The organism is Micromonospora sp. WMMD710 (genome assembly GCF_029626045.1).
Lineage (GTDB): Bacteria > Actinomycetota > Actinomycetes > Mycobacteriales > Micromonosporaceae > Micromonospora.
The window spans coordinates 5,944,713-6,060,055 of sequence record NZ_JARUBD010000001.1; the positions used below are offsets into that span (position 1 = coordinate 5,944,713).

Consider the following 115,343-nt stretch of genomic DNA (forward strand, 5'->3'; position numbering starts at 1 on the left):
CGCCGTGTTCCGGGCCGCCGACAAGCGTTCGGTGGTGTCCCGCGAGCTGGGCGCCGACCGAACGGCGTGGACCCGCCCGGCCAGCGGCAAGGCCGGCGCGGCGCTCACCCCGTACGCGGCGGTGATCGCCGACGAGAAGCCGTCCCGGTTGACTGCGCTGGACCCGCGCACCGGTCGGGAGCTGTCCGTCGTGCGGACCTCCGCGAACGCCCTCGCGGTCGGGCCACAGGGCATGATCATCGGCGAGGGGCGGGAGATCGGCTACATCCGCTTCGGCGCGACCGCCGGCACCCCCGGCCGACCGCCCGGCAACGGCGGCGTCCCCGGCCCGGGCGGCACCGGCCCCGCCGGACCGGACGGCGACACCTGCGGGCCCAAACGGGAACTCTGCCCCGAGACGGGCGGCGGCAAGGACGGCTGATGAGAGCGGCGTCCCAGACCCAGCCCGGCGGGTGGGAATGATCGACCGGTCTGCCCTAGGCTTGCCGCTCATGAGCAGTGCCGCCGCATTCTCGTACGCCCCCCTCCTGCCGACCGGCCCCGACCAGACCGACTATCGCCTGGTCACCGACGAGGGCGTGGACGTCGTACACGGCCCGGGAGGCCGCCGGTTCCTCACCGTGGAGCCGGCCGCGCTCACCGCGCTGACCGCCGAGGCGATGCACGACATCGCGCACTTCCTGCGCCCGGCGCACCTGGCCCAGCTCCGGTCGATCATCGACGACCCGGCCGCCTCGCCGAACGACCGGTTCGTCGCACTGGACCTGCTGCGCAACGCCAACATCGCCGCCGGCGGGGTGCTCCCGATGTGCCAGGACACCGGCACGGCGATCGTCATGGGCAAGCGCGGCCGGCACGTGCTGACCGACGGGGCCGACGCCGAGGCCATCTCGCGGGGCGTCTACCAGGCGTACACCCGGCTGAACCTGCGCTACTCGCAGCTCGCGCCGCTGACCATGTGGGACGAGCGGAACACCGGCAGCAACCTGCCCGCCCAGGTCGACCTGTACGCCGAGGACCCGGACGGGCACCCCGACGCGTACAAGTTCCTGTTCATGGCCAAGGGTGGTGGCTCGGCCAACAAGTCGTACCTCTACCAGGAGACCAAGGCTCTGCTCAACCCGACGCGGATGATGCAGTTCCTGGAGGAGAAGCTGCGGCTGATCGGCACCGCCGCCTGCCCGCCGTACCACCTGGCCATCGTCATCGGCGGCACCTCCGCCGAGTACGCGCTGAAGACCGCGAAGTACGCCAGCGCCAAGTATCTCGACGCCCTGCCCACCGCCGGCTCGATGAGCGCGCACGGCTTCCGTGACCTGGAGCTGGAGGCGGAGGTGCTGGAGTTGACCCGCAACTTCGGCATCGGCGCGCAGTTCGGTGGCCGGTACTTCTGCCACGACGTGCGGGTCGTCCGGCTGCCCCGGCACGGCGCATCCTGCCCGGTGGCGATCGCCGTCTCCTGCTCCGCCGACCGTCAGGCCGTCGCCAAGATCACCCCCTCGGGCGTGTGGCTGGAGCGCCTGGAAACCGACCCGGCGCGGTTCCTGCCCGACGTCACCGACGACTCCCTCGACGCCGAGCTGGTCGTCCGGGTCGACCTCAACCGGCCGATGGACGAGATCCGCGCCGAACTGTCCAAGTACCCGGTGAAGACCCGGCTGTCCCTGTCCGGCCCACTGGTCGTCGCCCGGGACATCGCGCACGCCAAGATCGCCGAACGGCTCGACGCCGGCGAGCCCATGCCGCAGTACCTGCGCGATCACGCCGTCTACTACGCCGGCCCGGCGAAGACCCCCGAGGGGTACGCTTCCGGCTCCTTCGGCCCGACCACCGCCGGCCGGATGGACGCCTACGTGGAGAAGTTCCAGGCCGCCGGCGGCTCACAGGTGATGCTGGCCAAGGGCAACCGGTCCGGTCAGGTGACCCGCTCCTGCCAGCAGCACGGCGGTTTCTACCTCGGCTCGATCGGCGGCCCCGCCGCCCGCCTCGCCCAGGACTGCATCAAGCACGTCGAGGTGCTCGAATACCCGGAGCTGGGCATGGAGGCGGTCTGGAAGATCGAGGTGGAGGACTTCCCCGCCTTCATCGTGGTCGACGACAAGGGCAACGACTTCTTCGCCGAGGTCACCAAGCCGGTGCTCACCGTCGGCCGCCGCTGACTCAGGACGTACGCGAAGGGGCGTCGGGCGAATCCGCCCGACGCCCCTTCTGTCGCCTGTGCTCCACCGACATCGGTGCGCCCGCCCCGCTGGGGTGGAGCGGGCGCACCGCCCCCGTCGGATGCCGTCACCGACAACCCGGAGCGAGTGTGCTGCGCACCGCTGTCGATCCGCTCTCAGATCACTATCGCCTGACTGCGTCGATCTGTGATCGCCGGACTACTCTGCTGGAAGTTGCACCACTGAAGCGGGGGAGTAGATGCGGTTCGGGATCCTGGGGCCTCTGCGGGTCGGCGGTGGCGAGTCCACTGTCACCGCGGGTCGCGACCGGACCGTGCTCGCCATGCTGCTGCTGCGGGCCGGTCGGCTGGTGCCGGTCGAGGAGCTGGTCGACGCGGTGTGGGAGGAACACCCGCCGGCCACCGCGCGGGCGCAGTTGCAGACCTGCGTGTCGCGGTTGCGCCGACGGTTCACCGAACTGGGACTGGCACCGGAAACCATCATCACCGACCCGGTCGGGTACGGCGTCCGTACCGCCCCGAGCGACCTGGACGCCGAGGTCTTCGCCCGCACGCTGGAGGCGGCCCGTACCGCCGTCGCGGCCGGCGGGCTGGCCGAAGCGGGTGAACGGTTCCGCGCGGCCCTGGCGCTGTGGCGCGGGCCGGCGCTCGGCGGCATCCCCAGCCGCAGTGTCCGCCGTCGCGCCCAGATGCTCGACGAGCAGCGCCTCACCGCCTTGGAGGAGTGCGTCGACGTCGAGCTGCGCCTCGGGCGGGCCGCCGAACTGATCGAGGAACTCACCGACGGCGTCGACCAGCACCCGCTGCGGGAGCGGCTGCGCGGCCAGCTGATGCTCGCCCTCTCCTCGGTCGGCCGGCAGGCCGACGCGCTCTCCGTCTACCGGGAGGGGCGGCGGTTCTACGCCGATGAGCTGGGCATCGAACCGGGCGTCGAGTTGCAGGAACTGCATCAGCGCGTACTCGCCGGCGACCTGGCCCTGGCCGGCCGGGAGTCCCAGGCGGTCGCGCCGGTCCGATCGTTGCCCCGGGCGATCGGCGACTTCACCGGTCGACAGGAGACGATGGCCCGTCTGGTCAAGGAGGTACGGAACGGCGCGCGGATCCAGCTCATCGACGGCATGGCCGGCAGCGGCAAGACCACCCTCGCGGTGCACGTCGCCACCGCCCTCGCCAACCATTACCCCGACGCCCAGCTCTACATCGACCTGCACGGGCACAGTGAGCGCACCCCGTTGACGCCGGCGGCGGCGGTGGCCACGCTGCTGCGGCAACTCGGCGTGCCCGACGAGCGGGTGCCGGCGAACCCGGACGACCGGCTGGCGCTCTGGCGGACCGAGCTGGCCGGCCGGCGGGCCCTGGTGGTGCTGGACAACGCGGCCACCGCCGACCAGGTGACACCGCTGCTGCCCAACGGCTCCCAATGCCTGATCCTGGTCACCAGCCGCCGTCGGCTGGTCGGGGTGGACGAGGGGCGCCCGTCGTCGCTGCCCGTGCTCGACACCGACGAGGCGGTCGAGCTGCTCGGGCGGGTGGCCGGCGTGGATCGGGTGGCGGCCGAGCCGGAGGCGGCCGCCGAGGTGGTCCGCCGCTGCGGGCACCTGCCTCTCGCCATCCGGCTGGCCGGTGCCCGGCTGGCGCACCGGCCACGTTGGCGCATCGCCGACCTGGCCGAGCGGCTGATCTCCCGCCGCGATCCGTTGGCCGAGTTCGAAGCGGGTGAGCGGTCCGTCGGCCGCGCCTTCGCCCTGTCGTACGCGCAGGTGTCGCCGGCCGCGCAGCGCGCGTTCCGGCTGCTGGGCCTACACCCGGGGGTGCGGTTCGACAACGCGGTCGCCGCCGCCCTCACAGAGCTGACGGGTTCCGGGGCGCAGGACCTGCTGGACGAGTTGGTCGACGCGCACCTGGTCGAGGAGGCGGAGCCGGGCCGCTACCGGCTGCACGATCTGGTCCGGGAGTATGCGCGGACGCTCGTCGCCGAGCCGGAGCGGGCAGCCGAGCGCCGGGATGCCATCGAGCGTCTGCTCGACCATCACCTGCACGTCGCCACGGCGATCGCCCGCCGGAGGGAGTTGTCCTCGCTCCACTCGTTGATCGTGGTGGCCGAGCCGCTCCGCCCTGACCTGGTCGCGCTCGTCGCCGAGCAGGGACGAGCCTGGCTCGACGAGAACCTGGCCGCGTGGACCGCGCTGGTCCGGTTGGCGGAGACCGAGGGTTTCCTCCACTACTGCTGGCAGTTGGCGAGAGCCTGCTGGTACGCCCAGTTCGAGAGCGGTCGCCTGGACGAGTTGATCGAGACACACACCGTCGGCCTGCGCGCGGCCGAGGAGTTGGGCGACGACCGGGCGGTGGCGACGATGCTCAACTATCTCGCCTCGGCTCATTACCGGCTGGGCGACTTTCCCGAGTCGATCCGGGTGATGGAGAGGTCGCTCGAGATCTTCCGTCGGCTCGGTCTGCGCCGCGAGTTCCGCAACACGCTCGGCAACCTGGGCACCTCGTACGCCGCCAACTTCCAGTTTCACCAGGCCCGGGAGTGCTACGACGCCGCCCGTGCGTTGGCGACGCGGATGCGCGACAAGGAGGCGCTGGCGAACGAACTCAACAACCTGTCAATGACCCTGCTGCTGTGGGGACGGCACGACGAGGCGCTGCGTACCGCCCGACGACACCTGGGGATCGCTCGCGAACTCGGTGAACCGCGCCGGATCGGCAATGCCCTAGGGCACCTCGGGATGATCCGACATCGGATGGGTGACCTCGTGCCGGCCGGCCGGTTGCTGCGGGTGGCGCTGCGCGTCAAGCGACAGGTGGGCGCCCGTTTCGGTGAGGGTGAGATCCTGAACGAGATCGGAACGATGGAACGGGAGGCCGGGCACCAGGAGCGGGCCGCCGACCTGCACCGTGCGGCGCTCGTCGCGATGACCGAGGTCGGCGACCGCATCGCCCAGTGCACCTCGCGCAATCTGCTGGCCCGGGCGATCCTTGACCAGGGGGACGTGACCAGCGCGTTGGACCTTCATCGTCGGGTATTGGCCGACGCCGTCAATCTGGGTGCCCGCCAGGAGCAGGGCCGCGCGCTGGTGGGCGTCGCCCGCTGCCTGCGCCCGACCGACCCGGCGGCGGCGCGGGCCCATCTGAGCCGTGCGCTGTTCCTGTTCCGGCAGATCGAGGCGCCGGACCAGCACGAGGCGGAACGCCTGCTGGCCGAGTTGGGCTGACGGATCATCTGCGAGTCGGCCACGGGCGCGGCAGGATGGTACGCGTGACGACTCCAGAGGCGACCGGTTACCGCATCGAACGCGACTCGATGGGTGAGGTGGAGGTGCCCGCCGAGGCGCTGTGGCGGGCACAGACCCAGCGTGCGGTGCAGAACTTCCCGATTTCCGGCCGGGGCATCGAACCGGCCCAGATCAAGGCGCTCGCGCAGATCAAGGGCGCGGCGGCCGAGGTCAACGGCGAGTTGGGCGTGATCGGCGCGAACGTGGCCGCCGCCATCGCCGCCGCCGCCGCGCACGTGGCCGACGGCGGGTACGACGACCAGTTCCCGGTGGACGTGTTCCAGACCGGCTCCGGCACCTCGTCGAACATGAACACCAACGAGGTGATCGCCACCCTGGCGAGCCGTGAGCTGGGCGCGCCGGTGCACCCGAACGACCACGTCAACGCGTCGCAGTCGAGCAACGACGTGTTTCCGTCGTCGATCCACCTGGCCGCCACCCAGTTCATCGTGGAAGACCTGCTGCCGTCGCTGAACCACCTGGCCGCGGCGTTGGAGGCCAAGGCGGCGGAGTTCGAGACGGTGGTGAAGGCCGGGCGTACCCACCTCATGGACGCCACCCCGGTCACGCTGGGTCAGGAGTTCGGCGGGTACGCGGCCCAGGTCCGCTACGGCGTGGAGCGGCTGGAGGGCTCGCTGCCCCGGCTGGCGGAACTGCCGCTGGGCGGCACGGCCGTGGGCACCGGGATCAACACACCGCTCGGGTTCGCCGCCGCCGTCATCGGCAAGCTGCGCGAGTCGACCGGGCTGCCGCTGTCCGAGGCGCGCAACCACTTCGAGGCGCAGGGCGCCCGGGACGCGCTGGTGGAGACGTCCGGGCAGCTCCGGACCATCGCCGTGGGCCTCTACAAGGTCGCGAACGACATCCGCTGGATGGGCTCCGGCCCCCGCGCGGGTCTGCGTGAGCTGCGCATCCCCGACCTCCAGCCCGGATCGTCGATCATGCCGGGCAAGGTCAACCCGGTGGTCGCCGAGGCGATGCGGCAGGTCTGCGCACAGGTGATCGGCAACGACGCGACGGTCGGGTTCGCCGGCTCGCAGGGCGACTTCGAGCTGAACGTGATGCTCCCGGTGATGGGCCGCAACCTGCTGGAGTCGATCCGGCTGCTGTCCGCGGTGAGCCGGCTGTTCGCCGACCGCCTGGTGGTCGGCCTGGTCGCGGACGCCGAGGTCTGCCTGGCGTACGCCGAAGGGTCGCCGTCGATCGTCACCCCGCTCAACCGCTACCTCGGGTACGACGAGGCCGCCTCGATCGCCAAGGAGGCGCTGGCCAAGCAAGCCTCCATCCGCGAGGTGGTGATCTCCCGAGGTCACGTCGACTCCGGCAAGCTCACCGAGACCCAGCTCGACGAGACCCTGGACCTACTCCGGATGACCCACCCCTGAGGCGGGGTCGCCGCGCGGCGCCGCCCAGCCGAGGAAGCGGGCGTACAGGGCGGCGGGGTCCGGGCCGTCGTGCGGGTTGAGCCGGTACAGGTCGGCGGCCGCGTCGTGCAGCACCGTGCACAGGTAGATGCTCAACGCGATCCGGTCGTGGGCGTTTGGAGTTGATGCGGTTGGCGTTATCACTCCCCCCTGCTCGCCCCAGCGTCCGCGCCCCGCCCCGCCCCGCCCCGCCCCGCCCCGCCAAGATCGTGCTCGATCCTGGATGTAGTGGCCCCCGCGCCTGCGATGACCCCCGCCGAGCCCTGACCCACGTCGATCATGGAGTTGTGGTGGGCGCCTTGGCCACGGAAGAGCGGAATGTCTCCCACCACAACTCCATGATCGACCCGGGCGGGGGCGGGGGCGGGGGGCGGGGGCGGGGGGCGGGGGCGGGGTGTTTCGGGTGAGCTGTCTGGGGGTTGGACCGCCCGGCACGGGGGATCGGGCGGTCCCTGCGACGCATGCGGACCCGGGGGACGGGGAGCGGTGCCGCACTTCACAGTCTGGTGATCAGGCGACTACGGTCGGAAGGGTTTGGCCGCGTCGTCGTAGCCGCTCTGTTTCGGGTGGTGGCGGCTCTGGCGGCCGGCTGGAGTTGATCGTCGGCGGGGTGGAGGGTGGCGCGGCATGGCCGATGGGCAGATGACGGCGGCGGCGTTCCTGGTCGCGGAGCTGCGGCGGGCGCGGGCTCGGCGGGGCTGGAGTCAGGACGAGCTGGCCCGGGCGGTCAACTACTCGGCGTCGATGGTCAGCGCCGTCGAGCTGGGCCAACAACCGCCCACCGCCAAATACCTGGAACTCGTCGACCGCGCCCTCGACACCGGCGGCCTCTTCGGCCGCATGTCAACAGAGCTGGTCAGCCTTGACCGGGCGCAACCCTGGCTACGCGGCTGGCAGGCGATCTTCGAGCATGCGCGCACGCTCCGGTGGTATGAGCCGCGCTACGTGCCGGGGCTCTTCCAGACGGAGGCCTACGCGCGTGCGGTCTTCGAGGCTGGCGGCCTGCTCGCTCCGGATGAGGTCGACCGGCGACTGACCGCCCGGATGGATCGCCAGGAAGTGCTGCACAGCGACCGTGCGCCGCAGATCGTGGCGGTGTTGGATGAGGCCGTTCTGCGGCGACGGGTGGGCGAGCGGAAGGTGATGCGCGACCAGACGCTGCACCTGGCCGGCATCGCCACCGGCCACCCCCGGGTCCGGCTGCACGTGGTGCCGAGATCCGCGGAGGAGTATCCGGGGCTCGGTGGGCAGTTCGCGCTTGCCGTCCTGCCCGACGGCACGGAGGTGGCCTACCTGGACTGTCAGGTCCGTGGCCAAAAGCTGGACCAGCCCGCGGATCTGGCGCGGTTGCAGCGAGTCTGGGAGGTTACCCTGGGCGAAGCCCTGCCCCCGCAGGCGTCCATCGAGTTGATGCACGAGGTGGCCGAATCGTGGAGTTGACCGACGCTCGATGGCGAAAGAGCAGCCGCAGCAACCAGGACGCCAACTGCGTCGAGGTGGCTACGAACCTTGGGGGCGTGGTCGGGGTGCGAGACAGCAAGGACTCGGACGGGCCTGTGCTCGTGGTCGACGCGTACTCCTGGCGGCTCTTCGTGGCGGCGCTCCCGCGCTGACGCGACCGCACCGCGCGCGACGGCGCGCGGATCCTGAGGGATGATCCTCTCATGGGTGTGGATGGCCTCGACCTGCCTTCGACCGAGCGGTTGCGGTTGCGGCGGTTGACGGTGGCCGACGTGGACGCGCTGGTCGAGTTGGACAGCGATCCCGAGGTGATGCGTTTCCTCACCGGCGGTGTCGCGACGCCGCCAGCCATGGTCCGGGACGAGCAGTTGCCGAGACTGCTCGCCCAGTACGAGCGGCATCCCGGGCTGGGCCGTTGGGCGGCGCTCGACCGGGGGACCGGCGACTTCCTGGGCTGGTTCGCGCTCGACCCGTCGGCGGACGGCACGGAGGCCGAACTGGGCTACCGGCTGCGCCGTTCGGCGTGGGGGCGTGGCCTGGCCACCGAGGGGTCGCGGGCGCTGGTCCGGTACGCCTTCGAGACGGTCGGGGTGCGGCGGGTGTGGGCCGAGACGATGGCGGTCAACGAGCGGTCCCGGCGGGTGATGGTGAAGGCGGGGCTGCGCTACGTGCGCACCTTCCACCTCCAGTTCGACGACCCGATTCCGGGCACCGAGCACGGCGAGGTGGAGTACGAGTTGCGGGCCGACGCCTATCAGGAACGGCCGGCGGCCCGGCGCGCCCGGTAGGCGGTCACGGCGGCGCGGTTGCCGCAACCGGCCTCGCAGAAGCGCCGCGAGCGGTTGCGGGACAGGTCGATGACCACGTTGTCGCAGTCCGGGTACTCGCAGATCCGCAGCCGGCTCAGCTCTCCGGCCCGGACCAGGTCGGCCATGGCCATCGCCGCCTCCACCGCGATACGGGTCGCCAGGGGGGCGTCGCGGGGGACGGCGTGCAGGTGGTACGGCAGGTCGTCGTGCTCGATGAGCTGCGGCAACGCCTGGTGCTCCAGCAGTAGGCCGTTGACCACGGCGACGATCTCGGGCGGGTCGGCGTACCAGATGCGGCGCAGCCGGGGCCGCAGCTCACGGACGGCGCGCAACTCGGCGTCGGTGTGCTCGTGCCGACCGCTGTAGGCGTGCCGCAGGTAGAACGCGTCCAGTGCGGCGATGTCGGGCAGCAGTTCGCCGTGGCGGCCCGCCGTGTTGACGAGCGCGGCGGCGGCGATCAGCGAACACTCGGTGTCATGAGTGAAAAGCATCTTGACTCCTGTCACAGACTCCGCCTAGCGTCATGAGCACAAGGATAGTTTGCTCATGACACCCATGCCGTTCCGAGGAGCGCGAGATGCACACACGACCCGCCGCAGGCGTTGCGCTGGCGCTGCTGTCCGCGGTCACCTTCGCCACGTCGGGCACCTTCGCGCGGTCGCTCATCGAGGCCGGCTGGTCGGCCGAGTCCGCCGTCATCGCCCGGGTCGGCATCGCCGCCCTGGTGCTGGCGCTCCCCGCCCTGCTGTCGCTGCGCGGCAGGTGGCACGTGCTGCGCAGCAATGGCACGGCCATCGGGCTCTTCGGGTTGCTCGGGGTCGCGCTGGCACAGGTCTGCTTCTTCAACGCCGTGCGCTACCTGCCGGTCGGCGTCGCGCTGCTCCTGGAATACCTCGGCATCATCCTGGTCGTCGGGTGGATGTGGCTGCGACACGGGCAGCGTCCCCGCCGGCTCACCGTGTTCGGCGCGGTTGCCGCCCTGGCCGGGCTGGTGTTCGTGCTCGACCTCGCCGGCACCGCCGACTTCGACCCGGTCGGTGTGCTCTGGGGGCTCGGTGCCGCGTTCGGCCTGGCCGGCTACTTCGTGCTCGCCGGTCGCGTCGACCCCCGGCTGCCCTCGGTCGCCCTGGCCAGCGGCGGGATGGCCGTCGGCGCCGCCGTGCTGCTCCTGATCGGGCTGACCGGTCTGCTGCCGCTGCACGCCACCTTCGGTGCGGTCACCTTCGCCGGGCAGCGCACCAGCTGGCTGCTGCCGATCGCCGGGCTCTCCCTGGTGGCGGCCGTCGTCGCGTACCTCTCCGGGGTCGCCGGCACCCGGATCCTCGGCCCCCGGCTGTCGTCGTTCCTGGGGCTGACCGAGGTGCTGTTCGCGGTGCTGATCGCCTGGCTGTTCCTGAACGAACTGCCCACCGGCTGGCAACTGTTCGGTGGCGCGCTGATCGTCGCCGGGGTCGCGCTGGTGCGCCTCGACGAACTGCGCGGCGCACCGGTGCCGGCCACGCCCGAGCCCGCGCTCGCGGCCCGGTGAGACAGTGATGCCGTGCTGACCCACGTGGTGTTCGACGCCGACGAGACTCTGCTGGATCTACGCCCGGCGGTGACCGGCGGGCTGGTAGCCGTTCTCGACGAGATGCGGCGGCGCACACCCGCCGCGGCCGGGGTGTCGCTCGCCGAACTGGAGTCGGACTGGGGCGCGGTCTTCGGCGAGCTGAGCGCCGCCCCGGTGATGGAAATCCGCCGTGCCGCCCTCGCCCGGTCGCTGGCCCGAGCCGGCCTCGACGACCACCTGGACGAGATCGCCGCCCTCTTCTTCGCCCGGCGCTTCGCCCTCACCCGGCCCTTCCCGGACGCCGTACCGGCGCTGGCCACCCTGCGCACCCGGTACGCGCTGGGCTTCGCCACCAACGGCAACAGCCGCGCCGAACGCTGCGGGCTCGCCGGAGAGTTCGCCTTCGAGGTGTACGCACACGAGAACGGCCTGCCCAAGAAGCCCGCCCCGGAGTTCTACGCCGCGGTGGTCGCGGCGGCCGGCGTCCCCGCCGGGCAGATCGTGTACGTCGGTGACTCGTGGGAGCACGACGTGGTGGCACCCCGGCGGGCCGGCTTGCGGTCGGTGTGGTTGAACCGAAACGGCCAGTCGCGCCCGGCCGGGCTCACGCCCGACGCCGAGGTGTCCACCCTGGCCGACCTGCCAGCGGTCCTGTCGGACATGCCGGTGGTCCTGTCGGACGTGCCGGTGGTCCTGCCGAACGTGCCGGTAGTCCTGCCGAACGTGCCGGGCGGGTCGTCCGACCTGGTGGAAGCCGGCATCGAGCTGGGTGGATCGAGGAGAGATTCACCGCCATAACGGACGTTCACCTGGCGTAAACCCGCCGGGTGTTGTCTGATGGCTGCCACGTCCCTCAACGAGAGGATTCGATGTGGTGAGCAAGCGTTTCACCGCCGGTGCCGTCGCAACCGTGGCAGTGCTGGCACTTACGGCAGCGGGCCTGGGTGTACCTGCCAGCGCCGCGCCGAGCATCTCCCGCACCTTCACCGTCGTCGCCGAGGACGGCGTCGCCGCCGACACGGCGGTCGCCGCGATCCGGGCAGCCGGTGGCACGGTGGTGTCCCGGTCCGACGAGGTCGGCATGTTCCAGGTGACCGCCGACCGGGCCGACTTCGCAGCCAGGGTTTCCGCCGCCCCCACCCTGATCGCCGCTGCCGAGCAGAAGGCGATCGGCCGCAAGCCCAAGCTGGACCGCGTCGAGCAGGAGCACCTGACGGCGGCATCGGTCGCCGCGGGTACGGCCGCCCGGCGCGGTGCCACGATGGACCCACTCGACGAGAAGCTGTGGGGTCTGGACATGATCCGGGCCGACAAGGCCCGCAAGATCGAGCCGGGTGACCGTCGGGTGACCGTCGGCGTCCTGGACACCGGCGTCGACGCCAGTAACCCGGACATCGCGCCGAACTTCAACTGGGCGCTGTCGCGCAACTTCGCGCCGGACCGGACCGACATCGACGGCGAGACGTGCGAGGTGCCGAGCTGCCTCGACCCGGTCGGCACCGACGACGGAGGGCACGGCACGCACGTGGCCGGCACCATCGGCGCAGCCGCCAACGGCTTCGGCCTCTCCGGTGTCGCCCCGAACGTCTCGCTCGTCGAGCTGAAGGGTGGCCAGGACTCGGGCTACTTCTTCCTCGACCCGGTGGTCAACGCCCTGATCCACGCCGGCCGGTCCGGGATCGACGTGGTCAACATGTCGTTCTACGTCGACCCGTGGCTCTACAACTGCACCGCCAACCCGGCCGACTCCCCCGAGGCCCAGGCCGAGCAGCGGGCCATCATCAAGGCGATGAAGCGGGCGCTGGAATTCGCCCACAACAAGGGCGTCACGCTGGTCGGCGCGCTCGGCAACAACAACGAGGACCTGGGCGCACCCCGCACCGACGTGACGAGCCCGGACTACGGCGCCAACCCGTACCCCCGCCCGATCGACAACGAGAGCTGCTGGGACCTGCCCACCGAGGGCCCGCACGTGATCGGCGTGTCGTCGGTCGGCCCGTCCGGCAAGAAGTCGGACTTCTCCAACTACGGCACCGAGCAGATTTCGGTCGCCGCACCGGGCGGATGGTTCCGCGACGGCTTTGGCACCGACACGTTCCGGACCGACGCCAACATGATCCTGTCGTCCTACCCGAAGCACGTGCTCCAGGAGGAAGGCTCGGTCGACGAGGACGGCAACATCGTGGCCGGCTTCGAAGAGTCGGTCTTCAAACAGTGCAAGGCCAACGGTGAGTGCGGCTACTACACCTACCTCCAGGGCACGTCGATGGCGTCCCCGCACGCCGCCGGCGTCGCCGCGCTGATCGTCAGCCGGTACGGCAAGACGCAGGGCCGGGCTGGCTTCGGGATGTCCCCGGACCTGGTCGAGCAGCACCTGTACCGCACGGCCGCCGAGCACGCCTGCCCGGAGCCGCGCCTGCAGCAGTACCGCAACGAGGGTCGTGACGAGACCTACGACGCGTACTGCGCCGGTGGGGTCAACTTCAACGGCTTCTACGGCTACGGGATCGTCGACGCGTACGCGGCGGTGAAGACCCCGCTCAAGTCGAACGCCCGCCCGTAACAAGGCACCGCCTCGGGGCCCGGTCGACCACGGTCGGCTGGGCCCCGACCGCGTCCCGCCCCTTGATCGACTCGGATTCCTTGACGATGGGGTGTCAGGTTCCGTCGGACAGCGCGGTTTCCAGGAACCCGAGCTGGTCAGGCTCGGCCGGACTCGGGGGATCACCGCCGCCATCCGCGAGCGACCAGTGCGGCGCGTACCTCGCCGAGCAGCGCCGGGAACTCGGAGTGCAGACGGCGGCTGGTCACGTGCAGCACCAGCCAGCCCGCGCCGAGGAGCAGGTTGAGTCGGCGACGGTCCCGGTGCACCTGATCCGCGTCCGCATGCCACTGGCCGTCGTACTCGACCGCCACCCGGTACTCCCGCCACGCCAGATCGGGGTGTAGGACGACGCCGTTGGGCAGGCGCACCGGATGTCGGACGATCGGCCGCGGCAGCCCGCCGAGCACCAGCCGTACGCGCAGATGCGATTCCGGCGGAGACTGCGCCCCGGGGTCGGCCAGGTCGAAGACCCACCGCGCCCGTCGCCCACCGTGCTGATGTGCGTTCCGGCCCGCGATCCCGGCCAGCGCGACGCGGTCGGTCAACCCCCGCCCGAGCAGCGAGTCGACGATCCCGACCGCGCGGACCGGATCGAGCCAGACGGCCGTCTCCCAGGCGGCTCGATCGGGGTCCGAGCGCGGGATCGGCCCGCCCGAGGCCCGGTTGGGCCGCACTGCGCCCGCCGGACCCGCTGTGCGCAGTGGGCGCGTCGCGCCTGCAGGGCGGCCCGTGCTTGGTGACCGAGCCGTGCCCGGCGGGCGAGCGATGCTCCGGGGGCGAGTCGTGTCCGGGTGACGGGTCGCCTCTCGTGGACGCGCCGCACCGGATGGGTGGGGCGTGCCGGTCGGGTGGCCCGTACCGGTCGGGTGGGCCGCGCCGGTCGGGTGGCCCGCGCCGGTCGGGTGGCCCGCACCGGTCGGGTGGGGCGCGCCGGTCGGAGCGCCCGCGACCGAGAGGATCTCGGCCGGGTGACTCGGCTCCGGGTCCGAGAGCGGGGTGAAAGCGTTGACGTGTACGCGGAGGCCACGCTGTGCGCCCACTCGCAACTGCCGGGGCACCAGGACGTGCACGTCGTCGGTGAAGGACGCGGCGTGTTCGATGCCGTGCAGGTAGGCGGCCGACGGGCCGCCGACCAGCACGCCTGGCGGTAGTCGGAGGAGGGTGGCACGACAGGCCAGGGCGTGGTCCCGTTCCAGCCGTGCGTCGGCGTAGATGTCGTGGCGCAGCCGCACCCAGGCGGCGCTACGCAACTGGTGCTCGGTGAGAAGGCCGTCCCGGACGGCGTCGGAGCCGCGGAAGACCTGCCAGGTCAGGGCATCGGGTCGGTGCGGACGAGGTGGCATGTCGAGCAGCGTGCCGGCTGCCGGTCGACCGCCGAAACCCCTGTGGACAACCCGGCCCGAGCCGTCCGCCGGCCCCTGTGGACAACCGCGGGCCGGCCCGCCGATCGTGGTAGGGCACCGACGGTGATCCACTCGCGTTCATGGAAATCGTGCTGTCGTGAGCCGGGATGCCGCGTCTTCCATGAACCCGAGTCGATCAAGCGCGGGAGGCGGGCTGGCCGCGCGGCGGGCTGGGCGGGCGGCAGGCTGGGCGCGCGGCGGGCGCGCGGCCGGCGGGCGGGGCGGTCAGCGCAGGGCGGTGGCGACGGTGTCGGCGGCGGCCAGCACCTGCGGGCCGATCAGGTCGACGTCCAGTGGGGCGAGCGCGACCACGCCGACGCTCGCCTCCAGCCCGGGTACGCCGAGCACCGGCGCGGCCACCCCGTACGCCCCGGACTGCAACTCGCCGGTGCTGCTCACCGCCTCCGCCACCCCGGTCCGGCCGGCGAGGATGGCCCGTCCCGCGGCTCCCCGATCCAACGGATGCCGCGCCCCGGTCCGGTACGCGACGTGGAACGACGTCCAGCTCGGCTCGACCACGGCCAGGGCGACGCCCTCGCCGCCCTCGACCACGGTCAGGTGCGCGGTCGCGCCGGCCTGCTCGGCGAGCCGACGCAGGGCCGGCAGGGCACCCTCGGCGAGCAGCGGTTGGGCGCGCCGGGCCAGGTGCAGCACTCCGGCGCCGAGGCGGAGCCGCCCGTCGGCGTCGCGGCGCAGCATCCCGTGCCCGGTCAGCGGGCCGACCAGCCGGTACACGGCAGCCCGGCCGATCTTCAGCCGGGTCGCGGCCTCGGTGACGGTCAGCCCGCCCGGCGCGTCGGCGACCAGGTGCAGCAGCCGCAACCCCCGGTCCAGGGTCTGCGCCGTCTCCCCACCCCGCCCGGCGCCTGCGTCGACCGGGCCGGCGCCCGCGTCGACCCGGCCCGCAACGGCGTCGACCGGGGCAGCGGCCGTGTCGACCGGGCTGGCGACAGCGTCGTCCGGGCCGGCGCCCGCGTCGACCCGGCCCGCGACGGCATCGGCGGACGCGCTGGTGCGGGCGGGTGGCTCACCGGAGCGTGCGGTCGCATCCACGCCTGGCAGCGTACGACCCGGCACCGGCGGACCCGGACAGGCGTGGACGGCTACCCTTGTACGGTGACGCTACGCATGTATGACACCGCCACCCGATCGGTGCGGGACTTCGTCCCGCGGGAAGCCGGCAAGGTGGGGGTCTACCTGTGTGGTCTCACCCTCCAGGCTCCGCCGCACATCGGTCACCTTCGCTCCGGCGTCAACTATGACGTGCTGCGCCGCTGGCTGCTGGCGGCCGGCTACGAGGTCACGTTCATCCGCAACCTGACCGACATCGACGACAAGATCCTGGTCAAGGCGGGCGAGCAGGGCCGGCCGTTCTGGTCGATCGCGTACGCCAACGAGTTGATCCTCGCCGAGTCGTACCGGGCGTTGAACGTGCTGCCGCCGACGTACGAGCCGCGCGCCACCGGGCACATCCCGGAAATGCACGAGCTGATCGCCAAGTTGATCACCGATGGGCACGCGTACCCGGCCACCGACGGCTCCGGTGACGTCTATTTCGACGTGGCGTCCTGGCCGGCGTACGGATCGTTGTCGGGTCAGTCCCCGGACGCCATGCAGTCGGCCGGCGACGCCCCCGACCGGGGTAAGCGGGATCCGCGCGACTTCGCGCTGTGGAAGGGCGCCAAGCCGGACGAGCCGGCGGACGCCTACTGGCCGTCGCCGTGGGGGCTGGGCCGGCCGGGCTGGCACATCGAGTGCTCGGCGATGTGCTGGCGGTACCTGGGCCCGGAGTTCGACATCCACGGCGGTGGCCTGGACCTGACGTTCCCGCACCACGAGAACGAGATCGCCCAGTCCCAGGCGGCCGGGTTGCCGTTCGCCCGCTACTGGGTGCATCACGGGCTGCTCAGCATCGGCGGGGCCAAGATGGGCAAGTCGGCGGGCAACGCGTTGGGCCTGGCGTACGTGGACTCGCTGGGGGTGCGGCCGGTGGAGCTGCGCTACTACTACGCCGCCGCCCACTACCGTTCGGTGATCGACTACTCGGAGGATTCGCTCCGCGAGGCGGCCACCGCGTACCGCCGGATCGAGGGTTTCGTGCAGCGGGCCGTCGAGCGGGTCGGTGCCGGGCAGCTCGGTGAGCTTCCGGCCGGCTTCGTCGCCGCCATGGACGACGACCTCAACACGTCCGCCGCCCTGGCCGTGCTGCAACAGCACCTCCGGGACGGCAACACCGCGCTGAGCGCCGGTGACGATGTGACCGTCCGCACCACCCTGGCCGTGGTGCGGGCAATGCTGGATATCCTCGGGATCGACCCCCTCGACCCGGCCTGGACCGGTGGCGGCCGCCCGGATGATCTGCGTGCCGTGGTGGACTCCCTGATCGCGCTGGCCCTGGAGCAGCGCGCGCAGGCCCGGGGCCGCAAGGACTGGGCCGCCGCCGACGCGGTACGCGACCAGCTCAAGCTGGCCGGCGTGGTGGTCGAGGACACCCCCCAGGGCCCCCGTTGGACTATTGGAGAGCAGGACTGATGGCCGGCAACTCGCAGCGCCGTGGCCGGCGACTGACGCCGAAGGCGGGTGCCCCCAAGGGCTCCGGCGGCAAGAACAAGGACTCCCTCGCCGGGCGGGGACGCACCCTGCCCGCCGACGAACGACCGTGGCACAAGGGCTACTCGGGCACCGAGAAGCTGCCTCAGCGGACGGCCTGGAAGCAGGACAAGGAGCGCCGGGCGGCGGCCGAGGAGGGGCGTGCCCCGAAGATCGGTCAGCCGGGCAGCAAGGACACCACCTGGGGCAAGGGTGGCGGTCGGGGCGTACCGGCCAGTCGGGGTGGTTCTGCCGGCCGGGGCGGCCGGCCCGCCGGCCGGACCGGTGGCCCGCGGGTCACGCCGGGGCGCAAGTCGAACCCCTCCAAGGACACCCCGGAGCTGCTGGTCGGGCGTAACCCGGTGCTGGAGGCGCTGCGCGCCCAGGTGCCGGCGACGGCGCTCTACACCGCTCAGGGCATCGACATGGACGACCGGATCAACGAGATCATCCGGACGGCCGCCGACCGGGGCATCGCCAACCTGGAGATCAGCCGCGCCGAGCTGGACCGGATGACCGGTGGAGTGCTGCACCAGGGTGTCGGGTTGCAGGTGCCGCCCTTCGCGTACCAGCCGTTCGAGGACATGGTCGCCGCCGCCCTGGAGCAGCAGGCACCGCTGCTGGTCGCACTGGACGGGGTCACCGACCCACGCAACCTGGGTGCGGTGATCCGTTCGGCCGCCGCGTTCGGCGCGCAGGGTGTCTTCGTACCCGAGCGGCGGGCCGCCGGGATCACCGCGACCGCCTGGCGGACCAGCGCCGGCGCGGCCGCGCGGGTGCCGGTGGCGCAGGTGACCAACCTGACCCGGTCGTTGAAGGCGTGCCGCGACGCCGGCTTCATGGTGGTCGGCCTGGACGCCGACGGCGACACCGACCTGTACGACCTGGAGGCCGCCGTCGGTCCGCTGGTGGTGGTGGTCGGCTCCGAGGGGCGCGGGCTGTCCCGGCTGGTCGGGGAGACCTGCGACCTGACCGTCAGCATCCCGATGATCTCCGAGGTGGAGTCGCTCAACGCCAGCGTGGCCGCCGCGGTCACCCTGGCCGAGGTGGCCCGTCGGCGCGCCGTCGACCTGTAACGACATCGACGAGGGCCCCTTCCCGCCGTTCGCGGGAGGGGGCCCTCGTCGTCAAATCTGGTGGGTCCACGCGACGAAGAGCAGCGCCCCGGCCGACGCGATCAGCAGCGCCGTCGGGATCAGCCAGGGTGCCCGCCGCTCGCCGTCGAGGCCCCGGGTCAGCCGCTGGTGCACGGCGGCGATGCCGATCAACGCGGCCAGCCCGGCGGCGGCCATCGGCAGGCCGACGAGGAAATGCGCCAGCCACGCGCCGGCCCGGGTCGGACCACCCCAGGAAGTGTCGTACGGGCCGGGATCGACAAGCCCGTACAGGACGCCGCGCAGCACCATCAGCAGCTGGACACCGAGCGGCAGCAGCGCCACCAGACCGAGGAGCAGGCTGAGCAGGGCGTGGCCGAGCACCGCGGCCGGGCCGGGTCGCCGGCCGGGCGCGGGTGTCGGCGGCATCGCGAGCAGTCCGGTACGCAGGGCACGCCAGCGCGCGGCGGCGCTACCGGCTCCGCCCAGCGGGGCGGTCACCAGCGCCAGCAGGGCGACCGGCACCAGCGTCGCGCAGTAGGCGAGGCTGCGCCCGGCCAGGCGGGCGATCCGGTACGGCCCGGAACGGCTGATCGGGTGAGCGGTGGCGGTCACGGCGTCTCCTCGGGTTCGGCGTGCCGTGACGGTACGAGCGCGCACGGCCCAGCCGGGTCACCCCGCAGAGCCATCTCCGTGCTGGCGCCACAGGGTGAGAACCCACCGCCGGTATGACGAAAAGGGGCGGCCCGCCGAAGCGGACCACCCCTTTCCGGTACGGCGTTACGTCAGATCCGGCTGCCCGTGGCGGCGTGGAAGACGTGGCTGCGGCCGGTGCGCGGCTTGACGAACACGGTGTCACCCATGTTCGGCATGCTGCGCCGGTCGGTGCGGACGACGAAGCGCTCCGAGTTGCCACCCAGCGCGGCGTGGCCGTAGACGTTGGCGTCCGAGCCGAGGTCCTCGACCAGCTCGACGACGACCGGCATGCCGCCCTCGGTCGGGCTGACCAGGTCGCAGTCCTCCGGGCGGAAGCCCACCGTCACCTTGCCGTCGCCACCCTCGGCGCGAGCCGCCGCGACCTGCTCACGGGTGAGCGGGATCTGCAGCTCGGCGAACTCGGCGCCCTGCTCGTTCAGCGAAACGGTCTTGATGTTCATGGCGGGAGAGCCCATGAAGCCGGCGACGAACACGTTGGCCGGGGTGTCGTAGAGCGCCCGCGGGGTGTCCACCTGCTGGAGGACACCGTCGAGCAGCACCGCGACCCGGTGACCCATGGTCATGGCCTCGACCTGGTCGTGCGTGACGTAGACCGTGGTGACGCCCAGCTTGGCCTGCAGCGACGCGATCTGCGTACGGGTCTGCACGCGCAGCTTGGCGTCGAGGTTCGACAGCGGCTCGTCCATGAGGAAGACCTGCGGCTCGCGGACGATCGCGCGGCCCATCGCCACACGCTGACGCTGACCACCGGAGAGCGCCTTCGGCTTGCGGCTGAGGTACTCCTCCAGCTGGAGCAGCCCGGCGGCCTCCTTGACCCGACGGTCGATCTCCGACTTCGAGGTCTTGCGCAGCTTGAGGGCGAACGCCATGTTCTCGTACACCGTCATGTGCGGGTAGAGGGCGTAGTTCTGGAAGACCATCGCGATGTCGCGGGCCTTCGGGGGGAGGTGGGTCACGTCGCGCTGGTCGATGTAGATCGAGCCCGCGTCGACGTCCTCCAGGCCGGCGAGCATCCGCAGGCTGGTGGACTTGCCGCAACCGGAGGGGCCGACCAGGACGAGGAACTCGCCGTCGCCGATCTCGAGGTCCAGCTCGTTGACGGCGGGACGCTCGGTGCCCGGGTAGATCCGGGACGCCTTGGAATAGGTGACCGTAGCCATGGTGAACCGCTTCCTTTCACCGGCAGGAACGTGCCGGACGATCCGAGTGAAGGAGCGACCGGCACGTGTCCGCGCCGGTCAGCGGACGGCGGCCCGGTCGCGGGGGCGGCCCGGGTTGTCGTCCGTGTGACTGAACCGTAAACGGGTTTCCCCGCGCTGCCAAGGCGGGGGATCATCGAACGCGCCAGACCGTCTACGCATTCCGGTCACTCGGGCACGGTCGGACATCAATCGACGCCCCGGGAAACCCCCGGGCGTCGGGTTGTTGACGTTTCCCGTGCTCGGGAGCCCTCGCGAGCGGGATACCCGGACGTCACTCGCTATGCTGACCACGACACACGCGCCCCTGTAGCTCAGCTGGCCAGAGCACTCGCCTTGTAAGCGAGATGTCGCCGGTTCGATCCCGGCCGGGGGCTCCAATTCCACCAGGCATTCCCAAGCGGCGCTGCCCGCGTCGACCGGTTGACAGCAACGGGACTCACGGGAGTTCCCACCGAGCGCCTGAACGAGCGTGGCGAACGGAGTAGGGCGGGGGGCCGATGAGTCGCGCGGTGGAGGAGTCGAACCGGGCGATGCTGCGTGCCCGCGACGCGATGGATCGGGCGTACGCCGAGCCGTTGGACATTCCGGCGCTGGCGCGGATCGCCCTCGTCTCGGAGTCCCATTTCATCCGTACCTTCCGGGCCACCTTCGGTGAGACCCCGCACCGTTACCTGCAACGTCGGCGGGTGGAGCGGGCGATGGCGTTGCTGGTGGAGACCGACCGGGACGTGACCGACATCTGCTACGCCGTCGGCTTCAGCAGTCTGGGCACGTTCAGCCGGACGTTCCGGCAGATCGTGGGTGAGTCGCCCTCCGATTTCCGCCGTTCCCGCGCCGCCCCGGCGAACGTGCCGTCGTGCTTCGCGAAGGCCTGGACGCGACCAAGTAGTTTTGGATAAGCAGCAGGTCAGGGGAGACCTCTAGCGTCATGGGCATGACGATGAACGCGATCAGCCGCTCCCAGATCTACGTCCTCGACCAGGACGAGGCGCTCGACTTCTACGTGAACAAGCTCGGCATGGAGGTGAACACCGACCAGGACCTCGGTTTCATGCGCTGGTTGACGGTCAACCTGCCCGGCGACCCGGAGCGCGAGATCCTGTTGGAGAAGCCCGGTCCGCCGGCGCTGGACCCGGCCACCGCCGAGCAGGTCCGGGAGCTGCTCACCAAGGGCGCCCTGGGTGGGTACCTCTTCATGACCACCGATGACGCGCGCAAGACGCACGAGGATCTCGTCGCGAAGGGCGTCGAGATCACCGACGAGCCGACCGAGCGTCCCTACGGGATCGACTTCGGCATCCGGGATCCGTTCGGCAACCGGATCCGCATCGGCCAGATGTTCCCGCGGGCGTAGCCGGCCGATTATTGCGGTGTCGGGAGGTGCGGGGTCAACCCCGCACCTCCCGTTGTGTTGGGGTGGGGGGGCATGATCACCCGCCTGTTGTATCTGGCCCGACACGGTGAGCAGGACCTGACCGAGATGGGGGAGCCGGCCGTCGCGGAGCCGGACACCGGCCTGACGGAACGGGGCCGGCGGCAGGCCACCTTGCTCGGCGAGCGGCTGCGGGGCCACGCGTTCACCGCCGTACACCACGGGCCGTTGCGCCGGGCCGCGGAGACCGCCCGCCTGGTCGCGGCGTCGCTGCCGGGGGTTCCGGTGTACGAGACGGAGCTGGCCGGTGACCACCTCCCGCACGACACCGATCCAGCTGGCCTTCCCCCGGCGTACGCCAGTTTCCTGGCCCAGTTCACGGCGGCCGAGCGGGCCGACGGGCCGCGCGTGACGGCGGCGGCGGTGCGGCGGTTCACCGGCCCGGTCGCTGCGGAAGCCGACGGCGGCGAGCCGGTTCGCGAGCTGCTCGTGACGCACACCTTCCTGATCGGCTGGCTGGTCCGGCAGGCCCTCGACGCGCCGGAGCGGCGTTGGCTGGGCGTGAATTCGCACAACGCGGGGCTGACCGTGATCCGGTACGGGCCGGCGGGCCCGCCGACCCTGGTCGCCTTCAACGACGTGGCGCACCTGCCGTCGGAGCTGCGGGGCACCGGCCTGCCGGCGGACTACCTGGTCTGATCCCGGGCGGTCAGTCGGTGGCCCGCAGGATCAGATCGACCAGGGCGCGGGTGGCCGGTGGTGGGGTCACCTCACTGGGGCAGTCGATGTACCCGGTCTCGATGGTGCCGACGGTCAACCGGTAGCTGAACGCGTCCGCGCACCCGCTCGGGGTGGCGGTCTGGCGTGCCTCGGCGGCCAGACGGGGGTCGGCGACGAGCCCGCCCAGCCGGCCGAGGTCGGCGGTGCCGAGCTGGCCGGTACGCCGGCTGCCGGCCCGGTCCACGGCCGTCCACCGCCCGTCGGGCTCGATGGTGACGGCGTCACCGCGCCCGGCGAAGCCGCCGGAGCGCCGCAGCATGACCTGGGGTGCCACCGCGCGGGTGGTCGGAGCGATCGTGGGGGCGATGGTCGGCGGGGTGCCGGTGGTCGTGCCGGTCGGGGTCGGGCCGAGGGTGCCGGGTGACTGGCTCGAGGGGCTGCCGCCCCGGTCGGTGCCGGTGCAGCCGGACAGGAGGGCCACCAGGAGCGCGATGGTAACGCCGGTTGTCGAGGCGGGTCTCATGTCCGTCGGACGCACGACACCGGACGTGGGTTCCCTCGTCACGGCACTCATCCGTTCGGCCAGTGTCGATGTCTGGGAGCGTTCCAAGCCTTCTCTTTTGCTCAACGCATAGTTATATCTACATGCGTGACTACCCCCGTCACACTCTTCTCCTTCCAGGAGGGCATGTGAAACGACCCATCGCCGCCGTCAGCGCAGCGCTGCTCACCAGCGGCCTGCTGACCTGTGTCGCCACCGCGGCGCACGCGGCTCCGCCCACCGCCCCCGCGCCGGCTCAGGCGGCAACCGTCCTACGGACGAACCCCGGTGCCGTCCAGGGTTCAAGCGCCGAGTCCTACCAGGTGCACAGCACCAAGGTGGACGTCACCGGCGCCGCCCACACCCGCTACACCCGGACCTACCAGGGGCTGCGGGTGTACGGCGGTGACTTCGTCATCCACACCGCGCCGAACGGCACGTACGCCGGCAGTTCGGTCGGCCTGGTCGCGCCGTTGACCCTCGCCACCACGGCCAAGGTCACCGCGGGCGCGGCGAAGAAGGCCGCCCGCGCCGGGTTCACCGGCAAGGTCGAGGCCGTGGGCGCCCCGGAACTGTTCGTCGACGCCAGCTCCGGCACGGGCCGACTGGCCTGGGAGACCGTGGTCAGCGGCTGGCAGCCCGACGGGCAGACCCCGTCCCGGCTGCACGTGATCACCGACGCCACCACCGGCGCGGCCGTCGGGTCGTACGACGAGATCGAGTCGGTGGTCGGCAGCGGCCAGGGCATCTACACCGGCACGGTCAGCATCGACACGACGCTCTCCGGCAGCACCTACCAAATGATCGACCCGTCGCACGGCAACGGCCGTACCTGCGACATGAACAACGGCACGTCCACCTGCACGACCTTTACCGACGCCGACAACGCGTGGGGCAACGGCGCCAACTCCAACCGGCAGTCCGCCGCCGTCGACGCCCACTTCGGCGCCGCGAAGACGTTCGACTACTACAAGAACGTGCACGGCCGCAACGGCATCTTCGGCAACGGCAATGGCGTGCCGAGCCGGGTGCACTACGGCAACAACTACGTCAACGCGTTCTGGGACGGGTCCCAGATGACCTACGGCGACGGCTCGGGCAACTCCCGCCCGCTCGTCTCGCTGGACGTGGCCGGGCACGAGATGAGCCATGGTGTCACCGAGGCGCTGTCCGGCCTGGTCTACTCCGGTGAGTCCGGCGGCCTCAACGAGGCCACCAGCGACATCTTCGGCAACATGGTGGAGTTCTACGCCGCCGCGCCGAGCGACCCGGGTGACTACCAGGTCGGCGAGAAGATCAACATCAACGGCAACGGCACGCCGCTGCGATACATGTACAACCCGTCGCTGGACGGGTCGTCCGACAGCTGCTGGTCCACCAGCACCAAGAACAAGGACGTGCACTACTCCTCCGGCGTCGGCAACCACTTCTACTTCAACCTCGCCGAGGGCACCGGCGCCACCGCGTACGGCACCTCACCGGTCTGCGGTTCCGCCCCCGCGGTGACCGGCATCGGCCGGGCCAAGGCCGAGAAGATCTGGTTCCGGGCGCTGGACGTCTACTTCACCTCCAACACGGCGTACGTCAACACCAGCAACCCGGCGAACACCGCGCGGGCCTACAGCCTGCGCGCGGCCACCGACCTGTACGGCAGCTGCTCCACCGAGTACAAGACCGTGCAGGCCGCCTGGACCGCGGTGAACGTGGCCGGCAACGACGCGCCCTGCTCGACCGGCAACGACTTCTCCGTGTCGCTGTCGCCGACCGCCGGCTCGGTGAACCCGGGCAGCTCGGCCTCCACCACCGTCTCGACCGCCACCACCAGCGGCTCGGCGCAGACGGTGACGTTCTCCGCGTCCGGACTGCCCAGCGGGGCGAGCGCCGCGTTCAGCCCCGCCTCGGTGACCTCGGGCGGCTCGTCCACCCTCACCATCAGCACGTCGGCGAGCACGCCTCCCGGCACCTACTCGGTGACCGTCAACGGCGCCGGCTCGGTCACCCGGACCGCGACCTACACGTTGACCGTGAACGGAACCGGGGGCGGCTGCACCGCGCCGGGGCAGAAGCTGGCCAACCCGGGCTTCGAGTCCGGCGCGACCGGTTGGACGGCCACCTCCGGAGTCATCACCAGCTCCAGCAGCCAGGCGGCCCGCACCGGGTCGTGGAAAGCGTGGCTGAACGGGTACGGGACCAGCCACACCGACACGCTCGCCCAGTCGGTGGCCCTGCCGGCGGGCTGTGCGTCCTACACGGTCAGCTTCTGGCTGCACATCGACTCGGCCGAGACCACCACCAGCGTCGCGTACGACACGCTGCGCGTTCAGGTGCTGAACCCGTCCGGGACGGTGCTGGCCACGCTGGCGACCTACTCGAACCTGAACAAGGCCACCGGCTACAGCCAGAAGTCCTTCTCCCTGGCCGCGTACGCCGGCCAGACCGTCAGCCTGAAGTTCACCGGCACCGAGGACGCCTCGCTGCAGACGTCCTTCGTGGTCGACGACACCGCCCTCACCGTCTCCTGACCTGACTGTCGCACCGGCCCGGCGGCCTCCCCTCGGAGGCCGCCGGGCTCGCGCCGGGCCACGCTGCGTCAGCAGCACGGCCGTGCCGGGTGTGACCTGACCGATCGCCGCCCGGCTCGCGCCGTTATGGTCGCGGCACCGGCGCACGACGCCGGGGGCCAGATCGGCGGCGTCGGACGTGCGGCGCGGGAAGGGGTGGACGTGTCGGACGCGACGTTGACCGTCGAGGTGGCCGGACCGGTCGCGACCGTGGTGATGCACAACCCGGCTCGTCGTAACGCGATGACCGCGGCCATGTGGCGGCAGCTTCCCGACCTGCTCGACCGGCTGGAACCCGACCCAGGCGTACGGGCGGTGGTGCTCACCGGAGCGGGCGACACCTTCTGCGCCGGTGCCGATCTCGGCGACCTGGCCGAGCTGCTGGACGCCGGCGACACCAGCATCGCGGTGGCCGCCGAGGAACGGCTCGCTCGCTTCGCCAAACCCACCGTGGCCGCCATCCGGGGCGCCTGTGTCGGAGGTGGCGCCCAACTCGCGGTCGCCTGCGACCTACGTATCGCCGCCGACGACGCCCGGTTCGGCGTACCCCCGGCCCGGCTCGGGCTGGTCTACCCGGCGCCGACCACCCGGCGGCTGTCCCGGCTGGTCGGCCCGTCCGCGGCGAAGCACCTGCTGTTCACCGCCGAGCTGATCGACGCCGAACGTGCCCTGCGGATCGGCCTGGTCGACGAGGTGCTGCCGGGCGACCGGCTCGCCGAGCGGCTGGACGACCTCACCGCCACGATCGCCCAGCGCTCGCCGCTGAGCATCGCCGCGGCCAAGGAGATCATCGACGACCGGGCCGGACCGGCGCGGATCGCCTGGTGGCACCGCAAGGTCGCGGACAGCGGTGAGGCCCGGGAGGGCGTGGCGGCCGTCGCCGAGCGCCGCGCACCCCGCTTCGCCTGGCAGGCGCCCACCGACGGCTGAACGCGCAGGCACCGCGGCCGGAGTTTCAGCCATTGCGAAACCTCGATCCCGGGTGGTGTCGGGCCGGGGTGGTACGGCAGGCTGTCGGTCGTGCAGCGTGATCGGTTGCTTGCGGGCCGCTACCGGCTCCTGGAGCGCCTCGGCAGCGGCGGCATGTCCGAGGTGCACCGGGCGTACGACGAGGTGCTCGAACGGGACGTGGCGGTGAAGGTGCTCGTCGCCTCGGACGTCGCCGCCCGACAGCGGATCCGGGCTGAGGCCAAGGCGGCCGGCCGGTTGTCGCATCCGCATGTCACCAGCGTCTACGACTTCGGGGAGTCGCTTTTCGACGGAGTGCAGGTTCCGTTCGTGGTGCTGGAGCTGCTCAGCGGCACCACCCTCGAACAACGGCTGGCCACCGGCCCACTGCCACCCCTCGCCGGGCTGCGGGTCTGCGCCGAGGTGGCGTCGGCGTTGGAGGCCGCGCATGCCCAGGGGCTGGTGCACCGCGACATCAAGCCGGGCAACGTGATGCTCACCCCCACCGGCGCCAAGGTGCTCGACTTCGGCATCGCGGCCGCCGTCGGCGAACCGGAGGTCGACTTCGAGGGGCGGCTGCTGGGTACGCCGGCCTACCTCGCGCCGGAGCGGCTGGCGGCCGGCGAGGTGTTGCCGGCCTGCGACGTGTACGCCCTCGGCCTGCTCCTGCACCGGACGCTCACCGGTCGGCTGCCCTCGGCCACCGAGGCGCAGGCCGGGATGCTGCCCGCCCACGTCCACGTCGAGCCGGCCCCGCTGCCCGAGATCGACGGCGTGCCGGCGGAGATCCACCGGCTCTACCGCTGGTGCCTGGCCGGCGACCCCGCCGACCGGCCACCGGCCGCCGAGGCGGCCCGCATCCTGGGCGTCGCCGCCAGCGGGCCGGCGGCGAGTGGACCAGTCGCCCCGGGCGGGGCGAGCGTGGTCGCGGCCCGGTCCACGGACAACGAAGGGCAGCCGGGGCGTACCTCCTCCTGGCGACGGCGGCGGGCCGTGCTGGCGGTCGCGGGGGCGGTGGTCGCGGCCCTGGCGGCAGCCGGATCGCTCGGTGACTCCCGTACGCATCGGCACGACGCGGGTACCCCCCGAACCGGCATCGGATCGGATGGCACCACCACCGTCGGGCTGCCACGGACCGTTGAGCAGCCCGACCAGGCCGACACCCGAGGACCCGCCAGTCCGTCGGCCGGGAACGCCCCGGTCGCCCCCCGGACCGGCCCCCCGCCCGGTTCGGTCGGCACGTCGACCCCGAGCCCGACCGTCAGCCCTCCGGGACCGACCCGACCCGAGGTCACGCCCACACCCACCGAGCCGGTGGGCGTGCCGGTGGACGCCCGCGGCGGGACGGTCACCGTCCGCTGCCAGGAGGGGTCGGCCGAGGTGCTCGCGGTGAGGTTGGCACCCGGCTACGAGGCCGAGGCGTACGACCCGGGCCCGGCGAAGCAGGTCCAGGTCCAGTTGACCTCCGCCGAGAACCGCAGCGAGATCCGGGTGCACTGCGCCAGCGGCAGCCCGAAGCCGAAGGTGAAGGAACGGTCCGCCTGACCGGGGGCCGGCGGGTGCCGCGCCGGGGCGTACCCCCGGACACGGCCCCCCGTTCCCGCCGGCCGGTCGGTCACCGCCCGGCCAGCGCAGCCCAGCCCGGGTTGACCGGCTCCCGGCGGAGCGGCATGCCCGCCTCGGCCGGCGTACGGTCGCCCTTGCGCTGGTTGCAGGCGTAGCAGGCGGCGGTGGTGTTCCGCCAGGTGTTCCGGCCGCCGCGTGAGCGAGGCAGGATGTGGTCGATGGTCGACGCCGGGCCGCCGCAGTACGCGCAGCACCGATCGTCGCGGCGCAGCACCCCGGCCCGGGACCAGGCGGGCCCGGCGCTGAACCGCCACCGGGTGACCACGTAGCGGACCAGCCGCACCACCCGGGGCATTGGGAAGACCCCGATCACCTGGTCCGGCTCCGCCTCGTGGATCTCCGCCACCCGGCGGCAGAGCATCCGGATGGCGTGCTGGACGGAGACCCGGTGCAGCGGGCCGAGGTCGGCGTTGATGACGAGAACGGCGTCCACCGGGACTCCTTTCGACAGATGGTGACGGACAGCGAAGAGCCGCCCGGTCCGGCTGACGGACGGGCGGCTCGGCGCGTACGGGTACGCGTCAGTCGGGCCGGCCCGCCCGAGGTCCTTCCGCCCGGCAACCATCGCCGGGCAGCGTCGACGGCACGTTGGTGACGTGCGACTTCGTCATGAGCTGCTCCCGCGGCGGGTGGTTGACCTTGCGTGATCACGGTAGGTCGGGGCGGGACAGGGGGGCAACGTATTTCGATCGGCTCCCCGGCTCCTCCGGGCGGCGCTGCCGCCGCGCGGTGACCCCCGCCGCGCGGCGGACGGTGGTCAGGGGCCGATCGAGCCGCAGGGCCATCCGTGCGGTGAGTTCGCTGTCCAGCAGCGGTCGGTTGACCTCTCCGGCGACCGCCAGCGCCGGGCCGGAGACGGATCGCCAGATGGCGGCGATCCCGGCGCCGAGGCCGAGCAGGGCCACGGTGGCCCGGGCGGTCGGTGAGCCGGCCGCGGCGGCGGCGCTCACCCCGACGACGGCGAAGAGCACCACCAGCAGAGGCACCAGCACCGGCCAGAAGATGCCCCGTGCCGCCTGCGCCACCAGCCGCCGGTCCCGGATGATCAGGTTCCGGGCGACCACCGCGTAATCCTCCTCGTCGAGCAGGTCGCGCGGATGCAGACCGCCGGTGAGCACGCCGCGCCACAGGTCACCCTGGTTGCGCAGTTCGCGGCTCAACTCGGCGGGCGAGGGCTCGGTCGGGTCGCCCCGGCCGGAGCGTTCCACCGCGACCGCCCAGGCGGCCAGCGAGCGGCGGACGACCGCCGCCGAGTACGGCGGCAGCACGGTGGCCAGCTCGTCCAGCCACCGGCTGATCTGGACCTGCCGGCCGTTGAAGCGCCGCAGCAGTTCGGTGGCGTCGCCGGGCCGGACCGTGTCGGCCAGGGACCGGCCGAGCCGGTAGGCCAGACCGACCCGCAGGTTGGTGGCCATCGTCCACCGCAGCACGTCCACGTTGAGGTCGTCGAGGGCGAGCAGCAGCGGTTCCGTGTCGGTGGTGCCGGACGTTCGCAGGTCGGGCAGCCGGTCCAGGTCGGGCAGCCGGTCCAGGTCGGGTAGCCGGTCCAGGTCGGGCAGCCGGGCGCGGGCGGCGGCCGTGTCGGGCAGGGGTCCGTTGTGCCGGGTGAGCGCGGCGATCTGGGCCAGCGCGACGTCGACCCCGTCGAGGTACATCCGCATCCGGCGGGGTGTGGACATCTCGGTCAGGTTGGAGAGTTTGGCCGGTGGGCGGGGCGGGGCGGTCGGGGCGGGCTGGGCGTTGCGCCCGTGGTGGTACGCGTCCGCCATCCACCAACCCAGGCGCAGGGCGGTGACGACGCAGGCGCGCTCGTCGCGGATGAGGGGGTACGCGTCGTCCCGGCCGGTCTCCTCGGCGGGCCCTCCGCTCTGGGCGCCGGCACGGTGCAGTGGTGACATCTCCGCTGCCCTCCCGCCCGACCGATCGACAGATGATCAATCGAGCGTACGGCAGCGTACCGTCGCTTATAGAGGCTTTTGTCGGTTTCGCTTGTCCCGCCCGGCCAGCAGTCCCCGCGGCCGGATCGAGCTCACCGGCTCGGCCGCGCCGCCCTCCGCGCGCAGGATGTGGTTCGCGGCGATGATGCCGGTCGCCGCGGACCGCTCCATCAACGCGCTCGGGAAGTCCGTGCCAATGCCGTCGCCGGCCAGGTAGAGGCCGGCGGCGTCGGTGCGTACCCCCGGTCGCCAGGCGTGGCTGCCCGGAGTGAAAGCCGGCGCCTGCGCCTGGACCCGGGCCCGTAGCTCGCGGACCCGCAGGTCGGCGACCTCCGGCCAGAGCGTGACCAGCTCGCGGCGCATCCGCTCGGCCAACTCCTCGGCCGGCACGTCGGGCTCGCAGGCGTACGCGTGCACCTCGAGGACCGACCCGCCGGTCTGCCGCGCCCAGCGCCGCGACTCGTTCTCCAGCCGGTGGTAGAGCGTCACCGAGTCCAGGGTGGGCTGCCGGGACACGCCGCTGAACACCGCGCGGCCGGCGGCGACGTCCCCGTCGCACCAGTACCGCGCGACCGCGTACGGCGGACCGGGCGTGCCGAACGCGGGCATCCGCGCCACCAGCTCCGGTGCCCGCGTGACCAGGTCGGGGGAGGCCGCGACCAGCGCGGCGAGCGCCGGCGGATCGACGGCCAGCACGACGTGGCCCGCCGGGTGGCTGCCGCCGTCGGTGGTCGTGACCCGCCAGCCGTCGGCGTAGCGGTGCACGCCGGTCGCGGCGGCGCTGGTGAGCACCCGGCCGCCGTGCTTCTCCACGTGTCGGGTCAGCGGCTCCCAGATCGCGGTCGCGTAGTCCTCATCGGGGCAGTCGAAGGCCAGCCCCTCCGGGTTGCCGAGCAGGTAGAAGTGGAACTGGGCGACCATCTCGGCGGCCGACATCTCCGCCTCGTGGTTGAAGAACGAGTGCGAGAAGACCTCGAACAGCATGGCCCGTGCCCGGTCCGGCAGTCGCAGCGACGCCAGCAGTTCGTCGGCGGTCGTGTCGTCCAGGTCGGCGTAGGTGCGCACCGGGTCGTAGGTGAGCAGCGGCAGCGCGGCGTCCCGATCCATCAGACGCAGGTCGGCGAGGCGCAGGCTGGGGCTGCGTAGCAGCAGCGCGAGCAGGTTCGCCGGCGGTGCCGGCGGCAGCTTGCCGAACTCCTCGGTCGGCCACTCCCCGCTCAGGATCGGATAGCCCGGGATGGGCTTGAGGAAGCCCAGGTCGGGGTCGATCCGGCGGAGGATCGACCGCCAGTTGTAGTACTGCCGGAAGAACGCGTGGAAGCCGTGCTCGTTCTGCTGACTGCCGTCGGCCAGGGCCTCCGGCCAGGCGCCCAGCCGGCCGCCGAGGGTGGGCGCGGCCTCCAGCACCGTCACCGCGACGCCCCGCTCGGCCAGCACCACCGCCGCCGACATGCCGGCGATGCCACCACCCACCACCACCGCCGAGACCGGTCGCGGCACGCGGTCGGCGCCACCGCCGCCCGGGTCCACCTGGTGCTGGCGTACGCCGATGAGTCGACCCACCATGTGCGACAGCGCCACGAGGACCTCCCTGTTCGGGTCAGTCTCCCCTACGGAAGGCAGCGGCGCGCGCGGTCGGAGGCAGGCCAGACGTACTCCAGATCCTCCGGGACGTCGTCGCCGAAGATCGGGCGGTAGTGCGCCGGGTCCTTGCGCACCAGCGACGAGCGGTGGCTCAGGTGCAGGTCGTCGCGGCCCAGCCAGGGCGGCAGCTCGCCGGCGCGGGCCAGTTCGTCCTGGGTACGCACCACGCCGGTCCCGCAGGCGGCGGCCAGGTCGACGGTCATCGTGGTGGCGCAGGTGTCGGCGCGTCCCGGTTCGGTCCAGACGGCGCACATGTCCAGCCCGTACCGGGTGAGCGCCTCCTCGTACCCGGCCCACATCTTCACCGCCGGGTGGTTGCGCCAGCCGTAGTCGGGGCGGGTGAGTCCGCGCAGCACCTGGATGGCCTCCACCCGCTGCTTGCCCAGCCGCCGCTGGTCCAGCGCGCGGGCGCTGGCCAGGAAGTCCGGGTACGGCAGGAAGGTCTGCATTGCGCTGCTCTACCCGCCGCCCGGGCCGACATGCCTGCTCGGGGATGATCCGGACAGGGTCGCCCACCATGGTCGCGCTGATTACGATCCGGGCATGGCGGAACCGTGGCGGGACCGGGCGCGACGGGCGGTCGAGTGGAACTGGCGGCTGCGGGCCGCGGGTGACCCGCGACCGCACTACGTGATCTGCGGACGGGACGCGCTCGCCTACTACGTGGCACGGGCGATGCTCGAATCCGAACTGCCCGCCGGCGGCGCCCGGGTGACCGTGGTGGTGCCGGAGCGCTACCGCAGCAACGGGCCGGACGTGGCGGGGCTGCGGGGGGTGCGGGTGGTCCGCTCGGAACGGCTGGACGTGGCCACCTTCGAGGCCGCCGGGCTGGCCGGGGCGACCGGGCTGGCCCTGCTGCACCAGGACGACGTCGGCAACCTGCACGCCGCGCTCTGCGCCCAGGCCGTCGACCAGCGGGTCCGGCAGGTGCTGCGGATGTTCAACGGCACCCTCGCCGAGGGCGTACGGAAGTTGCTCAAGGCGCCGGTCGAGGTGCTCTCCGACGCCGAGATGGCGGCGCCGGCGTTCGTGGCCGCCGCGCTCGGAGAGGTCGACCCGAGTTCCTTCCAGCATCGGGACAAGACGTTCCGGGTGGCCCGGCGGGCCGATGTGCGTCCGCAGGATGTGGTCTGCGCGTTGGCGCACGGCGGTGACGAGCAGGGGGTGGAGCTGCTGCCGGCCGAGCAGGCCGGCGCCGATCTGGTGCTGGCCGAGGCGACCGGCCAGCCGCCGGGGACCGAGGTGGCGGCCCGCCGGCTGGTCCGGGCGCGGCGGCGGCGCCGTCCGGTCACGATGCTGCTGGGGGCGGTACGCGGCTTCGCCACCCGCAAGATCGGCATCGCGGTGATGCTGGTGCTCGCGGTGATCGCGGTGCTCGGCGCGCTGATCTCCCGAGCCGAGGGTGTCTCCCCGGCCGAGGCCCTCTACCTGACGCTGGTCACGACCCTCAGCGGCGCCGACCCGGACACCGAGAAGACCGCCAGCGCGCAGGTCATGCAGGTGGTGCTCAACCTGGCCGGCCTGGCGCTGATCCCGCTGATCACCGCCGTGGTGGTGGACGGCATCGTCAACGCGCGGCTGGCCCTGCACACCGGCCGGCTGCAACCCGCGCGGATCGGGCACGTCGTGGTGATCGGCCTGGGCAACGTCGGCACCCGGGTGATGGCGCAACTGCGCGAGTACGACGTCGAGGTCGTGGCGATCGACAAGGATCCGGAGCCGCGTGGCGCGGCGCTGGCCCGGCAGTTGGAGGTGCCGCTCATCGTCGGGGACGCGGCCCTGCCGGAGACCCTGGCGGCGGCATCGGTGGCTGACTGCCAGGCGCTGGTGGTGGCGTCCACCGACGACGTGGCGAACCTGGAGGCGGCGCTGGCCGCCCGGGATCTCCGCGACGACCTGCGGGTGGTGCTGCGGCTCTTCGACGGTGACTTCGCCGAGCGGGTCGATGAGACCTTCGCCCTGGGCGTGTCCCGATCGGTCTCCTATCTGGCCGCCCCGGCCTTCATCGGCGCCCTCACCGAACGCGCGGTGATCACCACGATCCCGGTCGACCGGCATGCCCTGCCGGTCGCCGAGGTGCCGGTAGCCGCGGGCTCCGATCTCGACGGCCGGCCCCTGGACCTGGTCAACCGGGACGGGCAGGTCCGGTTGATCGCCCGAACTCCGGCCGGCGGGACGAAGACGATCTGGTGGAAGGACCTCGACCCGCGTCAGGTGATCTTCGCGGGGGACCGGCTCACCGTGGTCGCCCGCCGCCGTGGCCTGGACTGGCTGACCAGGCACTGCGCCCCGCCCGCCCGGTCCGGCCCGGTCCCCAGGCCCGCCGGGCCCGCCGGTGCGGTGCCACACCCGACGCCCACGTCGCTGCCGGAAGCGGCGGAGTGGCGCGTCGCCGCCGCGCCGGACGCGGCTCATCCCGTGCCGGCACCACCCGGGACCGGCGGGGCGGCGACGAACGGCGGGTCGGCCGGCGACGTCGAGGTGACCCACCAGCCCGACGGGCCCGGCGCCGCGGGCTGACCGGACCGCGCGGCGGGCCTGCCGGTGGGGCTCCCGTCGGCGACGACGGCCGAGTAGGGTGCGCCCGTGCTTGGTGGTGGGGTGGGTCGACGAGCCCGGGACGTGCAACGACGGCAGCGGGGTGCGGCGGTCGTCCGGTGGTTGCGGACCCGGCCGCTGTGGTGGCCCGTGGCGGCGCTCGGCCTGGTCGTGGCGGTGGTCGTGGGCTGGGTGCTGTGGCCCGAGGACGAGCCAGAGCCGCGCCAGCGGGAGTACCGGGCGGAGACCGCGTGCCTGCTGACCGGCGCGGAGGGAGTCGCCGGCCCCGAGGCCCGTCCGGTGTGGACCGGCATGCAGGAGGCGTCCCTCGCGACCCACGTCAAGGTGCAGTTCCTTGAAGTGGACGGTCCGCAGACGGGCGCGAACGCCGAGACGTTCCTCGCCAGCCTGGTGCAGAGCCGCTGCGGCGTGATCCTGGCCGTCGGCGAGGCACCCGTACAGGCGGTACGGCCGACCGCCGCGCGGTTCCCCGCGGCGAGATTCGTCGCCTTCGGCGCCGCGACCCCAGGCCCCAACGTGGTCGTCGAGGAGGCCACCAACCCGGAATCCGTGCAGCGTAAGGCCGTTGAGGTGGTCTCGGCGCTGGCGTCTGGTCAGGACTGACGCCCCAAGGTTTCTCTCAGGATTAACCGTTCGGACATCTTGTGCCGAAGATCGTCGAGACCTCACACTCCGCGTTGGTAATTTCACTTCACGGGGGAGGGGACCGGCCATGCGCCGATCCGTTACCAGTGGCACACGCCGTGCCACATTCATGGTGGCCGTTGTCTTCGGTCTGACCGTCGCCGTACCGGCCGACGTGGTCCGGCCGGGTGGAGAGTTCCCGCTGACCTGGCTCAGCTGGTTCGCGCAGCGTCCCGCCTGGTCGGCGACCGCGGCGTTCGTGGGGCTCCCCGTGCAGCAGAAGGGGAAGCCGGTCACCGTCGACCCGCACGTGCCGGCGTCCGCGACCGACGCCGGCCGGGGTGCCGGGCGGGCACCGGAACCCGCGCCGGGCACCCTGGAGGCGTACCAGCCGCACCGGATCGCCACCACGCCCGAGGTGACGGACGTGGCCGAGCCGGGCTTCGACGCCCGGACCAGCACGCGGGACGCCCGCAAGTCGAGCGCGCGATCGGACGTCTTCGCGAACGCCGACGGATCCTACACCAAGCGCACCTACAACCGGCCGGTCAACTACCGGGCGGCGGACGGCAGTTGGCAGAAGATCGATTCGAACCTCGCCCGCCGCGCCGACGGCCGGCTGCACGTCACGGCGAACCGGCTCGGCGTGTCGGTCGCCGGCGGCGCGTCGACCGCGCGCGCCGCGACCCCGGCCGCGACCACGTCCGCCGTGGACGCCGACCTCGCCCAGCTCACCCTGCCCGGCGGTGAGAGCGTCGGCTACCGGCTCCAGGGCGGCACCGTCGGCGCCCCCGAGGTGGACGGGCCGACCGCCCGATACTCCGACGTCCTGCCGCACACCGACCTGGAGCTGACCACCTTCGACGCCGGGGTCAAGGAAACCCTGGTGCTGCGCTCACCGGAGGCGGCGTCGACCTGGGTGTTCCCGCTGCGCCTCACCGGCCTGACCCCCCGACTCACCGCCACGGGCTCGGTGGAACTGCTCAACGCGGACGGCAAGGCGGTGGCCTGGTTCCCGCACGGCTCGATGCAGGACTCGAAGGTCGACCCCCGCTCCGGCGCCCCGGCCGAGTCCGACGCCGTCACGTTCGAGATCGTCACCGTCGACGGCGCTCCCGCGCTGCGGGTCGTGGCCGACCAGGCCTGGCTGCGCGACCCGGCCCGCCAGTACCCGGTGCGCGTCGACCCGACCGCCACCACCGGCACCACCGGCGACGTCTACGTCGACAGCGACACCGAGACCACCAACCACAACGGCGACAACCTGCCGGTCGGCACGTACGACGGCGGTGGCGTCAAGGCCCGCTCGTTCATCCACTTCGACGAGTTCGCCAGCGACGGCCTCGCCGGCAAGCGGTTCAGTGCGGCCAAGCTGCACCTCTTCCACACCTGGTCGTACGACTGCGCCTCGCACAAGCCGTTCAACGTGCACCGGGTGACGCAGGCGTGGACGGTCGACAACCTGACCACCGCCAGCCACCCCGGCCCGACCATCTCCTCGTCGATCGGCTCGCTCACCATCCCCGACAACACGCCGGCCTGCACCAACACCTCCGCGAACCGGAGCACCGGCCGCTGGGTGAGCGTGCCGCTCGCCGTCGACACGTTCAACGACTGGTCGACCGGTGGCGTGAACGAGGGTCTGGCGCTGACCGCGTCGGAGAGCGACTCGACGGCGTGGAAGCGGTTCACCGCCGCCAACTACTCGGCCGGCAGCTACAAGCCGTACCTGGAGCTGACGTACACCAACAACGTCGCGCCGCAGGTCAACGTCCGCTACCCGACGAACAACGCGGTGGTGCAGACCCTTACTCCGGAGCTGCACTCGCGGGCCGTCGACCCGGACAACTGGCCGAACAAGGGCTTCACCTACAACTACGTGGTCGCCGACTCCGGGACCGGCGCGGTGGTGGCGAACTCGGGTTGGGTCGCCACGGCGAGCTGGACCGTCCCGGCCGGCAAGCTGACCTGGAACAAGAGTTACCTCTACACCGTCCAGGTCAACGACAAGGCCGGCTCCAGCGCGGTCTACCCGGCGTACGCGTTCACCACCTCGGTGCCGCAGCCGCTGCTGACCGGCAGCCTGACGCAGAACTCCGGCAAGGGCTACGACCCGGGCATCGGCAACTACACCACCTCGGCCACCGACGCCAGTGTCGCCACGGTCGGCCCGTCGCTGTCGATCACCCGCAGCTACAACAGCCTGGACACCCGACGCGGCAACGCCTTCGGGGCCGGCTGGTCGAGCATGCTCGACACCCGGGCCACCCAGGTCCGTGACATCGCGGGTCAGGTGCAGTCGGTCCTCATCACCTATCCGACCGGCCAGGACGTGGCGCTCGGACGCAACGCCGACGGCTCGTTCACCCCGGCGTCCGGCCGGTTCTCCATCCTGAAGGAGAACAAGGACGTCAGCGGCGCGGTCACCGGCTACACGCTCACCGACAAGGACGCCTCCCTCTACGTCTTCGCGCAGCCGGCCGGCAGTGGCGTCTTCAAGGTCACCAGCATCACCGACGCCAACGGCCGGGCCATGACGTTCACGTACGACGCCAGCTCGAACGCCACGAAGGTCACCTCCGCCTCCGGCCGGTCCCTGTACGTCACCTGGTCCACCCCGGCCGGCTCGGCGTACGCCCACCCGGCGACGGTGTACACCGACCCGGCGGTCCCCGGTGACTGGAACACGTCGACGACCTGGCAGTACAGCTACGGCACGAGCGACCAGCTGTCGAAGGTCTGCCCGCCGACGAACTTCGCGGCGTGCACCACGTACCAGCACGACAGCACCTCGCAGTACGCCAACGCGACCCTGAACGCCGGGCCGTACTCGTACTGGCGGTTGACCGAGGCGGCCGGGGCCACCACGGCGGCGAGTTCGGTGCTCGGCAACGCGGGCGTGGACAACGCGCGCTACAACAACGTCGCGCTGGGTCAGCCGGCGGCGTTGCCCGGCTCCACGGCGACGACCGCGGGCTTCAACGGCACCAGCTCGTTCGTGCAGCTACCGGGCAACCTGGTCAGCGACGGCCAGTACCAGTCGGTCAGCATGTGGTTCAAGACGACCACCCCGAACGGTGTGCTGTTCAGCTACCAGGCCGACCCGATCACGAATGGCACCACGGCCGGCAACTACACCCCGTCGATCTACATCGGCACCGACGGCAAGCTGCGGGGCTCGTTCTGGAACGGCGCCCCGTCCCCGATCAACACGAACGTGACGGTCACCGACGGCGCCTGGCACCACGTGGTGCTGGCCGGTGCCGGGGACACCCAGAAGCTCTACCTGGACGGGGTCGACCGGGGGACCCTCAACGGCACCGTCGCCCAGATCCCCGGCGGGTCGTCGAACGTGCTGATCGGCGCCGGTTACGTCGGCGGCGGCTGGCCCAACCACGTCAACAGCGGTGTCACGCCCGCCCGGGCCACCTACTTCACCGGCTCCATCGCCGAGGTGTCGTTCTTCAACCAGGCGCTCACCGACACCACGGTGTCCGCGCTGAACGGTGCCGGTCGCACGGCCCACCCGGTGCTCAGCACGGTCGTCCGCCCCTCCGGTGGGATCACCGCGCAGGTCGGCTACGACAAGACCACCGGTCGCGTGTCCACGGTCACCGACGAGAACGGCGGTGTCTGGACGATGGGTACGCCCACCGTCTCGGGCAGCAGCGACGTGTACGCCGCCTCGGTGCTCGGCGGCAAGCCGGCCGACTACTGGCGGCTCGGGGACGTCGAGGCGACGGACGCCGCCAACGAGGTGCAGGGCGGTGTCGCCACCTACAGCTCCGCCACCCTGGGCGTCGCCGGCCCGTTCAGCGACAGCCAGGCCGCGTCGTTCAACGGAACGACCTCGTACCTGCAACTCCCGCCCGAGGACGCCCCGGCCACCGGACCCAACTCGGTCGAGATGTGGTTCAAGATGCCGGCCGGCAACACCGCCGGCGGTGTCCTCTACGGGTACCAGGCCAGCCCGGTGTCGAATCCGACCGTCGCCGGTATGTGGACTCCGGCGCTCTACGTCGGAACGGACGGCAAGCTGCGGGGCGGGTTCTGGACCGCCGACGCCACCCGGGTGATCACCAGCACGGCTCTGGTCAACGACAACAAGTGGCACCACGTCGTGCTCTCCGCCGCCAGCAACACGCAGTCGCTCTATCTGGACGGCGCCGCGGTCGGCAAGCTCGACAACGCGCTGGTCGTCGCCGACAAGCAGAACGTCTACGTCGGCGCGGGCAAGTGGGCCGGCGCCTGGCCGATGCACGGCACCCGCGACGTCGGCTACTTCAACGGGTCGATCGCCGAGGTCGCCTTCTACCGTTCGCAGCTCTCCGCCGACCAGGTCACCGCGCACTACCAGGCGTCGAAGCAGACCGCGCCGGTCGCGGTGACGATGGTCAACGGTGTCGCCAGCGCGATCCCGATGCCGGTCTCCACGGTCACGGTGACCGGGCCGACGGGCGAGAAGATCAGCTACAGCTACGACCTGGTCAACGGCAGCCGGATGGTCGCGCAGACCGACGGGTTGGGCAACACCACCAAGTTCGGGTACGACGTGGGTGGCTACGGCAACCTGACGTACGACCCGCGCGGTGTGTGGAGCCAGGAACTCCAGGACGCGCGCGGTAACACGAAGCAGGTCATCACCTGTCAGGACCAGTCGGCCAACAAGTGCTCGTCGGTCTACTACACCTACTACGCGAACTCGGCCGAGCCGCTGAACTGGGCGAGCGCGGCGCTGCCGATGATGTTCGAGGACTTCAGCGGCGACGGTGCTCCGGACGTGGTCTACCGGGCTGCCGACAACACCATCCAGATGGTGCAGGGCAACGGGGCCGGTGGCTGGCTGACCAGCCTGCCGACGCAGATCGGCACCAGCCTGGCGTCGGCGAACATGGCGGTGGCGGCGAAGGACTTCTCCGGCGACGGCAAACCCGACCTGCTCTGGCGCAACGCCTCCGACGGCAACCTCTACCTGCTGACCGGCAACGGCGCGGGTGGCTGGCTGACGGGCACCTCGACCAAGATCGGCCCGAACGTCAGCGCCGCCGACCTGATGGTCTACTCGAAGGACTTCAGCGGTGACGGCAAGCCCGACGTCATCTTCCGCAGTTCCGTCGACAAGAACCTGTACCTGCTCAAGGGCAACGGGTCGGGCGGCTGGCTGAGCGCCACCGCGACCCTCATCGGCCCGAACGTCAGCGCGGCGAACCTGCTCGCCGCACCGGGTGACTTCGACGGCGACGGCAAGCCCGACGTGATCTACCGCAGCAGCGCGGACAACAACCTCTACATGCTGCGGGGCAACGGGTCCGGCGGCTGGTTGAGCACCACCGCCACCCGGGTCGGCACCGGCTGGGGCAGCGCCAAGGCACTGCTCTCCGCCGGGGACTTCGACGGCGACAAGAAGGCCGACCTCGTCTACCACAAGACCACCGACAACGACATGTACCTGGTGTCGGGCAACGGCGCCGGTGGGTGGGCGACCGGCAGCTCCATCAAGATCGGTGGCACGCCCGACCCGCGTAACGACGTCATCCTGACCATGCGTGACGGCCGGTCGTCGTCGGCCACCGACAACCGGTACCTGACCAGCTACGCCTACGACGGCAAGGGCAACCAGACCGGCATCACCGACCCGCTGGGTCGGGTCACCCGCACCACCTTCACCGACGGCACCACCGTCGCGGCGAAGGACGGCGGTTTCGCCCCGGCCGGGCTGCCGGCGACGGTCACCACCGCCGGCGGACAGACCCAGACCATCACCTACTACGCCAGCGGCGACGTCGCCGAGATGATCGAGCCGGGCGGCAAGGTCACTCGCTACACGTACGACGGGCTGGGCCGGCTGCTCACCGAGACCGAGGTGACCGACAGCCACCCCGAGGGGCTGACCACCAGCCACGAGTACGACCGGCTGGGCCGTGAGATCGCCGAAACCGAGCCGGGAGTCACCAACCGGGTCACCGGTGCGATCCACACCGCCCGCACCACCACCGTCTACGACGACGACGGCAACGTCACCCTCGTCACGGTCAGCGACCTGACCGGCGGCGACGCGTCGCGCACCGAGCGGCACGCCTACAACGCCTACGGCCAGGAGTCGTCCACCACCAACGGCGTCGACCAGACCACCAGCTTCGAGTACGACCGCTACGGCCGGGTCGTCAAGGAGACCGAGGCCGACGGCGGGGTGACCACCAGCACCTACGACGTGGAGGGCAACCTGCTCACCACGACGGTGAAGAACTTCACCGGCGACCCGAACAACCCGTCGGCCGCCCGCGACCTGGTGACGACCAGCCGGGCGTACGACCCGGCGGGCCGGATCGCCAGCGAGACCGACGCGATGGGCTGGACCACCAGCTGGACGTACACCGACAACGGTCTGGAGGCGAAGGTCAGCCGGACCGACGGCACCAAGACCTTCGTCGTGGAGGAGAACGTCTACGACGCGGCCGGCAACGTGGTCAGCGAGATCACCAACAACGGTCACACCGTCACCGCCACCGAGTACGACGCGGCGGGTCGGACGACGGCCTCGGTCGTCGACCCGAACGGGCTGAAGCGTCGGACCGCGCTGACCTACGACGCCGACGACAATGTCATCTCCACCGTGTCCTCCGGGGCTGACGGCACCGTCACCAGCATCTCCGACGCGCTCTACGACAGTGCCGGCCGCGCCATCGCCGAGACCGAGTACCCGTCGGCGGCACCGACCCCGGTGGGGCGTTGGAAGCTCGACGAGACCAGCGGCACGACGGCCGCCGACTCCACCGGCAACAGCCCGGCCACCGCCACCGGCAACGTCACCTGGTCCACCGACCGCGGCGGCTCGGCGACCTTCGACGACGCGGACGCCACCCGGATCGGCACCGGCGGCCCGGTGCTGGACACCACCCGCTCGTACTCGGTGTCCGCCTGGGTCAACCTGAGCAACGGAAACTGGCACCAGGCGGCCGTGTCGCAGGACGGGGATGCGCGCAGCGCCTTCCTGCTCGGCTACGAGGCGGGGACGAACAAGTGGCGGATGCTCGTCTCGAAGTCCTCGACGACCTCGGTCACCGCGCTGTCAACGGCCACCGCCTCGCTGAACACCTGGACGCACCTCACCGGCGTCTACGACGCCACGGCCAAGTCGGTGCGGCTGTACGTCAACGGCGCACTGCAGGGCTCGACCGCTGTCGACCAGTCGATCCGCGCGGACGGTGAGCTGGTCATCGGCGGCGGCCGCTGGGACGGTCACGCCACCGACGCATGGCCGGGCGGCATCGACGACGTGCAGGTGTACCAGAAGGCGCTCAGTGACGCGGAGGTGTCGCAGGTCAGGGCGGGGACCGTCCCGGCGGCGGACGCCTCGGTCATCCGTACCTCGCAGGTGCTGGACTCCGACGACCTGCCCACCTCGGTCACCGACCCGAACGGCAACACCACCTACTACGGGTACGACGAGGAGGGTCGGGCGGTGAAGACCACCGCCCCGGCGGCGACGGTCGAGCAGCCCGGTCAGATCCCCGCCCTCGCCAACGCGGTGAGCTGGGTCGGGTTCAACACGTTCGACGAGCCCACCGACACCCGGGACGCGAACGGCAACTGGGCGGTGGTGGAGTACGACGCGGTCGGCCGCGTCGTGTCGGAGAAGGCGCCCGCGTACACCCCACCGGGGGCGGCGACGCCGATCGTGCCGGAGACGCGCTACAGCTTCGACACGGCCGGTCAGCTGGCGACGGTCACCGACCCGCTCGGCAAGATCACCCGTTACGAGTACGACCAGCTGGGCCGGACGTCGAAGGAGATCGCGCCGAACGACGGCGCCACCACCTACACCTACGACGACGCGGGCAACGTGTTGTCGACGACCGACCCGACCGGCGCGGTGAGCACCGCGACCTACGACTACCTGGGCCGGACGCTCACCTCGACCGAGGTGGTGCGGCAGGAGGGCAAGAACCACACCACCAACTACACGTACAACGCGCAGGGTTGGCCGTCGCAGGTCACCACGGCCGCCGGCGTGAACAGCTCGACGACGTACAACGTGGTCGGCGACCCGCTGACGTCCACCGACGGCGCCAACAACGTGAGCCGCTACGAGTACGACGCCGAGGGCCGGACCACGAAGACGATCCGCCCGGACGGCTCGTACGCCTCGGTCACCTACGACATGGCGGACCGGCCCACCCGCACCGCCGAGTACAGCCCGACCGGGACGCTGCTGTCGGAACAGTCGGCCCGTTACGACCGGGCGGGCAACATGGTGGCCAGCACCGACGCACGCGGCACGACGGTGACCTACGAGTACGACGCGACCGGTGTGGTCACCAAGGAGACGCAGCCGATCTCGGCGTCGGACTCCATCGTCACCACGTTCGGCTACGACCTGGAGGGCAACCGCACCCGGTTCACCGACGGCCGGGGCAACGCCTTCCTCACCAGGTACAACTCGTGGGGTCTGCCGGAGGCGATGATCGAACCGGCTACCGCCGCACACCCCGACCCCGCCGACCGGACCTTCACGTTGGAGTACGACCGGTCCGGTAGGCCGGTGAAGCAGTCCATGCCGGGCGGGGTGACGGTCACCAACGCGTACGACGATCTGGGGCAACTGATCCGGCAGTCGGGCGCGGGCGCCGAGGTCGCGACCGAGGACCGGACCTTCGGCTACGACGTGGCCGGCCGGATGACGTCGCTGTCCGGCTCGGGCGGCACGAACACCATCGCGTACGACGACCGGGGCCTGCCCCGCACGGTGACCGGCCCGTCGGGGAACTCGACGTTCGGCTACGACCCCGACGGCCGCCTCGCGTCCCGCCAGGACGCGGCCGGCACGACCTCCTACGGGTACGACGGCGCGGGTCGCCTGTCGTCGCTGGCCAACCCGTCGGCCGGCGTGCAGATGGCCTACACCTACAACACGCTCTCCCAGGTCTCGAAGATCACCTACGGGTCGAACGGCAACACCCGCAACTTCACCTTCGACCCGCTGCGGCGGCTCACCGGCGACGAGTTGAAGTCGTCCGCCGGCGCGTCGCTCGCGAAGATCACGTACGGCTGGGACGCGAACAGCAACATCACCTCGAAGTCGACGACCGGGTTCGCCGGCTCGGCGGCGAACACCTACACCTACGACCTGGCCGACCGGCTGACGTCGTGGAACAACGGCGCCGCCACCACGGTGTACGCCTACGACAAGGCCGGCAACCGGGTGCAGAACGGCTCCAAGCTGTTCACCTACGACCAGCGGAACCGCCTGCTCACCGCCGACGGCGCCAGCTACACGTACACGGCCCGGGGCACCCTGGCCGACGCCGGCGGCAACATCACCCGCACCGACGCCTTCGGGCAGGTGGTGTCGCAGCAGTCGGCGGGCGGCACGCAGACCTACACGTACGACGGGTTGGGTCGCGCGATCCGGCCCGGCCACTCGTACACCGGTCTGGGTAACGACCTGGCGGCCGACTCCAGCGCGACCTACGTGCGGGGGCCGTCCGGCGAGGTCGTCGGCGCCACCGGCGGCGGCAACCAGCGGATGGTCTGGACGGACCTGCACACCGACGTGGTCGGGCAGTTCACCCCGACCGGGACGGCGCTGACCGGCTCGGTGACCTACGACCCGCTGGGCAAGGCGCTCACCACCAGCGGCCTGCTCGGCCAGCTCGGCTACCAGTCGGAGTGGACGGACGCGTTGACCAGCCGGGTCAACATGCACGCCCGCTGGTACAACACGGACACCGGGCAGTTCGACACGCGGGACACGGCGAGCAACAGCCCGCTGCCCGACTCGATCAACGCCAACCGGTACCAGTACGGCGACGCGAACCCGCTGACCGTGACCGACCCGACCGGGCACTGGGGTCTGGGCAGCCTGAAGAAGTCGTTCTCCCGAGCGGTCAGCTCGGTCAGCTCGAGCTTCCGCTCGTACGCGTCGTCCGCCTACTCGTACGCCTCGTCGTACGCGTCGTCGGCCTACTCGTACGCCTCGTCGACCTACAGTGCCGCGAAGGCCACGGTCAAGAAGACCGCTTCGCGGGCCAAGGCCGCGGTGAAGAAGAAGTACCACCAGGCCAAGAGGAAGTACAACCAGGTCAAGAAGCAGATCAAGAAGAAGTACAACCAGGCGAAACGAGCGGTCAAGAAGAAGTACAACCAGGCCAAGAAGTACGTCGCGAAGAAGGCGGCGGCGGTCAAGAAACGCGCCAAGCAGGCGGCGGCGAAACTCAAGCAGGCCGGTAAGAAGGTCGCCGCCAAGGCGCAGCGGGTGGTCAAGAAGGCCACCACCGCCGTACGCGACGCCGCGAGCGCCACGACCAAGTGGGTCAAGGAACACAAGGACGTCCTGCTGGAGGTCGCCGCGATCGGCGGCGCGATCCTCGCCGGCATCGCCTGCACGGCGGTGACCGCCGGCGCCGGCGCGATCGCCTGCATGGCCGGTGCCGGAGCACTGATCAACCTGGCCAAGGACGCCGCGCAGGGTGACATCCACAGCATCGGTGACGCGTTGGGCTCGCTGGGCACGGGTGCGGTCACCGGGCTGATCGGCGGTGCGGGCGGTGCCATCGCCGCGCGGGTCGGCGCGGCGGTGGCCAAGAAGGTCGGCACCGGCCTGGTGGGCCGCCTGGCCACCGAGGCCGCCGAGAACGGCGTCGAGGACGCGGTCACCCAGCTGGCCACGTCCGGCACCTACAACCCGCGGGCAGCCGCGGAGAACATGGTGCCGGGGCTCGGGGCACTGAGCCGCAAGGGCGGCGGAGGCGCGCGTTCCGGCGGTGGGGGTGGGTTCAACCCGCTCAGCCTCGCAGTCGGCGGGGGCGGTGGCGGTTGCAAGACCGGTCGTCGGCACAGCTTCGACCCGAAGACCAGGGTCCTGATGGCGGACGGCACGAGCCGGCCGATCGAGGACGTCAACGTCGGCGACAAGGTCATGGCGACCGATCCGGTGGCCGGTAAGTCGGAGCCGAAGCAGGTCACCCAGCTGCACCGCAACACCGACAAGGACCTGACCGACCTGACCGTCCGCGACCAGGACGGCAAGGTGACGAAGGTCGAGACGACCTGGCACCACCCGTTCTGGAACGCCTCAAAGCGCAAGTGGGACGACGCCAAGGACCTGAAGCCGGGCACCAAGCTGCTGGTCAAGGGCAAGGGCGCGGTCACCGTCGTCGCAGTGCGAAACAAGTGGGGTTCTGAGGAGATGCGCGACCTCACGGTCCAGGGCTTCCATACCTACTACGTCATTCCGGACGACGAGCCGCTACTCGTGCACAACTGCGGTGGCGGTCTGGACGCCAACGGCAACTCCTGTTCCTGCTCCAGCCCTCGCCCAATCGCGGCTGAGGTCGATGCGGTCGAGCATCCGGACTTTGCGATCCATGCCCATGAGCAGGGATTGGATGGCGCGAAGTTGACGGTCGACCGTGCTGGCGCGGACAGCCGTAGAAGAGATTCGCTGCGAGGCATTCCCACGCAGACTGGGTTCGACCGGGATGAGTTGCCGCCAGCAATGACGGTGGAAGGTGGAACAGGAGCCCACGTCAAGTACATCAACCCACGAGATAACCGGGGTGCAGGTTCGGTAATCAAGGCGCAGGTCAAGGATGTTCCTGACGGTGGTACCTTCATCCTTCGTATCGAGAACCTGGATCTGATAGGGGTGACACCGCGTGGAAGGCGCTCTCGCTAAGCTGCTCGCGGCGGGTTCGGCGGCATTGTCGTCCGCGGTGCCGCGCCGTGAGGAGCTTCCTCTCGGTGCAATCTGGGATGAGTTGTACGCCGTGCTTGCCGAGAGGAATGGCTTCTTCGCCTTTGAGGCGGCATTGTTGTTCCGTCCGCTCGGTCGGTCCGGCTCGGATGTTCTCGACATCGAAGAATGGAATGATCCAGGGCTGTGGAAGTCATCGTTCGCTGGCGTCGCAGATGATGTCACGTTTTTTGCCGACGACATTTTCGGTGGCCAGTTCGGAATACGCGGATCGTCGATCGTGCAATTCAATCCGGAGACCGGAGAGTTCCAGGACTTCGCTCAAGGGTTTGATGAGTGGTCCGCCACGCTGATTGCTGATTACAACGTGTTGACCGGCTATCCCATAGCGCACAACTGGCAGCGCATTTTCGGCCCCTTGAAGCCGGGAACGCGGCTCGTTCCGCTTATTCCTTTCGTGGTGGGCGGCGATTTCGTGATTGAGAATTTGCGGGTAGCGCCGGAGGTGCGCGCAATGCGCTTCTACGGCGGCCTGGCAAGCGCTGTTGCTCAGGTGCCCGACGGAGGCGAACTGCAGATTGACATCAAGAATCTTGGTCAGGTGCTTGATCGGGAGGAGCCTTCTGGTTCGGCGAACGGATACAGTACCGGCGACTGAGTCGCTGAACCCCCACGCGCCGGTGGCCACGCCGGGTCACCGGCGCGCGAGGCGGAGCGCGTACCAGGCGGCACCGGCCGCAAGCACACCGAACCCTGCGAGCACGCTGGTCACGGGCAGGTTGACCGCGAGCAGCAGACACCCGGCCAGCCCCAGGCCGGCGAGCACCTGCACCGGCAGTCGACGACCAGAGTCCCGTCCCAGGGTCAGCGCCGCCGCGTTGGTGATCGCGTAGTAGACGAGCACCGTGCAGCTGGAGAAGCCGATCGCGTCGCGGACGTCACCGAGCAGCACCACCACGATCACCACGGCGGCCACGGCCAGTTCGGCGCGGTGCGGCACCTGGCGTACGGGATGCACGGCGGCCAGCGCTCCGGGCAGGTCGCGGCGGCGGGCCATCGCGAGGGTGGTCCGGCCGACCCCGGCGACGAGGGAGAGCAGCACCCCGACGACGGCGATGGTGGCACCGGCGCGGACCACCCAGGCCAGGCTGGGCAACCCGGCGGTGGTCACCACGTCGACCAGGGGCGCGGCGGACTCTGCCAGCCGGTCGGCGCCGAGCACGCCGAGCGTGACCACGGCCAGCACCAGGTAGATCGCGAGCACCGCCCCGAGCGCCAGCGGCACCGCGCGGGGGATGGTCCGTTGCGGGTCGCGGACCTCCTCGCCGAGCGTGGCGATCCGCGCGTACCCGGCGAACGCGAAGAACAGCAGCCCGGCGGCGGTGAGCACACCCCGGGCCGAGCCGCCGGGGTCGGTCAGCCGATCCAGGCGCACCGGGCCGCCCACCACGCCGACGGCCGCGACCAGGGCGAGCACCGCGAGCACGAGCGCCACCAGCAGCTTCGTGCTGGTGGCCGTCTTGCCGATGCCGCGCAGGTTCACCGCGGTCACCGCGAGCACCGCGCCGACGGCGACCAGCCGGGCCTGACCCGGCCACAGGTACGCCCCGATGGTCAACGCCATCGCCGCGCAGCTCGCCGTCTTACCGACCACGAACCCCCAACCGGCCACGAAACCGGCGAACGGCCCGAGGCGCTCCCGGCCGTAGACATAGGTGCCGCCGGACTCCGGATAGCGGGCCGCCAGCCGCGCCGAGCTGGTCGCGTTGCAGAAGGCGATGAACCCGGCGAGCACCAGCGCGGGCAGCAGGCCGGCGCCGCCGGCCGCCGCCGCGGCCGGGCCGAAGACCACGAAGACGCCGGCGCCGAGCATCGAACCCAACCCGATGACAACTGCATCGGGTACGCCGAGCCGCCGCGCCAGTTGATCCACGAGCCGACCCTAGGGGTACGAGGTGAACGGCCGGTCCCATCCGCGTAGCCGGCCCGGAAGCGGCACGTCGTCCCACGGCACCCGGTGCAGCAGCCGGTCCAGAAGCAGGCCCAGCAGCAGCCCGGCCACCGAGTCGGTGAGCCAGTGCCAGCCCAGGTAGGTCGTGGTCGTGAGGACGACCAGCGGCGGCACCACGCGGATCACCGTGACCAGCCGGGCGGGCAGGTGCCGGCCGAAGCTGCGGGCCAGCGGGGCGAGCAGCAGTGCGATGACGCCGTACCAGACGATCGCGTTGGCGACGTGACCCGACGGATAGGACTGGGCGAACCGCACCGGCAGATCGTCGTGGAACAGCGGCAGGGTCTGCTCGGGCGGCAGGAACGGTTCCTTGATGCTCGCGCTCGGTGCCGCCCGTGCGGTCCAGACCTTGAGCGGGCCGATGGTCAGGAGGGTCAGCACGAACCCGATCACCGGCGGCAGGATCGGCCGCATCGACCGCAGCCGGACGGCCAGCAGCACGCCCAGCCCGGCGGCGAGCAACGTCAGCGGCGTGCCCTGACCGAGCAGGTTCAGCACCCGGGCCACCCAGTAGGCGACCGTGGGTCGATGTCCGTCGGCCCAGTCGGCGACGGCCCGGTCCAGCCCGAAGAGCTGGTCGGCGGCGAGCGCCACCGTCAATCCGACGAGTCCGACCAGCAACAGCCCGTCGAACCACCAGCCGGCCGGGCGGACGGGCCGTAGCCGCAGGTCACGTCGTACCGCCGTGGGTTTGAGCACGCGACCACGCTACCGGCCCGGGGCGACGCCGGGGTGTCCGGCGCTGTGTGCCCAACCACGATGTGAGGCGGATGCGGGGGGCGAGGCGTCATGCTTGTGCCCGTGCGGATCACGTCTGCCCTCGTCGACCCGGCGCTGCTCGACCTGCCCTGGTCGACACCGCTGGAGGAGTGGCCTGCCCAGCACCTGGTGGCCCTGCCGCAGGGTATCTCCCGACACATCGTCCGGTTCGTCCGGTTGGGCGATTACGTGTACGCGTTCAAGGAGACCCGCGAGCGGATCGCCGAGCGGGAGTACGACCTGCTGCGGGCGCTGGAGCGGATCGACTTCCCGTCGGTCGAGGCGGTGGCGGTCGTCGCCGACCGGCAGACCGAGGACGGGGAGCCGCTCGAATCGGTGCTGATCACCCGGCACCTTCAGTTCTCGCTGCCGTACCGGGCGCTCTTCTCGCACACCCTGCGACCGGAGACGATGAGCCGCCTGCTGGACGCGCTCGCCGCCCTGATCGTGCGGATGCACCTGACGGGCTTCTTCTGGGGCGACTGCTCGCTGTCCAACACGTTGTTCCGCCGGGACGCGGGCGCCTTCGCCGCCTACCTGGTCGACGCGGAGACGGGTGCTCTGCACAACTCGCTCTCCAACGGGCAGCGCAGCGAGGACCTGGAGATCGCCCGGGTCAACATCTTCGGCGAGGCGCTGGACCTGCAGGCCGCCGGCCTGCTGCACGAGTCCATCGACCCGGAGGTGGTCTGCGAGGAGGTCGTGCAGCGCTACGAGCGGCTCTGGCACGAGATCACCTACGAGCAGGCGGTCGAGCGGGAGGCGCGGCACGACATCGAGGGTCGGATCCGCCGCCTCAACGAGTTGGGCTTCGACGTGGCCGAGGTCGCCATGTCGAGCATCGACGACGGGCGCTACCTGGTTCGGCCGAAGGTCGTCGACGCCGGCTACCACACCCGACGGCTGTTGCGGCTGACCGGCTTGGACGCCGAGGAGAACCAGGCCCGCAAGCTCCTCAACGACCTGGACGCCTACCGGGCGGAGAGCGACCTGATCGACGAGCAGCAGGCCGCGCACCGCTGGCTCACCGAGGTCTTCGAGCCGGTGGTCCGGGCCGTTCCCGCGCACCTGCGCCGCAAGCTGGAGCCTCAGGAACTGTTCGCGCAGATCATCGAGCACAAGTGGCTGCTCTCCGAGCAGGCCGGCCGGGACGTCGGCATGCGCCACGCGGTCCAGTCGTACCTGGCCGACGTCCTGGTCCACCGCCCCGACGAGCAGGCCGTCCTCGGCGTCGACGTCCCCGCCATCGGCTGAGGCCCGGCCGGGTCGTCGTGCTCACTTGGCGGCCGGTGGCCTGGCGTTGCGCGGAGCGGCGTGGCGAGATGTCTGGGCGCCAACTCTGGAGCTGATGTCGTAGACGATTCAGCTCCAGACGGTCTCTGGTAGTCGTGTAGAGCTGCCCCAGATGTGGGGCGGCTGCGTTCCGCAGCTGCCTTGCTCGCTCTCCGCTCCGATGCTTCGTCCGCTGCCCGCCTTGGCCCCACATGTGGGGCAGCTCTACAGGCCGCGCAACAGACCCGGCTCGCTCGACCGCGCCCGGCTGGCTCGACCGCAACCGACCGGCCTCGGTGTCACTCCACCCAGGAGCCGTTGCGCAGCACCCGCACCACGTTCAGGTCGTCGTCCAGCACCACCAGGTCGGCGCGGAGGCCGACCTGGAGGGCGCCGACGCGGTCACCCAGGCCGATGGCCCGCGCCGGCGTGGTGGCCACCATCCGGGCGGCGTCGGCGATCGGGATCCCGCTGGACACGGCGTGCCGCAGCGCGGCGTCCATGGTCAGGGTGCTGCCGGCGATCGCACCGTCGCGGGCCAGCCGCGCCACCCCGTCGGTCACGGTGACGGCTTGGCCACCCAGCTCGTACTCGCCGTCGGGCATACCGGCGGCGGCCATCGCGTCGGTGATCAGCGCGGCCCGGTCCGGGCCGGCGGTGGCGGTGACGAACGTCAACATCCCGTCGTGCAGGTGCACCCCGTCGGCGACGAGTTCGCAGATCACGGTGGGCGCGTCGAGCAGCGCCACCACCGGTCCCGGCTCACGGTGGTGCAGCGGCCGCATCCCGTTGAACAGGTGGGTGCCGACGCTGGCGCCGGCGGCGACGGCGGCGCGGGTCTGTTCGTACGTGGCGTCGGTGTGCCCCACCGCGGCCACGACCCGTTGCGCGGTGAGCAGCTTGATGGCCTCCAGCGCGCCCTCCCGTTCGGGGGCGAGGGTGACCATCCGGACCGCACCGCGACCCAACTCGATCAGCTCGGTCAGCTCCTCGGTGGACGGGTCGCGCAGGTACTCCGGGTTCTGTGCCCCGCAGCGGGCGGCCGACAGGTACGGCCCTTCGAAGTGGACGCCCGCCAGCACACCCTCCTCGACCAGCGGAGCGAACGCCTCGGTGGCGGTGCGCATCAGCGGGAAGGGAGCGCTCACCAGGCTGGCCAGCAGGGTGGTGGTGCCGTGCGCCAGGTGGAAGTCGGCAGCCGCCCGGGCCTCGGCGGCGTCCCCGGTGGTGAAGGTGTGCCCGCCACCGCCGTGCGTGTGCATGTCGACGAAGCCGGGCAGGATCCAGTGCCCGTCCCGCACCGACGGATACTCGGCCACGGCGGTGATCCGGTCGCCGTCCCACTCGACGCAGCCCTGCCGGATGACACCGGTCGGGGTCACCACTCGGCCGTTCACCCGTACGGTCATCGTTTCTCCTGATGGTCACGGACACCCAGGGCGTCCAGGGCGAGCAGGGCGGCACCGAGACAACCGGCCTCGTCGCCGAGGGCCGCCGCGACCAACCGCGGCTCCCGGTGGAAGGTCATCCGTTCGTGCAGCGCCGCCCGCAGGGGGGTGAGGAGCCGGTCCCCGGCCTGGGCCAGGCCGCCGCCGAGCACGATCGTCGCCACGTCGAAGAGTGCCTGCCCGGTGGCCAGGCCGTCGGCGAGCGCCTCGACGGCCTCCTGCCAGACCCGACCGGCGAGCGGCTCGCCGGCCGCGGCGCGTTCGGCCACCTCGGCCGCGGTCACCGCCCCATCGGTGGACTCGCCGGCCTGGTCGGCGTAGCGGCGGCCGATCGCGGCGGCCGAGGCGACCGCTTCCAGGCAGCCGGGTCGACCACAGCCACAGCGCGGGCCGTCCGGCCGGACCATGATGTGGCCGATCTCGCCGGCCGCGCCGTGCGCGCCCACCGCGGCGGCGCCGTCGACCACGTGTGCGGCGGCGATGCCGGTGCCGATCGCCACGAACAACACGTGCCCGGCGCCGCGCCCGGCACCGAGCCGTGCTTCGGCGAGACCACCGACGCGCACGTCGTGGCCGAGCGCCGTGGGCAGGCCGAGCCGCGACACCGCCAGGTCCCGCAGGGGTACGTCCCGGAAGCCCACGTTTGCCGACCAGACCGCCACCCCGCGCGCCTCGTCCACGACGCCCGGCACGGCGATGCCGACCGCGACCGGGGTGAGCCCGTCGGCGCGGGCCTTGTCGGCGAGCCCGACGGCGACGTCCAGGATGGTGCCGACCACGGCGTCCGGGCCGCGCGTCGCGTCGGTGGGGTGCCGTTCGGTGCGTACCGCGACACCGTCCGGGCGGACCAGGGCGCACTTCATGCCGGTGCCGCCAACGTCCAGCGCGACGACCACCCGGTCGGCGTCCATGGCGTCGGCGTCCCTCACGCCAGCACCACCGACCGGGACAGGTGTCGGGGCGCGTCCGGGTCGAGGCCCCGACTGGTCGCGAGCGCGACCGCGAAGCGTTGGGCGAGGATCAGGTCGGCCATCGGGTCGACCGGGGTACGACCGGCGGACCAGCTGCCCAGCACCGTGCGCCAGCCGTGCGTACGGCTGTGCACGAAGGCCGCTCCGGTGGCGGCCACGTCCTCGGGCAGCCCCTCCGGCAACTCGCCGAACGCCCAGACCAGCCGGCCGGGCGCGGCGACCGAGATGGGGCCGTGCCGGTAGTCCATGGCCGGGTACGCCTCGGCCCAGAACGTGGCCGCCTCGCGGCACTTCAGCGCTGCCTCGTGGGCCAGCCCGACCGTCCACCCCCGACCGAGGAAGGTGGCCTGCCCGATGGTGGCCGGGTCGATCGGCAGCGGGGAGCGCACCGCCACCTCGGCGTCGGCGGCGAGCGCGGCCACCGGGTCACCGAGGTGTGCCCGCAGCAGGGCCAGCGCGGTGGTGGCGAAACGGGTCTGCACCACCGACCGCTCGTCGGCGAACGGCATGGTCACCGCGGCGGCCGCCAGCTCGACCGCCGGGGACGTCGGGTCGCCGACGAGGACGGTGGTGGGCGTGTGCCCGCGGAGCGCGGCGAGCAGCTCCACCACCTCGGTGGTGGTGCCGGAGCGGGTGATCGCGATGAGTCGGTCGTAGCGGCGGCCGGCGGGGAACTCGGACGCCTGGAACGCGTCGGTCTCGCCCTGGCCGGACTGTTCCCGGCGGGCCGCGTACGCCATCGCCATGAACCACGAGGTGCCGCAACCGACGACGGCGACCCGCTCGCCGGGGCGCGGCAGGTCATCGCGTACGACCCCGGCCAGTCCGGCGGCCTCCCGCCAGCAGTCGGGCTGGCTCGCGATCTCCGCGTCCACGTACGCCATGGGAAACTCCTCGCAAGGCCGACCGGTGCGCGATACGGCTCGTTACACCCGTATTTCGCGCGTTATTCTGCGCGAACGCGGGTGGCCGTGGCAACCGACCGGCCGGTCGCGCAGCCCAGTCTTTTGCGCCCGCCCAGTTTCGCGCACTAGTGTGCACGCAATCAATCACCGTCCGTGCAGTCTCTGGAGGACCCCCGCGGTGGACCGGTACGCCAGATGGAACGCCCTGCTCGAGATGCTGACCGACAACGGCCGGGTCAGCGTCGAGACGGCCGCCGAGCGGCTGGACGTCTCCCAGGCCACCATCCGGCGCGACTTCGACCAGCTCGCCCAGCAGCAGATGATCACGAGGACCCGGGGCGGCGCGGTCGCGAACGGCGTCTCCTACGACCTGCCACTGCGCTACAAGACGGCCAAGCACTCGGCCGAGAAGCAGCGGATCGGCGCGGCCGCCGCCGCGCTCGTCACCCCGGGCACCGTGGTCGGCCTGAATGGCGGCACCACCAGCACGGAGGTGGCCCGCGCGCTCGCCGTCCGCCCGGATCTGAACACCAGCGCCGAGGGCGCCCAGTTGACCGTGGTGACCAACGCGCTGAACATCGCCAACGAGCTGCTGGTGCGGTCCCGGATGAAGGTCGTGGTGGCCGGCGGGGTGGTACGCCCGAAGTCGTTCGAGCTGGTCGGCCCGCTGGGTGGGGCGCTGCTGCGCGAGGTGACCCTGGACATCGCGCTGCTCGGCGTGGACGCGATCGACCCGCAGCTCGGTGCCGCCGCCCACCACGAGGGGGAGGCGGCGATGAACAACCTGATGGTGGCCCGTGCCAAGCGGGTGGTGATCATCGCGGACTCGTCCAAACTGGGGGGTCACGCCTTCGCCCGGATCTGCCCCGTCGAGCGGGTGGAGACGCTGGTGACCGACTCGGGTGCCGCCCCGGAGGTGGTGGACGCGTTCCGCGCCGCCGGTGTGCACGTCATCTGCGCCTGACCGGTCACGCTCCGTCGATGAATTAGCTCTTTCGGCGCGTCGATGCATACCCGGTATTGCACCCGTCTGCATACCGCGTATGGTGTCGGCTGTCACGCCCACCATCGGGGGAGGTGCAGCTTGCCAGCTGTCCTGGAGATCGAAGGTCTACGAAAGACGTACAAGAGTCGTCGACGCGGCACCCGCAACGCGCTCGACGGCTTCGACATGCGGGTCGACGCGGGGCAGGTGCACGGCTTCCTGGGCCCCAACGGGTCCGGCAAGACCACCACGCTGCGTACGCTGCTCGGCCTGATCCGGCCCGACGGTGGCCGGATGACGCTGCTCGGGCACGAGGTACCCGACGCGCTACCCACGGTCGCCGGCCAGGTCGGCGCGATCGTGGAGAGCCCGCAGTTCTTCCCGCACTTCTCCGCACGGGACACGCTGTCCCTGCTGGCCGGGGCGGGCGAGGTGCCGCAGGCCCGGGTGGACGAGGTGCTGGAGCTGGTCGGGCTGCGCGACCGGGCCGGCGAGCGGGTCAAGACGTACTCGCTGGGCATGAAGCAGCGGCTCGCCGTCGCGTCCGCCCTGCTGAAGAACCCGAAGCTGCTCATCCTCGACGAGCCGGCCAATGGCCTCGACCCGGGCGGCATCCGGGAGATGCGCACGCTGATGCGGACCCTCGCCGAATCCGGGATGACGGTGCTGCTGTCCAGCCACATCCTCGGCGAGATCCAGCTGATCTGCGACTCGGTCACCATCATCTCGCTGGGCCGGCGGGTCGCCTTCGGCCCGGTCGACGAGGTGCTCGCCCAGCACTCGTCCGGCGCGGTCCGGGTCCGTCTGGAGGCGGTCAGCGACCTGCCGGCGGCCACCGACGCGCTCACCCGGGCCGGGATCCTGGTCACCGGGCACCCGGACCACCTGATGCTGGCCGGCGTCGACAAGCCGGCCTCGGTGACGCGACTGCTCGCCGAGCACAACCTCTACGTCAGCGAGCTGGCTCCGATCGCCGTCGACCTGGAGAGCGTCTTCCTCGAACTGACCGCCACCGCGCCGGTACCCGGCCAGCACCGGCAGGTCGACGAGTCCATGAAGGTCGGTGGGACGGGTCAGCCCGGCGCCACCGCGGGAGGGTGGGGCGCGTGAGCCTCTTTCGTACGGAGCTGCGCCGGCTCACCAAGCGGCGCTTCACCCGGTACATGACGCTGCTCGGCCTGCTGGTGCTGGCCGCGGTGGTGGTCGGGGTCTTCTTCACCAACCAGAAGATCGGCGCCGACCAACTCGCCAAGGCCGAGCGTCAGGCCGACCAGCAGTACCAGGACCAGGTGCGCTGGAGTGAGCAGGAGCGCGTGTCGTGCGAGCAGGCCAAGAAGGCCGGCACGGCGACCGACGGCCGCTACCCCGACGACTGCTCGGTGATCGCGCCGCCGCCCCGGGAGGAGATCAAGGCCGAGTGGTTCCTGCCCTCGACGTTCAACTTCCGGGAGACGTTCGACGAGACGCTGGTCCCGTTCGCCGCGATCCTCGCGCTCGTCGGGTTCGTGGTCGGCGCGTCCTTCGTGGGCGCCGAGTGGAGCACCGGCGGCATGATGAACCTGCTGCTCTGGCGACCCAAGCGGCTCACCGTGCTGCTCACCAAGCTGGCCGCGCTGCTCACCGGCATCCTGGCGGTGACGCTGCCCGCGGCGGTGCTCTGGTTCGCGGGGTTCTGGGCGGTCGCCAGCTTCCGGGGCAGCACCGAGAAGATGACCTCGGGGGCCTGGCAGTCGTTCGCCCTGACCGGGCTGCGCGGCGTGGCGCTCGTCCTCGTGCTCACCACCATCGGGTTCGCGCTGGCCTCGCTCGGCCGGCACACCGCGATGGCCCTGGGTGGCGTCGTGGCCCTGATGGTGGTCGGCCAGTTCGGCCTGGGCATCCTGCTGTCGATGGCGAGCGTGAAGTTCGCCGAGGCGTGGCTGCTGCCCACGTACGCGCTGGCCTGGATGACGAAGACGGTCACCCTGCAGAACTGGGACTCCTGCAACGCCACCTACTTCGGGTCGTGTGAACCGGAGACCATGGACATCACCTGGCAGCAGTCGTCCGTCCTGTTCTCGATCGGTGTGGTGGTGATCCTCGGCGCGGCACTCTGGGCGATGCGTCGGCGCGACATCTCCTGACGGATCGACCACGAAGGCCCCCGGCTCCCCCCGGGGGCCTTCGTGCGTCGGTGGGACGCCGCGCCGGCTGCTGCGACCGGGCTCCTGGCTGGCTAGGCTGAGCGAATGTCCGCCGACGCCACCGCCCCCGAGCCGTCCACCGACGCTCGCCCGGCGGACATCGCGGGCGGCACCGGGCCGACCGTCCCGACGCCCCGACCGGCGCCGCCCATCGAGACCGCCGACGAACCGGCGCGGTCGGTCGACGCCACCGACGAGCCGGCCCCCGCCGAGCCCGTCGAGCCGGGGCTGACCGAGCGGGAGCGCGCCATCCTCGCCTTCGAGCAGCAGTGGTGGCGACACGCGGGTGCCAAGGAGCAAGCCGTCCGGGACACCTTCGGGGTCTCCTCGACCCGCTACTACCAGTTGCTCAACGGACTGCTCGACAACCCGGCGGCCCTCGCCGCCGACCCTGTGCTGATCGGCCGGCTCCGCCGGCTGCGCTCGTCGCGCGCCCGCAACCGCCGCCGCTGACGGCAGCTACTTCTTCTCGTACCCCTGCAGGCCGTTGCCGATGGCGAAGAACGTCGGCGCCCACTCGCCGATGAAGATGCCCCACCGGTCGGCCCGCGCCACGCCGGCCCGCTCCAGGTGCTTCGAGAGAAACCAACTGGTGAACGACAGGCCGATGCTGACGAAGCCGGCCATGTACATGTGATCCGCCTTGAGCCCTGACTCGTGCAACCGCTGCAACATCGCGATCCCCCTGTCGCTGTGGGCGGTTCAGCCTGTTACGCCCCCGCCCGGCCGTCCGGAGTCAACCCCTGCTGACGCTACCTGTCGGGTCCGCCCGGATGCGGTCGATTGGACGCCTTCGGTGCCCCCCGGCAGGGCCGCGCCGCAGGCCGTGCGGCATGTCGACGGGCCGGACGGGTAGGCGGAAGGTGTTCCGGGGTCGCCAGGCGACCGAGCACCCAGGAGGGGAGCGGAGCATGACGGCAACGAATCTGAAGGGCCGTGCGCGGCAGGCCCGCCAGGAGGCATCCCGAGTCGGCCACCAGGCCACGCAGGCCGGGGGTCAGGTGGCCCACACCGCCGCCGAACAGGGCGGACAGGTGGCCGCCGAGGCGCGGCGACAGGCCCGGGAGCCCGCGCAGCAGGCGGCCCAGTCGGTGCGGTCCGCCGCCCAGCAGGGGGTGTCCGCCGTACGCGACGAGGGCCGCTCGGCCGCCGGTCAGGTGCAGGGGGAGACGCATGCGGCCGCCAACGACCTTCGACAGCGCTGACCCGGTCGGCGCGCCGGGGCCGGCGCCGGTGATGCGGGTTCGCTCCGCGTCCGCGCCGGCCCCGGGCCGAGGGGTCAACGAGGACCTGGTCTTCCGGTTCGGTCCGCTGGTCGGTGTCCTGGACGGCGCGACGGTGCCGGAGGGCTTCGACACGGGCTGCGTGCACGGACCCGAGTGGTACGTCCGGCACCTGGCGGCCCGGCTCGGCGTCGCCGAGGCGGTGCGGCCCGCGGCCCGGCTGGCCAGCAACCTGGCCGCGGCCATTCTCGCGGTGCGGGCCGACCACGGCGGGCAGTGCGACCTCGACCATCCGGGCACCCCGTCGAGCACGGTGTGCCTGCTGCGGGACTGCGGCGACCAGGTCGACTATCTGGTGCTCTGCGACAGTCCGCTGGTGCTGGACGCCGGTGGGCAGGTCAGTGTGGTGACCGACGACCGGCTGGAGACGGCGATGGCCGAGCTGCGCCGGACGGTCGCCACCGTGCCCGCGGGCGTCGCCGACCCGGTGACCCGGTTCCGGCACGCGGTGGGCGTGCAGCGGGAGCGGATGAACCGCACGCACGGCTACTGGGTGGCGGCGGCTGACCCCGACGCGGCGTTCCACGCGGTGACCGGCACGGTGCCCCGGCACGGTCCCGGAGCGGTGCGCCGGGCGGCGCTGCTCAGCGACGGCGCGTCCAGCGCGGTCGAGCAGTTCGGGTTGACCGACTGGGCGGGTCTGCTCGACCTGCTGAGTGGTGGCGGGCCGGGAGCGTTGCTCGACCGGGTCCGCGACGCCGAGCGCGATCATCCCGACCGGCTGCGCCGGCACAAGGCCACCGACGACGCCTCGGTGGTGTTCTGCGAGTTCGGACCGACGGCCTGAGAAACTTTTTCATCCCGACGGGTGACGACGGAGCGTGAGGAAGGACACCCACGCCGCCCGACCGGCCGGTACCGGTGACCGGACCGCCAGTGGATGTCCAATGGGGTGGACTTCGGCCGATGGGGCCGGCAGACTGCGGCACGTGGCGGGTGCGGTCCGGCTGGAGCCGGTGGACGAGCAGAACCTGGAGCCGTTGCTCTCCGTAGCGGCTGCTGAGGCCGAGCCGGATGATGTGATGCCTCCGGTGGAGGCGCCCGCCGGTTGGTCGCTCGCCCGCCGGGAGGCGTTCCGGGAGTTCCACCGGGCGAGTTTCGGTGGCCTGGACGGCCCGACCCGCTCCCAGATGTACGCGATCCTCGTCGGCGGCGAGGTGGTGGGCATGGTCCGGATGACGCGCTGTGACGAGCCGGGCACGGTGGAGACCGGGATGTGGCTCGGGCGCTCGGCGCGTGGTCAGGGAATCGGCGTCGTGGCCCTGCGGGAGTTGCTGAACGCCGCCGCGCGGGCCGGCATGCGGGCCGTGGTGGCGGAGACGACGCCGGACAACATCGGGGCGGTCACCGTACTCGAAAAATGTGGTGCGAAATTGCACGAGGCCGGCGGCAAGGTGCGCGCCGAAATATGCCTCGATTCGACGCCTCCGGCTCTCTGAAAGCGCCTGACGCGTTTCGCCTCTGCTGGCTCCGGCCAGGCCGGCGACGCGGGGCGTCCTAGCTCCGGCCGGCCGCGTACGCCGCCAGCCAGGCGACCTGGTCGGGGTCCAGCGACGGGCGTACCCGTTGCCGGGCCGACGCCACGTGCGCGGCGGTGACGGTCGCGGCGGTCAACGACTCGCGCATCGCGGCCAGCGCCGCCTCCCGGACCAGCGCCGCGCAGTCCGCCGCCGAGAAGCCGACGAGGTCGTCGCCGAGTGCGGCCAGGTCGACGTCCGGTGCCAGCGGCACGTGTCGGGAGGTGGCCCGCAGGATCTCCGCGCGGGCGGTCCCGTCCGGTGGCGGCACGTAGACCAGCCGCTCCATGCGGCCGGGCCGCAGCAGCGCCGGGTCGACCAGGTCCGGCCGGTTCGTCGCGCCGACCACCACCACGTTGCGCAGGGTCTCCACCCCGTCCAGTTCGGTGAGCAGCGCGGCGACCACCCGGTCGGTGGTGCCTCCGTCGGTGGCCTGACCGCGTACCGGCGCCAGCGCGTCCACCTCGTCCAGGAAGATCAGCGTCGGGGCCGCCTCCCGGGCCCGGCGGAACAGCTCGCGTACCGCGCGTTCGCTCTCGCCGACCCACTTGGAGAGCAGTTCCGCGCCCTTCACCGAGAGCACGTTCGCCCGCCCCGACCCGGCCAACGCGGTGACCAGGTACGTCTTGCCGCAGCCGGGTGGCCCGTAGAGCAGCACGCCGCGCGGCGGCTGCACGCCGAGGCGGGCGAACGTGTCCGGGTAGGTGAGCGGCCACAGCACCGACTCGGTCAACGTCTGCTTGACCTCGCCCAGGCCACCGACGTCGTCCAAAGTCACCGAGGCGACCTCCAGGGTGGACGCGGCCATCGTGGTGGGCCGGACCACCTCCAGGGCGGCCGTGAAGTCGCCCATCGACACCGTCGGCGTCTCGGCCACCTTCTGTCGCAGCGCCGCCCGTACGCCGGCCTCGCGGACCAGCGCGGCCAGGTCCGCCGCCACGAACCCGGGGGTACGCGCGGCCACCTCGTCGAGGCGTACGTCGTCGGCCAGCGGGACCTGGCGGGTCAGCACGGTGAGCTGTTCGCGGCGCAGCGCCAGGTCGGGCAGCGGGATGCTGATCCGCAGCGACAGCAGGTCCGGCGCGCGCAGGGCCGGGTCGACCGTCTCCGGCCGGCTGGTGGTGCACACCACGGCGGCACCGGCCCGGATGGTCTCGGCGAGCACCTGCCGGAACACGGTGGCCACCGGGCCGGGCTCGTCGGCCGGGGCGAGCGCCTCCACGTCGGTGACCAGCAGCACCGCCGGCCCGTCGGCGCGTACCGCCGTGGCCGCGGCCCGCAGCCGGTCCGCGGCGGCCTGGTTGGTCAGCGCGGCCACCTCGGGTGCCCACAGCGGGTGTACGCGGGCACCGACGCGGGCCGCGACCGCCCGGACCAGCGCCGACTTTCCGGAGCCGGCCGGCCCGCCGAGCAGCACGCCCAGCGAGATGGTCGTGCCGAGGCGCCCCAGCACCTCCCGGTGGTGGAAGCCGAGGTCGAGCAGTTCGGTCAGCTCCTCGGCCTGCGCCCGCAACCCGGGCAGCTCGTCCACGTCCGGCGCGTCGTCGGCCGGGACCACCACGGGCGCGGCGTCGGTCGGGGCGTTCCCGCGCGTTTCGGGTTTGTGCGCGGCGCGCCCGTGCGTGGTGTGGCCGTGCTCCCAGCCGACCGTGGTGTCCATGGTGACCAGCGCACCGGCGGCCGGCTCCACCGCGACCACGGTGAGCAGTGTGCTCGTCCAGGCGAAGCCGACCGTGTTGGCGAGGCTGCGCCGGGCCGCCTCGACCAGGCTGCGCACCGAGGCGTCCGGCAGCACGTCCTGCGGCAGCAGCGACACGTCGTCGCCCACGGTGACCACCTTGCCCAGCAGGGCGAGCCGGAGCATCTCCGGGCTGACCGCCGCCATCACCCCCACCGGCCCGGTCAGGGTGACCCGGCCGGCCGCGGCCAGCGGCAACGGGGTCACCCGGACCTGGCCGCCGTCGCGCAGGCCGAGGTTGCCCAGCGTCAGGTCGTCGGCGTACAGCAGGGCGGTGCTCGCGCCCGGGTCGGCGGCCGCGACGATCCCGGCCGTGTCCCGGCGGCCGGCCAGCCGGACCGGGTCGCCGGGGCGTAGCCCCAGCGCGGTCAGCGCCTCCGGGTGCAGCCGCACGATGCCACGGCGAGCGTCCAACGCGGCCGGCCGCAGGCTCGCCGTCAGGGTCAGGTCGGGTTGCGCCACCGCCCGACCGTAGCCGCCCGCGACCAGTCCCGCGTCCGTCAGCGCCGGGGATCCAACTCGTCGAGCAGCGACGGATCCCGCCGGATCAGCTCGGCGAGGCGGGCCGCCGGGTCTGGCGTCAACCCGTCCGGGCCCGGTGCCCACGCCGGCACCGTCCGCCCGGACATCGGCCAGGACGGCGGAGGTTCCGCCGGGGCCGCCGGGGGCTCCGGGCCGACCGTGGCGCGCGGGCCGTCCCAGGACACCCGCAGCGGGTACGTCCGCCCGGCGTGCTCGACCCGGACGGTCACCGCCAGACCGGGGTGGGCGTCGACGACCTGACGGACCGCCTCGGCCACCTCCTCGACCGGCCCCCATCCGGGCGGATCGTCGGGCGTGTCCCGCCCGGCGTGCCGGCCCGGCCGGGTGCCGCGCGGGTCGGTGGGGCCGCTCGCGTGGTGGGCCGGGCCGCCGACCGGACCGGGCGGTGGTGTGCTGTCGTCGCGGTCGTTGGTCCGCCGGCGCAGCGCCTCCTCACGCCGGGCCAGCCGGGCCAGCGTCTCGTCCAGGTCGCCCCTCACCAGATCACCCCTTCCCGCCACGGCCGGAGCCGGTCGGCTCAGGCCCTCCTGTCCCGGGTGGCCCGGTCCAGCGCCCGGTCCAGGACGACCAGCAGGGCGTCCCGTACCGACAGCCGGTCCCGGGCGTCGAACTGCACCAGAGGTACCTGATCGCCGATGGCCAGCGCCCACCGGATCTCGTCGAGTTGCAGTGCCAGCCGCCCGTCGAAGGCGTTCACCCCGACCACGAACGGCAGTCCCGCGCGTTCGAAGAAGTCGACCGCCGGGAAGCAGTCGTCCAGCCGGGCGCTGTCGACGACCACCAGCGCGCCGAGCGCACCACGGGCCAGGTCGTCCCACATGAAACCGAATCTGGCCTGCCCCGGTGTGCCGAACAGGTACAGCTTCAGGCTGCGGTCGATGGTCACGCAGCCGAAGTCCATCGCCACCGTGGTGGTGGTCTTGGCGGACCGGGCGCCCGGGTCGTCCACGCCGATCCCGGCGCTGGTCATCTCGGCCTCGGTGGTCAGCGGCGCGATCTCGGAGATCGCACCGACCGTGGTGGTCTTGCCCACCCCGAAGCCACCGGCGACCAAAATCTTGACCGGGATCGGTGGTGCGGCCGGCCGGTTGACCGGCGGCGGCGTCGACCCGCTGTCGGCCGGCGGGCGGTACGGCGGTGGTGCGGCCGCCGGCGGGCCGGTGCGTCCGAGCACGGGGCCGCTGCCCGGCGAGGTGCCGTACCGGGCGGTGGCGCTGTTGCCGGCGAGACCCCCCAGCGGGGCGACCGGCCATTCAGGAGATCGCACGGAGTCCATCAATCACTCGCAGGATGAGGTCGGGGTCGTACGCGTCGTCGGCGTCGGTCACGTGCACGTTCAGGTGCCCGGCGGCCCGCAGGTCGCCGACCAGGACCCGGGCCACCCCGAAGTGCAGCCGGGTCCGGGCCGACAGTTCGGCCACCGAGATCGGCTCGGCGCAGAGCGCGATGATCGCCTGGTGTTCCGGTGCCAGCAGGGCGTCCTGCGTGCCGGTCCACCAGCCGCTCTCGGTGCGCACGGTCACCTGCGTCTCCAGCCCGATCGCCGGGTCGGCGCCGGTCACCCGGCCGGAGGTGAGCACGAACGGCCGGGGGCCGGCCGGCCGGCCGTCGCCGGGCTCGGGCTGCACCGTCGCCGCCGGCGCACCATCCCCGGGCGGGGGCGTACGCAGGTAGGGGCGGATCCGGGCCCCGGGTTCCGGGTCCGGTTCCTCGCCAGCGACGTCGGGGGTCATTGTTGGACGGCGTTCTTCAGCTCGACGATCAGCCGTGGGGTGAGGGCGTTCCCGGCCCGCCCGGCGAAGAGCGTCATCTCGTACGCGACGGTGCCCAGGTTGGCCGACCGGTCGGCGACGACACCGAGCACGGAACCGCTGCTGATCGCACTGATCAACAGGTAGCCGTCGGCCATGTCGACGATCACCCGGTTCAGGCCGCCGAGCGCGTACCAGCTGGCCGCGCCGCCGGCGAGGCTGGTCATGCCGGAGACCACGGCGGCCAGTCGTTCCGCGTTGGAGCGGTCCTTGATCGCCGACATGGCCATCAGCAGCCCGTCGGAGGAGACCGCGATCGCCTCCAGCACCCCGGCCGTGCTGGAGGTGAAGGAGTCCAGCAGCCAGTTGAAGGTGCGCGCCTCCGGGCTGAGATCGCCGGTGGCGCCGCTCTGGTTCTGGTGGTCGACGTTGTCGTGCAGGAAGGGGCTGGTCACCGTGATGATCCTTCTTCGTTCCGGCGGTCTGGGCTGACTTCGCGGAGAGCGCGGGCGACGCCCGCCTCGAACTCGGTGATGAGTTGGCGGACCTCGGTCGGGTCGCCGAGGTGTGTGCTGGCCGGCGGGCAGGGTGGGGTGACGGTGAGGTTCGCCCCGGGTACCCGTCGACTCAGCCGGGGGCGGCCGGGAGCCGTCGGCGTGTTCAGTTCGGCCCGGCGTACGCCGGACTGGAACGCCTCGACGAGTGCGCGGGCGGCGGCCGGGTCGGCGGCGGTCGCGTCCACCGGCCCCGCCGGTGCGGCGGTGGGCGGCAGGCTGGCCCCGGGGACCCGCTGCCGGATCCGGGGGGTGTTCGGCGTACCCGAGGGCTCCGGGCGCGGTGGCGCCGGCGCGGTGGGCGTCGGCTGCTCGGCGCTGGTGGCGGTGCCGAACGCGTTCCAGGACGGGCCGGACTCCAGGCTGCGGGTCGCGCGGCTGAGCAGGTCCGAGTCGAAGTGCGCGGGGGTGATGGTCGCCGCCGCGAAGGCCGGCGCACCGCCGTCCGGGTCGAGCACGGTCGTCGTACGCCGGTCGGGCACCGCGACCCGGGCCACGACGGCGCCGGCGCGGTCCGCGCGGCGCAGCACCAGCGACGCCGACGGGATCTCCACCTGGGCGGTCACCCCGCCACCGGCGGTGGCGGCCAGGCTCACCTCCCAGCCGTGGCGGCGGGCCAGCCGGCCCACCACGAAGAGGCCGAGCACCTCGGTCGGCGCCAGGTCGAGCCGTTCCCGTCGGGTGAGCCGGGCGTTCTCCTCGGCCAGCCGTTGTTCGGACATGCCGATGCCGTGGTCCACGACGGTGACGCGGGCGCCGAGCTCGGACGTCTCACCCTTCACCAGCACGCGGGTGTGCGGCGGGGAGAAGACGGTGGCGTTCTCCATCAGCTCGGCCAGCGCGAGGATGAGGTCACCGACCACCGCCGGTGCGGCCGAGACGCCCGCCGGCACCCGCACCTCGACGCGGGTGTAGTCCTCGATCTCGCCGAGCGCCAACCGGACGACGTCGGCCAGCGGCACCGGCGCGGTGTGCGCGTCCGCACCGGCCGAGCCGGAGAGCACCACCAGGCTGCCGGCGTTGCGCCGCAGGCGGCTGGAGATGTGGTCGAGCCGGTACAGGTGTTCCAGTCGGCCCGGGTCGGCCTCCTGCTCCTCCAGCCGGTCGATCAGTGCGATCTGCCGGCCCACCAGGTTCTGGGTGCGCCGCCCGACGTGGCCGAACATCTGCGCCACGTTGCGCCGGCCGGCGACCTGCCGCTCGACGAGCCGGGAGGCGGTGCTCTGCACCCGGTCGAAGGCCCGGGCCAGGTCGCCGATCTCGTCGTTGGCCCGAATGTCCACCGGTTCCAACCGGATCGACTGCGCGCTCTCCGTCTCGTCGTCGGTGACCCGCACCAGTTCCGCCTCGGCGACCCGGGCGACCCGGTCGGCGGAGCGGGTGAGCTGGGTCAGCGGCCGGGCCACCGTTCGCGCGACCGCGGCGCTGAGCAGCACCACCAGCGCCAGGATCAGCGCCGCCGCCGCACCGACCAGGTACGCGGCGGTCAGCGCCCGCCGCTGTTCGGCGGTGACCTCGGCGAGTACGTCGGCGACGAGCTTCTTCTCGACGAACTGGCCGAGTCGGATCATCGTGCGGACAGCCGGGAAGAGCGCGTCCATCGGCACGTCGCGGACCGCGGCGGCCGGATCCCGGGCGCTGGTGACCAGGAAGTCGGGGCTGGTACGCGCGGCCACCGCCGCGTCGTTGAGCTGGGCCACCTTGAGCTGTTCGGGCGTGATGAGGCTGCGGAAGCGCGCGTTGTCGACCTGGAGGGCGGCGATGCAGGCCACGTAGCCGGCGGTGGTGTCCGGGGTGCCGATCGCCTTGACCAGCAGGCTGAGCGTGGCGCACGCGCCCAGGCCCTCGTCGGCGCGCAGCAGCCCGTCGAGGGCGAGCACCTGGCGGCCGGGCAACGTGTCGGTGTCCACGCCGACCACCAGCCGCAGCGACTCGATCATCCCCATGTTGACCGGGCCGAACGCCGCCATCACCTGGCCCGGGTTGGCGACCCGGGCCAGCACGGCGGTGCGCAGGTCGACGAGGCTGGACACGCCGTCCAGGGAGCGGTCGACCCGACCGGTCAGCGCGTCCCCGCCGGCGGCCCGCAGGTCGGCGACCCGGTCGTCCACGTCGGCGGACTTGCGGATGACCTCGGCGCGTTCGACCCGGCCGAGCAGATAGCCGACGGAGAGGATGCGTTCCTGCTGGAGGTCCTGGACGAGGCTGCCGACCCGGCTGGCGAGGCGTACCCGGTCGGTGATGTCGCCGGCGCGCTGCGCGGCGGCCACCCGTTCGAGCACCACGGGCACGGCGAGGCCGACCATGCTGAGCAGCGGGATCACCACGAGCAGCGCGAGTTTGCCGCGGATCCGGAGCCTACCGAGCAGCATCGAACGGCCCCCACTGGGTGGCTTCCGGCTCACGGGCGGCGCCGACCGGTTGCAGCGCCCGGTGGTCGCCGGCCCGGCCCGCACCGATCGGTGGCTGCCAGGCGTCGGCCGGCGTCGGCTCGTCGGGGCTATCGGTGCCCGGGATGGGCATGGCGGCGCGGCGGCGCGTGCGACGGTCGGCGCTGATCAGTAGCCCGGCCAGCCAGCCCGACAGCAGCACGAAGGCCGCCGCCGCGCCAGTGGTCAACCAGCGGTCCCGGTCCAGGCCGTCGATCCGTTCGACCAGCAGGGCGTCCAGTTCGGCCAGGATGACCGGCTGGAGCTGCCGGGCGGCGGTGTGCGCGTTGAGCCCGGCGGCGCCGAGCCGGCCCGGGTCCACCGTGGCGGTTCCGTCGGCCGGCATCGAGTAGGCGGCCAGCGCCTCCACCGAACGCTGGTAGTTGTCCAGCGGGGTCAGCACGTTGGCGCCGAGGTCGGTGCTCTCCGAGCCGTCCACGGCAGATCTCAGGTTGTCGACCACGTCGGCGGCGGGGGCCAGCGCGGCCACCCGCAGCGCGGTCAGTTCGAGGAGGCCGCGGGGCTGCTCGGCGGCAGGTCGGCGGGCGACGAGGGCACCCAGGTCGGCGAGCCTGCCGGCGGCGACGACCGCTTCGGGCAGTTCCTGGCCGACGCTGTCCTGGAGGAAGTACGAGTCGGCGGCGGGGTCGCGTACCAGGCCGGAACTCTCCCGGACCTTACGGTGCAGAGCCAGCAGCAGGTCGGTGACCTCGCTGTACGCGGTGAACGCGGCGGCCGGGTCGGCGGGACTGCGGTCACGCAGCGCCTCCAGCTTGGCGCGCAGCCCGGCCCAGCGTTCCTGGCTGCGCAGCTCGACGCCGATCCGGGCGTCCACCGAGGCGGCCTCCTCGACCGTGCGGGCGAGCGTCTCGCCGGAGGCGGGACGGCCGTTGACCGCGGCGGACTGGGCGTCCACCAGCGCGTCGGTGACCGGGGCGAGGGCGCGCAGGTACTGGACGCCGAGTCGTTCCCGGGCGGCCAGGTCCCGGTCGTCACCGGTGTGCCGCCAGGTCTGCGTGAGGAGCAGACCCACCGGTGCCAGCAGTGCCGCGATGAGCAACAGCGGTAGCAGCCGGCCCAGTGTGGAGGGCCGTCGACGGACCCGCGGTGCGGGGACTGCCATGGTGTGTCTCCTCCGGCGTCAGGCTGGGGCGGCGCGGTGTGGGGTTTCGCCGATGAGTCCCGTGCACCGGACCGGAAAACTAACCGAACCGCCGTGGCCCGGACCGTCGTCAGCGAGTCGGCTTTGCGTCAGTTCGAGCGATGTCACGGTTCGTCCTGGTCGCCGCCACGCTGCGTCCCATCGGTGGGTGTGACATGAAGGGATCGAGGGGGATATCCGCGGAAGATCGGATTTCACGGAATCCGAACTCAACTCACTGGGCCGCGTCCGATGGTGCGCGGTCGCACCGGGCCGGATCGCCGATCGGGCCAACCGGACAGACGTACGGCGGATCTCAGCCAACGCTCAGGCTGCGGCCCGTACCGTGTGCCGCATGAGATCGCCGTCGCCGGCCGCGTGGATCCGGCGTGCCCTGCCCACCCGTCGCCGCGCGATCGCCGCGGCGGCGGTCATCGTGCTCCTGGCGGCCGCCGTGACCTGGGCGGTGTGGCCGCAGGGACCGGGTGTCCGCACCGAGAGCGCGATGCTCACCGTCCGCTCAGGACCGTCCGGCGACCGGCCGGTGAACCTGGACACCACCTTCTACCTGCCGGCCGACGCGTCGTCCGGGCGCAAGGTGCCGGCGGTGCTGCTGGCGCACGGCTTCGGCGGTACGAAGGAGTCGGTGCGGTCGGACGCGGAGGAGTTCGCCGGGCGCGGCTACGCGGTGCTGACCTGGACGGCGCGGGGCTTCGGCCGCAGCGGCGGTGAGATCCACCTGGACAGCCCGGATTACGAGGTGCGCGACGCCGAGCGGCTGCTGGACTGGCTGGCCGCCCGACCGGAGGTGCGCACCGACGGCGCCGGCGATCCGAAGGTCGGCGTGGTCGGCGGCTCGTACGGTGGCGGGCTGGCGCTGCTGCTGGCCGCCCAGGACCGTCGGGTGGACGCGATCGTCCCGATGATCACCTGGAATGACCTGTCCCGGGCGTTCCTGCCGGAGAGCACCGGCGCGGCGCCCACCAAGGGCGTGTTCAAGAAGGGCTGGGCCGGCCTGTTCTTCGGCGGGGGCGGCAACGTGGGCTCCGGCCCGGCCGGGCTCTCCGGTGCGACCGCCGCCCAGCCGCAGGGCGCACCGGCGTCGGCCGGTCCACCCAGCCCCGCCCCGACCGCCGGGCCGGGCACCGGTCCCGGTGGCGCCCCGACCGGTGCCGCCGACCCGTCCTGCGGGCGGTTCGCCGCCGACGTGTGCGCCGCGTACCTTCGAATCGCCACCACCGGACGCGCCGACCAGCCGGCCGTGGACCTGCTGCGCCGCTCCAGCCCGGCCGGTGTGCTGGACCGGATCAAGGCGCCGACTCTGCTGGTGCAGGGCGAGGCGGACACGCTCTTTCCGCTCGGCGAGGCGGACGCGAACGCGCGCGGCATCGCCGCCACCGGCACCCCGGTGCGGGTCGCCTGGTTCACCGGCGGGCACGACGGTGGCAGTGGTCCCCGCTCGGACGAGGACCGGGTGAAGTTCCTGACCGCGCAGTGGCTCGACCACTACGTCAAGGGCGAGGGTGACGCACCCGGCGACGACTTCACCTGGTCGCGGATCGCCGGCTTCGACGCGCTCGACCGGGGTCTGGTCGCCACCGGTTTCCGCCGCGCCGACTACCCGGGCCTCGCCGGCAACGCCCGCCGGGACGTCACGGTCGCCGGCCCGACGCAGCCGATCGCCAACCCGCCGAACGGCAACCCGGCTGCCATCTCCTCGATCCCGTTCGCGGGCGGGCTCACCTCGCTGCTGGACGGGGTGGCCGGCGACGTACCCGGTCAGCACGCCCGGTTCGAGTCGACCCCGCTCACCGAGGCGGTGGACGTGGCGGGCGCGCCCACCGTCACCCTGCGGGCCGCGTCACCGACCGGCGAGGCGGTGCTCTTCGTCAAGCTCTACGACGTCGACCCCGACGGCGCGGCCACCCTGCCGAACGGCCTGGTCGCGCCGATCCGGCTCACCGGCCTGCCGCAGCGGGTGCAGGACGCCCGCCCGGTCACCGTGACGCTGCCCGGGATCGTCCGCCGGGTGGAGGCCGGGCACCGGCTGCGGCTGGTGGTGGCCACCTCCGACCAGGCGTACACCACTCCCGCCGAACCCACCGTCTACACGGTGGCGGCGGACGGCGTGGTCAGCCTGCCCACGGTCGACGGCGAGCCGATCCCCACCGCGGCGACGGTGTGGCGCTGGGTGCTCGCCGGTCTGCTCGCCACCATCGCGGTCGGGCTCGTCGTGGTCGTTGCCCTGGTCCGCCGGCGGCACCGCCGCCAGGACCGGTCGGTGCATCCGGAGTACGCGGACACGCCGCTGGCCGTGCGCGCACTGCGCAAGGAGTACGCGGACGGCTTCGTGGCGGTGTCGAACGTGGACTTCGAGGTGCATCCCGGTCAGGTGGTGGGTCTGCTCGGGCCGAACGGCGCCGGCAAGACGACGACCCTGCGGGTGCTGATGGGGCTGACCCAGCCGACCGCCGGCGAGATCTACGTGTTCGGCCGTCGGCTGGTGCCCGGCTCACCGGTGCTGTCTCGGATCGGGGCGCTGGTGGAGGGGCCAGGTTTCCTGCCGCATCTGTCCGGTCTGGACAACCTCAGGGCGTACTGGCGGGCGACCGGGCGGCCGTGGGAGGACGCGCAGTTCGACGCGGCCCTGGAGATCGCCGGGCTGGGCGACTCGGTGCACCGGAAGATCAAGAACTACAGCCACGGCATGCGCCAACGGTTGGCCATCGCTCAGGCGATGCTGGGCCTTCCCGAGCTGCTGGTGCTGGACGAGCCGACCGACGGGCTCGACCCGCCGCAGATCGCCGAGATGCGCCGGGTGCTCCAGCGGTACGCCACGGACGGCCGGGCGGTGCTGGTCTCCAGCCACCTGCTGGCCGAGGTGGAGCAGACCTGTACGCACGCGGTGGTGGTGAACAAGGGCCGGATCGTGGCGTCCGGCCCGGTGGAGGAGATCGTGGGCGAATCGCCGAGCGTGCTGTTCGACGTGAGCGACCAGGTGGCGGCGCGGGCGGTGCTGGATCGGCTGCACGGTGTCCGCGTACTGCCGGAGAGCGACGGTCAGCTGGTGGTCGACACCAACGGCACGGCCCGCAGCGAGGTGGTGGCCGAGCTGGTGCGCGCCGGCATCGGGGTGGACCGGGTGGTGCCCCGGCGGCGCCTGGAGGACGCGTTCCTCGCCCTGGTGGGCGACAACTCTCGGGGAAGCGGTGACCGGTGATGGCTGTTCTTGAGGCGGGTGAGGCGCGAGGCTACCGGCCGTCGGCGACCATGCCGTTCGGGGCGGAGTTCCGCCGCCAGGCGTCCCGGCGGCGGACCCAGCTGGCGCTCGGGTTCATGGTGCTGCTGCCGCTGATCATCCTGATCGCGTTCCAGTTCAACTCGGGTGGGGACGACGACAACGGCAACAACGAGTTCGCCAGTCTGGTCGACCTGGCCACCTCCGGCGGGCTCAACTTCACCCTGTTCTCGATCTTCGTGTCGGCGTCGTTCCTGCTGGTGGTGGTCGTCGCGCTGTTCTGCGGCGACACGGTGGCCAGCGAGGCGAGCTGGGGCAGCCTGCGCTACCTGCTGGCGATCCCGGTGCCCCGGGCACGGTTGTTGACGGTGAAGCTGGTGGTCGCGCTCGCGTACTCGGGTCTGGCCCTGCTGCTGCTGGCCGGCACGGCGCTGCTGGCCGGCACCCTGCGCTACGGCTGGTCGCCGCTGCGCAGCACGGTCGCCGCCGAATTGGAGCCGACCGAGGGGCTGCTCCGGCTGCTGGCCGTGCTCGGCTACCTGGCGGTCGTACTCCTGGTGGTGGCCGGGCTGGCGTTCCTGCTGTCGGTGACCACGGACGCCGCGCTGGGTGCGGTGGGCGGCGCGGTCCTGCTGTGGATCCTGTCCAGCATCCTGGACCAGATCACCGCCCTGGGCGCGCTGCGGGACTTCCTGCCCACCCACTTCAGCACCGCCTGGCTGGGGCTGCTGTCCACGCCGGTGCAGACCGACGACGTGGTGCGCGGCTGCATCTCCGCGGTCAGCTACGCGACGCTGTTCTGGGGGCTGGCGTTCTGGCGTTTCACCCGCAAGGACATCACGTCGTAGCCTTCCGCCAGGCGCTGACGCCGATCCGGCCGGTGTTGCCCACGTCGAGCGGGCCGTCCGGGTCGACGTCCTCGGCCGGCTGCCCGGCGGCGGGTGCGACCGTCAGGTACGCCCCGTCGGTGGCCACCACGGTCGGGTCGGTGACCAGGTTGCGCCAGAGGACGGTGGCGACGGCCCGCTCGCCCTTGCGCAGCGTGAACGGCTGAGGCGGCTGGTCGAAGCCGGCTGAGGCCAGCCCAAGTCAGTCCAGCCGCGTCCGCCTTGATCAGGTCGGCGCCCTCGGCGACCAGGTCGCCGATGTAGGTCTGCGGGTCAAAGTCAGCATCTGAGAACGCCGGCAGTCGCACTGATCCGCCCCGGCAGGGCTGGCGCGACGCACGACCTGTTGGCCCGACCGACTGGGCTCGGCGCGCTTACGGCGGCGGCTCTCGGGACTCATCCGAGCATGTTTCCACGCCCGCTGGGACGGCTTCACACAATGCGCCGAGGTGATCGGTCGGCAGGGTGCAGCGGGCGCCGCCGGGGAGGCGACGGTCGCACCAGACCCGGGTACGCACGAACTGACGATCCTCCTCGCTGAGGGTCGTCTCGCCGAAGTCGATGGCGAGCACGTGGCCGAGGGAGTGGCGCAGCGCCATGGCCAGCGCCGCCGCGTCGTCGACCCGGCGCAGGGTGGTCGGTAGGTGGATGATCCAGTGTGGTTCGGTCACCGGGACCACCGGCTGTTCGGGGCGGTCGAGGTGTGGCGGCAGTCGGTGTGCCGCGACTGCCACTGCCGCAGGGCCTGCCGAATGCGTTCACCCTCGGTGTTGGCGGTGGTGAGATCACGGGTGAGTCGTTCCAGTTCGTCGGCGAGCAGGTCGAGGTAGGCGTACACCTGGGTGGGGTCGAGGCCGCGCCACCGGCGGGCGTCGAAGGTGGCGGCGCGGACGTGCTGGGGGAGCAGGCGCCGCATGGTCTGGTAGATCACGGTGGACCGCCTTCCGTTCGATGGTTCCGCCGGCGGCACCGGGGCGGGCGGGGTCGGCCGGCACGACCGCGTGTGACGTACCGGCCGGAGCCCGGCACCCACCCCGGGCCCTTTCCTTTCCACGGAGGTCCGCGGGCAGGTTTCAGGTGGTGACAGCTTCCGCGCCGGACAACCCGCCGGTGTACGACGTGAGCGCGGCGACCGCCGCGGACAGGCTCTCGTTCATTAGCCCGAGCTGGTCGGCGGCCCGGTGCCACTGCCCGGCCGCCGTCTCGGTCGCCGGATCGCTGGGCCGGTCGTGCACGTCGGTGCCGATGAGTTGTTGCCCCGCGGTGGTGATCCGGGCCGGGAGCGCACCGATGCGGGTGGCCGCACTGGCCAACTGGTCGCGGACGGTGTCCAGCACCTCGACCAGAGCGCCGATGGTGGCCCGATCCTGGTGGCCGGCGTCGGCGCGGAGCAGGTGGACGCCGTCACTGAGCTGCCGTTCCGCGTCACCGGCCAGGTCGAGCGCATCCTCGCCGCTGCGTCGCGCCAGCCGGATCGCCGGGTGGGCGCAGCCCGCCCCGGTCCGTTCCAGCAGCACAGCGGCGGCAGCCACAGCGAGGTACGTCTCGCGCAGCTCGGCCGTCACCTGCTCCACGGACCAGATCGCGCTCGCCGCCGGCACTTCCGTCGACGTCTCCGACACGGTCACGGGTGGCCTCCTCTCGTGGGGTTACGGGGGTGCCGGGGCAGCACAGGGGGTGCCGCCCCGGCAGGGAACCACCCAGTGCCTAGCTGGAAGCTCCGTCTGCAGCTTTACCGATAATGTCGGTAAAGTCAACGATGCGCTTGAGGTGTCTCGTGTGGTTGTGGTCAGATGGGCGTGCCTAGCTGGGAGTACCTCGCATGCCCTCACCAAGAAAATTCGAGCCGCACTACCGGCGGATCATCGCTGACATCAGGAAGCGCATCGCCGACGGCGAGTGGCCGCCAGGTCACAAGCTGCCCTCGACCAAGGAGTTGGCGGACCTCTACGACGTGCGCAGCCAATCGACGGTCCGGCAGGCCATCACGATTTTGATCGAGACTGGCGAGTTGTACGGCCACCAAGGGCTCGGTGTCTTCGTGGCTGAATAGCGCCATCGGTTCGAGACTGCGGTCTACGTCGATCTCCGATACCGTATGCCCGATGTACTTCGAGCGGGGACGGGTGGCTGGATGAGCATCGCAGACCTAAAGGCGACCCTTGGTGCTGCCATCGAGTCGGCCCGCCAAGGCCGTCGAACCCTCGATCGGGCGATTGCTCAAGCTGAATCAGCCACCGGTGAAGCGGCCCGAGTCCTCCGGGGCAGTCAGCATGCCGAGGTAACCCGCGTTCAAAGCGCGCTCAGTTCCGCCGCAGCTGAGGTCGGACCGACTCGCCGACGCTTCGATGTCGTTGCCGAAAAGGTAGGCGACTACCGCTCTCAGCTTGGGTGACCAGCGTTGGCGATGTAGTCGCGCATCTTGTGGCGATACGCGCAAACCTCGACACCGCTGCTGTGACCGCATCTCGTGCGCAGGCCGACGCCGAACAGGCGCTCGCGCATCTAGCCGAGGTTCGTCGAGTACTACGTCGACATCGACAACTGGCACCGGCTGTCGCCCGAGGCGTCCGCGCAGCTCGTCGCCGGCCTCGCCGGTCTGCCCAGCGAAGTCCGCGACGACGGCGAGGAGGCCAAGCGCTTCGACCTGTTGATCCTGCGGATGCAGCTCGGCCTGCTGGTGCCCGACAGGCGGTTCAACCGGCACCGCACCGAGGTCCAGGAGATCGCTTCGGCGCTGTTGGAGCAGACCACCATCCCGATGATCCAGCAGCGGGCCCACCTGCTGGAGGAGATAGCCGGCGACGAGTGGTGGCAGGATGTCACGCTGCCCATGCTGGAGTTGGCCCGGCGTCGGATGCGCGACCTGGTCCGGCTCGTGCCCAAGGTGCGTCGCACCCTCGTCTTCACCAACTTCGCCGACGAGATCGACCAGGAGGTCGAGCTGCCGTTCAGTGGGGTGACGGTCGGCACCGACCTGGAGCGCTTCCGCGCGAAGCTGCGTGTCTACCTGCGCATCCACGAGGATCACGTGGCCGTGCAGAAGCTGCGCCGCAACCGGCAGCTTTCCGGCACCGACCTCGCCGAGCTGGAACGGATGCTCGGCGAGAGCGGTGTCGGCGACAAGCAGGACATCGACCAGGCCCGCCGGTCCTCCGAGGGTCTTGGCCTGTTCATCCGCTCACTGGTCGGCCTGGAGCGCGAGGCGGCTCGGGAGGCGTTCAGCGAATTCCTCGTCGACCGGGCCCTCAACGCCGCCCAGCTCGACTTCATCAACCTGATCGTCAACGACCTGACGGTGAACGGTGTGATGGAGCCGGGACGCCTCTACGAGTCCCCGTTCAACGGTGTTGCCCCGCGTGGTCCCGAAGCGCTCTTCTCCAACCCTGACGCCGATCGTTTGGTCTCGATTCTCCGCTCGATCAAGAACAACGCCGTCTTGGCGAGCGAGGTGGCGTAGCAGCGCGGGGCTCTGTCGCGGGTCGACCGACGCCCCATGCCTGGGGCAACTCCACAGGCTGTACGGGCCGCTCGACAGGCGGTATTGTCGGCCTCGGGAGCGCTCCCACGGCGGTGCTGGCCCGGCGGGGCGCGCGGGTCTGGTTCATGCATAGGCGCAGCTGAGGGCGTGGGTGTCGAGCGTCCGTCCGCCGCCGTGGACGCACGCGCTGGCCATGTTTCTACCGGGGATTTTCCCACCAGCAAGGAAGTTATGAACTCCGATGTCTTCCTGCCTCACCATTGATAGGTATCAATCCCTATCCATGGAGGTCTCCATGAACGTCTCTCGGCTCGGCGGGCCGACCCTGTCCCTGTTCCGCATCGTGATCGGCCTGCTGTTCGCGTTGCACGGCCTCTCCTCGGTCTTCGGGTTGTTCGGCGGCAACCCGATGACCGGCAAGGCGGTACCGCTCGGCACCTGGCCGGGCTGGTGGGCCGCCCTGATCCAGCTGATCTGCGGCGCTCTGGTGCTGGTCGGGCTCTTCACCCGACCCGCCGCCCTCGTCGCATCCGGCTCGATGGCGTACGCCTACTTCGTCGTCCATCAGCCGCACGCCCTGCTGCCGCTGCGCAACGGCGGTGAACTGGCGGCGCTCTTCTGCTGGTCGTTCCTGCTGGTGGCGGCACTCGGCCCGGGCGTCTGGGCGCTCGACACGCTGCTCGTACGGCGTCGCGCCGAGGCCCCGTCGGCACCGGTGGCCGAACCTGCGCCGGTGTCCGTCTGACCGCACCCGTGCCGCGCGTCGCCGGAGCCTCGACGAGGCGGCTCCGGCGACGCGCTCGGGTCGGCCGCCACCGTGGCGGCTGATTCGTTGACCGCATCAACTCCACAGCGTCCGCCCGGCAGGTCCCGCACCCCGACCGCGCGGGGCGCGTCCGTTCGTCAACGGCGGCAGCAGCAACCGCCCAGGTCCGGCGAGCCGGGGCCGGTGCCGCGTCAGGCCGGCGGACCGGGTCTGAGGACCGCGTCCAGGAGGCCGGGGTAGAGCTTGTCCACCTCGTCGCGGCGGAGCCGGACCATGCGGCTGGTGCCGGCGGCGCGGGTGCGGGTCAGGCCCGCCTCGCGCAGCACCTTGAGATGGTGGCTGCGGGTCGCCTTGGAGACGCCGAAGTCGAAGCTGCCGCAGGCAAACTCCCCGCCCTCGGCGAGCGCCCGCACGATCTGCAGCCGCACGTCGTCGGCGAGTGCGGCCAGCACGGTGGTGACCGGTACGGCGGTCAGGTCGGGTTCGTGCGGCTCCATGTGACCAGTGTAACCGTTGTTCGACAATTGTCGAACAAGCTCCTATGGTCGGTCTCGTTGGTTCGACGATACTCGAACATTGGAGCTGACGATGCGATCCCGCGCCGCCGCCTACCCACTGCTCGCCGTGCTCGGCTGGGGAGTGATGTTCCCGGTCCTGGCCAGCGCGCTGGCCAGGGTCGACCCGCTCAACCTGACCACCGCCCGCTACCTGTTCGCGACCGTCATCCTGGTCGGCGTCCTGCTGCTCCGCGAGGGTGCCGGCGCGCTGCGGCACGGCGGCCGGGCGGTCGAGGTGGTGGTGCTCGGGGTGGTCGGCTTCGCCGGCTTCAACGTGCTCACCAATCTGGCGCTCGAACACGCCGCCCCGCAACAGATCGCCCTGTTCGTGGCCACCACGCCGGTGATCACCCAACTGGTCCGGTGGGCCCGTGACGGCGTACGCCCGAAGCCGCTGCTGCTGGCCCTCAGCCTCGTGGCGCTTCTCGGCGTCGGCCTGGTGATCACCCGCGGGAGCCTGGCCGGGCTCGGCCAGTTCGGCCTCGGCGGGCTCATGATGATCGGAGCGGTGCTCGGCTGGGGCATCTACACCCACGGCGCCAGCCGGTTCGGCGACTGGACGCCGCTGCGCTTCACCACCCTGACCGCGCTCGCCGGCACGGCCGCGATGCTCGCCGCGAGCATCGGCGCCGACGCCGTCGGCTGGCAGCACGCGCCGGCCGCCGCCGACCTCGTGGCGGTCACCCCGCAACTGGCGTACGCCGTGCTGGTGGGTGCCGTGATCGCGGTCCTGGCCTGGAACACCGGTGTGCAGCGGCTTGGCGCCGCCAACGCGGCCCTGTTCATGAACCTGGTCCCGGTGACCACGTTCGCCGTGCAGATCGCCCGCGGCTACCGGCCGGACCCGATCGAGTTGGTCGGCGCCGCGATCACGATCGCCGCCCTGATTGCCGCGAACCTCGCCACCAGGCCACGGGCGGCCCGGAACCGGTCATCGGCCCTGCCGCAACCGGTCGCGGTCACCGACCCGGTCGCGGTGGTCGACCCGGTGGCGGTGAGCGCCCGCTGACCCTAGACTCGACCGCACAACTGCATACCTCATCCAGAGGGGCTGAGGGATACGGCCCGACGACGCCCCGGCAACCACCCCGCGCGCTCACCGCTGAGCGACCCGCGGGGCAGGTGCCAATTCCGTCCCCGCCGCAGATTGCGATGCGGGGAAAGATGAGAGGACTTCCTCGACATGACGTCGACCCTCGCCGCCCCCGGCATCGACACCTCCGCCAGCCCCGCCCGCGCCCTGGTCTGTCGCGCCTGTTCGGCCCGCTACCCGCTCGCCGCCCAGCACGCCTGCTACGAGTGTTTCGGCCCCCTCGAGGTCGACTACGACACCGCCGCCCTGGCCACCGTCACCCGCGAACAGATCGAGGCCGGCCCGAAGAACATCTGGCGGTACGCCGCGCTGCTGCCCGCCGGGCAGGACCCGGCCACCCGGGTCACCCTCGACCCGGGGCTCACCCCGCTGGTGGCGGCCCCGCACCTCGCCGCCGAACTGGGCATCACCGCGCCGCTCTGGGTCAAGGACGACAGCGCCAACCCCACCCACTCGTTCAAGGACCGCGTCGTCTCGGTGGCGCTCACCGCCGCCAAGGCGCTCGGCTTCACCCGGTTCGCCTGCGCGTCGACCGGCAACCTGGCCAACTCGGTGGCCGCGCACGGCGCCCGCGCCGGCGTGCCCTCGGTGGTCTTCATCCCTAGCGACCTGGAACAGGGCAAGGTCATCACCACCGCCGTCTACGGCGGCGAACTGGTCGCCATCGACGGCTCGTACGACGACGTCAACCGGCTCTGCGGCGAGCTGGTGGAGACCGACGAATTCGAGGACACCGCGTTCGTCAACGTCAACGTCCGGCCGTACTACGCGGAGGGCTCCAAGACCCTCGGCTACGAGGTGGCCGAGCAGCTCGGCTGGCGGATCCCCGCCCAGGTGGTCATCCCGATGGCCAGCGGCGAACTGCTCACCAAGATTGACAAGGCGTTCTCCGAGCTGGTCGAGGTCGGCCTGGTCGAGGCCCCGGCCGGCGGCTGGAAGGTCTTCGGCGCCCAGTCCGCCGGCTGCAACCCGATCGCGACCGCGCTGCACGCCGACACGGACACGATCACCCCGGTCAAGCCCACCGGGATCGCCAAGTCGCTCAACATCGGTGACCCGGCCGCCGGCCTGTACGCCCTGGAGGCGGTCCGCCGCACCGGCGGCTGGATGGAGTACGCCGACGACGACGAGATCCGCGCCGGCATCCGCGATCTGGCCCGCACCAGCGGTGTCTTCGCCGAGACCGCCGGTGGGGTCACCGTGGCGGTGCTGCGCAAGCTGGTCGAGTCCGGTCGGCTCGACCCGACGGCCGAGACCGTCGTCTTCAACACCGGCGAGGGCCTGAAGACCATCGACGCGGTGGCCGGCCAGGTCGGCCCGACCCACCACATCAAGCCGTCCCTGCGCGCCGCCCGGGACGCCGGCCTGCTCGGCTGACGCGCCCGCACGGGCGCGGCGCAGCGCTTGATCCACTCGGGTCCGTGTAAATCGGGGTGTCCGACCGGCCCGGACACCCCGCTTCCCGTGAACCCGAGTCGATGAAGCGCCGCAACGGCCTGGGGTGGCCTGGCGGGGGATAGCGGATCGCCCGATCGGGGGATCGGGTCGATCCGCCGGGTAACTGGCTTTTCGCTGTGAGTGTGGAAAACCCACCGCTATGGACTTGACGGCAGGAACCGGACGGCGCAAGATGCTCCGTGCGGGAGGGCATTTCGCCGGAGACTTTTGAAGTTCTTGCGACCCAACGCCGGCGGCGTTGTGCGAGTGTCCCTCCCGACCACGTTCGATCGGGCCAGCGATTAATTCGCTGGCCCGATCGCTTTTGCGGGGTGCACGCTCAGCGGCATGAGCATCACGATCGCGTCGTTCGACGGCGCCGACCAGGCCGCGGTCGACGAGGCGTACCGGATCGGGGCCGCGGCCAACGACGTCGACCTGCCGGACTTCCCGCCCTTCTGCCGGCGGCGCTTCGACGCGATGTTCCACACGCCGGCACCCGGCGCACGATCGCTCTGGGCGCTGGCCCGGCTGGACGGCGTACCGGCCGGCTACCTCCAACTGGACCTGCCGTACCTGGACAACACCGACAACGCCACGGCGGACCTGGTGGTGCACCCCGGGCTGCGGCGGCGGGGCGTCGGCCGGGCCTTGCACGAGTACGGGGTGCGCCTGCTGCGCGAGAACGGCCGCAAGCGGGTCGTCGCGATGACCGTCTCCGCGCTGCCCGGTGGGCCGGCGCGATCCGGGGCCGGTGACGCGTTCGCCGCCACCACCGGCGCCCAGCCGGCGCTCGCCGAGGTGCGTCGCCGGCTCGACGTCGCCGAGATCGACCGGCTCGCGTTGCGGGCGGCGCTGGCCGAGGCCCAGCCGCGGGCCGAGGGCTACCACTCGGTCTGCTGGCAGGGGACGACCCCGCAGGAGTACGTCGCGGACATCGCCTACCTGGACGGCCGGCTGCTGATGGACGCCCCCATGGGGGACGTGCAGTGGGAGCCGGAGCAGGTGGACGCCGAGCGCATCCGCGGCAACGAGCGCGCCCTGGATGCCCGGGGCCGGCGGCGCTACCACCTCGGAATGCGGCACGAGGCGTCCGGCCGGCTGGTCGCCTGGACGCTGCTCGACGTGGGCGCCTCCGCCGACTGGCACGCGTTCCAGCAGATCACCATCGTCGACCCGGCTCACCGTGGGCACCGGCTCGGCCTCATCGCCAAGGCGGAGAACCTGCACCACCTGCTCACCCACGAGCCGGCGGTACGGGTGATCGACACCTTCAACGCGGCCAGCAACAGCTACATGGTGGCGATCAACGAGCAGCTCGGCTTCCGCCCGGTGGACGCCTGGACCGACTGGCAGCTCACCCTCTGACGGGAATCGGCGCTACTGCTCCCGACCCGTACTCAGGCATGATGGCGGGCATGACGGAGACCCCGCATCCCCTGTACGACAGGCACGCCGACACCCTCAACCGTGCGCTGACCGCGATCACGGAGCGGGGCTACTGGTCCGCCTATCCCGAGTCCCCGAGCCCCCGGGTGTACGGCGAGACCGCCGCCGCCGACGGCAAGGCCGCGTTCGAGGCATACCTCGGTGGCGACTTCCCCCTCGACCAGCCGGGCACCGGCGAGCGGATCGCCACCGAGGCGAGCCCGTTCGGAGTTGAGCTGGCCGTGCGCTACCCGCACGCCGGCACCGACGACCTGATCAGCGCCGCCTCCGCCGCGCTGCCCGCCTGGCGCGACGCCGGCCCGCAGGCCCGCGTGGGGGTCTGCCTGGAGATCCTCGACCGCCTGCACAAGCACATCTTCGAACTGGCCAACGCGGTGCAGTTCACCAGCGGCCAGGCGTTCGTGATGGCCTTCCAGGCCGGCGGAGCGCACGCGTTGGACCGGGCGCTGGAGGCGCTGGCGTACGCGTACGCCGAGATGACCCGGCACCCGGGCACGGCGGGCTGGGAGAAGGCCGCCGGCAAGGGTGACCCGCTGCGGATGACCAAGACGTTCCACGTGGTGCCCCGTGGTGTGGCGCTGGTGATCGGCTGCAACACCTTCCCGACCTGGAACTCGTACCCCGGGCTGTTCGCCTCGCTGGTCACCGGCAACCCGGTGATCGTCAAGCCGCACCCGCGCGCGGTGCTGCCGCTGGCTGTCACCGTGAAGTACGCCCGGGAGGTGCTCGCCGAGGCCGGCTTCGACCCGAACCTGGTCCTGCTGGCCGCCGAGGCGCCCGGCGAGAAGCTCGCCAGCGACCTGGCCCTGCACCGGTCCGTGAAGATCGTCGACTTCACCGGCTCCACCGAGTACGGCGACTGGCTGGAGACGCACGCCCGGCAGGCGTCGGTGTACACCGAGAAGGCCGGCCTGAACACGGTCGTCATCGACTCCACCGACGACTTCGCCGGGATGTGCCGCAACCTCGGCTTCACGCTGACCCTCTACAGCGGTCAGATGTGCACCACCTCGCAGAACATCCTCATCCCGGCCGGCGGCATCGACACCGACCAGGGGCACAAGAGCTTCGACGAGGTCGCCGGCGGCATCGCCGCGGCGGTCGGCAAGCTGACCGCCGACCCGGCCCGGGGCGTCGAGCTGACCGGCGCCATCGTCAACGACGGGGTGCTGGAGCGGCTGGCCGAGGTGACCAAGGTCGGCGAGGCGGTGCTGGAGTCCCGGACCGTGGCCCACCCGGCGTACGCCGACGCGGTGGTGCGTACCCCGACGATCGTGAAGCTGACCGCGGGTGACGCGGAGACGTACGGCCGGGAGTGGTTCGGGCCGATCTCGTTCGCCATCGCGACCGACTCCACCGCGCACAGCCTGGAGCTGCTGCGCCGGACCGTCGGCGAGAAGGGCGCGCTGACCGCCGGGGTCTACTCGACCGACGAGGCGGTGCTGGACGCCACCGAGGCGGTCGCCGTCGAGGTCGGGGTGCACCTGTCCTGCAACCTGACCGGCGGGGTCTTCGTCAATCAGTCGGCGGCCTTCTCCGACTTCCACGGCAGTGGCGCCAACGCGGCGGCGAATTCGGCGCTGACGGACGGGGCGTACGTGGCGAATCGGTTCCGGATCGTGCAGTCTCGGCGTCCGGTGTAGTTGCGGTTGGGGTTTCCGGGGCAGCCCGACCCGCTCCGGGCGGTCAGGTTTGATCCCTGCGTGGGTCGGACTGCCCCGGAAACCCTTACCTGGGCACGGTTGTCGGTTTCAGGCTTGGCGGCGCATCTGTAGCTCGGTCAGGGCTGGGATCGTGGGGTGGGGGACTCGTACGCCGGTGTCCTCGAAGCCCAGGCGTTGGTAGGCCCGGTAGGCGCGGTCGTTGCCGACCACCACCTCCAGCAGCAGCTCCGGTCGGCCGCAGGCCCGCGACCAGGCGGCCACCCCGTCGATCAGCTCACCGAGCAGGCCGCTGCCCCGCCAAGCCGGCGTGACGTAGACCGCGTAGATGACGGTGAGCCCGGCCTCGCGCGGTGCGACCGTACCCCCGGCGTGCCCGACGAAGCGGCCGCCCGGATCCGCCACGAACTGCGCGTTGTCCGCGCCGCGCGAGGTGTACGCCACCCGCGCCGCGTACTCCGCGTGGGACCGGGCGGCCGCGTCGGCGATCGTCTCCAGGAAGGCCAGCGGAGCGTCGGCGAGCATCTCCAGGCGCAGCGCCCGCATCCGGGCGGCGTCCGCCGGCCGGACCCGGCGAATCTGCGCCCGCAGGGCTGGCGAGCCCGTGTCGGTGGTCATGTCCGCATGCCTACCACAGCTGCGACCGCTGTTTCGCGGCCGTTTCCTCTGAGCCGTGGGCCGGGGTCAGACCAGCAGGTCATTCAGGTACGCGACACCGCTGCGCGCCTGCGCGACCTCCCACAGCCGGGCCGCCAGGGCGGGATCGTCGGCGGGTGGCACGATGCCGTCGAACCGCACACGGTCGTCCCACCTGCGGATCGACGGGCCGAGGAAGACGCCGGTCTCGGCAGCGGGGCTGGTGGCCGCGAAGAGCAGCGGAATCGCGGCCCGCTCCACCGGCCGGGCCAGCGCCCTTGCCCGTACGCGGCGCCCGCCGCAACCATTGTCGTGAATCCGTCGACACCATCGAGCAGCCCGGACGATGCCCGATTTGTGGTCGTGCGCGGCCGTCACTCCTCGTGTAGCGTGCGATTTCGGTCACCCGTTTCAGCGGCCGTCATCGATCGCTGGAGCGGTGGTCCGCGGGCGCTCGGCCAGGCCGTGCGCCCGGGCAGGCAACGCTGCGCAGAGTGAGGAAGTGCACCGTGGCACAGGGCACCGTGAAGTGGTTCAACGCCGAAAAGGGCTACGGCTTCATCGCCGTCGACGGCGGTCAGGACGTGTTCGTCCACTTCTCCGCGATCGAGATGGACGGTTACAAGGCGCTGGACGACGGTCAGCGGGTGGAGTTCGAGATCGCGCAGGGTCAGAAGGGCCCGCAGGCCGAGCGCGTACGCCTGCTCGCCTGAGTCTTTTCCTCCCGCGCGTCGCGGCTGCGGTGCGGGCACACACCCGGGAAGATCGTGAACCGTTCCAGCCGATGCTGAGGAGGGTTCATGACCGACCAGCCACCCCCGCCCACTCCGCCTGACGGGCCGGGCGTTCCCGGCGGCCCGCCGCCTGGCTGGGATCCCACGCAGAGCGGTTGGGGTACGCCGCAGGTGCCCCCGCAGGGTTGGGCGTTCCCGCCCACCGGCGGATACCCGCCCGGCGCCGGCCCCTACCCGGGGCAGCAGTGGTATCCGGGGGCACCGGTCGGCTGGTACCCGCCGGGTCACGGGTTCGACCCGAACGACGCCCTGGTCACGCCGCCCGGCATGGGTATCGGCGGCTGGTTCGCCCGGTGTGCGGGAGCACTGCGCCGGGGGTGGCGGCTGTTGGTGCCGATCATGCTGATCACCCAGGTGCTGCCGGCCGCCGTGCTCGGGGTGATCTCCCTGGGTGTGGACCCGTCGGCCGGCTGGGCGGCGCAGGTCGAGGCCGGCTCACCGTCCGAGCTGCCGGAGACGTTCGTCACGGACCTGGTCACCGTCCTGTCCGTGGTCATCGTCGGCAGCCTGCTGATCGGGCTGGTGCAGGCCGTGGGGTGGGCCGCCGGCAGTTGGGTGATCACCCGGCAGGCGGCGGGGGAGCCCGTCGGCGTGGGGCCGGCGCTGCGCTACGGCGTACGGCGGGCGCTCGGGCTGTGGGGCTGGACCCTGCTGGTCAGCCTGCTCATCGGGGTGGGGGTCTGCTTCTGCGTCCTGCCGGGCATCTACCTGGCGTTCGCACTGAGCATGGCCGGGCCGGTCTACCTGTTCGAGCGGCAGAACCCGATCGGTCGGTCATTCCGGATGTTCCACGACCGGCTCGGCCTGCTGCTGGGTCGGGTGGCGCTCGTCGCCGCGGCGGTGATCGTGGCCACCCTGATCCCGTCGGTGCTGGAGGGGATCATCTCGGCCCCGCTGGGTCCGGATCCGCTCGCGTCACCCGGCACCGCGGTCGGCATCGTCCTGGTGACCGGGGTCGCGGCCGTGCTGGCCCTGCCGGCCCACCTCGCCCAGTTGATCGGTCTGCTGGTCACATACGCCGAGCAGCGGGCTCATGAGGCGCCGGTGAACAGCGCCGGGCTGGCCGCCGAACTCCGCTGACCGGCCCCATCGTGCTTGCACTCGGCAGGGGAGAGTGCTAAACAAGTCATTGGCACTCGCATACCGTGAGTGCCAATGGTCGGGACGGTGGGGCCAGGTTGCACCGGCGTGGAGACGCCGGGGCGGCACATGGCCGGTCGTCGCGGGCTATCCGGCCCGGCCGAAGGACGTCGTCGTCGCCAGGTGGCGACGTCCCAAGGTGCGTACACCAGGCGGCCCATCCGGGGCACACATCTCGGGTGGCCCGTGAGTGTCCAGGAGGACAACGCCGTATGGCCAAGATGATCGCGTTCGACGAAGAGGCGCGCCGCGGCCTCGAGCGGGGCATGAACCAGCTCGCTGACGCCGTAAAGGTGACCCTCGGCCCCAAGGGCCGCAACGTCGTGCTCGAGAAGAAGTGGGGTGCCCCCACCATCACCAACGATGGTGTGAGCATCGCCAAGGAGATCGAGCTCGAGGACCCGTACGAGAAGATCGGCGCCGAGCTGGTCAAGGAGGTCGCCAAGAAGACCGACGACGTTGCCGGTGACGGCACGACGACGGCGACCGTCCTGGCCCAGGCTCTGGTTCGCGAGGGCCTGCGCAACGTGGCCGCCGGCGCCAACCCGATGGCCCTGAAGCGGGGCATCGAGGCCGCGGTCGCGAGCGTCTCGGAGGAGCTGTCCAAGCTCGCCAAGGACGTCGAGACCAAGGAGCAGATCGCCTCCACCGCCTCCATCTCCGCTGGCGACAGCACCGTCGGCGAGATCATCGCCGAGGCGATGGACAAGGTCGGCAAGGAAGGCGTCATCACCGTCGAGGAGAGCAACACCTTCGGTCTGGAGCTTGAGCTCACCGAGGGTATGCGCTTCGACAAGGGCTACATCTCGGCCTACTTCATGACCGACCCGGAGCGCATGGAGGCCGTCTTCGACGACCCCTACCTCCTGATCGTCAACAGCAAGATCTCGTCGGTCAAGGACCTGCTCCCGATCCTCGAGAAGGTCATGCAGTCGGGCAAGCCGCTGCTGATCATCTCCGAGGACATCGAGGGTGAGGCCCTGGCGACCCTGGTCGTCAACAAGGTCCGGGGCACCTTCAAGTCGGTCGCCGTCAAGGCGCCGGGCTTCGGTGACCGCCGCAAGGCCATGCTCGCCGACATCGCCATCCTCACCGGTGGCCAGGTCATCAGCGAGGAGGTCGGCCTCAAGCTGGACGCCGTCGGCCTCGACATGCTGGGCCGCGCCCGCAAGGTCGTGGTGACCAAGGACGAGACCACCATCGTCGACGGTGCCGGCGACGCCGACCAGATCCAGGGTCGGGTCAACCAGATCCGGGCCGAGATCGACAAGAGCGACTCCGACTACGACCGGGAGAAGCTGCAGGAGCGGCTGGCCAAGCTGGCCGGCGGCGTTGCGGTCATCAAGGTCGGCGCGGCCACCGAGGTCGAGCTCAAGGAGCGCAAGCACCGCATCGAGGACGCCGTTCGCAACGCGAAGGCGGCCGTCGAGGAGGGCATCGTCCCGGGTGGTGGCGTCGCGCTGGTCCAGGCCGGCAAGACCGCCTTCGACAAGCTCGACCTGGTCGGCGACGAGGCGACCGGTGCGAACATCGTCAAGGTCGCGCTGGACGCCCCGCTGCGGCAGATCGCCGTCAACGCCGGCCTCGAGGGCGGCGTCGTGGTGGAGAAGGTCCGTAACCTCGAAGCGGGTCACGGTCTGAACGCCGCCAACGGCGAGTACGTCGACCTGCTGGCCGCGGGCATCATCGACCCGGCCAAGGTGACCCGGTCGGCGCTGCAGAACGCCGCGTCCATCGCGGCGCTCTTCCTCACCACCGAGGCCGTTGTCGCGGACAAGCCGGAGAAGACCCCGGCTGCCCCGGCTGGCCCGGGTGGCGGGGACATGGACTTCTGAGTCCAGTTCCGACACACCGCACGGGGCGGGCCGCTGACGCGGTCCGCCCCGTTCGTCGTCAGGTGGGCAGCGGGCGCTGGTTACGCCGCTTCTGCGCCCGGTCGTACGGCGGAAGCAGCTGGATCGGCGCGTCCACCATCTCCTGCGGCTCCTCGACCACCGGCTCGCCGTCGGTGGTCATCTCGGCCAGTTGCTCGGCGTCTCCGTAGTCGAGCCGTTCGAACGGCAGTTGGCCGGGCAGTTCGCCGACCGGTTTCCAGGTGATCGGCGGGCCGTCCTCGGTCTGGTCGTCATCCGTGGTCATGGCTGCCTCCTCTACCGAAACGGTAGGGGGCGTCGATGGGCGATGCGGGCGAATGAATCAATGTCCCATTTGCCCAGTTATGCCGCTGGTAGGGTCCGCCGGTAGAGGAAGAAGACCCGCTCGATCCGGGCGCCCGCGCTGCCCGAATAGAACGGCACCGGCCCCACCCAGCCGATCTGCGCCCGGTCCAGCCCCGCCGCCCGCTGGTCGCGCAGACAACGCCGCAGCAGCACCCCGCCGATTCCCGAACCCTCGGCCGCCGGATCGGTGCCCATCGGCCCAAACCAGCTCGGCCGCGACGACCCGTACGCGGCGAAGCCGAGCACCTGCCCGTCCCGCTCCGCGAGGTGACAACCGGCGCCCGCGCGACCCACCGAACCGGCCAGCTCGCCGTCCCACGTCCCGCCGAAGGTGGACCGGGCGAACGCGGCCAGCGCCGGCAGGTCAGCCGGCTCCGCCCGGCGTACCGTGATGCCCCGCTCCGCCAGCCGCCGCTCCCCCGCCTCGGTGGACCGCAGCGCCGGCGAGTCGTCGTACGACAGGTCGGCGGTCATGTTCCAGGCCGTCCGGTCCTGCCGGTACCCCAGCGCCAGAGCGGCGCAGACCGCGGGGGTGTAGCGCACGTCGATGCCCGGCCACGCGTAGTACGGTGGGTTCCCGGCGAGCAGCACCTCGGTCACGCCACGCTCGGCGAGCACCGCCTCGGCGCGCGCCGCCAGTGCGCGGCCCGCCCCCCGGGCGGCGCTGCTCCGGCAGCACCGCGACCAGGTCCACGTGCCCGACACCCGGGTCGGCCGGCGACAGCGAGCCGAGCAGCACCCCGACCAGATCCGCCCCCCGGTACGCGCCCAACCCGACCACCGTCCGGTCGGCGCTGGCGCGGGGCCACAGCACGTCCACGATGGGGGCCGCCTCGGTGGCGTCCTCGGGCAGGTCGAGCGCCCGTTCGCAGAGCCGCACCACGGCGGGGGCCAGGTCGGGGGTCAGCTCGGTGATGGTGATCTCGGCGTCCATGGTCGCGACCTTAGATCACCGCTGTGCGGCGCGGACGGCGGCGAGGGCGTCGACCTGGCCGGCCCCGGCGACGTTCGCCGGGCCACCGCAGGCGTCGCCCGGGTTGCGGGAACGGTAGGTCGGCACGGCCGGCGTCGCGGTGTCCCGCAGGATCTGCCGCGTCCGGGGCAGGTCACCGACCAGCGCCGGATTCGCCGACCACATCAGCGCCACCACCCCCGCCACCTGCGGCGTCGCCATCGACGTGCCGTCCAGCGCGGCATACGTGCCACCCGGCATCGCCGACACCACACCCACGCCCGGTGCCAGCACGTCCGGTTTGCCCACGCCGCCGGGCACGGGTCCGCGCGAGGAGAACTCGGCCACCCGCCGCTGCGCGTCCACGGCGCCCACGGTCAGCACGTCCGGGTACGGCGCGGGCGGGTCGTCGATCGACGCGCACCACGGGCCGGTGTTGCCGGCGGCGGCGACCACGAAGATCCCGGCGGCGTCCAGGGCGGCGGTGGCCGGTCGCAGCACCCGCTGGTCGCAGCCCTCGATCGTCGGGCAGCCCCACGAGTTGGTCAGGATCTGCGGTGCGCGGTCGGGCCGGCCGTCGGTGAACGGGTCACCACCGGCCGGGAAGGGCGCCAGCATGAACTGGAGGCAGTCCAGGTAGTGCCCCGGGCTGCCCAGATTGCGGTCCAGGTTGACGCAGCCCACCCACTGCGCGTCCGGCGCGACACCGATGCCGTCGCGCCCGACGGCACTGCCCACCGTGTGGGTGCCGTGCCCACCCTTGTCGGTCGGGGTCCGGGTGCCGTTCCACGGGTCGTACCAGGAGTCGTTGCCGCCGCGGAACCCGGCCCGCAGCGCCGGATGGGTGCCGTCCACGCCGGAGTCCGAGCTGCCCACGACGATTCCCGTGCCGGTCACTCCGAGCTGTGACCAGACCCGGTCCGCGCCGAGCTGGCGGATGTTCCACTCCGGACCGGTGGGTGCCGGCGCGTCGCCCCGGCTCTGCCCGGCCGGCGCGGGCAGGGGTCGCAGGCGTTGGCTGACCAGCACCCGGGCCACCTCCGGCCGGCGCGCCAGCCAGACCCGCACGCCCGGTCCGCCGTCCACCTCGACCGCGTTCACCAGGTAGTAGGAGACCGGGCCGAGCCTCAGCCGGTTCAGGTCGCGGCGCAGGTCGGCCTGGCTGCGCTCGGCGGTGTCCACCAGCCGCCGGTAGACCTCCGTCGCCCGGGCGTCGCGCCCGGCCCGACCCGGTGTGCCGGCCGGCAGTCCGTTCAGGTCGGCCTGCGCCCGCAGCACCACCAGCAGCCGCTCGCCGTACAGGCCGGGCTGTCCCGGGCCGACGTCCACCACGCCGACCGTCACGAGCAGCACCACCGCGGCCACCGCCGCCAACCGACGGCTCGGGGCACGCGCCGACCGTCGGGCCAGCAGCACCGCGTACCCGATGGCGAGAGCGACCGCCATGGCGAGCCCGGCGCCGGCGGCGGCCGCCACCCAGAACGGCACGTCGCGGGTGCCGACCAGCAACAGGCTGATCTCCTCCGGGTCGGTGAACGCCAGCGGGCCGAGCGCGCCCAGGCCCACCAGCCAGCCGGTCGCGGTCCGGCCGGCGCGCACGACGTCGGCCGGGTCGACGGTGGGCCGCCAGGCCGCGGCCCAGAGGGCGGCCAGCGTGAAACCCGCCGGTGGCAGGGTCAGCAGCGCGGGCAGTTGGGCGCCGGACTGGCCGGTGCCCGCCGCGAGCAGCAGCAGCGCGACGCCAGCGACCAGGCCACCGACCAGCACCAGGCGGGCCGGCCGGGGTGGCCGGCCGACCGCGAAGCGGGACCAGAAGGCCGCGTTCAGCAGCGTGGCGGCCAACGCGCCGAGCGCGGCGGCCGCCGCCAGCGCCAGCACGGTCTCCAACAGACCACCGAGCGCACCCAGCCAGGCCCAGGGCAGCAGCAGCGCCAGCCCGGCGGCGACCGCGAGCAGCGGCACCGCACCGGGGCGGCGTGACCGCCGGCCGCCCGGCTCCGGGCGCGCGTCGGCCCCGGCGTGCCCGGTGTCGTCACCGTCGGAGGGCGTCGCGCGCGCGGTGTCGCCGCCGGGGGGAGCCGCGTCGACGTCCGTGCCGGCCGGTCCGGGGTACGCCGACCGCCGTGCCGACCAGCGCAGCACGAGCGCGACGACCGCCGTCGTGGCGGCCAGCGCGGCGAGGTATGCCTCGTGGTGCACCTGCGGCACGATCCGCAGCAGGGTGAGCACCCCGAGCGTGAGCGCAGCGGCGAGCCACACCCGCCCGGTGACCCGGACCGCAGCCGACCGAGGCAGCACGGCCAGCAGCAGCGCGGGCGTGCCGACCAGGACGACGGTGGCGAGGCCCAGCACCGGCCAGAGCCAGCCGACCCGGTCCCGTCCGAAGCCCAGCAGCACCTGATCGGTGACCCAGCCGCCGGTCTGGGTGCCCACGGTGACCGTGATGGTCCAACCGCCGGCAAGGGCGGCCGCGACCACCGGCCACGGGCTGGTCCGGCCCGGTGGCGGTTGGTGCGGCAGCGGTTGAGCGTGCATCCGAGAACCTTACGACCAGGATGAGCACTTTCGATGCGGGCCTCTTCGAGCAGATCGCGAGGAAAAGGCCGCGGCCGCGATCCGCCCAGAGGTGGCGCATGTCGACACGCCGCCCACGGCGGATACGGTGGACGGGTGCGAGATCCCAACATCTCCCGATCCGTCGCCGGGCAGCTCTCGCCGGTCCGCCGCACCGCCGACCTGCGCCGACTGCGCGCCGAGCGCTTCGACGTGCTGGTCATCGGGGGTGGGGTGACCGGTGCCGGCGCCGCACTGGACGCGGCGTCCCGGGGTTTGAAGGTGGCCCTGGTCGAGGCGCGTGACCTTGCCGCCGGCACCTCCAGCCGGTCCAGCAAGCTCATCCACGGTGGCCTGCGCTACCTGGAGCAGTTGGAGTTCCATCTGGTCCACGAGGCGCTCACCGAGCGGGGGCTGCTGGCCACCCGGCTCGCGCCGCACCTGGTCCGCCCGGTGCCGTTCCTGGTGCCGCTGCCGGCCGGTCGAGGTCTGCGGGACCTGCCCGCCCGGGTCTTCCGCCGCTCGTACTACGGGGCCGGCGTGGCCGCGTACGACGCCTTCGCCGGGGTCTTCGGCGGAGGCCGGGGCATGCCGCTGCACCGGCACCTGACCCGGGAGGGTGCCCGGCGGATCTTCCCGAGTCTGCGGGCCGACTCGCTGGCCGGGGCGATCCGCTACTACGACGGGCAGGTCGACGACGCCCGGCTGGTGGTCACGCTGGCCCGTACGGCGGCGAGCCTCGGCGCCACGGTGGTGAGCAGCGCCCGCGCCGTCGGGCTGATCCGGCAGGCGCGGGAGGTGACCGGCGTCCGGGTCCGCGATCTGGAGGCGCCGGCCGGCTCCCCGGACGCGGAGTTCGAGGTGCACGCCCGCACCGTCATCGCCGCCACCGGTGTGTGGAGCGACGACATGTCCCGGATGCTCAACGACGTGGGCCTGCGTCCCGGCGTCCGGGTGCGCGCCTCGAAGGGGGTGCACCTGGTGGTGCCCCGCTCGGCGATCACCGGCGAGACCGGGCTCATCCTGCGGACGGCCAGTTCGGTGCTCTTCGTCATCCCGTGGGGCGGGCACTGGATCATCGGGACCACGGACACCGACTGGCGGCTGGACCGGTCCCACCCGTCCGCTTCGGCCCGGGACATCGACTATCTGTTGCAGCAGGTCAACACCGTGCTGGACCGGCCGTTGACGACCGCCGACATCGAGGGCGTCTACGCCGGGCTGCGGCCGCTGCTGGCCGGCGAGGCCGACTCCACCTCGAAGCTCTCGCGCGAGCACGCCGTGTTCGAGCCGATGCTCGGACTGCTGCTCGTGGCCGGTGGCAAGTACACGACGTATCGGGTGATGGCCTCGGACGTGGTCGACCGGGCCGTCCGCCGGTTGGGCGACGGCCGTCCGTCGCGGACCGCCGACCTGCCGTTGCTGGGTGCCGACGGGTACCCGGCCATGTGGCGGGACCGGGCCGACCTGGCCCGCCGGCACGGCGTGCCGGTGGGTGTGGTGGAGCACCTGCTGGAGCGGTACGGCACCCTCACGCTGGATCTGTTGGCGCTGATCGACGCCGATCCGCTGCTCGCGTCCCCGCTGGCCGGCGCGCCGGAGTATCTGGCGGCGGAGGTCGCGTACGCGGCGCGGGCCGAGGGTGCGCTGCACCTGGAGGACGTGCTGACCCGGCGGACCCGGATCTCCTTCGAGACCACCCACCGGGGGCTGGAGTCGGCGGAGCACGCCGCCGAGCTGATGGGTGCCGTGCTGGGCTGGGACGCGGACACCCGGCTGCGGGAGGTCGAGCACTACCGCGCCCGGGTGGAGGCGGAGCGGCAGTCCCAGTTGATGCCGGACGACGCGGCGGCGGACGCGGCCCGGCTCGGTGCTCCGGACGTCCGCGGTTACGCGGCGGACCGGGGTGGCGACGACGACCAGGCCACGGTGCGACCGTCCGCTCGGTGACCGAAAAGTAACGTTACCGATGGGTAACTATCGATACCGGCCCGGATGGTGGTTTCGGACGCTACCTACGGTGGGGTAGGTTTCCGCGCGTGCTTGACCGCGCGCGCTCCCGTCTGCTCATCCCCCTTTTCGCTGCCGCGCTCGCCGTTGCCCTGACCGGGTGTTCGCTGCTCGACCGGGACGCCGGCGAGACATCGCAGGCGCAGCCACCGGTGGGCTCGGCGGCCGGTGGGTCGCTGCCCGAGGTCCCCACCACCATCGCGGCGGGGCAGGTCAGCCTGCTTCAGCGGCTCGGCAGCGACGGCCCGCTGCGCACCCTGAGCGTCGAACGCAACGGGGCGTGGCAGTGCCTGGACTGCGCCGGTGACGGGGTCACCTCCCGTGGCACGCTCGCCCCGGAGTTGACCCAACGGCTCCAGGTGCTGCTCGCCGACCCGAAGCTGGCCCAGGAGACCGACCAGGTCCGGCGGTACCGGGCGACCTGCATCGACGCGCTGACGTCGAGCCTGCTCACCTCGGCGGGGCTGATCACCTCCCAGGACTGCCCGGGCGAGGAGCAACCGGTGGTGGCCGGGGAGATCCTGCTGCTGCTCACCCAGGCGACCCCGGCCGAGGTCAAGGGCTGACCCCGGCGGGTCAGAGCACCTTGCCCGGGTTGAGCAGGCCGTCCGGGTCGAGCGCCGACTTGATCGCCTGGTGCACCCGCATCCCGACCGGCCCGATCTCCCGGGCCAACCAGTCCCGCTTGAGCAGCCCCACCCCGTGCTCGCCGGTGCAGGTGCCGCCGAGGTCCAGGCCGAGCCGCATGATCTCGTCGAACGCCCGCCGGCCCCGTTCCAGGCTCGCCGGGTCGGCCCGGTCGACCACGATGTTCGGGTGCATGTTGCCGTCCCCGGCGTGCCCCACCACGCCGATCGGCACGTCGCAGTCCGCCGCGATCCGGGCCACACCGTCCAGCAGCGCGGCGAGCGACCCGCGCGGCACCGCCACGTCGTCGATCACCAGGCCACCGTTGCCACCCGGGTAGGTGTCGGCCGCGAACTTCTCCATCGCCGGGTGGGCCAACCGCCGGGCCTGCAGCAGCGCCGCCGCCTCCACCGCGTCGGTGGCCGCGTACACCTCGTCGGCACCGGCCGCCCGGCACACCTCGGCCAGGGCGCTCAGGTCGTCCGCCGCCCGGGCGCCGGTGTCCGCGGCGGCCAGCAGCAGGGCCTGCGCGTCGGTCCGCAGCCCCATCGGCTGGTACGCCTCGATGGCCCGCAGGTGCGTCTGGTCCAGCAGCTCCAGCAGGCTGGGTGTCAGCCCGCGGGCGGCGATCTCGGCCACCGCCGCGCCGGCCGCCGCCGTGGAGCCGAAGACCGCCACCATGGTCAGTGACTCGGCCGGGGCGGGCCGCAGCGCCACGGTCACCTCGGTGATCACCCCGAGGGTGCCCTCCGAGCCGACGAAGAGGCGGGTCAGGTCGTAGCCGGCGACACCCTTGGCGGTACGCCGGCCGGTGCGCAACACCTCACCGGAGGCGAGCACCACCTCCAGGCCGAGCACGTACTCGGTGGTCACGCCGTACTTCACGCAGCACATGCCGCCGGCGTTGGTGGACACGTTGCCGCCGATCGTCGACGACTCCCACGAGCCGGGGTCCGGCGGATACCACAGCCCCTGCTGGGCCACCGCCCTGGCGAGCGTCGCGTTGACCACCCCGGGCTGGACCACCGCGATCCTGCTCACCGGGTCGATCTCGCGGATCTCGTCCATCGCGACGGTGCTGAGCACCACCGCGCCGTCCACCGCGTTCGCCGCGCCGGCCAGCCCGGTCCGCGCGCCCTGCGGCACCACCGGTACGCCGTGCCGCGCCGCCGCACGGACGACGGCGACCACCTGCTCGGTGCTGCGCGGGCGGGTCACCACCAGCGGGGTGCCGGCGACGCAGAGGTCCGCCTCGTCGCGCTGGTGCATCCGCAGCAGGTCCGGGTCGGTGAGCACGGCGTTCTCGCCCAACGCGGCGCGCAGGTCGTCGAGGAGTCCGGTGGGGGCCATGCAGCCGAGGCTAGGTTGGCGGTCGCCGATCATCAACATGATCAACTGGGCGGGATAACTTGTGCACCATGCTCTACCTGGACCGGCCGGCCTGGCCGTGGCGCGGCCGGCTCTGGTCACACCTGATCAGCGACGTCTCGTACGCCGAGCTGCACGCCTTCGCGGAGGCGTTGGGCGCGCCCCGGCGCGGATTCGACCGCGACCACTACGACATCCCGGCGGAACGATTCGCGGCGGCGGTCTGGCTCGGTGCCCAGGTGGTGCCGAGCCGGGAGCTGGTCCGGCTGCTCCGCGACGCCGGTCTGCGCCGCCCGAAGCACCTCGTCAGCCCGCGTCCGCCGGCGCGTCGGTGAGCGTCGCCAGCTCGCGGCGCAGGTTGTCCCGGGCCGGCCGTTCCCACCGTTGCGCCAGCGGCGGCAGCCGGAACAGCGCGGGCAGCGCCAGTAGGCCGGTCAACACCGCGGCCCGGCCGGCCCGGAAGGCCGGCTCCGGCACGTGCGCGTACTCCCGTCGGATGGCCGCCGCGTAGCGGTCGTACGTCTGCGGTGGCGCGGCCAGCACGGCGAGGTCCGCGTCGCAGAGCAACGCGCCGTCGCGGTCCTGGTGTCTGACCACATGCCCGGCGGTGAGCAGCACCAGCCGACGCACCTCGACCACCGCGGACGCCGGCACCCCGAGCCCGGTGAGCAGGCTCGCCGCCAACGCGGCGCTGTCCCGCTCGTTGGCGTCGCCGGCGGCTCGGGGGTCGTAGACCGCGTCGTGGCACCAGGCGGCGAGCCGGACCAGGTCGGCCCGGCCGGCCAGGTCGGCGTGCCGGTCCACCACGTCGAGTACGGCCGTCAGGTGGGCAACCGTGTGGTAGTGCCGGTGCGGCTCCCGCCACCGGGCGAGCAGGTGCTCCCCGGCCCGCGTCGTCTCCGCATCGGGCCTCGCGCCGGCATCCCGGGCCGCCGCCCGCCACCGGTCCAGCAGATCAACCACCGCACGAGTCTCCCGCATCGGCCCGCCGCGTGCCGACGGGAGGATTCAGCGCGCCTGGCACGGGTAGTCGCGCCCATGGCCGTGGCCCGGGACAAACGACCTCCGATCATGCGGCGTACCGCGCTGCGCGAAGGGTTGGTGGACATCGATGGTGCCCGGATCGCCGAGGCCACCGAGCAGCTGCGCCATCGTGGCCGGGCCACCCTGCACGACCGCCTGCACCGGGTACGGATGGCCGGCGGACTCGCCGTGCAGGCCGGGCTGGCGGCCGGGCTCGCGTACCTGATCTCGCACAAGGTGCTCGGCAACCCGCAACCGGTCTTCGCGCCGATCTCGGCGGTCGGCACCCTGGCCGCGTCGGTCGGCCAGCGGTTCCGCCGGACCGTGGAGTTGATCGTCGGGGTGGGGGTCGGGGTGTTCGTCGGCGACCTCCTGATCTACCTGCTCGGCACCGGGGCGTGGCAGCTCGGCCTGGTGGTCACCGTGGCGATCCTGCTCACCATCTTCGCCGGAGCGAGCGTGGCCATCGTCATCCAGGCGGCGGCCACGGCGGTGCTGATCGTGACGCTGAGCCCGTCGACCCAGAACCTGGAGATTCCCCGCTTCGTCGACGCGTTCCTCGGTGGTGGGATCGCGCTGCTGGTCACGGCGGTGCTGCTGCCGCTGAACCCGCTCCGAGTGATCAACCGCGCCGCCCGACCGGCGCTGGACCTGCTCGCCGCCCAACTCGATGTCACCGCCGACGGGTTGCGCAGCCGGGACCGGGCCAGCATCCAGCGGGCACTGGATCGGCTGCGCAACAACAAGGACGAACTGGCCACGCTGTCCGAGGCGATCGAGGGCGCGAAGGAGACGGCAACCCTCTCCCCGGCCCGCTGGCACCGCCGCAGCGAGCTGATCCACTACGCGGAGGCGGCCGATCCGATCGACCGGGCGATGCGCAACAGCGGCACGCTGATCCGCCGGTCCGTCACGCTGGTCGAGGACGAGGAACCCGTGCCCGATCCGATGCCGGACGCGATCGGCCACCTGGCCGAGTCGGTCCGGCTGCTCAAGCACGAGTTCGCCGCCGGCGAGATGCCGGCGAAGGCCCGGGAACGGTCGTTGCGCGCGGTCAGCGAGGCCGGCCGGGCGTACGGCGAGGGCGTCGGCTTCTCCGGCAGCGTCGTCATCGCCCAGATCCGGACCACGGCCAGTGACCTGCTGGTGGCCTCCGGGATCGAGCAGGAGGAGGCGAACCGGTGGATCCGCACCGCCTTCGGGGAGCAGGAGCGGCCCGTCGGTGAGTCGGCCGAACCGGGTGAGGCGCCGAAACCGCCCACCGCCCCACCCGTCGGCTGACCGTACTCAACCCAGCTCGGCGAGCGCCTCGATCAGCCGGTCCACCTCAGCGGCGGTGCTGCCCAGGCCGATGCTGGCGCGCAGCGCCGTGGACGGCAGGTCCCGTCGGCCGCTGCGCCCCGCCGCCTCGTCGAGCAGCCGCCGGGCCAGCGGGTGGGCACAGAACAGGCCGTCGCGTACGCCGATGCGGTGCCTCGCGGCCAGCCGGGCGGCCACCTCGGCGGAGTCCCACCCGGTGACCACGAACGAGACGATTCCGACCCGGGGCGCGTCCGGGCCGAAGGTACGCAGTTCCACCACGTGCGGCAGGGCCGCGAGGCCGTCCCGCAGACGAGCCAGCAGCGCCTGCTCGCGGGCGGCCAGCGCGGCACGGTCCGCGCCGGCCAGCTCCGTGCACACCGCGGCCAGCGCCACGGCGCCGAGCAGGTTCGGGGTGCCGCCCTCGTGCCGTGCCGGGCCGGTCGCCCAGGTCACGTCATGGGTGGCCGGGCCGACGCGGCTGGTGGCGCCGCCACCGGCCAGGTACGGCGGAGCCGCGTCCAGCCAGTCGGCCCGGCCGATCAGCACGCCCGCGCCGAACGGGGCGTACAGCTTGTGGCCCGACACGGCCAGGTAGTCCACGTCGAGGGCGAGCAGGTCGACCGGTGCGTGCGGGGCGAGCTGCGCGGCGTCGAGCGCGATCCGGGCCCCGTGCCGGTGGGCCACCCGGGCCAACTCCGCGACCGGCCACCGCTCGCCCGTCACGTTGCTGGCGCCGGTGACCGACACCAGCACCGGCAGCGCCGGGTTGCTGTCCCGCCGCAGCTCGGTCAGGGCGGCGGCGAGGGCGCGTACCGCCCCGGCGGGGTCGGCGGGCACCGGCAGCCGTACCGAGCCGCGCGGCCAGGGCAGCAGGTTCGCGTGGTGCTCGCCGGCGAACGTGACAACCGTGGTGCCGGTGGGTAGCGCCCGACCCAGCAGGTTGAGCGCGTCCGTGGTGTTCCGGGTGAAGATCACATGGTCGTCGGGGCGGGCGCCGAAGAAGTCGCCGACGGTCTGCCGGGCCTTCTCGTAGGCCAGCGTGCAGCGCTGCGACAGCGCTCCCGCGCCGCGGTGCACGCTCGCGTACCAGGGCAGCAGCTCGTTCACCGCGTCGGCCGCGGCCCGCGCGCACGGCGCGCTGGCCGCGTAGTCCAGGTTGATCTCGCCGGGCACGCCCAGCACGTCGAGCGGCGCGGGCGCCACGGTGGGCAGGGCGGGCAGCGAGGGTACGAGAGTGACGGACACGCCGGAACCTCCGGGGTCAGGGACCCCGGGTGCGACATCGGGACGGGGTCCGCGCTTGCCCAGCACGCCGATCGGGCTGGGCCCGGTCATCACCCGGGGCACCCCACCGCGAACTCGACGAGGGTTGCCGGCCAGCAAGCCGGGGCTTGACGCTGGCGCTCGTGACCTGCCCGCAGCATAGCGGCTGCCGATGCGACCGGACCAGTCGGCGGCGGATGGCTACGCTGACCGCATGGCCGACACCCCGCCCGGTTCACCCCTGCCGTCGCCGCCGCCCGCGTCGGCGGCTCCGTCCACCGGCGAGGCGCCCCGGATGCCGCCGCGCAGCAAGGGTTGGCGGTTCCTGGCGCTGGCCGGGGTGGCGCTGTTCATCGCCGCCTGCGCGGGGTTCATGGTCTTTCGGCTCGGCCAGTCACTCGGGTTGCAGGCGCTGCTGATCGGCGTGATCGCCGCCATCCTGCCGGTGCCGGTGCTGGTCGCCTGCTTCCTCTGGCTGGACCGCTACGAGCCGGAGCCCCTGAAGTACCTGATGTTCTGCTTCGCGTGGGGCGCGTTCGTCGCCACGGCCGCCTCGCTCACCGTGAACGAGTTCGCCGCCGGACGTTTCGCCGACTGGGGGTTGCCGGCCGCGCTCACCGGTGTGCTGGTGGCGCCCTTCATCGAGGAACTGACCAAGGCGCTCGGCCCGATCCTGCTCCTGGTGTTCCGCCGCCGGGAGTGGTCGGGGATCACCGACGGCCTGGTCTACTGCGGGCTCTCCGCGGTGGGCTTCGCCATGGTGGAGAACATCCTCTACCTGGGCGGGTACGGCTACGCGGCCGGCGCCGACCGCTACGGCCCCGCGACGGGCACCCAGCAGGTCATCGCCATCTTCATCGTGCGGATCCTCCTGTTCGGGTTCGCCCATCCGCTCTTCACCTCGATGACCGGTGTGGGGCTGGGTGTCGCGGCCCGGACGGCCGACCGGCGGGTACGGGTGCTCGCACCGGTCGGCGGTCTGCTGCTGGCGATGATGCTGCACGGCACCTGGAACCTGCTGCCCACGCTGACGCAGGCCACCGGCGAGACGGTGATCATGCTGTACGGCTTCCTGGGCCTCATGGTGCCGGTCTTCTTCGCCATGGTGGGGCTGGCGGTGTGGCTGCGCGCCTGGGAGGGGCGGCTCACCGAGCGGACGCTGCCGGACTACGTCCGCGCCGGCTGGTTGACCCCACCAGAGGTGGCCGCGCTGAGCAGCCTCGGCCGTCGGCACGCCGCCCGTAGTTGGGCCCGCCGGGTCGCCGGGGACGCCGGTCTGCGGGCGATGCGCGGCTACCAGTTCTCCGCGACCCGACTGGCGCTGCTGCGCGACGGGACGCTGCGCGGCCTGGACCGTAAGCCCGCCGACCAGGAGCGCTCGGCTCGGGAGGAGCGGGAGTTGCTGGATGCGATCAGCGCGTACCGATCGTTCTTCGTCGGTCGTGACCCGCAGGCTCCGGTGGGGGTCTGGGACGGCAGCCGCTACCACCTGCGCTTCCCGGACGGCACGCAACGCTCGCTGGATGCGCCGGACGAGCCGGTGGTGCCGATCCCGGTGGTGCTGGCTCCCGCGCCACCCGCGCCTCCGATCGGGTACGCCCCGCCCGGCTGGCCCGGTCTGCGGCCGGCGTCGCCGTGGACGCCCGGTCAATCCTGACGTCGGCCTTGGGGGCGGCTCAGGTCATCAGGGTGGTGAGGAAGTCACCGAGGCCCTGGGCCATCGCGACCAACGCGGCCCCGATCGCCTTGAACATCTGCGCGGCACCGTCGGGTCGGAACGCCATGAAGTAGATCAGAAACGCGACGCTGCCCCAGGTCAGCAGCTTCTTCACGAATACCGGCATCGTCCCTCCCCAGGGCCACGGTCGCCGGATGGCTTCCCGTCGTGCCGTGCGGCAAACGGCGCGCGGCGGGGGAGGGGCGTCTAGAGGTAGAGGCCGGTGGAGTCGTTCTCGACCCGCTCGGCGGCCACGGCGTGCACGTCCCGCTCGCGCAGCAGTACGTAGCCGCGGCCGTGCAGCTCGACCTCGGAGCGCTCGTCCGGGTCGAAGAGCACCCGGTCGCCGGAGACGATGGCGCGCACGTTCGGCCCCACCCCGACGGCGGTGGCCCACGCGAGCCGTTTGCCCACCGCGGCGGTCGCCGGGATGACGATGCCGGCGGTGGAGCGACGCTCGCCGTCGCCGCCCTCCATCCGTACCAGCACGCGGTCATGCAGGAGGCGGATCGGCAGGCCGGCATCGAGATCCTGGTCGGCGGTCACGACGCAGACGCTACCGTGTCGCCGACGGCCGATTGCCGGTGGTTACGCCCGAGGCTGCGGGGGCAATGTGTGGCGGAACTGCCCTACGGTGTCGGGAACGGACGTATGCTGTCCGACCTGTCGCCGTGGGCGGACCATTCTTCTGCCAGGAGGTGCGCTTGAGCCGCTTCGAGCGGGTACGCGGGCGGCTCCGCCGCGCCTACCAGTCAAGCCGGGAGTCGGTTCGCGCCGATCGGGACACGCCGAGCGACGACGCGGAGCCGGTCCGGGTGGCCTCACCGGCCGTGCCGGGGCCGCCCGCGCCGCCGAGTGCCACGGTCGTCGGCGCGGAACCTCCGGTGGACCTGCACAGCTCCACCTCCAGTCGGGACGACGCCGACGTGCCGCACGGGCTGCGGATCGCCGCCGCCTGGTGCTGGCGGTTGATCGTGATCGGGGTGGTGGCCTGGGCCCTGCTCCGGATCGTCGGCACCATCAAGATCGTGATCATTCCGCTGGCCATCGCGCTGCTGCTCTCGGCGTTGCTCGCCCCGGCGGTGGGCTGGCTGCTGCGCGCCCGACTGCCCCGGTCGTTGGCGACGGCGGTGGTGCTGGTCGGTGGCCTGGCCGCGGTGATCGGCACGCTGACCCTGGTGGTCAACGAGTTCATCCGCGGGGTGCCGGAGCTGAGCCAGAAGTCCTCCGAGGGCGTCCGGCAGATCCAGGACTGGCTGAAGACCGGCCCGCTGCACGTCTCCGACACCCAGCTCAACAGTTACATCGACGAAGCACAGGCCTGGATCAACGACAACACCTCGAAGTTCACCAGCGGCGCACTGAGCACCGCCGCAACGCTGGCCGAGGTGTTGACCGGCACCATCCTGGTGCTCTTCGCGACGTTCTTCTTCCTGCGCGACGGCAACCGGATCTGGCGCTTCCTGGTCCGGCTGCTGCCGGTGGCCGCCCGCTGGAAGGTCGACGACGCCGGCCGGGCCTCCTGGCAGACGCTGGGCGCCTACGTCCGGGCGACCGTGCTGGTCGCCTTCATCGACGCGGTCGGGATCGGCATCTTCCTCGTCGTCTTCGACGTCCCGTTCGCCTTCCCATTGGCCGCGTTGGTCTTCCTCGGCGCGTTCATCCCGATCGTCGGCGCGGCGCTCTCCGGCGGCGTGGCGGTGCTCGTGGCGCTGGTCGACAGCGGTCCGGTCACCGCGCTGATCATCCTGGGAGCGGTGATCGGTGTGCAGCAGGTCGAGGGGCACGTGCTCCAGCCGCTGATCATGGGGCGGGCGGTCGCCCTGCACCCGCTCGCGGTGATCATCGGTATCGCCGCCGGGGTGGTGCTCGCCGGCATCACCGGCGCGCTGGTCTCCGTCCCCCTGATCGCCGTCCTGAACACCGCGGTGCGTCGGCTGGCTGCCCGGAGGGTCCCGGACACCCCGCCCGACGCCGTGGTCGTCGCCTCCCAAGCGCCCTAGACCCGCCGCGCCGCGCCGCGCCGCGGCGCGGCGCGGCGCGGTGTCGCGAGGCGCGGTGTTCGCGCCAGTTGCTCGCAAGATCGTGCTCGATCCTGGAAGTAGTGGCCTCCTCCGCGAAGCAGGCCACTACTTCCTTGTTTCTGCACGATCTTGACCATCGGCGCATGGCGCGGGGCGCAGGGCGCGGGGCGCGGCGCGGCGCGGGGCGCGACGCGGTGGCCGCGGGCTCTGCGTCAGGAGCTGGCGAGGCGTTGCAGCGCGCCGCGGGCCACCTCGGGGCGGGTCGTGTACCAGAACGGCGGCAGCGAGCGACGCAGGAACGGGCCGTAGCCGCGGGCGGTCTCCAGCCGGGAGTCGAGCACCGCGACGACTCCCCGGTCGCCGGTGGCCCGGATCAGCCGGCCCACGCCCTGGGCCAGCCGCACCGCCGCGATCGGCACGCTGACCGCGGCGAAGCCCGAACCGCCGCCGGCGTCCACGGCTGCCGCGCGGGCGGCCGCGAGGGGCTCGTCTGGGCGGGGGAAGGGCAGCCGGTCGATGACCACGAGCTGGCAGGCGTCGCCCGGCACGTCCACCCCCTGCCAGAGCGACATCACCCCGAACAGGCAGCTGGACCGCTCCTCGCGGAACCGGCGCACCAGCAGCGGCAGCGCCTCCTCGCCCTGCAACAGCACCGGCAGGTCGGTCCGCGCGCGCAGCAGCTCCGCCGCCTGCTGCGCGGCCCGCCGGGAGGAGAAGAGCCCGAGAGTACGACCGCCGAGCGCGTCGACCAGCCCGAGCAGTTCCTCGCCGGCTGCCTCGGGCAGCCCGGAGACGCTCGGCCGGGGCAGGTGCGCGGCGACGTACAGGATGCCCTGCCGGGCGTAGTCGAACGGCGAACCGACGTCGAGTGACCGCCACCCGGGGCCCTCGGTGGGTGGTATCACGGCGTTCGGGGCGACGTCGCCGGCGAGGCGACGGCCGGGCGTCTCGGCGGCCGGGCGGCCGGGGCCGGTGCGGGCGGCCAGCGCGGCTGCGGCGGGGGTAGGCGGGGCGGGCGGTGGCGCGTCCAGGCCGAGGGCGCGGGCGACCGTGTCGAACCGTCCACCGAGCGCCAGGGTCGCCGAGGTGGCGACGACGGTGCGTTCGTCGTACAGGTGGGTGGCGAGGGTGCCGGCCACCGACAGCGGCGCGACCACCAGCGCCCGGCGGCTGCCGCTGTCGTTCTTCTCCACCCAGGCCACGTCGTGGTCGGCCTCCTCCAGCAACCGCTGGGCGGTGGTGGAGAGCTCGTCCAGGGCGGCCTTGGCCTGCTGCTTGCGGACCGGGTCGGGGTCGTCGGCCTTCACGTCGCCGATGGCGTCCAGGGCGGAGCGGGTCGCCGCGTCGAGCAGCGTGCACGCCTCCCGCAGGGGTGTCGGCAACCCCGCCGTTATCCGCCCGGCCGGCGCCTCGGCCAGGCCGACCGCGAGGGCGTCGCCGGCGGCCGTGAGCGCCTCGGCGGTCTCCGGCCGCAGCAGCGTACGGGCTCGCCGGGTGGTCCGGTCGATCAGCTCCGGCACCAGTTCCGCCTGGGCCGCCGAGGAGACCCGGTCGGCCAGCTCGTGCGCCTCGTCCACGATGAGCAGCTTGTGCGGCGGCACGATGTGCCGGCCGGCGAGCATGTCGACCGCGAGCAGGCTGTGGTTGGTCACCACGATGTCGGCCTCGCGGGCACGGGCCCGCGACGCCTCGGCGAAGCACTCCTGCCCGAACGGGCAGCGGGTCGCGCCGACGCACTCCCGGGCCGGCATCGACACCAGCCGCCAGGCCTGGTCGTCGACGCCCGGGTCCAGTTCGTCGCGGTCGCCGGTGGCGGTCTTCTCGGCCCAGTCGCGTACCCGGTCGATCTGCTTTCCCAGCCGACCCGCCTCGCCGAGCCACTTCGTCCCGCCGCCGGGGCGCGCGGCCGGGGCGTCGAAGAGGGTGTCCTCCGGTTCCTCCTCGGTGGAGTTGTCCAACCGGGCCAGGCACAGGTAGTGGTGGCGTCCCTTGAGCACCGCGAAGGTGGGCCGGCGGCCGAGCACCGGCTCGACCGCGTCGGCGAGCCGGGGCAGGTCGTGGTCGACCAGCTGCGACTGCAACGCCAGGGTGGCCGTGGACACCACCACCGGGCCGTCCACGGTGAGCGCCGGCGCGAGGTAGGCCAGCGACTTGCCGGTGCCGGTGCCCGCCTGCACGAGCAGATGCTCGCCGCCGGCTACGCACTCCTCGATCGCCGTGGTCATCTGCAGCTGACCGGGGCGTTCCGCGCCGCCGGGCACCGCGCCGACCGCCGCCGCCAGCAGCTCGGTGCCGCTGGGTCGGTCACCCCGCCGCCGGCCCTTGGCACGGGCCGACGGGGTGGCGGAACCGGTGGCGGTGCGGGGCGGAGTCACCGTGCGACGGTACCCGCCGCCGCCGACACGGGCCGCGCCCATCCGCCACGTGGCGCGGAGGCACCCGCCGGCCTCCCTGGCCGACGCCGTCCGGTTACGGCCGCACTACGACGCGTGGGCAGTATCGGTTAGGGTGCGAATCATGCCGAGCGACGTGGTCCGAGTGGTCTATCGCAAGTACGACGGCAGCGCCCACCGTGACTACCCGGCCCGCCGTCTCGCCGAGGACGACCTCGGCGTCTGGCTCGGCGTCCCGTTCGGCACCGAGTCGGTCTACCACGGCCGCCCCTCGGTGGAGAAGATCCCGTTCGTCCTGCTGGTGCCGCACAACGCCTGGTGGACGGGGATGTTCAACCCGCCGCCACGGACCAGCGAGGTCTACTGCGACATCACCACCCCGGCCCGCTGGGAGTCCGACGACACCGTCCACCTCATCGACCTGGACCTGGACGTGGTCCGACGCCGGGCCACCGGTCTCGTCGAGCTGCTCGACGAGGACGAGTTCGCCGAGCACCGGGCCCGCTTCGGCTACCCGCAGGACGTGGTGGACGAGGCCGAGGCGGCGGCCCGGTGGCTGTACGGCGCGCTCGGTGACGGCACCGAGCCGTTCGCCACGTCGTACCGGAAGTGGCTGGCGCTGGTGGTCTGAGCGGGCGCCCGGCTCACCAGCGCGGCGGCCACCCGTCGCCGTCGCCCAGCGGTGGCAGGTCGGCCAGTTTCTCCGGGTTGAGCTGGTTGAAGATGCCGGTGATCCGGCCCTGGTCCACGGCGAACGCGGTGACCAGGCGGATCGGTCGCCCGTCGCTGTGCGTCGTCTCCATCTGCAGGCCGAGGACTCCGTCGACGAGCACCGACCGGGCCAGCGCACGCTCGGCGTACCGGCCGGTCCGGCCGAACAGGCCGAGCGTGAAGCGGCCCACCGCGTCCGCACCGACCACCGGTCGACGGGCCGCCGGGAAGTGCCCGCCCGAGTCGCCGAGCAGGACCACGTCCGGCGCGAGCACCCGCAGCAGCGGATCCAGCTCGCCGGACTCGGTGGCGGCGACGAACGCCTCGAGCACGCGCCGCTGCTCGGCCGGGTCGGCGGTGTGCCGGGGCACGTCCGGCCCGGTGACCGCCCGCCGGGCCCGGGAGGCGAGCTGCCGGGCGGCGACCTCGCTGGTGCCGAGCACGTCGGCGACGCCGGCGAACGGCACCGCGAACACGTCGTGCAGCACCAGGGCGACCCGCTGCTCCGGTGCCAGCCGCTCGAGCACCACCAGCAGCGCCGTGCCGACCTGGTCGGTCCGGACCGCGCGTTCCGCCGGGTCGGGCGCGTAACCGTCGGACGCCGACCCGCTGGCCACCGGGCGCACCTCCGGCTCCGGCAGCCACTGACCGACGTACGCCTCGCGGCGGACGCGGGCCGAGCGGAGCACGTCGAGGCAGATCCGGGCGCACGTGGTGGTCAGCCAGGCGGACAGCTCGCGGATCTCGGCGCGGGCCGCCGGATCGGCGAGTGCCCCGGCGTAGCGCAGCCAGGTCTCCTGCACCGCGTCTTCGGCCTCGCTGCGGCTGCCCAACATCCGGTGGGCCACCGCGAGCAGGCGACCCCGTTCGGCCTCGAACTCCGTCGCCAGGTCCCGCACGGACCCACCACCCTCCCCGGTCGGCCTTGCCTGCCGGTGTCCATCTTCCTGGCAAGTCCGGGGGCCGGCAGCCCTGGTCGTCCCGGTCCGGGGGCTCTCGGCGGGCGGATGACCGACGGGTGGGCGATGATCCGTGCATGAGCGCACTGCAGGAACCGGGGATCGTGGCACCGGCCGGCGGCGGAGTACGGGAGCTGCTCCGGGTCACCGCGCCGGTGGATCTCGCGGCGATCGACCCCCGGTCCACGCCCGGCCTGCCGAAGGCCGAGGTGAACGGGGAGCGCCGCAAGGTCTGGGCCCGTGCGCAGGTGGAACTGGTCGGTGGCGAGTTGGGTCGTCGGCAGGAGATGCTCTTCGCGATGGCCAAGGCCGGCTCGGAGCGGCCGGCGCACCGGGTGCTGCTGGTGCTCCAGGCGATGGACTGTGGCGGTAAGGACGGCACGATCAAGCGGGTGGCCGGCGCGATGAACCCGCTGGGTCTGCACATCCGTTCGTTCGGCCCGCCGACTCCGCAGGAGCTGCGGCACGATTTCCTGTGGCGGATCCGCCGGGAGCTGCCCCCACCGGGGTACGTCGGGATGTTCAACCGCTCGCACTACGAGGACGTGTTGATCGCCCGGGTCGGCTCGCTGGTGCCCGAGGCCACCTGGCGGGCCCGCTACGACGAGATCAACTCTTTCGAGCGGGAGCTGACCGAGGGTGGGGTGACCCTGGTCAAGGTGATGCTGCACATCTCGTACGCCGAGCAGGGCGAGCGCCTGCTGGAGCGGCTCACCGACCCGCGTAAGCACTGGAAGTACAACCCCTCGGATGTCGACGCCCGGGCTCGTTGGGACGACTACCAGGCCGCGTACGCCGAGGCTCTGAGCCGGTGCGGCACGGACGCGGCGCCCTGGTTCGTGGTGCCGGCGGACCGCAAGTGGTACCGGGACTGGGCGGTGGCCCACCTGCTGCGGGAGACGTTCGACACGCTTGATCTGGGGTATCCGCCTGCCGATTTCGATGTGGCGCACGAGCGGGAGCGGCTGCGTGCTGGGGGAGTGGGGGCGGATGGGACGCCCGAGGTGAACAGTAGGTGAACGATCGGTGAATGCGGCCTGGCCAGGGGTGGGCCGACGAATTCGCGGTTCTGCCGTTTCCTAGCATTCACCGGGCGGACGCCCGACGGGTGCCGCCACCCTTCCACCGACGCGACGAGGTCTGTGCTGTGAAGTTTTCCTTCCGCCCCACCGAGGGCGCCTTCTACGAGCTCTTCACCAGGGCCGCGCAGAACCTGGTCCGGGGCACCGAACTGCTGAACGAGCTGGCCCTGCCCGGCGTCGACGTGCAGTCGGTCAGCGAGCGGCTGACCGAGGTCGAGCACGACAGCGACCAGATCACACACGAGCTGTACAAGAAGATCAACTCTACCTTCATCACGCCGTTCGACCGGGAGGACATCTACCGGCTCGGCTCGCTGCTCGACGACGTGATGGACCACCTGGAAGCGGTCGGCGACCTGCTCTACCTGTACGGGCTGACCGAGCTTCCGGCGCTGCCCCGCGAGCTGCACGAGATGGTCAACGTGCTCGACCAGCAGGCCAAGCTGACCGCCGACGCGATGCCCCGCCTGCAGTCGATGAAGGATCTCGAGGACTACTGGATCGAGTGCAACCGGCTGGAGAACGAGGGCGACCGGATCAACCGGCAGCTGCTCGTCCGCCTCTTCTCCGGTGAGTACGACGCGTTGACGGTGCTGAAGATGAAGGAGGTCGCCGACGAGCTGGAGGCCGCCTGCGACGCCTTCGAGCACGTGGCCAACACAGTCGAGACCATCGCGGTCAAGGAGTCCTGAGCCGGTGTCTCCTGAACTCATCGCCGTCCTGGCGGTGATCGCGGTTGCCCTGGCGTTCGACTACACCAACGGCTTCCACGACGCCGCCAACGCGATCGCGACAAGCGTCTCCACCCGGGCGCTGACCCCCCGGATCGCGCTGGGCCTCGCCGCGGTCGGCAACTTCATCGGCGCCCACTTCGGCGCCGGGGTCGCCAAGACCGTCGGCGACGGCCTGGTCACCCTCCCCACCGGTGTGAGCAGCCTCGGTGTGGTCTTCGCCGGGGTGCTCGGCGCGATCGCCTGGAACCTCATCACCTGGTACTTCGGCCTGCCGTCGTCGTCCTCGCACGCGCTCTTCGGCGGCCTGGTCGGCGCGACCCTGTTGTCCACCGGCGGCATCGTGCAGTGGGGCAACATCGGTGAGAAGGTGCTGCTGCCGATGGTGCTCTCGCCGATCGTCGGCCTGACCCTCGGCTACCTGCTGATGCTGGCGATCCTCTGGCTGTTCCGGAAGGGGCAGCCGGGCAAGCTCAACCGGGGCTTCCGCCACGCGCAGACCGTCTCGGCGGCCGCCATGTCGGTCGGCCATGGCATGCAGGACGCCGCCAAGACCATGGGCATCGTGGTGCTGGCGCTCTACACCGGCGGTTTCCAGGAGAGCAAGACGCACATCCCGGGCTGGGTGTTCTGGACGTCGGCGACGATGTTGGCCCTCGGCACGTACGCCGGTGGTTGGCGGATCATCCGTACCCTCGGCCGGAAGATCATCGACCTCGGGCCGCCGGAGGGCTTCGCCGCCGAGACGGTCGCCAGTGCGGTGCTCTACTTCAACGCCCTGGTGCTCAAGGCGCCGATCTCCACCACCCACACGATCACCTCGGCGATCATGGGTGTGGGCGCGACCAAGCGGCTCTCCGCGGTCCGCTGGAACGTCGCCGGCAACATCGTGCTCGCCTGGATCATCACGTTCCCGGCCGCCGCGCTGATCGCCTGCGTCACCTACCTGCTGGTCCGACCGCTCTTCGGCTGACCGTCACGCAGAAAGGGCCCCTCTTCGCAGAGGGGCCCTTTTCGGTCACTCGTACCGCACACCGATCTGCTCCCGCACCGCGTCCAGCAGGGCCATCACCTCAAGGGTCGTGGCGTGCGGCACCAGCGGGCTCTCGGTCAGCCCGGCCGTCAGGCAGCGCTGCACCTCGATCGCCTCGTACTGGTAGCCGTTGCCGGCCTCCTCCGCGACGATCGTCTCCGGCTCGGCGCCCGCCCGGTGCAGGGTCAGCGACCCCGGCCGGAAGAACGGCTCCGGCAGGTCGATCCGGCCCGTGCTGCCGGTGATCGAGGCGGACAACTCGGTCGCACCGACCATGCCGCAGCTCAACGCGGCCAACGCTCCGGTGTCGTAGCCGAACAGGATGCCGGTGTTCTCGTCCGTCCCCTCCGGGCCGAGCTGCGCCCAGGACCGGATGTGCTGCGGCACCCCGAGCAGCAGGTGGGCCAGGCTGATCGGGTAGATCCCCAGGTCGAGCAGCGCACCCCCGCCCAGCTTCGGGTTGCGCATCCGGTGGTCCGGCGGGAACGGCCCGGCCACCCCGAAGTCGGCCCGCACGCTGCTCACCGTGCCGATGGCACCCTCGGCGATCAGCTCGGTCGCCCGGAGGATCAGCGGGTTGGTCCGCATCCACATGGCCTCCATCAGGAAGACCCCGGCGGCGCGCGCCGTGTCGACCAACTCCGTGCTGGTGGCCACGTCGAGGGTGAACGGCTTCTCCAACAGCACCGCGCGCCCGGCGGTCAGGCAGGTCATCGCCGCCTCGTGGTGCGCGGCGTGCGGCGTGGCCACGTAGATGACGTCGACCTCCGGATCGGCCGCCAGCTCCACCCAGGAGCCGTACGCGCGCTTCGCCCCGTACGTGTCGGCGAACCGCTGCGCGCTGTCGGCGGCGCGGGAGCCGACCGCGACGAGTTCGGCGTCCGGCACCAGCCGGAGGTCTTCGGCGAAACGGCTGGCGATGTGGCCGGTGGCCAGGATGCCCCAACGAGTCATGCCTACGGTGCTACTTCCTTGAGCCATGTTGCCCCTTCACCTACGGGCCGCCGGCTAGGTCCGACAGTCCCGCGCCCGTGAGAACAGAACTGAAGCCTCCCCCGCCACGCAACGCGAGGCAAACCGCTGCGCCTCCGCAGAGACGCGCACCTTACCCACTTGCGGCAACTGTCCTGCTCAGGCTGTCGCAACCCGCGACGCGGCCGGGCGCCGACATGATCAGCGTCTCCCTGGTGCTCGCTTGTCGACCTGCCACGACCGTGCCTAGACTTCCGAGGACTGTAAGGCCTGGCTGCTGGGAGGTGGCGGCGTGCGAACCGACGAAGGCGCCGTCATGCTGCGCATGCGCCGGCACATTGACTTCGGCCGTGCTGTCAGCACGGCCTGTCCGGGCGACACACCTGCCCGCTGAGACAGTTCCCGCCTCTCGTCGAGGGGCCGTCACGTGGCCGGGATCGGCGAGCGCCGCTGGGCGCAGTGTGGCATTTGATGGGGTACGTACCTCTTAGGCCGTGACGCGGCTCGAAACCGACACCCCGGGTGGATGCGGAGCATCGCGCCAATTCTCTATCAAACCTACCGGAAAGCTTGTGATGTCCTCCCAGACAGACGCGGCGCGAAACGAGTGGACGGCCTGGCACCGAGCCCGTGAAGAGGCGCTGACGGCACCGAGCGGCAACCTCGCCCTCGTCGAGACACGTTGGCTCGCCGACGACGAGGAACCGGCACCAGAGCAGGAGCGGGACGGCGTCCTCACGACGGTGATCCGCCGGTTCGATCCCCTCACCGGAGAGACCCGCAACGGCATCCGCCGCTGGAACTCCCGGTCGGACGCCGTCGCGCACTTTGTGAGCACCGATCCGTACCCGTACGACCCGGCATGGGTGCTGCCGGCGAGCTTCGTGCCGGCCGGGCCGGAGCACCACGTCGCGTTCGCCCATCGCCGGGATAACGGCGGCACGCGGGACCTACCGGTACCCGGACACATCGAGGTGACCGTCGCGGGTACCGCGTTCACCGTCCACGCGTTCGACGACGAGGGCTCCTTGCTGCTCGTCTTCGGCGACCGTACCAACGGCCGTCAGACGTACGGCGGTGGCCGCTTCCTCACGGTGCCCTGGCCGTCCGACTCCGGCCACACCGTCCTCGACTTCAACCGGGCCCGCACCCCACCCTGCGGTTTCTCGGCTCACTTCAACTGCCCGCTGCCGCCGCCGGAGAACCGCTTCCCCTTTGCCATCGAGGCCGGCGAGCGCGTGCCCGTATTCCGCGACGGCTTCACCGTCGAATGACTGAGCCCAGCACCAACGTCAAGGAGCACATCCCCGTGAGGAAGATTCTGACCGCCGTCGTCGCCGTCGCGTTCGGCCTCGGCCTGGCCGCGTGCGCCCCGGATGACGGCCCGTCGACGGCATCCGGCGCCGACGCGACCATCGACGTCGGCTCCCTGTACGAGCCCCAGAACCTGGACAACACCGGTGGCGGCGGACAGGGCGTGACCGAGGCCCTGAACGGCAACGTCTACGAGGGCTTGTTTCGGCTCACCGACGACGGCAAGGTCGAGAACCTGCTGGTGAGCGACTACTCCGTCAGCGGCGACGGGCTCACCTACACGTTCACGTTGCGCTCCGGCGTCACGTTCCATTCGGGCAAGCCGCTGACGGCGGCGGACGCCAAGTACAGCCTGGAGAAGGTCATCGCGCCCGACTCGAAGTCGGCTCGAAAGAGCAGCTTCGGCCCGATCGGCGGCATCACCGCGCCGGGCGACAGCACGCTCGTGGTGACCCTGAAGACTCGCTCCATCTCCTTCGTCTACAACCTGAGCTACGTCTGGATCGTCAACGCGGGGAACCAGAGCCCGACCACCACGGCGGACGGCACCGGCCCGTACCGGCTCGCGTCCTGGCAGCGCGGCGCGACGTTGAGCCTCAGCCGCTTCGACGGGTACTGGGGGACGAAGGCGTCGAACAAGGATGTGGTGTTCCACTATTTCACCGATGCCAGTGCGCTCAACAACGCGCTGCTGACCGACCAGATCGACATCATTACCAGCGAGCAGAGCCCGGACGCGCTGGACCAGTTCACCGCCAACCCGGCGTATCGGGTGAACGATGGCGCCTCGACGACCAAGCTGCTGCTGGCCTTCAACGACCGGGTGGCTCCGTTCGACAACGTCAAGGTGCGCAAGGCGGTCTACTCGGCCATCGACCGCAAGAAGCTGCTCGAATCGATCTGGGGCCCGCATGGCAAGCTGATCGGGTCGATGGTGCCGCCGTCGGACCCCTGGTACGAGGACCTCACCAACGCCAACCCCTACGACATCGACCTGGCCAAGCGGCTGCTCGCGGAGGCGGGACACGGCGGCGGTTTCTCGTTCACGCTCGACACGCCGAACTACGACCCGCACCCGATCGTGGCCACGTTCCTCAAGTCAGAGCTGGCGAAGGTCGGCATCACGGTCACCATTAAGGTGATCAGCGCTGATGAGTGGTACACGAAGGTGTTCCAGAAGCATGATTTCGTGGCCACCTTGCAGGAGCACGTCAACGACCGCGACGTGGTCTGGTACGGCAACCCCGACTTCTACTGGGGCTACGACAGCCCGCAGGTGACGCGGTCGGTGAGGCAGGCCGAGCAGGCCGCCACGGCGGACGAACAGACGGCCCTGCTCAAGCAGGCGAACCGGCAGCTCGCGCAGGACGCGGCCAGCGTCTGGCTCTACCTCTACCCGCAGATCGTGGTCGCCTCCACGCGCGTGTCGGGATATCCCGTCAACGGGCTGAACTCACAGTTCTACGTCTACGGCATCACCAAGCGGGAAGGCTGACCGGCGGCCCATGGTCAGGTACCTGGTGCGGCGGGGCGGCCTGCTGGTCGCCTCGCTGCTACTCGCCAGCGTCGCGCTGTTCCTGCTGTTGCGGGTGCTGCCCGGCGATCCGGCGAACGCGCTGCTGACGGTAGACGCGACGCCGGAGCAGATCGAGGCTGCCCAGCGGCAGGTCGGATCGGACCGATCGCTGCCCGAGCAGTTCGTCACCTGGTTCGGGCAGCTCGCGCGCTTGGACCTGGGGCGCTCGTTCGTCTCCACCCTGCCCGTCGGCCCGGAAATCGTCGACCGGCTGGTGGTCACACTTCCGCTGACCCTGTTCGCCTTCGCGCTCGCGATCGTCATCGCGGTGCCGGTCGGCTATCTCTGCGCGCGCTGGTCCCGCACCTGGTACGGCGCCGGACTCTCCGCGTTGTCCCAGCTCGGTATCGCGGTGCCGGCGTTCTGGGTCGGCATGCTGCTGATCTTCGTCTTCGCGCTGCGGCTGAGGGTGTTTCCCTCGGGCGGCTTTCCCCGCGCGGGCTGGGCCGATCCCGGCGCGGCGCTGACCTCACTGACGTTACCGGTGCTGACCATCGCCCTCGTGATGTCCGCGTCGCTGATCCGGTACGTCCGCTCGGCCACACTCGACGTGCTCGGCAGCGACTACCTGCGTACGGCCCGTGCGCTCGGCGCCTCGTCCGCGGAGGCGATGTGGCGGCACGGTCTGCGCAACGCCGCCGGACCCGTGGTGTCCGTCCTCGGCGTCGAACTCGCCACCACGTTCCTCGGCGCGGTGGTGGTGGAGAGCGTCTTCGCGCTGCCCGGGCTCGGCAGCATGCTCGTGAAGGGCATCACGCAGCACGACTACCCGGTCGTCCAGGGTGTCCTCTTCGTCAGCACGGTCGCCGTTCTCGTCATCGGGTTCCTGGCCGACCTCGCCCAGCGCCTCATCGATCCGCGGCTTCGCGGCTCCTCGCCCGGGGGGTCGCGATGAGCCGTCACCGCCGCTCCCTCGTCGCCGGTGGCATCCTCGTGGGGCTCACCTGCGCCGCCGCACTGATCTCTCTACTGTGGACTCCCTATCCAGTCTCGGACACCTCGGGCGGCCGCCTCGCTCCGGTCACCGCCGCGCACCTGCTGGGTACCGATCGACTCGGCCGGGACCTGGCGACGCAGCTCATGGTCGGTGCCCGCATCGCGCTGGAGACCGGGCTGGGCGCCGTCGTGGTCGGCGGTACGTTGGGAGTCCTCGTCGGGATCGCGGCCGGATTCGCCCAACGTTGGCTGGACGACGGCCTCGCCGCGCTGCTGGACATCGTCATCGCGTTCCCGACGTTGCTGCTGGCCATGCTCGTGGTAGCGGCCCGCGGCGCGTCGCTCGGCTCGGCGATCCTGGCGCTGGGACTGGCGATGTCCGCGGTGGTGGCCCGGCTGACCCGGATCCTCGTCAAACGAGTGCTGGCGCAGGACTTCGTGACCGCGTCGCTTGTCTCGGGCACCTCCTGGCCACGCGTGGTCGCCGAGCACGTACTGCCCAACATCTGGCCAACCCTGGCGGTCAACCTGGCGTTGCAGTTCGGCCTCGCGGTGCTCGCCGAGGCGAGCCTCTCCTACCTCGGGTTGGGCGCGCCGCCGCCGAACCAGTCCTGGGGCCGGATGCTCCAGGAGGCGCAGTCCACCGTGCTCGTCGCGCCGGCCGGGCTCGTCGCGCCGGGACTGGCGCTGGTGGTCCTCGTGGTCGGGGCCAACCTCGTCGCCGACGGCCTGCGCGAGGTAGCCGACCCGCTGGCCCGGAGGTCGTCGTGAGTCTCCTCGCCGTCGACCGGCTCGCCATCTGCACCGCGGACGGCACGCCTCTTGTTTCCGACATCTCCTTCGAACTGCCCTCGGGCGGACGGTTGGGGGTGATCGGCGAGTCCGGATCCGGCAAGTCGCTGACGACCCTGGCCCTGCTCGGACTGCTTCCCGCAGGACTGCGCGTCTCCGGCAGTATCCGGTTCCACCCGGCCGGAGGCGAGCCCGTGCAGGTCGTCGGCGCGTCCGAAAGCGCGCTCCGACGGCTGCGCGGCCGGGTGGCGACGGTGGTCTTCCAGGAGCCGTCGACCGCCCTGGACCCGCTCATGCGCCTCGGCGACCAGATCGGAGCGTCCGTCCGCCGTACCCGGGGACTACGCGGGCCGGCGCTGCGCGCGGCCGTCCTCTCCGCGCTCGCCGACGTCGGCCTCGACCACCGGATCGGACGCGCCTATCCCCACGAGGTCTCGGGCGGGCAACGCCAGCGCGCCGCCATCGCCGCTGCGGTGGCGTGCCGGCCCGCGCTGCTGGTCGCCGACGAGCCCACCACCGCGCTGGACGTCACCGTCCAGGCCGACGTGCTCGCGCTGCTGGACCGTCTCGTCGCCGACCGAGGCTTGGCCCTGCTGTTCATCAGTCACGACCTGGCCGTG

The 115,343-nt window shown here is 72.0% G+C and carries 98 protein-coding genes, 1 tRNA gene, 2 pseudogenes and 2 riboswitches (2 of these 103 cut by a window edge); of the genes and pseudogenes, 58 read left to right on the forward strand and 43 right to left on the reverse strand.

Annotated elements, in window-relative coordinates; translation table 11 throughout:
- The 4 genes from O7620_RS27555 to O7620_RS27570 form a co-directional block, all read left to right on the forward strand.
- A protein-coding gene (locus O7620_RS27555) for a PQQ-binding-like beta-propeller repeat protein (protein WP_278126022.1) crosses the window boundary here: on the forward strand, window positions 1–421 show its 3' end. The gene continues 1,016 nt to the left of window position 1, outside the view; only the last 421 of its 1,437 coding nucleotides appear in the window; its start codon lies beyond the left edge, outside the window; it ends in the stop codon at window positions 419–421.
- Between the two features lie 70 nt (window positions 422–491).
- Complete coding sequence (locus O7620_RS27560) at window positions 492–2,159, forward strand: fumarate hydratase (RefSeq protein WP_151489234.1); 1,668 nt, start codon at window positions 492–494, stop codon at window positions 2,157–2,159.
- A gap of 259 nt (window positions 2,160–2,418) precedes the next feature.
- Window positions 2,419–5,397, forward strand: a complete 2,979-nt coding sequence (locus tag O7620_RS27565; protein ID WP_278126023.1) for an AfsR/SARP family transcriptional regulator — start codon at window positions 2,419–2,421, stop codon at window positions 5,395–5,397.
- A 35-nt stretch (window positions 5,398–5,432) separates the two neighbouring features.
- Window positions 5,433–6,842 carry a class II fumarate hydratase gene (locus tag O7620_RS27570; protein WP_278126024.1) on the forward strand — a complete coding sequence of 470 codons (1,410 nt, stop codon included), beginning with the start codon at window positions 5,433–5,435 and terminating at the stop codon, window positions 6,840–6,842.
- Here the strand turns inward: O7620_RS27570 and O7620_RS27575 are convergent.
- Window positions 6,819–7,025 carry a hypothetical protein gene (locus O7620_RS27575; RefSeq protein ID WP_278126025.1) on the reverse strand — a complete coding sequence of 69 codons (207 nt, stop codon included), beginning with the start codon at window positions 7,023–7,025 and terminating at the stop codon, window positions 6,819–6,821. The two genes, O7620_RS27570 and O7620_RS27575, sit on opposite strands and share 24 nt — an antisense overlap.
- 483 nt (window positions 7,026–7,508) lie before the next feature.
- Here O7620_RS27575 and O7620_RS27580 point away from each other — a divergent pair, with 483 nt between their 5' ends.
- From O7620_RS27580 to O7620_RS27590, 3 genes are read left to right on the forward strand one after another with little or no spacing between them, the layout of a single operon-like run.
- Window positions 7,509–8,321, forward strand: a complete 813-nt coding sequence (locus O7620_RS27580) for a helix-turn-helix transcriptional regulator (protein ID WP_278126027.1) — start codon at window positions 7,509–7,511, stop codon at window positions 8,319–8,321.
- A complete protein-coding gene (locus tag O7620_RS27585; RefSeq protein ID WP_151493165.1) occupies window positions 8,312–8,494 on the forward strand; it encodes a DUF397 domain-containing protein in 183 nt (60 codons plus the stop codon). The genes O7620_RS27580 and O7620_RS27585 overlap by 10 nt, the downstream gene beginning before the upstream one ends.
- 51 nt (window positions 8,495–8,545) lie before the next feature.
- On the forward strand, window positions 8,546–9,130 hold the full coding sequence (locus O7620_RS27590) for a GNAT family N-acetyltransferase (protein ID WP_278126028.1): 585 nt from the start codon (window positions 8,546–8,548) through the stop codon (window positions 9,128–9,130).
- Here the strand turns inward: O7620_RS27590 and O7620_RS27595 are convergent.
- Window positions 9,097–9,642 carry a CGNR zinc finger domain-containing protein gene (locus O7620_RS27595; protein WP_278126029.1) on the reverse strand — a complete coding sequence of 182 codons (546 nt, stop codon included), beginning with the start codon at window positions 9,640–9,642 and terminating at the stop codon, window positions 9,097–9,099. The genes O7620_RS27590 and O7620_RS27595 overlap by 34 nt on opposite strands.
- Window positions 9,643–9,728: 86 nt before the next feature.
- On the opposite strand from O7620_RS27595, the gene O7620_RS27600 reads away from it, so the two are divergent.
- From O7620_RS27600 to O7620_RS27610, 3 genes and pseudogenes are all read left to right on the forward strand, one after another.
- On the forward strand, window positions 9,729–10,679 hold the full coding sequence (locus O7620_RS27600; RefSeq protein ID WP_278126031.1) for a DMT family transporter: 951 nt from the start codon (window positions 9,729–9,731) through the stop codon (window positions 10,677–10,679).
- A 12-nt stretch (window positions 10,680–10,691) separates the two neighbouring features.
- A pseudogene (locus tag O7620_RS27605) lies at window positions 10,692–11,363 on the forward strand (HAD family hydrolase); the annotation flags it as partial.
- Window positions 11,364–11,574: 211 nt separating this feature from the next.
- Entirely contained in the window at window positions 11,575–13,263 is a 1,689-nt protein-coding gene (locus O7620_RS27610; RefSeq protein WP_278126032.1) for a S8 family serine peptidase, read from the forward strand.
- 161 nt (window positions 13,264–13,424) lie between these two features.
- Here the strand turns inward: O7620_RS27610 and O7620_RS27615 are convergent, their stop codons facing one another.
- Complete coding sequence (locus tag O7620_RS27615; RefSeq protein ID WP_278126033.1) at window positions 13,425–14,648, reverse strand: hypothetical protein; 1,224 nt, start codon at window positions 14,646–14,648, stop codon at window positions 13,425–13,427.
- Window positions 14,649–14,933: 285 nt separating this feature from the next.
- Complete coding sequence (locus tag O7620_RS27620; RefSeq protein ID WP_278127173.1) at window positions 14,934–15,542, reverse strand: helix-turn-helix domain-containing protein; 609 nt, start codon at window positions 15,540–15,542, stop codon at window positions 14,934–14,936.
- Window positions 15,543–15,824: 282 nt separating this feature from the next.
- On the opposite strand from O7620_RS27620, the gene cysS reads away from it, so the two are divergent.
- Entirely contained in the window at window positions 15,825–17,240 is a 1,416-nt protein-coding gene (cysS, locus tag O7620_RS27625) for a cysteine--tRNA ligase (protein WP_151490543.1), read from the forward strand.
- Entirely contained in the window at window positions 17,240–18,373 is a 1,134-nt protein-coding gene (gene rlmB / locus O7620_RS27630; protein WP_151490542.1) for a 23S rRNA (guanosine(2251)-2'-O)-methyltransferase RlmB, read from the forward strand. The genes cysS and rlmB overlap by 1 nt, the downstream gene beginning before the upstream one ends.
- Before the next feature lie 51 nt (window positions 18,374–18,424).
- Here rlmB and O7620_RS27635 read toward each other — a convergent pair whose 3' ends face one another.
- Together O7620_RS27635 and ugpC are read right to left on the reverse strand one after the other, a co-directional pair.
- Window positions 18,425–19,006 carry a hypothetical protein gene (locus O7620_RS27635; protein ID WP_278126037.1) on the reverse strand — a complete coding sequence of 194 codons (582 nt, stop codon included), beginning with the start codon at window positions 19,004–19,006 and terminating at the stop codon, window positions 18,425–18,427.
- Window positions 19,007–19,176: 170 nt separating this feature from the next.
- Window positions 19,177–20,268, reverse strand: coding sequence for a sn-glycerol-3-phosphate ABC transporter ATP-binding protein UgpC (gene ugpC / locus O7620_RS27640; RefSeq protein WP_151490540.1), 1,092 nt, complete (start codon window positions 20,266–20,268; stop codon window positions 19,177–19,179).
- A 342-nt stretch (window positions 20,269–20,610) separates the two neighbouring features.
- On the opposite strand from ugpC, the gene O7620_RS27645 reads away from it, so the two are divergent.
- The 4 genes from O7620_RS27645 to O7620_RS27660 all read left to right on the forward strand — a co-directional run bounded on the left by O7620_RS27645 (window position 20,611) and on the right by O7620_RS27660 (window position 22,381).
- Window positions 20,611–20,687 (forward strand) — tRNA-Thr (locus O7620_RS27645).
- Between the two features lie 120 nt (window positions 20,688–20,807).
- Entirely contained in the window at window positions 20,808–21,209 is a 402-nt protein-coding gene (locus O7620_RS27650; protein WP_151490522.1) for a helix-turn-helix transcriptional regulator, read from the forward strand.
- A 35-nt stretch (window positions 21,210–21,244) separates the two neighbouring features.
- Entirely contained in the window at window positions 21,245–21,664 is a 420-nt protein-coding gene (locus tag O7620_RS27655) for a VOC family protein (RefSeq protein ID WP_151490521.1), read from the forward strand.
- 72 nt (window positions 21,665–21,736) lie between these two features.
- A complete protein-coding gene (locus O7620_RS27660) occupies window positions 21,737–22,381 on the forward strand; it encodes a histidine phosphatase family protein (RefSeq protein WP_151490520.1) in 645 nt (214 codons plus the stop codon).
- Between the two features lie 10 nt (window positions 22,382–22,391).
- Here the strand turns inward: O7620_RS27660 and O7620_RS27665 are convergent, their stop codons facing one another.
- Window positions 22,392–22,883, reverse strand: a complete 492-nt coding sequence (locus tag O7620_RS27665) for a protealysin inhibitor emfourin (protein WP_192580307.1) — start codon at window positions 22,881–22,883, stop codon at window positions 22,392–22,394.
- A 209-nt stretch (window positions 22,884–23,092) separates the two neighbouring features.
- On the opposite strand from O7620_RS27665, the gene O7620_RS27670 reads away from it, so the two are divergent.
- The 3 genes from O7620_RS27670 (at window position 23,093) to O7620_RS27680 (ending at window position 27,997) form a co-directional block, all read left to right on the forward strand.
- The gene (locus O7620_RS27670) at window positions 23,093–25,465 is read left to right on the forward strand and encodes a M4 family metallopeptidase (protein WP_278126041.1); all 2,373 of its coding nucleotides are present in this window, start codon (window positions 23,093–23,095) and stop codon (window positions 25,463–25,465) included.
- Between the two features lie 201 nt (window positions 25,466–25,666).
- The gene (locus O7620_RS27675; protein WP_278126042.1) at window positions 25,667–26,434 is read left to right on the forward strand and encodes an enoyl-CoA hydratase/isomerase family protein; all 768 of its coding nucleotides are present in this window, start codon (window positions 25,667–25,669) and stop codon (window positions 26,432–26,434) included.
- A 90-nt stretch (window positions 26,435–26,524) separates the two neighbouring features.
- Window positions 26,525–27,997: a serine/threonine-protein kinase gene (locus tag O7620_RS27680; RefSeq protein ID WP_278126044.1), complete on the forward strand. Its 1,473-nt coding sequence runs from the start codon at window positions 26,525–26,527 to the stop codon at window positions 27,995–27,997.
- Between the two features lie 70 nt (window positions 27,998–28,067).
- Here O7620_RS27680 and O7620_RS27685 read toward each other — a convergent pair whose 3' ends face one another.
- From O7620_RS27685 to O7620_RS27700, 4 genes are all read right to left on the reverse strand, one after another.
- Window positions 28,068–28,511, reverse strand: coding sequence for an HNH endonuclease (locus O7620_RS27685; RefSeq protein WP_278126045.1), 444 nt, complete (start codon window positions 28,509–28,511; stop codon window positions 28,068–28,070).
- A gap of 214 nt (window positions 28,512–28,725) precedes the next feature.
- On the reverse strand, window positions 28,726–29,976 hold the full coding sequence (locus tag O7620_RS27690) for a hypothetical protein (protein ID WP_278126046.1): 1,251 nt from the start codon (window positions 29,974–29,976) through the stop codon (window positions 28,726–28,728).
- 66 nt (window positions 29,977–30,042) lie between these two features.
- Window positions 30,043–31,596 carry an FAD-dependent oxidoreductase gene (locus O7620_RS27695; RefSeq protein ID WP_278126047.1) on the reverse strand — a complete coding sequence of 518 codons (1,554 nt, stop codon included), beginning with the start codon at window positions 31,594–31,596 and terminating at the stop codon, window positions 30,043–30,045.
- Between the two features lie 29 nt (window positions 31,597–31,625).
- Complete coding sequence (locus O7620_RS27700) at window positions 31,626–32,108, reverse strand: MSMEG_6728 family protein (RefSeq protein WP_278126049.1); 483 nt, start codon at window positions 32,106–32,108, stop codon at window positions 31,626–31,628.
- A 94-nt stretch (window positions 32,109–32,202) separates the two neighbouring features.
- Here O7620_RS27700 and O7620_RS27705 point away from each other — a divergent pair, with 94 nt between their 5' ends.
- The 4 genes from O7620_RS27705 (at window position 32,203) to O7620_RS27720 (ending at window position 47,195) form a co-directional block, all read left to right on the forward strand.
- The gene (locus O7620_RS27705; RefSeq protein WP_278126050.1) at window positions 32,203–34,179 is read left to right on the forward strand and encodes an NAD-binding protein; all 1,977 of its coding nucleotides are present in this window, start codon (window positions 32,203–32,205) and stop codon (window positions 34,177–34,179) included.
- Window positions 34,180–34,260: 81 nt separating this feature from the next.
- Window positions 34,261–34,821 (forward strand): hypothetical protein, encoded by a 561-nt coding sequence (locus O7620_RS27710; RefSeq protein ID WP_278126051.1) that lies wholly within the window; start codon window positions 34,261–34,263, stop codon window positions 34,819–34,821.
- 151 nt (window positions 34,822–34,972) lie between these two features.
- Window positions 34,973–46,519: a LamG-like jellyroll fold domain-containing protein gene (locus O7620_RS27715; protein ID WP_278126052.1), complete on the forward strand. Its 11,547-nt coding sequence runs from the start codon at window positions 34,973–34,975 to the stop codon at window positions 46,517–46,519.
- The gene (locus O7620_RS27720) at window positions 46,500–47,195 is read left to right on the forward strand and encodes a hypothetical protein (RefSeq protein WP_278126053.1); all 696 of its coding nucleotides are present in this window, start codon (window positions 46,500–46,502) and stop codon (window positions 47,193–47,195) included. Before O7620_RS27715 ends, O7620_RS27720 begins: the two co-directional genes overlap by 20 nt.
- Window positions 47,196–47,231: 36 nt before the next feature.
- On the opposite strand, the gene O7620_RS27725 is transcribed toward O7620_RS27720, so the two are convergent.
- Together O7620_RS27725 and O7620_RS27730 are read right to left on the reverse strand one after the other, a co-directional pair.
- Complete coding sequence (locus tag O7620_RS27725) at window positions 47,232–48,470, reverse strand: APC family permease (RefSeq protein ID WP_278126054.1); 1,239 nt, start codon at window positions 48,468–48,470, stop codon at window positions 47,232–47,234.
- Window positions 48,471–48,479: 9 nt separating this feature from the next.
- Complete coding sequence (locus O7620_RS27730) at window positions 48,480–49,217, reverse strand: phosphatase PAP2 family protein (RefSeq protein WP_278127174.1); 738 nt, start codon at window positions 49,215–49,217, stop codon at window positions 48,480–48,482.
- A gap of 132 nt (window positions 49,218–49,349) precedes the next feature.
- Between O7620_RS27730 and O7620_RS27735 the strand changes: the two genes are divergently transcribed.
- The gene (locus O7620_RS27735) at window positions 49,350–50,561 is read left to right on the forward strand and encodes a DUF4032 domain-containing protein (protein ID WP_278126056.1); all 1,212 of its coding nucleotides are present in this window, start codon (window positions 49,350–49,352) and stop codon (window positions 50,559–50,561) included.
- 317 nt (window positions 50,562–50,878) lie between these two features.
- Here the strand turns inward: O7620_RS27735 and nagA are convergent, their stop codons facing one another.
- The 3 genes from nagA to O7620_RS27750 are packed head-to-tail and all read right to left on the reverse strand — an operon-like array spanning window position 50,879 to window position 53,882.
- Entirely contained in the window at window positions 50,879–51,988 is a 1,110-nt protein-coding gene (gene nagA, locus O7620_RS27740; protein ID WP_278126057.1) for an N-acetylglucosamine-6-phosphate deacetylase, read from the reverse strand.
- Window positions 51,985–52,938 (reverse strand): ROK family protein, encoded by a 954-nt coding sequence (locus O7620_RS27745; RefSeq protein ID WP_278127175.1) that lies wholly within the window; start codon window positions 52,936–52,938, stop codon window positions 51,985–51,987. Before O7620_RS27745 ends, nagA begins: the two co-directional genes overlap by 4 nt.
- 14 nt (window positions 52,939–52,952) lie before the next feature.
- The gene (locus O7620_RS27750; RefSeq protein WP_151488579.1) at window positions 52,953–53,882 is read right to left on the reverse strand and encodes a sugar isomerase; all 930 of its coding nucleotides are present in this window, start codon (window positions 53,880–53,882) and stop codon (window positions 52,953–52,955) included.
- 199 nt (window positions 53,883–54,081) lie between these two features.
- On the opposite strand from O7620_RS27750, the gene O7620_RS27755 reads away from it, so the two are divergent.
- The 4 genes from O7620_RS27755 (at window position 54,082) to O7620_RS27770 (ending at window position 57,524) form a co-directional block, all read left to right on the forward strand.
- On the forward strand, window positions 54,082–54,867 hold the full coding sequence (locus O7620_RS27755) for a DeoR/GlpR family DNA-binding transcription regulator (RefSeq protein WP_151488578.1): 786 nt from the start codon (window positions 54,082–54,084) through the stop codon (window positions 54,865–54,867).
- A 120-nt stretch (window positions 54,868–54,987) separates the two neighbouring features.
- A complete protein-coding gene (locus O7620_RS27760; protein WP_278126061.1) occupies window positions 54,988–55,998 on the forward strand; it encodes an ATP-binding cassette domain-containing protein in 1,011 nt (336 codons plus the stop codon).
- Complete coding sequence (locus tag O7620_RS27765; protein ID WP_278126062.1) at window positions 55,995–57,011, forward strand: ABC transporter permease subunit; 1,017 nt, start codon at window positions 55,995–55,997, stop codon at window positions 57,009–57,011. The genes O7620_RS27760 and O7620_RS27765 overlap by 4 nt, the downstream gene beginning before the upstream one ends.
- A gap of 105 nt (window positions 57,012–57,116) precedes the next feature.
- On the forward strand, window positions 57,117–57,524 hold the full coding sequence (locus tag O7620_RS27770) for a DUF3263 domain-containing protein (protein WP_278126063.1): 408 nt from the start codon (window positions 57,117–57,119) through the stop codon (window positions 57,522–57,524).
- Window positions 57,525–57,530: 6 nt separating this feature from the next.
- On the opposite strand, the gene O7620_RS27775 is transcribed toward O7620_RS27770, so the two are convergent.
- A complete protein-coding gene (locus O7620_RS27775; protein ID WP_139587469.1) occupies window positions 57,531–57,746 on the reverse strand; it encodes a hypothetical protein in 216 nt (71 codons plus the stop codon).
- 236 nt (window positions 57,747–57,982) lie between these two features.
- On the opposite strand from O7620_RS27775, the gene O7620_RS27780 reads away from it, so the two are divergent.
- The 3 genes from O7620_RS27780 (at window position 57,983) to O7620_RS27790 (ending at window position 59,793) form a co-directional block, all read left to right on the forward strand.
- Window positions 57,983–58,276, forward strand: coding sequence for a hypothetical protein (locus O7620_RS27780; protein WP_278126067.1), 294 nt, complete (start codon window positions 57,983–57,985; stop codon window positions 58,274–58,276).
- Entirely contained in the window at window positions 58,245–59,141 is an 897-nt protein-coding gene (locus O7620_RS27785; protein ID WP_278126069.1) for a hypothetical protein, read from the forward strand. Before O7620_RS27780 ends, O7620_RS27785 begins: the two co-directional genes overlap by 32 nt.
- A 142-nt stretch (window positions 59,142–59,283) precedes the next feature.
- Entirely contained in the window at window positions 59,284–59,793 is a 510-nt protein-coding gene (locus tag O7620_RS27790; RefSeq protein WP_151488574.1) for a GNAT family N-acetyltransferase, read from the forward strand.
- Between the two features lie 58 nt (window positions 59,794–59,851).
- Here O7620_RS27790 and O7620_RS27795 read toward each other — a convergent pair whose 3' ends face one another.
- Genes O7620_RS27795 through O7620_RS27825 form a run of 7 tightly spaced genes read right to left on the reverse strand, consistent with a single transcriptional unit; the run spans window position 59,852 to window position 68,009 of the window.
- Window positions 59,852–62,071: an AAA family ATPase gene (locus tag O7620_RS27795; RefSeq protein WP_278126071.1), complete on the reverse strand. Its 2,220-nt coding sequence runs from the start codon at window positions 62,069–62,071 to the stop codon at window positions 59,852–59,854.
- Between the two features lie 38 nt (window positions 62,072–62,109).
- A complete protein-coding gene (locus tag O7620_RS27800) occupies window positions 62,110–62,631 on the reverse strand; it encodes a hypothetical protein (protein ID WP_278126072.1) in 522 nt (173 codons plus the stop codon).
- A 38-nt stretch (window positions 62,632–62,669) separates the two neighbouring features.
- Entirely contained in the window at window positions 62,670–63,428 is a 759-nt protein-coding gene (locus O7620_RS27805; RefSeq protein WP_151488572.1) for an ATP/GTP-binding protein, read from the reverse strand.
- The gene (locus O7620_RS27810; protein ID WP_278126074.1) at window positions 63,406–63,885 is read right to left on the reverse strand and encodes a DUF742 domain-containing protein; all 480 of its coding nucleotides are present in this window, start codon (window positions 63,883–63,885) and stop codon (window positions 63,406–63,408) included. The genes O7620_RS27805 and O7620_RS27810 overlap by 23 nt, the downstream gene beginning before the upstream one ends.
- Window positions 63,882–64,358, reverse strand: coding sequence for a roadblock/LC7 domain-containing protein (locus O7620_RS27815; protein WP_278126075.1), 477 nt, complete (start codon window positions 64,356–64,358; stop codon window positions 63,882–63,884). Before O7620_RS27815 ends, O7620_RS27810 begins: the two co-directional genes overlap by 4 nt.
- Complete coding sequence (locus O7620_RS27820) at window positions 64,355–66,829, reverse strand: nitrate- and nitrite sensing domain-containing protein (RefSeq protein ID WP_278126077.1); 2,475 nt, start codon at window positions 66,827–66,829, stop codon at window positions 64,355–64,357. The genes O7620_RS27815 and O7620_RS27820 overlap by 4 nt, the downstream gene beginning before the upstream one ends.
- Window positions 66,816–68,009 carry a hypothetical protein gene (locus tag O7620_RS27825; RefSeq protein ID WP_278126079.1) on the reverse strand — a complete coding sequence of 398 codons (1,194 nt, stop codon included), beginning with the start codon at window positions 68,007–68,009 and terminating at the stop codon, window positions 66,816–66,818. The genes O7620_RS27820 and O7620_RS27825 overlap by 14 nt, the downstream gene beginning before the upstream one ends.
- Window positions 68,010–68,382: 373 nt before the next feature.
- Between O7620_RS27825 and O7620_RS27830 the strand changes: the two genes are divergently transcribed.
- Window positions 68,383–71,247, forward strand: coding sequence for an alpha/beta fold hydrolase (locus O7620_RS27830; RefSeq protein WP_278126080.1), 2,865 nt, complete (start codon window positions 68,383–68,385; stop codon window positions 71,245–71,247).
- On the forward strand, window positions 71,247–72,113 hold the full coding sequence (locus O7620_RS27835) for an ABC transporter permease subunit (RefSeq protein ID WP_278126081.1): 867 nt from the start codon (window positions 71,247–71,249) through the stop codon (window positions 72,111–72,113). Before O7620_RS27830 ends, O7620_RS27835 begins: the two co-directional genes overlap by 1 nt.
- On the opposite strand, the gene O7620_RS27840 is transcribed toward O7620_RS27835, so the two are convergent.
- The 4 genes from O7620_RS27840 to O7620_RS27855 form a co-directional block, all read right to left on the reverse strand.
- A complete protein-coding gene (locus O7620_RS27840) occupies window positions 72,103–72,348 on the reverse strand; it encodes a DUF4232 domain-containing protein (protein WP_278127177.1) in 246 nt (81 codons plus the stop codon). The two genes, O7620_RS27835 and O7620_RS27840, sit on opposite strands and share 11 nt — an antisense overlap.
- A 178-nt stretch (window positions 72,349–72,526) precedes the next feature.
- On the reverse strand, window positions 72,527–72,832 hold the full coding sequence (locus O7620_RS27845) for a hypothetical protein (RefSeq protein WP_347403784.1): 306 nt from the start codon (window positions 72,830–72,832) through the stop codon (window positions 72,527–72,529).
- A complete protein-coding gene (locus O7620_RS27850; RefSeq protein ID WP_278127178.1) occupies window positions 72,820–73,068 on the reverse strand; it encodes a DivIVA domain-containing protein in 249 nt (82 codons plus the stop codon). The genes O7620_RS27845 and O7620_RS27850 overlap by 13 nt, the downstream gene beginning before the upstream one ends.
- A 157-nt stretch (window positions 73,069–73,225) precedes the next feature.
- The gene (locus O7620_RS27855) at window positions 73,226–73,780 is read right to left on the reverse strand and encodes a hypothetical protein (RefSeq protein WP_278126083.1); all 555 of its coding nucleotides are present in this window, start codon (window positions 73,778–73,780) and stop codon (window positions 73,226–73,228) included.
- Window positions 73,781–73,974: 194 nt separating this feature from the next.
- On the opposite strand from O7620_RS27855, the gene O7620_RS27860 reads away from it, so the two are divergent.
- The gene (locus tag O7620_RS27860; RefSeq protein WP_278126085.1) at window positions 73,975–74,205 is read left to right on the forward strand and encodes a winged helix-turn-helix domain-containing protein; all 231 of its coding nucleotides are present in this window, start codon (window positions 73,975–73,977) and stop codon (window positions 74,203–74,205) included.
- A 329-nt stretch (window positions 74,206–74,534) separates the two neighbouring features.
- Here O7620_RS27860 and O7620_RS27865 read toward each other — a convergent pair whose 3' ends face one another.
- A complete protein-coding gene (locus O7620_RS27865) occupies window positions 74,535–74,657 on the reverse strand; it encodes a hypothetical protein (protein ID WP_278126086.1) in 123 nt (40 codons plus the stop codon).
- A 157-nt stretch (window positions 74,658–74,814) separates the two neighbouring features.
- On the opposite strand from O7620_RS27865, the gene O7620_RS27870 reads away from it, so the two are divergent.
- Both O7620_RS27870 and O7620_RS27875 read left to right on the forward strand, forming a co-directional pair.
- Window positions 74,815–75,612, forward strand: a complete 798-nt coding sequence (locus O7620_RS27870) for a type I restriction-modification enzyme R subunit C-terminal domain-containing protein (protein WP_278126087.1) — start codon at window positions 74,815–74,817, stop codon at window positions 75,610–75,612.
- A gap of 316 nt (window positions 75,613–75,928) precedes the next feature.
- Window positions 75,929–76,378: a DoxX family protein gene (locus tag O7620_RS27875; protein WP_278126088.1), complete on the forward strand. Its 450-nt coding sequence runs from the start codon at window positions 75,929–75,931 to the stop codon at window positions 76,376–76,378.
- Between the two features lie 212 nt (window positions 76,379–76,590).
- Here the strand turns inward: O7620_RS27875 and O7620_RS27880 are convergent, their stop codons facing one another.
- The gene (locus O7620_RS27880) at window positions 76,591–76,896 is read right to left on the reverse strand and encodes a metalloregulator ArsR/SmtB family transcription factor (RefSeq protein WP_278126089.1); all 306 of its coding nucleotides are present in this window, start codon (window positions 76,894–76,896) and stop codon (window positions 76,591–76,593) included.
- Window positions 76,897–76,987: 91 nt separating this feature from the next.
- Between O7620_RS27880 and O7620_RS27885 the strand changes: the two genes are divergently transcribed.
- The 4 genes from O7620_RS27885 (at window position 76,988) to paaN (ending at window position 82,578) form a co-directional block, all read left to right on the forward strand.
- Window positions 76,988–77,965, forward strand: a complete 978-nt coding sequence (locus O7620_RS27885) for a DMT family transporter (RefSeq protein WP_278126090.1) — start codon at window positions 76,988–76,990, stop codon at window positions 77,963–77,965.
- Between the two features lie 26 nt (window positions 77,966–77,991).
- A riboswitch (SAM riboswitch) is annotated at window positions 77,992–78,127 on the forward strand.
- Window positions 78,128–78,139: 12 nt separating this feature from the next.
- On the forward strand, window positions 78,140–79,426 hold the full coding sequence (gene thrC, locus O7620_RS27890; protein WP_278126091.1) for a threonine synthase: 1,287 nt from the start codon (window positions 78,140–78,142) through the stop codon (window positions 79,424–79,426).
- Window positions 79,427–79,834: 408 nt separating this feature from the next.
- Window positions 79,835–80,854: a GNAT family N-acetyltransferase gene (locus tag O7620_RS27895; protein WP_278126092.1), complete on the forward strand. Its 1,020-nt coding sequence runs from the start codon at window positions 79,835–79,837 to the stop codon at window positions 80,852–80,854.
- Window positions 80,855–80,904: 50 nt separating this feature from the next.
- A complete protein-coding gene (gene paaN / locus O7620_RS27900; RefSeq protein ID WP_278126093.1) occupies window positions 80,905–82,578 on the forward strand; it encodes a phenylacetic acid degradation protein PaaN in 1,674 nt (557 codons plus the stop codon).
- 108 nt (window positions 82,579–82,686) lie between these two features.
- Here the strand turns inward: paaN and O7620_RS27905 are convergent, their stop codons facing one another.
- A complete protein-coding gene (locus O7620_RS27905) occupies window positions 82,687–83,214 on the reverse strand; it encodes a GNAT family N-acetyltransferase (RefSeq protein WP_278126094.1) in 528 nt (175 codons plus the stop codon).
- Between the two features lie 66 nt (window positions 83,215–83,280).
- Window positions 83,281–83,493 (reverse strand): hypothetical protein, encoded by a 213-nt coding sequence (locus tag O7620_RS27910; RefSeq protein ID WP_278126095.1) that lies wholly within the window; start codon window positions 83,491–83,493, stop codon window positions 83,281–83,283.
- Window positions 83,494–83,741: 248 nt separating this feature from the next.
- Here O7620_RS27910 and O7620_RS27915 point away from each other — a divergent pair, with 248 nt between their 5' ends.
- The 3 genes from O7620_RS27915 (at window position 83,742) to groL (ending at window position 87,001) form a co-directional block, all read left to right on the forward strand.
- Window positions 83,742–83,945 (forward strand): cold-shock protein, encoded by a 204-nt coding sequence (locus O7620_RS27915; protein WP_132339982.1) that lies wholly within the window; start codon window positions 83,742–83,744, stop codon window positions 83,943–83,945.
- Window positions 83,946–84,032: 87 nt separating this feature from the next.
- Window positions 84,033–85,106, forward strand: coding sequence for a hypothetical protein (locus O7620_RS27920; RefSeq protein WP_278126096.1), 1,074 nt, complete (start codon window positions 84,033–84,035; stop codon window positions 85,104–85,106).
- Between the two features lie 272 nt (window positions 85,107–85,378).
- A complete protein-coding gene (gene groL / locus O7620_RS27925; RefSeq protein ID WP_007465827.1) occupies window positions 85,379–87,001 on the forward strand; it encodes a chaperonin GroEL in 1,623 nt (540 codons plus the stop codon).
- A 58-nt stretch (window positions 87,002–87,059) separates the two neighbouring features.
- Here groL and O7620_RS27930 read toward each other — a convergent pair whose 3' ends face one another.
- The 3 genes and pseudogenes from O7620_RS27930 to O7620_RS27940 all read right to left on the reverse strand — a co-directional run bounded on the left by O7620_RS27930 (window position 87,060) and on the right by O7620_RS27940 (window position 90,872).
- The gene (locus O7620_RS27930) at window positions 87,060–87,305 is read right to left on the reverse strand and encodes a hypothetical protein (protein WP_151488554.1); all 246 of its coding nucleotides are present in this window, start codon (window positions 87,303–87,305) and stop codon (window positions 87,060–87,062) included.
- A 77-nt stretch (window positions 87,306–87,382) separates the two neighbouring features.
- Window positions 87,383–88,319, reverse strand: a pseudogene (locus tag O7620_RS27935) (GNAT family N-acetyltransferase).
- Between the two features lie 15 nt (window positions 88,320–88,334).
- Window positions 88,335–90,872, reverse strand: coding sequence for a S8 family serine peptidase (locus O7620_RS27940; protein WP_278126098.1), 2,538 nt, complete (start codon window positions 90,870–90,872; stop codon window positions 88,335–88,337).
- Between the two features lie 150 nt (window positions 90,873–91,022).
- Here O7620_RS27940 and O7620_RS27945 point away from each other — a divergent pair, with 150 nt between their 5' ends.
- The gene (locus O7620_RS27945; RefSeq protein WP_278127180.1) at window positions 91,023–92,840 is read left to right on the forward strand and encodes a glycerol-3-phosphate dehydrogenase/oxidase; all 1,818 of its coding nucleotides are present in this window, start codon (window positions 91,023–91,025) and stop codon (window positions 92,838–92,840) included.
- Between the two features lie 89 nt (window positions 92,841–92,929).
- On the forward strand, window positions 92,930–93,466 hold the full coding sequence (locus O7620_RS27950) for a hypothetical protein (RefSeq protein ID WP_278126100.1): 537 nt from the start codon (window positions 92,930–92,932) through the stop codon (window positions 93,464–93,466).
- A 10-nt stretch (window positions 93,467–93,476) separates the two neighbouring features.
- Here O7620_RS27950 and O7620_RS27955 read toward each other — a convergent pair whose 3' ends face one another.
- On the reverse strand, window positions 93,477–94,877 hold the full coding sequence (locus O7620_RS27955) for an FAD-linked oxidase C-terminal domain-containing protein (protein ID WP_278126101.1): 1,401 nt from the start codon (window positions 94,875–94,877) through the stop codon (window positions 93,477–93,479).
- A gap of 68 nt (window positions 94,878–94,945) precedes the next feature.
- On the opposite strand from O7620_RS27955, the gene O7620_RS27960 reads away from it, so the two are divergent.
- Window positions 94,946–95,230: a DUF4031 domain-containing protein gene (locus O7620_RS27960; RefSeq protein ID WP_278126102.1), complete on the forward strand. Its 285-nt coding sequence runs from the start codon at window positions 94,946–94,948 to the stop codon at window positions 95,228–95,230.
- Here O7620_RS27960 and O7620_RS27965 read toward each other — a convergent pair.
- Window positions 95,202–95,858: a metal-dependent phosphohydrolase gene (locus tag O7620_RS27965; protein WP_278126103.1), complete on the reverse strand. Its 657-nt coding sequence runs from the start codon at window positions 95,856–95,858 to the stop codon at window positions 95,202–95,204. The two genes, O7620_RS27960 and O7620_RS27965, sit on opposite strands and share 29 nt — an antisense overlap.
- Window positions 95,859–95,966: 108 nt before the next feature.
- Here O7620_RS27965 and O7620_RS27970 point away from each other — a divergent pair, with 108 nt between their 5' ends.
- Window positions 95,967–97,199: an FUSC family protein gene (locus tag O7620_RS27970; RefSeq protein ID WP_278126104.1), complete on the forward strand. Its 1,233-nt coding sequence runs from the start codon at window positions 95,967–95,969 to the stop codon at window positions 97,197–97,199.
- 6 nt (window positions 97,200–97,205) lie between these two features.
- Here O7620_RS27970 and O7620_RS27975 read toward each other — a convergent pair whose 3' ends face one another.
- Window positions 97,206–98,465 carry an aminotransferase class V-fold PLP-dependent enzyme gene (locus tag O7620_RS27975; protein ID WP_278126105.1) on the reverse strand — a complete coding sequence of 420 codons (1,260 nt, stop codon included), beginning with the start codon at window positions 98,463–98,465 and terminating at the stop codon, window positions 97,206–97,208.
- A 46-nt stretch (window positions 98,466–98,511) separates the two neighbouring features.
- Window positions 98,512–98,632, reverse strand: a riboswitch (SAM riboswitch).
- A 23-nt stretch (window positions 98,633–98,655) separates the two neighbouring features.
- Here O7620_RS27975 and O7620_RS27980 point away from each other — a divergent pair.
- A complete protein-coding gene (locus tag O7620_RS27980) occupies window positions 98,656–100,140 on the forward strand; it encodes a PrsW family intramembrane metalloprotease (RefSeq protein ID WP_278126107.1) in 1,485 nt (494 codons plus the stop codon).
- Between the two features lie 19 nt (window positions 100,141–100,159).
- Here the strand turns inward: O7620_RS27980 and O7620_RS27985 are convergent, their stop codons facing one another.
- Together O7620_RS27985 and O7620_RS27990 are read right to left on the reverse strand one after the other, a co-directional pair.
- Entirely contained in the window at window positions 100,160–100,327 is a 168-nt protein-coding gene (locus O7620_RS27985; RefSeq protein WP_192580151.1) for a hypothetical protein, read from the reverse strand.
- 80 nt (window positions 100,328–100,407) lie between these two features.
- Window positions 100,408–100,746 carry a co-chaperone GroES gene (locus O7620_RS27990; RefSeq protein ID WP_151488545.1) on the reverse strand — a complete coding sequence of 113 codons (339 nt, stop codon included), beginning with the start codon at window positions 100,744–100,746 and terminating at the stop codon, window positions 100,408–100,410.
- Window positions 100,747–100,904: 158 nt separating this feature from the next.
- On the opposite strand from O7620_RS27990, the gene O7620_RS27995 reads away from it, so the two are divergent.
- The gene (locus tag O7620_RS27995; RefSeq protein WP_225854177.1) at window positions 100,905–102,203 is read left to right on the forward strand and encodes an AI-2E family transporter; all 1,299 of its coding nucleotides are present in this window, start codon (window positions 100,905–100,907) and stop codon (window positions 102,201–102,203) included.
- A gap of 233 nt (window positions 102,204–102,436) precedes the next feature.
- Here O7620_RS27995 and O7620_RS28000 read toward each other — a convergent pair whose 3' ends face one another.
- Entirely contained in the window at window positions 102,437–104,641 is a 2,205-nt protein-coding gene (locus O7620_RS28000; protein ID WP_278126110.1) for an ATP-dependent DNA helicase, read from the reverse strand.
- A 100-nt stretch (window positions 104,642–104,741) separates the two neighbouring features.
- Between O7620_RS28000 and O7620_RS28005 the strand changes: the two genes are divergently transcribed.
- Entirely contained in the window at window positions 104,742–105,248 is a 507-nt protein-coding gene (locus tag O7620_RS28005) for a DUF402 domain-containing protein (RefSeq protein ID WP_151488541.1), read from the forward strand.
- 13 nt (window positions 105,249–105,261) lie between these two features.
- On the opposite strand, the gene sigJ is transcribed toward O7620_RS28005, so the two are convergent.
- Window positions 105,262–106,227: an RNA polymerase sigma factor SigJ gene (gene sigJ, locus O7620_RS28010; protein ID WP_278126111.1), complete on the reverse strand. Its 966-nt coding sequence runs from the start codon at window positions 106,225–106,227 to the stop codon at window positions 105,262–105,264.
- 137 nt (window positions 106,228–106,364) lie between these two features.
- Between sigJ and O7620_RS28015 the strand changes: the two genes are divergently transcribed.
- The 3 genes from O7620_RS28015 to O7620_RS28025 all read left to right on the forward strand — a co-directional run bounded on the left by O7620_RS28015 (window position 106,365) and on the right by O7620_RS28025 (window position 109,073).
- Complete coding sequence (locus O7620_RS28015; RefSeq protein ID WP_278126112.1) at window positions 106,365–107,306, forward strand: PPK2 family polyphosphate kinase; 942 nt, start codon at window positions 106,365–106,367, stop codon at window positions 107,304–107,306.
- A gap of 128 nt (window positions 107,307–107,434) precedes the next feature.
- Window positions 107,435–108,061, forward strand: a complete 627-nt coding sequence (locus tag O7620_RS28020; protein ID WP_151488539.1) for a DUF47 family protein — start codon at window positions 107,435–107,437, stop codon at window positions 108,059–108,061.
- A gap of 4 nt (window positions 108,062–108,065) precedes the next feature.
- The gene (locus O7620_RS28025; protein ID WP_278126114.1) at window positions 108,066–109,073 is read left to right on the forward strand and encodes an inorganic phosphate transporter; all 1,008 of its coding nucleotides are present in this window, start codon (window positions 108,066–108,068) and stop codon (window positions 109,071–109,073) included.
- Between the two features lie 45 nt (window positions 109,074–109,118).
- Here O7620_RS28025 and O7620_RS28030 read toward each other — a convergent pair whose 3' ends face one another.
- Window positions 109,119–110,087, reverse strand: coding sequence for a Gfo/Idh/MocA family oxidoreductase (locus O7620_RS28030; RefSeq protein WP_278126116.1), 969 nt, complete (start codon window positions 110,085–110,087; stop codon window positions 109,119–109,121).
- Window positions 110,088–110,599: 512 nt separating this feature from the next.
- Here O7620_RS28030 and O7620_RS28035 point away from each other — a divergent pair.
- The 5 genes in view from O7620_RS28035 to O7620_RS28055 are tightly spaced (at most 35 nt apart) and all read left to right on the forward strand, a layout consistent with a single transcriptional unit that may run on beyond the window.
- Window positions 110,600–111,379: a DUF1684 domain-containing protein gene (locus tag O7620_RS28035; RefSeq protein ID WP_278126117.1), complete on the forward strand. Its 780-nt coding sequence runs from the start codon at window positions 110,600–110,602 to the stop codon at window positions 111,377–111,379.
- A 35-nt stretch (window positions 111,380–111,414) separates the two neighbouring features.
- Window positions 111,415–112,914 (forward strand): ABC transporter substrate-binding protein, encoded by a 1,500-nt coding sequence (locus O7620_RS28040; RefSeq protein ID WP_278126118.1) that lies wholly within the window; start codon window positions 111,415–111,417, stop codon window positions 112,912–112,914.
- A gap of 10 nt (window positions 112,915–112,924) precedes the next feature.
- Entirely contained in the window at window positions 112,925–113,890 is a 966-nt protein-coding gene (locus O7620_RS28045; protein ID WP_151488534.1) for an ABC transporter permease, read from the forward strand.
- Window positions 113,887–114,702: an ABC transporter permease gene (locus O7620_RS28050; protein WP_151488533.1), complete on the forward strand. Its 816-nt coding sequence runs from the start codon at window positions 113,887–113,889 to the stop codon at window positions 114,700–114,702. The genes O7620_RS28045 and O7620_RS28050 overlap by 4 nt, the downstream gene beginning before the upstream one ends.
- On the forward strand, window positions 114,699–115,343 hold the 5' portion of the coding sequence (locus O7620_RS28055) for an ABC transporter ATP-binding protein (RefSeq protein ID WP_151488532.1). 162 nt of this gene lie beyond the right edge of the window; only the first 645 of its 807 coding nucleotides appear in the window; the start codon lies at window positions 114,699–114,701; its stop codon lies off the right edge, out of view. The genes O7620_RS28050 and O7620_RS28055 overlap by 4 nt, the downstream gene beginning before the upstream one ends.

Excerpts from the sequence above, each read along its gene's own strand:
- O7620_RS27560 (WP_151489234.1), top strand. The coding sequence starts at position 492 with ATGAGCAGTGCCGCCGCATTCTCGTACGCCCCCCTCCTGCCGACCGGC.
- O7620_RS27565 (WP_278126023.1), top strand. The coding sequence starts at position 2,419 with ATGCGGTTCGGGATCCTGGGGCCTCTGCGGGTCGGCGGTGGCGAGTCC.
- O7620_RS27570 (WP_278126024.1), top strand. The coding sequence starts at position 5,433 with ATGGTACGCGTGACGACTCCAGAGGCGACCGGTTACCGCATCGAACGC.
- O7620_RS27580 (WP_278126027.1), top strand. The coding sequence starts at position 7,509 with ATGGCCGATGGGCAGATGACGGCGGCGGCGTTCCTGGTCGCGGAGCTG.
- O7620_RS27590 (WP_278126028.1), top strand. The coding sequence starts at position 8,546 with ATGGGTGTGGATGGCCTCGACCTGCCTTCGACCGAGCGGTTGCGGTTG.
- O7620_RS27595 (WP_278126029.1), bottom strand. The coding sequence starts at position 9,642 with ATGCTTTTCACTCATGACACCGAGTGTTCGCTGATCGCCGCCGCCGCG.
- O7620_RS27600 (WP_278126031.1), top strand. The coding sequence starts at position 9,729 with ATGCACACACGACCCGCCGCAGGCGTTGCGCTGGCGCTGCTGTCCGCG.
- O7620_RS27615 (WP_278126033.1), bottom strand. The coding sequence starts at position 14,648 with ATGCCACCTCGTCCGCACCGACCCGATGCCCTGACCTGGCAGGTCTTC.
- rlmB (WP_151490542.1), top strand. The coding sequence starts at position 17,240 with ATGGCCGGCAACTCGCAGCGCCGTGGCCGGCGACTGACGCCGAAGGCG.
- ugpC (WP_151490540.1), bottom strand. The coding sequence starts at position 20,268 with ATGGCTACGGTCACCTATTCCAAGGCGTCCCGGATCTACCCGGGCACC.
- O7620_RS27650 (WP_151490522.1), top strand. The coding sequence starts at position 20,808 with ATGAGTCGCGCGGTGGAGGAGTCGAACCGGGCGATGCTGCGTGCCCGC.
- O7620_RS27655 (WP_151490521.1), top strand. The coding sequence starts at position 21,245 with ATGACGATGAACGCGATCAGCCGCTCCCAGATCTACGTCCTCGACCAG.
- O7620_RS27660 (WP_151490520.1), top strand. The coding sequence starts at position 21,737 with ATGATCACCCGCCTGTTGTATCTGGCCCGACACGGTGAGCAGGACCTG.
- O7620_RS27690 (WP_278126046.1), bottom strand. The coding sequence starts at position 29,976 with ATGTCACCACTGCACCGTGCCGGCGCCCAGAGCGGAGGGCCCGCCGAG.
- O7620_RS27700 (WP_278126049.1), bottom strand. The coding sequence starts at position 32,108 with ATGCAGACCTTCCTGCCGTACCCGGACTTCCTGGCCAGCGCCCGCGCG.
- O7620_RS27705 (WP_278126050.1), top strand. The coding sequence starts at position 32,203 with ATGGCGGAACCGTGGCGGGACCGGGCGCGACGGGCGGTCGAGTGGAAC.
- O7620_RS27715 (WP_278126052.1), top strand. The coding sequence starts at position 34,973 with ATGGTGGCCGTTGTCTTCGGTCTGACCGTCGCCGTACCGGCCGACGTG.
- nagA (WP_278126057.1), bottom strand. The coding sequence starts at position 51,988 with ATGACCGTACGGGTGAACGGCCGAGTGGTGACCCCGACCGGTGTCATC.
- O7620_RS27745 (WP_278127175.1), bottom strand. The coding sequence starts at position 52,938 with ATGGACGCCGACCGGGTGGTCGTCGCGCTGGACGTTGGCGGCACCGGC.
- O7620_RS27750 (WP_151488579.1), bottom strand. The coding sequence starts at position 53,882 with ATGGCGTACGTGGACGCGGAGATCGCGAGCCAGCCCGACTGCTGGCGG.
- O7620_RS27770 (WP_278126063.1), top strand. The coding sequence starts at position 57,117 with ATGTCCGCCGACGCCACCGCCCCCGAGCCGTCCACCGACGCTCGCCCG.
- O7620_RS27775 (WP_139587469.1), bottom strand. The coding sequence starts at position 57,746 with ATGTTGCAGCGGTTGCACGAGTCAGGGCTCAAGGCGGATCACATGTAC.
- O7620_RS27780 (WP_278126067.1), top strand. The coding sequence starts at position 57,983 with ATGACGGCAACGAATCTGAAGGGCCGTGCGCGGCAGGCCCGCCAGGAG.
- O7620_RS27785 (WP_278126069.1), top strand. The coding sequence starts at position 58,245 with ATGCGGCCGCCAACGACCTTCGACAGCGCTGACCCGGTCGGCGCGCCG.
- O7620_RS27805 (WP_151488572.1), bottom strand. The coding sequence starts at position 63,428 with ATGGACTCCGTGCGATCTCCTGAATGGCCGGTCGCCCCGCTGGGGGGT.
- O7620_RS27810 (WP_278126074.1), bottom strand. The coding sequence starts at position 63,885 with ATGACCCCCGACGTCGCTGGCGAGGAACCGGACCCGGAACCCGGGGCC.
- O7620_RS27820 (WP_278126077.1), bottom strand. The coding sequence starts at position 66,829 with ATGCTGCTCGGTAGGCTCCGGATCCGCGGCAAACTCGCGCTGCTCGTG.
- O7620_RS27825 (WP_278126079.1), bottom strand. The coding sequence starts at position 68,009 with ATGGCAGTCCCCGCACCGCGGGTCCGTCGACGGCCCTCCACACTGGGC.
- O7620_RS27830 (WP_278126080.1), top strand. The coding sequence starts at position 68,383 with ATGAGATCGCCGTCGCCGGCCGCGTGGATCCGGCGTGCCCTGCCCACC.
- O7620_RS27835 (WP_278126081.1), top strand. The coding sequence starts at position 71,247 with ATGGCTGTTCTTGAGGCGGGTGAGGCGCGAGGCTACCGGCCGTCGGCG.
- O7620_RS27850 (WP_278127178.1), bottom strand. The coding sequence starts at position 73,068 with ATGCGGCGCCTGCTCCCCCAGCACGTCCGCGCCGCCACCTTCGACGCC.
- O7620_RS27860 (WP_278126085.1), top strand. The coding sequence starts at position 73,975 with ATGCCCTCACCAAGAAAATTCGAGCCGCACTACCGGCGGATCATCGCT.
- O7620_RS27865 (WP_278126086.1), bottom strand. The coding sequence starts at position 74,657 with ATGCGCGAGCGCCTGTTCGGCGTCGGCCTGCGCACGAGATGCGGTCAC.
- O7620_RS27870 (WP_278126087.1), top strand. The coding sequence starts at position 74,815 with ATGCAGCTCGGCCTGCTGGTGCCCGACAGGCGGTTCAACCGGCACCGC.
- O7620_RS27875 (WP_278126088.1), top strand. The coding sequence starts at position 75,929 with ATGAACGTCTCTCGGCTCGGCGGGCCGACCCTGTCCCTGTTCCGCATC.
- O7620_RS27880 (WP_278126089.1), bottom strand. The coding sequence starts at position 76,896 with ATGGAGCCGCACGAACCCGACCTGACCGCCGTACCGGTCACCACCGTG.
- O7620_RS27885 (WP_278126090.1), top strand. The coding sequence starts at position 76,988 with ATGCGATCCCGCGCCGCCGCCTACCCACTGCTCGCCGTGCTCGGCTGG.
- thrC (WP_278126091.1), top strand. The coding sequence starts at position 78,140 with ATGACGTCGACCCTCGCCGCCCCCGGCATCGACACCTCCGCCAGCCCC.
- O7620_RS27895 (WP_278126092.1), top strand. The coding sequence starts at position 79,835 with ATGAGCATCACGATCGCGTCGTTCGACGGCGCCGACCAGGCCGCGGTC.
- paaN (WP_278126093.1), top strand. The coding sequence starts at position 80,905 with ATGACGGAGACCCCGCATCCCCTGTACGACAGGCACGCCGACACCCTC.
- O7620_RS27905 (WP_278126094.1), bottom strand. The coding sequence starts at position 83,214 with ATGACCACCGACACGGGCTCGCCAGCCCTGCGGGCGCAGATTCGCCGG.
- O7620_RS27920 (WP_278126096.1), top strand. The coding sequence starts at position 84,033 with ATGACCGACCAGCCACCCCCGCCCACTCCGCCTGACGGGCCGGGCGTT.
- groL (WP_007465827.1), top strand. The coding sequence starts at position 85,379 with ATGGCCAAGATGATCGCGTTCGACGAAGAGGCGCGCCGCGGCCTCGAG.
- O7620_RS27930 (WP_151488554.1), bottom strand. The coding sequence starts at position 87,305 with ATGACCACGGATGACGACCAGACCGAGGACGGCCCGCCGATCACCTGG.
- O7620_RS27940 (WP_278126098.1), bottom strand. The coding sequence starts at position 90,872 with ATGCACGCTCAACCGCTGCCGCACCAACCGCCACCGGGCCGGACCAGC.
- O7620_RS27955 (WP_278126101.1), bottom strand. The coding sequence starts at position 94,877 with ATGGCCCCCACCGGACTCCTCGACGACCTGCGCGCCGCGTTGGGCGAG.
- O7620_RS27960 (WP_278126102.1), top strand. The coding sequence starts at position 94,946 with ATGCTCTACCTGGACCGGCCGGCCTGGCCGTGGCGCGGCCGGCTCTGG.
- O7620_RS27970 (WP_278126104.1), top strand. The coding sequence starts at position 95,967 with ATGCGGCGTACCGCGCTGCGCGAAGGGTTGGTGGACATCGATGGTGCC.
- O7620_RS27980 (WP_278126107.1), top strand. The coding sequence starts at position 98,656 with ATGCGACCGGACCAGTCGGCGGCGGATGGCTACGCTGACCGCATGGCC.
- O7620_RS27985 (WP_192580151.1), bottom strand. The coding sequence starts at position 100,327 with ATGCCGGTATTCGTGAAGAAGCTGCTGACCTGGGGCAGCGTCGCGTTT.
- O7620_RS28000 (WP_278126110.1), bottom strand. The coding sequence starts at position 104,641 with ATGGGCGCGGCCCGTGTCGGCGGCGGCGGGTACCGTCGCACGGTGACT.
- O7620_RS28005 (WP_151488541.1), top strand. The coding sequence starts at position 104,742 with ATGCCGAGCGACGTGGTCCGAGTGGTCTATCGCAAGTACGACGGCAGC.
- O7620_RS28015 (WP_278126112.1), top strand. The coding sequence starts at position 106,365 with ATGAGCGCACTGCAGGAACCGGGGATCGTGGCACCGGCCGGCGGCGGA.
- O7620_RS28030 (WP_278126116.1), bottom strand. The coding sequence starts at position 110,087 with ATGACTCGTTGGGGCATCCTGGCCACCGGCCACATCGCCAGCCGTTTC.
- O7620_RS28045 (WP_151488534.1), top strand. The coding sequence starts at position 112,925 with ATGGTCAGGTACCTGGTGCGGCGGGGCGGCCTGCTGGTCGCCTCGCTG.
- O7620_RS28050 (WP_151488533.1), top strand. The coding sequence starts at position 113,887 with ATGAGCCGTCACCGCCGCTCCCTCGTCGCCGGTGGCATCCTCGTGGGG.